General features: G+C 65.9%; 113 protein-coding genes and 3 pseudogenes (1 of these 116 cut by a window edge). 30 read left to right on the top strand and 86 right to left on the bottom strand.

Going from position 1 to position 110423, the window contains the following annotated elements:
• A protein-coding gene (locus CKJ85_RS03365) for a methionine ABC transporter permease (RefSeq protein WP_095277750.1) crosses the window boundary here: on the top strand, positions 1-234 show its end. It extends 447 nt beyond the left edge of the window; the window shows 234 of its 681 coding nt (coding positions 448-681); its start codon lies beyond the left edge, outside the window; its stop codon occupies positions 232-234.
• A 157-nt stretch (positions 235-391) separates the two neighbouring features.
• On the opposite strand, the gene CKJ85_RS03360 is transcribed toward CKJ85_RS03365, so the two are convergent.
• Positions 392-1552, bottom strand: a complete 1161-nt coding sequence (locus CKJ85_RS03360) for a hypothetical protein (protein WP_095553404.1) — start codon at positions 1550-1552, stop codon at positions 392-394.
• A gap of 78 nt (positions 1553-1630) precedes the next feature.
• Between CKJ85_RS03360 and CKJ85_RS03355 the strand changes: the two genes are divergently transcribed.
• Positions 1631-2407, top strand: a complete 777-nt coding sequence (locus CKJ85_RS03355; protein WP_095535331.1) for an HAD family hydrolase — start codon at positions 1631-1633, stop codon at positions 2405-2407.
• On the opposite strand, the gene CKJ85_RS03350 is transcribed toward CKJ85_RS03355, so the two are convergent.
• From CKJ85_RS03350 to CKJ85_RS03340, 3 genes are read right to left on the bottom strand one after another with little or no spacing between them, the layout of a single operon-like run.
• Positions 2373-3311 (bottom strand): sucrase ferredoxin, encoded by a 939-nt coding sequence (locus tag CKJ85_RS03350; protein WP_095553403.1) that lies wholly within the window; start codon positions 3309-3311, stop codon positions 2373-2375. The genes CKJ85_RS03355 and CKJ85_RS03350 overlap by 35 nt on opposite strands.
• Before the next feature lie 55 nt (positions 3312-3366).
• Positions 3367-4914, bottom strand: a complete 1548-nt coding sequence (locus CKJ85_RS03345) for a DNA polymerase Y family protein (protein WP_095553402.1) — start codon at positions 4912-4914, stop codon at positions 3367-3369.
• Positions 4915-5598, bottom strand: coding sequence for a hypothetical protein (locus CKJ85_RS03340; protein ID WP_198947138.1), 684 nt, complete (start codon positions 5596-5598; stop codon positions 4915-4917). It lies immediately after the preceding gene.
• A 205-nt stretch (positions 5599-5803) separates the two neighbouring features.
• Here CKJ85_RS03340 and CKJ85_RS03335 point away from each other — a divergent pair, with 205 nt between their 5' ends.
• A complete protein-coding gene (locus CKJ85_RS03335; protein WP_095535329.1) occupies positions 5804-6211 on the top strand; it encodes a hypothetical protein in 408 nt (135 codons plus the stop codon).
• Here the strand turns inward: CKJ85_RS03335 and CKJ85_RS03330 are convergent, their stop codons facing one another.
• Together CKJ85_RS03330 and CKJ85_RS03325 are read right to left on the bottom strand one after the other, a co-directional pair.
• Complete coding sequence (locus CKJ85_RS03330) at positions 6212-6871, bottom strand: response regulator transcription factor (protein WP_095277766.1); 660 nt, start codon at positions 6869-6871, stop codon at positions 6212-6214. It abuts the gene before it with no gap.
• 20 nt (positions 6872-6891) lie between these two features.
• Complete coding sequence (locus CKJ85_RS03325) at positions 6892-8088, bottom strand: ATP-binding protein (RefSeq protein WP_095553401.1); 1197 nt, start codon at positions 8086-8088, stop codon at positions 6892-6894.
• Between the two features lie 132 nt (positions 8089-8220).
• On the opposite strand from CKJ85_RS03325, the gene CKJ85_RS03320 reads away from it, so the two are divergent.
• Positions 8221-9387, top strand: coding sequence for a PspC domain-containing protein (locus CKJ85_RS03320; protein ID WP_158221607.1), 1167 nt, complete (start codon positions 8221-8223; stop codon positions 9385-9387).
• Positions 9388-9402: 15 nt separating this feature from the next.
• On the opposite strand, the pseudogene CKJ85_RS03315 reads toward CKJ85_RS03320, so the two are convergent.
• Positions 9403-9573 (bottom strand): annotated as a pseudogene (locus CKJ85_RS03315) (transposase); the annotation flags it as partial.
• A gap of 151 nt (positions 9574-9724) precedes the next feature.
• Between CKJ85_RS03315 and CKJ85_RS03310 the strand changes: the two are divergent.
• Together CKJ85_RS03310 and CKJ85_RS03305 are read left to right on the top strand one after the other, a co-directional pair.
• On the top strand, positions 9725-10399 hold the full coding sequence (locus CKJ85_RS03310; RefSeq protein WP_095553399.1) for an ABC transporter ATP-binding protein: 675 nt from the start codon (positions 9725-9727) through the stop codon (positions 10397-10399).
• Positions 10396-12138 (top strand): FtsX-like permease family protein, encoded by a 1743-nt coding sequence (locus tag CKJ85_RS03305; RefSeq protein WP_095553398.1) that lies wholly within the window; start codon positions 10396-10398, stop codon positions 12136-12138. Before CKJ85_RS03310 ends, CKJ85_RS03305 begins: the two co-directional genes overlap by 4 nt.
• 97 nt (positions 12139-12235) lie before the next feature.
• Here CKJ85_RS03305 and guaA read toward each other — a convergent pair whose 3' ends face one another.
• The 5 genes from guaA to guaB form a co-directional block, all read right to left on the bottom strand.
• On the bottom strand, positions 12236-13789 hold the full coding sequence (gene guaA / locus CKJ85_RS03300) for a glutamine-hydrolyzing GMP synthase (RefSeq protein WP_369825015.1): 1554 nt from the start codon (positions 13787-13789) through the stop codon (positions 12236-12238).
• Positions 13790-13857: 68 nt separating this feature from the next.
• Complete coding sequence (locus CKJ85_RS03295) at positions 13858-17550, bottom strand: Rib/alpha-like domain-containing protein (RefSeq protein WP_143340131.1); 3693 nt, start codon at positions 17548-17550, stop codon at positions 13858-13860.
• Positions 17551-17684: 134 nt separating this feature from the next.
• Positions 17685-18977: a PAS domain-containing protein gene (locus CKJ85_RS03290; RefSeq protein WP_095553395.1), complete on the bottom strand. Its 1293-nt coding sequence runs from the start codon at positions 18975-18977 to the stop codon at positions 17685-17687.
• Between the two features lie 41 nt (positions 18978-19018).
• Entirely contained in the window at positions 19019-20164 is a 1146-nt protein-coding gene (locus CKJ85_RS03285) for a GuaB3 family IMP dehydrogenase-related protein (RefSeq protein ID WP_095553394.1), read from the bottom strand.
• Positions 20165-20184: 20 nt separating this feature from the next.
• Complete coding sequence (guaB, locus tag CKJ85_RS03280) at positions 20185-21708, bottom strand: IMP dehydrogenase (protein WP_095553393.1); 1524 nt, start codon at positions 21706-21708, stop codon at positions 20185-20187.
• Positions 21709-21832: 124 nt separating this feature from the next.
• On the opposite strand from guaB, the gene CKJ85_RS03275 reads away from it, so the two are divergent.
• Positions 21833-22204: a DUF5319 domain-containing protein gene (locus tag CKJ85_RS03275; RefSeq protein ID WP_186439349.1), complete on the top strand. Its 372-nt coding sequence runs from the start codon at positions 21833-21835 to the stop codon at positions 22202-22204.
• Between the two features lie 18 nt (positions 22205-22222).
• Here CKJ85_RS03275 and CKJ85_RS03270 read toward each other — a convergent pair whose 3' ends face one another.
• Complete coding sequence (locus CKJ85_RS03270; RefSeq protein WP_095553392.1) at positions 22223-23209, bottom strand: hypothetical protein; 987 nt, start codon at positions 23207-23209, stop codon at positions 22223-22225.
• Positions 23193-23780, bottom strand: a complete 588-nt coding sequence (locus CKJ85_RS03265; RefSeq protein ID WP_095546772.1) for a sigma-70 family RNA polymerase sigma factor — start codon at positions 23778-23780, stop codon at positions 23193-23195. Before CKJ85_RS03265 ends, CKJ85_RS03270 begins: the two co-directional genes overlap by 17 nt.
• Positions 23781-24166: 386 nt before the next feature.
• Here CKJ85_RS03265 and CKJ85_RS03260 point away from each other — a divergent pair, with 386 nt between their 5' ends.
• A complete protein-coding gene (locus tag CKJ85_RS03260) occupies positions 24167-24484 on the top strand; it encodes a WhiB family transcriptional regulator (protein ID WP_095546773.1) in 318 nt (105 codons plus the stop codon).
• Positions 24485-24554: 70 nt separating this feature from the next.
• Here the strand turns inward: CKJ85_RS03260 and groL are convergent, their stop codons facing one another.
• The 10 genes from groL to CKJ85_RS03210 all read right to left on the bottom strand — a co-directional run bounded on the left by groL (position 24555) and on the right by CKJ85_RS03210 (position 32505).
• Positions 24555-26186: a chaperonin GroEL gene (gene groL, locus CKJ85_RS03255; RefSeq protein ID WP_095553391.1), complete on the bottom strand. Its 1632-nt coding sequence runs from the start codon at positions 26184-26186 to the stop codon at positions 24555-24557.
• A 21-nt stretch (positions 26187-26207) separates the two neighbouring features.
• On the bottom strand, positions 26208-26507 hold the full coding sequence (gene groES, locus CKJ85_RS03250) for a co-chaperone GroES (protein ID WP_038588532.1): 300 nt from the start codon (positions 26505-26507) through the stop codon (positions 26208-26210).
• Between the two features lie 177 nt (positions 26508-26684).
• Complete coding sequence (locus tag CKJ85_RS03245) at positions 26685-27179, bottom strand: hypothetical protein (RefSeq protein ID WP_233125644.1); 495 nt, start codon at positions 27177-27179, stop codon at positions 26685-26687.
• A gap of 126 nt (positions 27180-27305) precedes the next feature.
• Positions 27306-28358 carry a tRNA (adenosine(37)-N6)-threonylcarbamoyltransferase complex transferase subunit TsaD gene (tsaD, locus tag CKJ85_RS03240; protein ID WP_095553390.1) on the bottom strand — a complete coding sequence of 351 codons (1053 nt, stop codon included), beginning with the start codon at positions 28356-28358 and terminating at the stop codon, positions 27306-27308.
• Positions 28355-28879: a ribosomal protein S18-alanine N-acetyltransferase gene (gene rimI / locus CKJ85_RS03235; protein ID WP_095553389.1), complete on the bottom strand. Its 525-nt coding sequence runs from the start codon at positions 28877-28879 to the stop codon at positions 28355-28357. The genes tsaD and rimI overlap by 4 nt, the downstream gene beginning before the upstream one ends.
• Positions 28880-28888: 9 nt before the next feature.
• A complete protein-coding gene (tsaB, locus tag CKJ85_RS03230; RefSeq protein ID WP_095553388.1) occupies positions 28889-29605 on the bottom strand; it encodes a tRNA (adenosine(37)-N6)-threonylcarbamoyltransferase complex dimerization subunit type 1 TsaB in 717 nt (238 codons plus the stop codon).
• Positions 29605-30138, bottom strand: a complete 534-nt coding sequence (locus CKJ85_RS03225; RefSeq protein ID WP_095546778.1) for a hypothetical protein — start codon at positions 30136-30138, stop codon at positions 29605-29607. The genes tsaB and CKJ85_RS03225 overlap by 1 nt, the downstream gene beginning before the upstream one ends.
• Before the next feature lie 10 nt (positions 30139-30148).
• Entirely contained in the window at positions 30149-30658 is a 510-nt protein-coding gene (gene tsaE, locus CKJ85_RS03220) for a tRNA (adenosine(37)-N6)-threonylcarbamoyltransferase complex ATPase subunit type 1 TsaE (protein ID WP_233125645.1), read from the bottom strand.
• A 20-nt stretch (positions 30659-30678) separates the two neighbouring features.
• Positions 30679-31815, bottom strand: coding sequence for an alanine racemase (gene alr, locus CKJ85_RS03215; RefSeq protein ID WP_095553387.1), 1137 nt, complete (start codon positions 31813-31815; stop codon positions 30679-30681).
• A 30-nt stretch (positions 31816-31845) separates the two neighbouring features.
• Positions 31846-32505, bottom strand: coding sequence for a hypothetical protein (locus CKJ85_RS03210; RefSeq protein ID WP_095553386.1), 660 nt, complete (start codon positions 32503-32505; stop codon positions 31846-31848).
• 105 nt (positions 32506-32610) lie between these two features.
• On the opposite strand from CKJ85_RS03210, the gene CKJ85_RS03205 reads away from it, so the two are divergent.
• A complete protein-coding gene (locus CKJ85_RS03205; RefSeq protein ID WP_095537263.1) occupies positions 32611-33465 on the top strand; it encodes a dienelactone hydrolase family protein in 855 nt (284 codons plus the stop codon).
• A gap of 53 nt (positions 33466-33518) precedes the next feature.
• On the opposite strand, the gene CKJ85_RS03200 is transcribed toward CKJ85_RS03205, so the two are convergent.
• From CKJ85_RS03200 to eccCa, 10 genes are all read right to left on the bottom strand, one after another.
• Positions 33519-33800, bottom strand: coding sequence for a hypothetical protein (locus CKJ85_RS03200; protein WP_133064017.1), 282 nt, complete (start codon positions 33798-33800; stop codon positions 33519-33521).
• On the bottom strand, positions 33800-35419 hold the full coding sequence (locus tag CKJ85_RS12085; RefSeq protein ID WP_198947137.1) for a hypothetical protein: 1620 nt from the start codon (positions 35417-35419) through the stop codon (positions 33800-33802). Before CKJ85_RS12085 ends, CKJ85_RS03200 begins: the two co-directional genes overlap by 1 nt.
• Positions 35416-35748, bottom strand: a complete 333-nt coding sequence (locus CKJ85_RS03190) for a hypothetical protein (RefSeq protein ID WP_095546780.1) — start codon at positions 35746-35748, stop codon at positions 35416-35418. Before CKJ85_RS03190 ends, CKJ85_RS12085 begins: the two co-directional genes overlap by 4 nt.
• A gap of 167 nt (positions 35749-35915) precedes the next feature.
• Positions 35916-37259, bottom strand: coding sequence for a phosphoglucosamine mutase (gene glmM / locus CKJ85_RS03185; RefSeq protein ID WP_095553385.1), 1344 nt, complete (start codon positions 37257-37259; stop codon positions 35916-35918).
• A 117-nt stretch (positions 37260-37376) separates the two neighbouring features.
• Entirely contained in the window at positions 37377-37925 is a 549-nt protein-coding gene (rpsI, locus tag CKJ85_RS03180) for a 30S ribosomal protein S9 (protein WP_095277824.1), read from the bottom strand.
• Positions 37925-38368 (bottom strand): 50S ribosomal protein L13, encoded by a 444-nt coding sequence (rplM, locus tag CKJ85_RS03175; protein WP_095553384.1) that lies wholly within the window; start codon positions 38366-38368, stop codon positions 37925-37927. Before rplM ends, rpsI begins: the two co-directional genes overlap by 1 nt.
• 252 nt (positions 38369-38620) lie before the next feature.
• Positions 38621-38905 (bottom strand): WXG100 family type VII secretion target, encoded by a 285-nt coding sequence (locus CKJ85_RS03170; protein ID WP_095277827.1) that lies wholly within the window; start codon positions 38903-38905, stop codon positions 38621-38623.
• 36 nt (positions 38906-38941) lie between these two features.
• Positions 38942-39259 (bottom strand): WXG100 family type VII secretion target, encoded by a 318-nt coding sequence (locus CKJ85_RS03165; RefSeq protein ID WP_095277829.1) that lies wholly within the window; start codon positions 39257-39259, stop codon positions 38942-38944.
• Between the two features lie 113 nt (positions 39260-39372).
• Positions 39373-40407, bottom strand: coding sequence for a type VII secretion-associated protein (locus tag CKJ85_RS03160; RefSeq protein WP_095553383.1), 1035 nt, complete (start codon positions 40405-40407; stop codon positions 39373-39375).
• Positions 40404-44063 carry a type VII secretion protein EccCa gene (gene eccCa, locus CKJ85_RS12310; RefSeq protein WP_095553382.1) on the bottom strand — a complete coding sequence of 1220 codons (3660 nt, stop codon included), beginning with the start codon at positions 44061-44063 and terminating at the stop codon, positions 40404-40406. The genes CKJ85_RS03160 and eccCa overlap by 4 nt, the downstream gene beginning before the upstream one ends.
• Before the next feature lie 554 nt (positions 44064-44617).
• Here eccCa and CKJ85_RS03150 point away from each other — a divergent pair.
• Positions 44618-45463, top strand: a complete 846-nt coding sequence (locus tag CKJ85_RS03150) for a hypothetical protein (RefSeq protein ID WP_143340130.1) — start codon at positions 44618-44620, stop codon at positions 45461-45463.
• Between the two features lie 99 nt (positions 45464-45562).
• Here CKJ85_RS03150 and CKJ85_RS12340 read toward each other — a convergent pair.
• The 3 genes and pseudogenes from CKJ85_RS12340 to CKJ85_RS11965 all read right to left on the bottom strand — a co-directional run bounded on the left by CKJ85_RS12340 (position 45563) and on the right by CKJ85_RS11965 (position 47910).
• Positions 45563-46667, bottom strand: a pseudogene (locus tag CKJ85_RS12340) (IS3 family transposase).
• 140 nt (positions 46668-46807) lie between these two features.
• The gene (locus CKJ85_RS03145) at positions 46808-47641 is read right to left on the bottom strand and encodes a hypothetical protein (protein ID WP_143340129.1); all 834 of its coding nucleotides are present in this window, start codon (positions 47639-47641) and stop codon (positions 46808-46810) included.
• Positions 47642-47757: 116 nt separating this feature from the next.
• A complete protein-coding gene (locus CKJ85_RS11965; RefSeq protein ID WP_158221606.1) occupies positions 47758-47910 on the bottom strand; it encodes a hypothetical protein in 153 nt (50 codons plus the stop codon).
• 750 nt (positions 47911-48660) lie between these two features.
• On the opposite strand from CKJ85_RS11965, the gene eccD reads away from it, so the two are divergent.
• Positions 48661-49947, top strand: coding sequence for a type VII secretion integral membrane protein EccD (eccD, locus tag CKJ85_RS03140; RefSeq protein WP_158221605.1), 1287 nt, complete (start codon positions 48661-48663; stop codon positions 49945-49947).
• A gap of 3 nt (positions 49948-49950) precedes the next feature.
• Positions 49951-51144, top strand: coding sequence for a S8 family serine peptidase (locus tag CKJ85_RS03135; protein WP_233126925.1), 1194 nt, complete (start codon positions 49951-49953; stop codon positions 51142-51144).
• Positions 51145-51221: 77 nt separating this feature from the next.
• On the opposite strand, the gene eccB is transcribed toward CKJ85_RS03135, so the two are convergent.
• The 13 genes from eccB to secY form a co-directional block, all read right to left on the bottom strand.
• Positions 51222-52517 (bottom strand): type VII secretion protein EccB, encoded by a 1296-nt coding sequence (gene eccB / locus CKJ85_RS03130; protein ID WP_095553378.1) that lies wholly within the window; start codon positions 52515-52517, stop codon positions 51222-51224.
• A 57-nt stretch (positions 52518-52574) separates the two neighbouring features.
• Positions 52575-54746 (bottom strand): DUF6541 family protein, encoded by a 2172-nt coding sequence (locus tag CKJ85_RS03125; RefSeq protein WP_095553377.1) that lies wholly within the window; start codon positions 54744-54746, stop codon positions 52575-52577.
• A 50-nt stretch (positions 54747-54796) separates the two neighbouring features.
• Positions 54797-55648, bottom strand: a complete 852-nt coding sequence (truA, locus tag CKJ85_RS03120; protein ID WP_233126924.1) for a tRNA pseudouridine(38-40) synthase TruA — start codon at positions 55646-55648, stop codon at positions 54797-54799.
• Positions 55649-55917: 269 nt separating this feature from the next.
• Positions 55918-56394 carry a 50S ribosomal protein L17 gene (rplQ, locus tag CKJ85_RS03115; protein ID WP_095277866.1) on the bottom strand — a complete coding sequence of 159 codons (477 nt, stop codon included), beginning with the start codon at positions 56392-56394 and terminating at the stop codon, positions 55918-55920.
• A gap of 66 nt (positions 56395-56460) precedes the next feature.
• On the bottom strand, positions 56461-57474 hold the full coding sequence (locus tag CKJ85_RS03110) for a DNA-directed RNA polymerase subunit alpha (protein WP_095277869.1): 1014 nt from the start codon (positions 57472-57474) through the stop codon (positions 56461-56463).
• A gap of 114 nt (positions 57475-57588) precedes the next feature.
• Positions 57589-58194: a 30S ribosomal protein S4 gene (gene rpsD, locus CKJ85_RS03105; protein WP_095277872.1), complete on the bottom strand. Its 606-nt coding sequence runs from the start codon at positions 58192-58194 to the stop codon at positions 57589-57591.
• Between the two features lie 27 nt (positions 58195-58221).
• Positions 58222-58623 (bottom strand): 30S ribosomal protein S11, encoded by a 402-nt coding sequence (gene rpsK, locus CKJ85_RS03100; protein ID WP_095277876.1) that lies wholly within the window; start codon positions 58621-58623, stop codon positions 58222-58224.
• 3 nt (positions 58624-58626) lie between these two features.
• Positions 58627-58995: a 30S ribosomal protein S13 gene (rpsM, locus tag CKJ85_RS03095; RefSeq protein WP_038588440.1), complete on the bottom strand. Its 369-nt coding sequence runs from the start codon at positions 58993-58995 to the stop codon at positions 58627-58629.
• 179 nt (positions 58996-59174) lie between these two features.
• A complete protein-coding gene (infA, locus tag CKJ85_RS03090; RefSeq protein WP_095277878.1) occupies positions 59175-59393 on the bottom strand; it encodes a translation initiation factor IF-1 in 219 nt (72 codons plus the stop codon).
• Positions 59394-59576: 183 nt separating this feature from the next.
• Entirely contained in the window at positions 59577-60443 is an 867-nt protein-coding gene (locus tag CKJ85_RS03085; protein ID WP_198947136.1) for a L,D-transpeptidase, read from the bottom strand.
• A 59-nt stretch (positions 60444-60502) separates the two neighbouring features.
• Complete coding sequence (gene map / locus CKJ85_RS03080; RefSeq protein ID WP_095553376.1) at positions 60503-61294, bottom strand: type I methionyl aminopeptidase; 792 nt, start codon at positions 61292-61294, stop codon at positions 60503-60505.
• Between the two features lie 96 nt (positions 61295-61390).
• Positions 61391-61942: an adenylate kinase gene (locus tag CKJ85_RS03075; RefSeq protein WP_095277884.1), complete on the bottom strand. Its 552-nt coding sequence runs from the start codon at positions 61940-61942 to the stop codon at positions 61391-61393.
• Complete coding sequence (gene secY, locus CKJ85_RS03070) at positions 61942-63270, bottom strand: preprotein translocase subunit SecY (RefSeq protein ID WP_095277887.1); 1329 nt, start codon at positions 63268-63270, stop codon at positions 61942-61944. The genes CKJ85_RS03075 and secY overlap by 1 nt, the downstream gene beginning before the upstream one ends.
• 370 nt (positions 63271-63640) lie before the next feature.
• Between secY and CKJ85_RS03065 the strand changes: the two genes are divergently transcribed.
• The 4 genes from CKJ85_RS03065 to CKJ85_RS03050 all read left to right on the top strand — a co-directional run bounded on the left by CKJ85_RS03065 (position 63641) and on the right by CKJ85_RS03050 (position 67137).
• Complete coding sequence (locus CKJ85_RS03065; protein WP_095546793.1) at positions 63641-64477, top strand: MetQ/NlpA family ABC transporter substrate-binding protein; 837 nt, start codon at positions 63641-63643, stop codon at positions 64475-64477.
• Positions 64474-65520, top strand: a complete 1047-nt coding sequence (locus CKJ85_RS03060; RefSeq protein ID WP_095553375.1) for a methionine ABC transporter ATP-binding protein — start codon at positions 64474-64476, stop codon at positions 65518-65520. The genes CKJ85_RS03065 and CKJ85_RS03060 overlap by 4 nt, the downstream gene beginning before the upstream one ends.
• A 2-nt stretch (positions 65521-65522) precedes the next feature.
• Positions 65523-66209 (top strand): methionine ABC transporter permease, encoded by a 687-nt coding sequence (locus CKJ85_RS03055; RefSeq protein ID WP_095547633.1) that lies wholly within the window; start codon positions 65523-65525, stop codon positions 66207-66209.
• A gap of 352 nt (positions 66210-66561) precedes the next feature.
• A complete protein-coding gene (locus CKJ85_RS03050; RefSeq protein WP_133064715.1) occupies positions 66562-67137 on the top strand; it encodes a hypothetical protein in 576 nt (191 codons plus the stop codon).
• A 76-nt stretch (positions 67138-67213) separates the two neighbouring features.
• On the opposite strand, the gene rplO is transcribed toward CKJ85_RS03050, so the two are convergent.
• From rplO to CKJ85_RS03015, 7 genes are all read right to left on the bottom strand, one after another.
• The gene (gene rplO, locus CKJ85_RS03045) at positions 67214-67663 is read right to left on the bottom strand and encodes a 50S ribosomal protein L15 (protein WP_095277898.1); all 450 of its coding nucleotides are present in this window, start codon (positions 67661-67663) and stop codon (positions 67214-67216) included.
• A 7-nt stretch (positions 67664-67670) separates the two neighbouring features.
• The gene (rpmD, locus tag CKJ85_RS03040) at positions 67671-67856 is read right to left on the bottom strand and encodes a 50S ribosomal protein L30 (RefSeq protein WP_095277900.1); all 186 of its coding nucleotides are present in this window, start codon (positions 67854-67856) and stop codon (positions 67671-67673) included.
• A gap of 5 nt (positions 67857-67861) precedes the next feature.
• Positions 67862-68485, bottom strand: a complete 624-nt coding sequence (rpsE, locus tag CKJ85_RS03035) for a 30S ribosomal protein S5 (RefSeq protein WP_095277903.1) — start codon at positions 68483-68485, stop codon at positions 67862-67864.
• 40 nt (positions 68486-68525) lie between these two features.
• Positions 68526-68930, bottom strand: coding sequence for a 50S ribosomal protein L18 (gene rplR / locus CKJ85_RS03030; protein WP_095277905.1), 405 nt, complete (start codon positions 68928-68930; stop codon positions 68526-68528).
• 2 nt (positions 68931-68932) lie between these two features.
• Positions 68933-69469, bottom strand: coding sequence for a 50S ribosomal protein L6 (gene rplF / locus CKJ85_RS03025; protein WP_095546796.1), 537 nt, complete (start codon positions 69467-69469; stop codon positions 68933-68935).
• A gap of 18 nt (positions 69470-69487) precedes the next feature.
• Complete coding sequence (gene rpsH, locus CKJ85_RS03020) at positions 69488-69886, bottom strand: 30S ribosomal protein S8 (protein ID WP_095277910.1); 399 nt, start codon at positions 69884-69886, stop codon at positions 69488-69490.
• A 302-nt stretch (positions 69887-70188) separates the two neighbouring features.
• The gene (locus tag CKJ85_RS03015; RefSeq protein WP_095553374.1) at positions 70189-70905 is read right to left on the bottom strand and encodes a DUF2786 domain-containing protein; all 717 of its coding nucleotides are present in this window, start codon (positions 70903-70905) and stop codon (positions 70189-70191) included.
• 151 nt (positions 70906-71056) lie between these two features.
• Between CKJ85_RS03015 and CKJ85_RS12165 the strand changes: the two genes are divergently transcribed.
• From CKJ85_RS12165 to CKJ85_RS02990, 5 genes are read left to right on the top strand one after another with little or no spacing between them, the layout of a single operon-like run.
• Positions 71057-71398, top strand: coding sequence for a DUF6457 domain-containing protein (locus CKJ85_RS12165; RefSeq protein ID WP_233126923.1), 342 nt, complete (start codon positions 71057-71059; stop codon positions 71396-71398).
• Positions 71385-72227, top strand: coding sequence for a formate dehydrogenase accessory sulfurtransferase FdhD (gene fdhD / locus CKJ85_RS03005; RefSeq protein ID WP_095277915.1), 843 nt, complete (start codon positions 71385-71387; stop codon positions 72225-72227). The genes CKJ85_RS12165 and fdhD overlap by 14 nt, the downstream gene beginning before the upstream one ends.
• Before the next feature lie 8 nt (positions 72228-72235).
• The gene (locus CKJ85_RS03000; RefSeq protein WP_158221604.1) at positions 72236-72700 is read left to right on the top strand and encodes a carboxymuconolactone decarboxylase family protein; all 465 of its coding nucleotides are present in this window, start codon (positions 72236-72238) and stop codon (positions 72698-72700) included.
• A gap of 58 nt (positions 72701-72758) precedes the next feature.
• A complete protein-coding gene (locus CKJ85_RS02995) occupies positions 72759-74648 on the top strand; it encodes a GTPase domain-containing protein (protein WP_233126922.1) in 1890 nt (629 codons plus the stop codon).
• Positions 74635-76260, top strand: coding sequence for a GTPase (locus tag CKJ85_RS02990; protein WP_095553373.1), 1626 nt, complete (start codon positions 74635-74637; stop codon positions 76258-76260). Before CKJ85_RS02995 ends, CKJ85_RS02990 begins: the two co-directional genes overlap by 14 nt.
• Positions 76261-76515: 255 nt before the next feature.
• Here the strand turns inward: CKJ85_RS02990 and rplE are convergent, their stop codons facing one another.
• Genes rplE through rplN form a run of 3 tightly spaced genes read right to left on the bottom strand, consistent with a single transcriptional unit; the run spans position 76516 to position 77782 of the window.
• A complete protein-coding gene (gene rplE / locus CKJ85_RS02985) occupies positions 76516-77094 on the bottom strand; it encodes a 50S ribosomal protein L5 (RefSeq protein ID WP_095277921.1) in 579 nt (192 codons plus the stop codon).
• Between the two features lies 1 nt (position 77095).
• Positions 77096-77410 carry a 50S ribosomal protein L24 gene (rplX, locus tag CKJ85_RS02980; protein ID WP_095277923.1) on the bottom strand — a complete coding sequence of 105 codons (315 nt, stop codon included), beginning with the start codon at positions 77408-77410 and terminating at the stop codon, positions 77096-77098.
• A 3-nt stretch (positions 77411-77413) separates the two neighbouring features.
• Complete coding sequence (gene rplN, locus CKJ85_RS02975) at positions 77414-77782, bottom strand: 50S ribosomal protein L14 (RefSeq protein WP_095277925.1); 369 nt, start codon at positions 77780-77782, stop codon at positions 77414-77416.
• 361 nt (positions 77783-78143) lie between these two features.
• Between rplN and CKJ85_RS02970 the strand changes: the two genes are divergently transcribed.
• On the top strand, positions 78144-78959 hold the full coding sequence (locus CKJ85_RS02970; protein ID WP_158221603.1) for a formate/nitrite transporter family protein: 816 nt from the start codon (positions 78144-78146) through the stop codon (positions 78957-78959).
• A 42-nt stretch (positions 78960-79001) separates the two neighbouring features.
• On the opposite strand, the gene CKJ85_RS02965 is transcribed toward CKJ85_RS02970, so the two are convergent.
• Positions 79002-79799 carry a sulfite exporter TauE/SafE family protein gene (locus tag CKJ85_RS02965; RefSeq protein ID WP_095277931.1) on the bottom strand — a complete coding sequence of 266 codons (798 nt, stop codon included), beginning with the start codon at positions 79797-79799 and terminating at the stop codon, positions 79002-79004.
• Between the two features lie 19 nt (positions 79800-79818).
• Positions 79819-81063, bottom strand: a pseudogene (locus CKJ85_RS02960) (glycoside hydrolase family 32 protein); the annotation flags it as partial.
• Positions 81064-81144: 81 nt separating this feature from the next.
• Here CKJ85_RS02960 and CKJ85_RS12335 point away from each other — a divergent pair.
• Positions 81145-81414 carry a hypothetical protein gene (locus tag CKJ85_RS12335; protein WP_369825014.1) on the top strand — a complete coding sequence of 90 codons (270 nt, stop codon included), beginning with the start codon at positions 81145-81147 and terminating at the stop codon, positions 81412-81414.
• A gap of 9 nt (positions 81415-81423) precedes the next feature.
• Here CKJ85_RS12335 and glmS read toward each other — a convergent pair whose 3' ends face one another.
• From glmS to rpsJ, 15 genes are all read right to left on the bottom strand, one after another.
• Positions 81424-83292 carry a glutamine--fructose-6-phosphate transaminase (isomerizing) gene (gene glmS, locus CKJ85_RS02950; RefSeq protein WP_095553372.1) on the bottom strand — a complete coding sequence of 623 codons (1869 nt, stop codon included), beginning with the start codon at positions 83290-83292 and terminating at the stop codon, positions 81424-81426.
• 48 nt (positions 83293-83340) lie between these two features.
• On the bottom strand, positions 83341-83685 hold the full coding sequence (gene nirD / locus CKJ85_RS02945) for a nitrite reductase small subunit NirD (protein ID WP_095553371.1): 345 nt from the start codon (positions 83683-83685) through the stop codon (positions 83341-83343).
• A 34-nt stretch (positions 83686-83719) separates the two neighbouring features.
• The gene (nirB, locus tag CKJ85_RS02940; RefSeq protein WP_095553370.1) at positions 83720-86254 is read right to left on the bottom strand and encodes a nitrite reductase large subunit NirB; all 2535 of its coding nucleotides are present in this window, start codon (positions 86252-86254) and stop codon (positions 83720-83722) included.
• 120 nt (positions 86255-86374) lie between these two features.
• Positions 86375-87877 carry a SulP family inorganic anion transporter gene (locus CKJ85_RS02935; protein ID WP_095553369.1) on the bottom strand — a complete coding sequence of 501 codons (1503 nt, stop codon included), beginning with the start codon at positions 87875-87877 and terminating at the stop codon, positions 86375-86377.
• 159 nt (positions 87878-88036) lie between these two features.
• Positions 88037-88321, bottom strand: coding sequence for a 30S ribosomal protein S17 (rpsQ, locus tag CKJ85_RS02930; RefSeq protein ID WP_095277945.1), 285 nt, complete (start codon positions 88319-88321; stop codon positions 88037-88039).
• A 2-nt stretch (positions 88322-88323) separates the two neighbouring features.
• On the bottom strand, positions 88324-88554 hold the full coding sequence (rpmC, locus tag CKJ85_RS02925) for a 50S ribosomal protein L29 (protein WP_038588270.1): 231 nt from the start codon (positions 88552-88554) through the stop codon (positions 88324-88326).
• Positions 88554-88970 (bottom strand): 50S ribosomal protein L16, encoded by a 417-nt coding sequence (gene rplP / locus CKJ85_RS02920; RefSeq protein WP_095277947.1) that lies wholly within the window; start codon positions 88968-88970, stop codon positions 88554-88556. Before rplP ends, rpmC begins: the two co-directional genes overlap by 1 nt.
• Positions 88971-88974: 4 nt before the next feature.
• Entirely contained in the window at positions 88975-89718 is a 744-nt protein-coding gene (gene rpsC, locus CKJ85_RS02915; protein ID WP_095277949.1) for a 30S ribosomal protein S3, read from the bottom strand.
• The gene (gene rplV / locus CKJ85_RS02910) at positions 89718-90077 is read right to left on the bottom strand and encodes a 50S ribosomal protein L22 (RefSeq protein ID WP_095277951.1); all 360 of its coding nucleotides are present in this window, start codon (positions 90075-90077) and stop codon (positions 89718-89720) included. Before rplV ends, rpsC begins: the two co-directional genes overlap by 1 nt.
• A gap of 3 nt (positions 90078-90080) precedes the next feature.
• Entirely contained in the window at positions 90081-90356 is a 276-nt protein-coding gene (gene rpsS, locus CKJ85_RS02905; protein WP_095277954.1) for a 30S ribosomal protein S19, read from the bottom strand.
• Between the two features lie 16 nt (positions 90357-90372).
• Entirely contained in the window at positions 90373-91212 is an 840-nt protein-coding gene (gene rplB / locus CKJ85_RS02900; RefSeq protein WP_095277956.1) for a 50S ribosomal protein L2, read from the bottom strand.
• Positions 91213-91253: 41 nt separating this feature from the next.
• Entirely contained in the window at positions 91254-91559 is a 306-nt protein-coding gene (gene rplW, locus CKJ85_RS02895; RefSeq protein ID WP_095277958.1) for a 50S ribosomal protein L23, read from the bottom strand.
• Positions 91560-92228, bottom strand: a complete 669-nt coding sequence (gene rplD / locus CKJ85_RS02890; protein WP_095277960.1) for a 50S ribosomal protein L4 — start codon at positions 92226-92228, stop codon at positions 91560-91562.
• The gene (gene rplC / locus CKJ85_RS02885) at positions 92225-92881 is read right to left on the bottom strand and encodes a 50S ribosomal protein L3 (RefSeq protein ID WP_095277962.1); all 657 of its coding nucleotides are present in this window, start codon (positions 92879-92881) and stop codon (positions 92225-92227) included. Before rplC ends, rplD begins: the two co-directional genes overlap by 4 nt.
• A 41-nt stretch (positions 92882-92922) precedes the next feature.
• Positions 92923-93228: a 30S ribosomal protein S10 gene (gene rpsJ, locus CKJ85_RS02880; RefSeq protein ID WP_038588232.1), complete on the bottom strand. Its 306-nt coding sequence runs from the start codon at positions 93226-93228 to the stop codon at positions 92923-92925.
• A gap of 656 nt (positions 93229-93884) precedes the next feature.
• Here rpsJ and CKJ85_RS02875 point away from each other — a divergent pair.
• The 6 genes from CKJ85_RS02875 (at position 93885) to CKJ85_RS02850 (ending at position 97260) form a co-directional block, all read left to right on the top strand.
• Positions 93885-94397 carry an Asp23/Gls24 family envelope stress response protein gene (locus CKJ85_RS02875; protein WP_095535286.1) on the top strand — a complete coding sequence of 171 codons (513 nt, stop codon included), beginning with the start codon at positions 93885-93887 and terminating at the stop codon, positions 94395-94397.
• A 2-nt stretch (positions 94398-94399) separates the two neighbouring features.
• Positions 94400-94702: a hypothetical protein gene (locus CKJ85_RS02870; protein WP_095535285.1), complete on the top strand. Its 303-nt coding sequence runs from the start codon at positions 94400-94402 to the stop codon at positions 94700-94702.
• An 87-nt stretch (positions 94703-94789) separates the two neighbouring features.
• Positions 94790-94990, top strand: a complete 201-nt coding sequence (locus CKJ85_RS02865) for a hypothetical protein (RefSeq protein WP_095277968.1) — start codon at positions 94790-94792, stop codon at positions 94988-94990.
• On the top strand, positions 94990-95973 hold the full coding sequence (locus tag CKJ85_RS02860) for an Asp23/Gls24 family envelope stress response protein (protein WP_095535284.1): 984 nt from the start codon (positions 94990-94992) through the stop codon (positions 95971-95973). The genes CKJ85_RS02865 and CKJ85_RS02860 overlap by 1 nt, the downstream gene beginning before the upstream one ends.
• Positions 95957-96703, top strand: coding sequence for a hypothetical protein (locus tag CKJ85_RS02855; protein ID WP_198947135.1), 747 nt, complete (start codon positions 95957-95959; stop codon positions 96701-96703). The genes CKJ85_RS02860 and CKJ85_RS02855 overlap by 17 nt, the downstream gene beginning before the upstream one ends.
• The gene (locus CKJ85_RS02850) at positions 96700-97260 is read left to right on the top strand and encodes a hypothetical protein (protein WP_095535283.1); all 561 of its coding nucleotides are present in this window, start codon (positions 96700-96702) and stop codon (positions 97258-97260) included. Before CKJ85_RS02855 ends, CKJ85_RS02850 begins: the two co-directional genes overlap by 4 nt.
• A 24-nt stretch (positions 97261-97284) precedes the next feature.
• On the opposite strand, the gene CKJ85_RS02845 is transcribed toward CKJ85_RS02850, so the two are convergent.
• From CKJ85_RS02845 to rpsL, 5 genes are all read right to left on the bottom strand, one after another.
• Positions 97285-97977 carry a hypothetical protein gene (locus CKJ85_RS02845; RefSeq protein ID WP_095553368.1) on the bottom strand — a complete coding sequence of 231 codons (693 nt, stop codon included), beginning with the start codon at positions 97975-97977 and terminating at the stop codon, positions 97285-97287.
• A 112-nt stretch (positions 97978-98089) separates the two neighbouring features.
• Complete coding sequence (gene tuf / locus CKJ85_RS02840) at positions 98090-99280, bottom strand: elongation factor Tu (protein ID WP_095277977.1); 1191 nt, start codon at positions 99278-99280, stop codon at positions 98090-98092.
• 364 nt (positions 99281-99644) lie between these two features.
• The gene (gene fusA / locus CKJ85_RS02835; protein ID WP_095553367.1) at positions 99645-101768 is read right to left on the bottom strand and encodes an elongation factor G; all 2124 of its coding nucleotides are present in this window, start codon (positions 101766-101768) and stop codon (positions 99645-99647) included.
• 257 nt (positions 101769-102025) lie between these two features.
• Positions 102026-102493 carry a 30S ribosomal protein S7 gene (rpsG, locus tag CKJ85_RS02830; RefSeq protein WP_095277982.1) on the bottom strand — a complete coding sequence of 156 codons (468 nt, stop codon included), beginning with the start codon at positions 102491-102493 and terminating at the stop codon, positions 102026-102028.
• Positions 102494-102499: 6 nt separating this feature from the next.
• On the bottom strand, positions 102500-102871 hold the full coding sequence (gene rpsL, locus CKJ85_RS02825) for a 30S ribosomal protein S12 (protein WP_076598032.1): 372 nt from the start codon (positions 102869-102871) through the stop codon (positions 102500-102502).
• 244 nt (positions 102872-103115) lie between these two features.
• On the opposite strand from rpsL, the gene CKJ85_RS02820 reads away from it, so the two are divergent.
• Positions 103116-104441: a hypothetical protein gene (locus tag CKJ85_RS02820; RefSeq protein WP_095553366.1), complete on the top strand. Its 1326-nt coding sequence runs from the start codon at positions 103116-103118 to the stop codon at positions 104439-104441.
• Here the strand turns inward: CKJ85_RS02820 and CKJ85_RS02815 are convergent.
• The 4 genes from CKJ85_RS02815 to CKJ85_RS02800 form a co-directional block, all read right to left on the bottom strand.
• Positions 104381-105073, bottom strand: coding sequence for a hypothetical protein (locus CKJ85_RS02815; protein WP_095553365.1), 693 nt, complete (start codon positions 105071-105073; stop codon positions 104381-104383). The two genes, CKJ85_RS02820 and CKJ85_RS02815, sit on opposite strands and share 61 nt — an antisense overlap.
• Positions 105070-105576 (bottom strand): hypothetical protein, encoded by a 507-nt coding sequence (locus CKJ85_RS02810; protein WP_133064902.1) that lies wholly within the window; start codon positions 105574-105576, stop codon positions 105070-105072. The genes CKJ85_RS02815 and CKJ85_RS02810 overlap by 4 nt, the downstream gene beginning before the upstream one ends.
• Entirely contained in the window at positions 105573-106217 is a 645-nt protein-coding gene (locus tag CKJ85_RS02805) for a hypothetical protein (protein WP_133065236.1), read from the bottom strand. Before CKJ85_RS02805 ends, CKJ85_RS02810 begins: the two co-directional genes overlap by 4 nt.
• 134 nt (positions 106218-106351) lie before the next feature.
• Positions 106352-110350 carry a DNA-directed RNA polymerase subunit beta' gene (locus tag CKJ85_RS02800; protein WP_095277994.1) on the bottom strand — a complete coding sequence of 1333 codons (3999 nt, stop codon included), beginning with the start codon at positions 110348-110350 and terminating at the stop codon, positions 106352-106354.
• Positions 110351-110423 lie beyond the last annotated feature (73 nt).

The raw sequence follows: 110423 nt of genomic DNA, 5'->3' as shown, positions 1-110423 counted from the left end.
GAGGCGCTCGGGCCCCTGATCCTGGGCTACACCTTCATCTTCATCGCCGTGATCGATATGTCCGCGATGGCCGGCTACATCGGCGGCGGCGGTATCGGTGACTTCGCCATCGTCTACGGCTACCGCCAGTTCGAGCCGCAGGTCACCTGGGCGGCCGTGATCGTCATCGTGGTCGTGGTCCAGCTCGCGCAGCTGCTGGGCAACGTGCTGTCGAAGAAGGTCATGCGCCGGTAGGTGTAGGCTGCGCCGGTTCTATTTGACGAGAACCCCTTGACGAAGGTGCTGGGATTCACCAGCGACCTCGTCAAGGGGTTCTCGTCATGTGTCTTGTCGGGGCTGCGCATGACCCGCGGCCCCGCAGCCCCGCAGGCCCCGCAGCCCCGGCGCCAGCCTAGAGCTCCTCGGCGAAGAGCGTGACGTTCTCCGCGGCCAGCATCTCCATGGTCAGGTCGTCGACGGGGATGGCCTGGAACGCCGCGCGGTCGGGCAGGCCCTCGTCGGTAAGCTGCCCGGCGCTGGCGTCCATCACAGCGACCATCCGGACGTACTGGTCGGCGGTCAGGCTGGCGACAAGGCCCTCAATGGTGTCCTCGTTGTCCTCGCCGAACCACCACGGCGGCACCAGGTCGTTGACGGCGCGCGGCAGCCAGGATTGAATGTGCTCGAGGAGCCCCATCAGCGCGTCCAGCCCGAGCGCCTCCGGCTCGGTCCGCTCGGCCATCCTGTCCACAACGTCCGCCATTTTCAGAGGGAACTCGTAGCGGGGCGAGTGGGCCGCGAGGAATCTCAGGGACTGCGCCAGGGCGTCGATGACAAGGCGTCGATAGGCGTTGTCCTCCTGGAAGGCGTCGGTGAAGCGCAGGTCGCTGACCTGCTTGGCATAGGCCGCCTCGGCGTAGAAAGACGCGGGAGGCAGGCCCGGGAGGGCGTCGAGCATGCGCTCGGGCACCGCGGCGAGCGCGCGGAGAACGCCGAACGCTGGGCCGTCGGTGCGCAGCGTCACGGCCGCCATGATGTCCGCAACCTCGGCGTACACCTCCAGCTCGGGCACCGGGTCCTCGGTCCAGAGCGAGGCGTGGAACGCCAGCCCCTCATCGGTCTGCTCCGGCGCGGGCAGGAGGCCCGGCAGCTCCGCGCAGACCTGCTCGACCGCGCCCAGGTCGAAGTCGCCGGCCGCGATCCACCCGCGGCGGGCGAAGTACCGAGCCGGGACAAAGCGCGGGTCCAGCTCCGACAGTCGCGCCAGTTCCTGGTCGATCCGGTTCAGGCGCAACATTGCCTCTGCGGGCGAGATCCCCTCGTCGAGCGCCTCGCGCAGCTCCCCGATGCCGTTGAGCGTGTGTGCCAGCGACTCGACCGCCTCGTTCGGGTATTCGGTCGGCAGCTCCTCGGAGCCGGTGTATTCGTCCGCGGCCTCCCGCACCGCGTCGACGAGAGCCTGCGCGAATTCCGCCTGCTCCTCGTCCTCGGGGCGGAAGAAACGCGGCGCGACCTCGGCCTGGATCTGCAGGGGTGCGCCGCCAGCATTTGTTTCCCATTGTGCGATAGCCATACGGGAAGTATATGGGCGCGGACGCGATGCTGTCGGTGCAAGTTCATGGCCTCGTGCTGCACCCCTAGACTCGTCAGTATGAAGATCGCGGCCTTTGACTTCGACGGCACCCTCCACCACCCCGACGAACCGAACGGGTTCAGCCCCGCCGACCTCGCCGCGATCCAGGCGTGGCGCGACGCCGGCCACCTCGCCATTTCCGCCACGGGCCGCTCCCGCTCCGCCCTCGCTTACGGCATGCGCGGCAGCACGCTCGCCTTCGACTACCAGGTCCTTTCCAATGGCGCGTCCGCCACCACGGGCGACAACCGCGAGCTCATCTTCGGCTACACCATCGACCCGGACGTGCTCCTCGCCGCGCTGGACGCCTTCGGCGAGCGCGCCGGCCTGGCCATCTACGGCACGACGATCGGCCCCGTCGACGGCGTCTTCGCTGACAACACCGGCGGGGTGAGCCACTTCACCGAGCACTTCACCCCCATGACCCGCGCGGACATCCCGGAGCATCAGTTCGCGGTGGTGCCGATCTGGGTGCCCACGGATGAGGCGCTGCGCCGCGAGGTCGTGGCCTGGGGCGAGTCGCTTGCCGGGGACTACACCGTCGCGCAAAACCAGCAGTACGTGGACATCATGGCGCCGGGCCGCACGAAGGGCGCGGGTATCCTCGAGCTCCTTGACCGCCTGCACATTGACCGCTCTGACGTGGAGCTTTTCACCTTCGGCGACTCATGGAACGACATGTCCATGCACGCCATCGCGGACCATTCCTACAGCTTCGCCCACTCCCCGGCCGATGTCCGCGCGGCCACCGACCACGTGATTACGCGCGTGGCGGACGCGCTGTCACCGCGGTAGGCACCCAGCTCTCGCCGTCCTTCGCGGGCTTACCGCACGACGGCACGACCCCGGAAATCTCCTTGCGCGCAAGCTCCACGGTGTAGGACGCCCCGTGCTTATCGACGCGCACGTATCCCCCATCACCCGCCACCGCAACGTCGGTGACCTCTAGCTCGCCGTAGCGGACCTGCTCGCCGGCACGCGCCAGTTCCGCCGCGACCGCAACCTCGGCGGCCTGCGCCGGCGCGCTCAGCGTGCCACGCCCCCGGTTGCCGGGGACGAAGTACTCGCCGCGCAGCGCTGCCTCCAGCATGGCGTCGGTGGCCTCGAAGGTCATCCGGCCGAAGCTGTACGCCCAAGGCATGAGCAGCATTGTCGGCGCGAAGCGGTGCCCCTTGATGTGCGAGGTTTCCCACACCACGTCGTTGCCGTGGCCGAACGGGTACTTCTGCACCAGCTTGTTGATCATGCTGCGGCCCTTCACCGCGCAGCAGCGGTCGCGCTTGGCGTGCGTGCATACAAGCAGCAGTGGCTTGGTACGCGCAGTCGCGCCCACTGCGGCATTCTTGCCCGGGCCGGACAGGTCCAGCTCCAGGAGTGCTTCGGGGCCGTCGACGTGCATGACCTCGGTGGCCTCGTCCTCGGCGAAGACGAGGTAGACGTGGTGGTCGTCGATCTGGCGGCCCTCGCGCGTGGGGTGGCGGATGAGGAGCAGGGAGGCGTCGTACTCGGCGAGGTGCGCTTTGAGCTTCTCGGTGATCTCCTCCCCGAGCGTGCCGCCGTCGAGCACGTCGTGGGTCCAGGCGTGCGGCCACTCGAAGAGCACGTACGTCGAACCCGGCTTCGCCGTGCCGGGAAGCGACTCGACCTGGACGTCGGAACAGGACGCGGCCGGGGTACTGGTCAACGTTTCCTCACTCATGGCCTCCACCCTACAGCCTTTAGGGTGCCCTAATACACGCCCCTAATACACGGCCTCAGTACACCGCTTCGACGCGCCAGCTGCGCCGGGTCCACACCAGCAGCCACGCTTCCGCGACGCTGCCCGCCTCCGGCTTCTCCCCGACGACCTGGAGGCGCGCCACGCGCTGCCCGGCCGCACCCCACCAGCCCTCGTCCACGGGCCAGGGGCCGGCCCACCCCGTGACCAGGTACTTGTGCTCGCCCCAGGCCAGCGCGTAGGGGTCCGAGGACAGGAGGGCTTCGGCGGTGACGGTGATGGGGTGCGCGTGGGCGTCGATAAGCATGATGCGCGAGGCCGGGTGGTCGATACCGCCGCCGAGGCGGGCGGGCAGCGGCGCCGGGATCGCGCCCGGCCACGGCTGGGTGGCGGTGGCGGGCGGCTGCTCGCCGAAGGGAGAGAAGGCGATGCGCTCGGCCACGCCGCGGCCGCCGACGGCGCGCGGCTGGACCACTGCGTCGATGCCCAGCTGGGACTGCACACGCTCGATCACGCGACGCGCCTCGCCGCGCGTCTGCGCCACCCCGCCGCCGAAGAGCTCGCGCGCCTCGGGCGCGGCCAGCTCGAGTGGCTCCAGGATGAGGGAGGTGATCGCGCCGGCGCCGCCGCCGGTGAGCCAACCGTCGAGCTGCCAGCGCACCCGGTCCGCGGTGGCGGACTCGGTGAGTGCTTCGCGGGTGCGCCAGACGCGCTCGACGCGCTCGCCGGTGGCCAGCTCCGCAATCACTTTCAGGCGCAGGCAGCTCGCGCCGCGCTCGGCGAGCCGCTCGTGCAGCGTGGCGGCCAGCGCGCGGGCGGCGAACGCGGCGGCGTCGACGCGCTCGATCGGGTCCTCCGGGGTCAGCCCGACGGCCAGGTCCGCGGCCGGGAGTTCGGGGGCGACGCGGCGGTCCGGTGCGGCGCTCGCGATGCGGTGGATGCGCATCCCGCCGGCCCCGAAGCGGGTGGTTACTGCCTGCGGCGGCAGTTGCGCGAGCTGGCCCAGCGTGGTGATGCCCAGCTGGCCGAGCGCGTTGACGGTCGGGATGTCCGCGCCGAGCGCCACCTCCGCGACCAGGGTGTTCAGTGGCTGCTGCGCGAGGAATTGCGCGGACGCGCCCGGGGCGACGAGTTGGGAGGTGCGCGTGGCGATCACCGCGGTGGCCAGCTCGTCGGCGGCGCCCACGAAGGCTTCAATGCCGCTGCGTTGGGCGGCGTCCAGCATCATTTCCAGGGCCGTGTCCTCGCTTCCGTGGAAGCGGGCCGCCGCCTGCAGGTCCGCCACAATCAGGCCGGGGCGCAGGACCTCGACGGAGGCGGCGACGTCGTCGAGCCCGCCGGCGAGCGAGGCGAACATGCGCCCGTCGCGGTCCGGGTTGTCCTCCACCACCGTCAGCTCGGGCGCGAGCGCCTGTGCGTTGCGCACCCGCATGCCGCGGCGCACGCCCGCCCGGCGCGCGGCCTGCGAGCACACCTTGATCCGGTGCTGCGCGGCAATGGCAATCGGTTCTTGCAACGTATCGGCCGCGTCCAGGGTGGCGGCCTGCACGGGCCAGTCGGGGAACCATAGCGCCGCCACCCGCATTTAAGGCACCGCCTTCAGGCGACGGCCGGGGGCAGCGCTCGCAGCACCCACAGCGCTCGCCGGCCCCGCGCCGAGCGTGAGCGTTACCGTCGCGCCCGGCCACCCCTTCGCCTCGGCGCGCACGCGCACGTCGATCCCCCGGATGCGCCCCGTGCCCCGACCGATGCCGTGGAACTGCGCGATCTGCCCGGTGACCCGCAGCGCGGGCGAAGGCACCGACACGTTCACCGCCACCAGCGCGGCGTTGCCCTTGCGCAGTCGCGCGAGCAGTGGCCGGGCGCGCACCGGGCTCAGCTGGAGCGCCGTCCGGGTGCGCAGCACCACCAGGTCGAGCCCCTCCGCGAGCACGCCCGCCACCGCGAGGTCCTCGATCCCCGGCTCCGGCACCGCGATCACCCGCTCGAGCGCACTGGCCGCCACGCCTGCGTACGAGAGCTCCGGCCACCCGATCACGCCCACGCTGCCTCCCGCCCCGGCGACGCGGTCGAGCAGCTCGACTATCAGCGCGGGCGTCTCGCTCACCTGCGTGACAGCGTGGCGCGACAGCCCGCCATTCGGCAACACCTGCGAAAACCCGCCGCTCACAGGCAGCACATCCTCGCCCACCACAACGTTCGGCGCTGCCTGCCCGCCCATCTCCGCCATCCGGGCGCGGAGCTGCGCAATCCGGGCATGCCGATCCACGTCAGGGACACTTTCCGCCCCCTGACCTGCGCTGTTCTGCACCCCGCTGAGCGCTCGAATGGACGTTCTGTTCACGCCACATAGTATGCACCCCACCCCGAACATGGGCAACCGCCGAGGTCGCACGGGTTTGCGAATATAGCGAGCCACGCTTCTCGACGCCACACCCTCCGCCACCCCACCTACCCCTGCTACAGTACTGCCCATGTTCCCCAGCGACATCCGCTCCCGCGTCACCCCGATCCCCACCCCGCTCGCCGTGCGCGCCGCGGGGTCCGCGGGGGTGGCCGGGTCGGTGGCCATCATGGCGTCGTCGGCGCCAATCGCGGTCCGGGCGGGCGTCGCGCTTGCCTGCATCGCGGTGGCGCTCGGTGTGACGCTTGCACACCCCTACCGGCGCGCGATGCGCGAATTTGCGGCGCAGAAAGGTGCGTCCACGGTGGCGTCGATAAGCATGCTCGTGCCGTTGATGCTCTGGTGGCTGCTGCTCATGCTTGCGCCGCTGCTGCAGTGGCCGGTGTGGGGCGCGCTGCTCGTGTTCGTGGGACTCTTCGCGCTCGCGTGGCTACTATTTCCTCACGTCGACGGCTCGCGGCGGCTCGCCTACGCCTAGCTAGTCCAAGTCCCGGTCCGCAGCCCAACGGGTGAGCTGGTGGCGGTTGGAGGTCTGCGTCTTGCGCAAGATATTCGACGCATGCGTCTCCACCGTCTTCACCGAGATGAACAGCTGCTTGCCAATCTCCTTGTAGGTGTAGCCGCGGGCGAGCAGGCGCAGAACCTCCAGCTCGCGGCGGGTCAGCGCGTCCACCGCAGGGTCCTCCACCTTGACCGGCTCGCCTGCCGGATCCTCGACCACCCCGCCCGAAGCGAAGGCGTCGAGGACGAAGCCGGCCAGGCGCGGCGAGAAGTACGCATCCCCACCGTCAACTCGGGCGATCGCCTCGGCGAGCTCCGCGCCGTCGATGTTCTTGGTCACGTAGCCGCGCGCACCTGCGCGGATCAACGCGATGACGTCCTCGGCGGCGTCGGACACGCTCAGGCACAGAAACTTCGCGGCCTGCTGTGTCTTCTGCACCGCGCGCAACACCGCCAGCCCGCCGCCGTCCGGCATGTGCACGTCGAGGAGCACGACGTCCGGGTTGCTCTCGCGGATGCCCTCGATCGCGTCGGCGACGGTGCCGGACTCGCCGACAATCTCGACCTTTTCCGCCAGCTCGGCGCGCACGCCGGCGCGGAACACGGAGTGATCATCTACAAGAAAGACGCGAACCATAACAACCAGGCTAACGGTGCCTACAGCGTCAGCTCCACTTCCGTCCCCTCTCCAGGCGCCGACGTGATCCGGGCCGTCCCGCCGGCGCGCTCCATGCGACCGATAATGGAGTCGCGCACCCCGTGGCGGTCCTCCGGGATCGAGCGCTGGTCGAAGCCCGCGCCGCGGTCGCGCACGAACACGGCGAGCTGGCCGGCGAGGTTTTCGGCGTAGACGTCGATCGCTTCGGCGCCGCTGTGCTTCGCGGCGTTCACCATGGCCTCACGCGCTGCCAGCGCCACCGGCTCGTTGCCCTCCGTGAGCGCGGGGTCCTCGCCCACCGTGACGGGGCGGATCACCACGCCGAAGGTGTCCTCGACCTCCCCGGCCGCCCGGTTGAGCGCCTGGAAGAGTGAGGCGGGCGTCGTCGAGGGGTGCTCGGGGGCGTCGAAAAGCCAGGCGCGAAGCTCGCGCTCCTGGCCGCGCGCAAGCCGGGCGACCTCCTCGGGGTGCTCGGCCTGCTTCTGAATCAGGGCGAGGGTCTGCAACACCGAATCGTGCAGCCGGGCGGCAATCTCCGCGCGCTGATCCGCTACCGCCTTCGCCTCACGCTCCGCAAGCAGCGAAGAGGTCAGGCGCATCAGCAACGGGATGACCAGCACCGCCACGCCGCACACCGTGACCAGGACCGACACCACCACCCCGGTGATGCCTGCGCGCTCGCCCAGCATCGCGATTGCAAACACCCCGCCCATCACCAGCAGCGCACCCACCGACAAGGCGATCACGTTCGCCGTCGTCCCCATCTCCCTGTCGTAGGCCTGCAGCGCCAGCACCGCGCCCACGGTAAACAGGCCGAGGACGAGCACCACCGAGCTGCCGAAGCCGCTCGACACCTTCAGCGAGACGAGCGCGCCCGCGACCGCCACCGCCACCAGCACGAGGTTGACCACCCGCGTCCAGCTTTGATGTCCCACAATCTCCGGCGTCACCGCCGGCTCAGCGTCGGTGGTCTTCGGCTCCAGCGGCGTGGTCATCCACAGCGCCGCGTAGGCCAACGCGCCAGCGCCGCCGACGAATGCGCCAACGATGAAAAACAGGCGCACCCAGCGCTCGTCCACCCCGAGATACCGCGCCAGGCCCGAGGCGATGCCTGCCACCATGAGGTTGCGGCGGCTCCGGGTGAAGCGCGAATACAGTGCGGGGGGCTGCGCGGCGTACGGGGTGGATTTTGCCATGCCCTCAATTCTTCCACCCGCACCTGCAGCGCGGATCGGGGACAACCCTGACTTTTCCGCGCACCCCGCCGCGCGCAAAGTTCAGGGGAATTCCGGATGGTCGCACCACCTCTGACCGGCGATAATGAAGGTATGGAAACGACACAGACCTTCACCAAGATGTGGGAGACCCGCCCGCCCCGCATCCCGAAGGACCAGGGCGGCAACGCGGTCCTCGCCGGTGTGGCCGAAGGCTTCGGCGCACGCTACAACATCGACCCCGTGATCATCCGCATCGCCTTCGTCGTCCTCACCCTCTGCTTCGGCGGCGGCCTATTCCTCTACTTCCTGTGCTGGATCAACATGGGCCGCTTCGGCGTCCCGTTCAGCCCCTGGTCCGCGCTCGCCACCGGCCGAGGCAACATCGCGCGCGAGTCGAAGACGGGCAAAAAAGAACGCACTCTGGCGATCTGGCTGCTCATCGGCATGTTCGTCTTCTTCCCGTCCTTGTCCTACGCCAGCGACGGCACCACCATCTACAGCGCCGCCATCACCTTCGCGCTCTTCGGGCTGGGCTGGTACCTGCTCTACCAGCGCGCCCCGGAGCCCCCCGCCGGTCTGCTCGTGCCGCAGCAGGGGCGCACGCTTCACGACGCTCACCCGTCCGGTCCCTACACCGCCCCCGGTAACACCGACGCAGGCGGATCCACCGCGTGGCGAGCAGACGCGGCCGAATCCCCAGAGAACCCTTACGCGCAATCCGCCACGGCGAACCTGACCACCCCGCCGGAATTCCCGCACCCCGCCACCCCGCCGGCGTGGGACCCACTCGGTGCTGCACCGGAGCTGTGGCACCTGCCGGATCCGAACAGCGAGGCCGACGCTTCCGACGACGACACGCCTCCGAAAGGCTCCAAGCGCAGCTGGTGGATCGCCGTCGCCGTCGTGGTCGGCGTGCTCGTCCTGGGAGTGATCTCCGCCGTCGTCGAGAACGGTAACGCGGGCAACATGTTCGGCGGTTCCAATATCACCACCACCACGGAAACCGAGGTCAATGACGTCTCCGAGACCATGGGCGACGTGAACGTGGACTATCGCGACCTCCCGTCCCTCGATCAGGAGCGCACCGCCACGCTGCACACCAACATCGGCAACGTGGACGTCGTGCTGCCGAAGGACGTGCCGGTCGAGGTGCACTGCTCGACCAACCTCGGCTCGACCGACTGCCCCACCGATACCGTCAACCCCGATGCACCGGGCAAGACACTGCGTATCAACGCCACCACCAACATCGGCAACGTCACCGTCCGCGAGCCTTAAGGGGCCCTTCCGGTTTTAGAGTGCGTTGATTTTGTCCTGTAGTTGTCCGGAGTGGATCAGGCACCGCAAGATGTAGTGGTTGAGGTTTTTGAATCCTAGGGCGATGCCGCGTAGGTGTTCGAGTCTGCCGTTGATTGCCTCGACGGGGCCGTTGGATGCACCGGTATCAAAGTAGGCGAGCACATCTTTATGAAAAGATTGTCAATTATCTATGCCCTGACATTGGGCCGTCGCGGGATCATTCTGGATGAGCCGACGAACGGTTTAAACGATGAAATTGTCGAACGCCTTTTGACAACGCTACGTGAATATCGCAGCACCCGTACTTGGGTAGCGTATGCGCTCTAACAAGATAGGAATTGTGATGGTCGCAATAGTTTGGAATAAAATCTCTTTTCGATACTCGAAATATGGGCCATATATTCTGCGGGATGCCGCGCTGTCGTTGTCACGGCCTGGCATCTACGAAGTCCGGGGCCCATCGGGAAGCGGTAAATCCACGGTTCTGGATCTGTTAGCCGGTCTGCGCTCACCCAGTGAAGGCAGGGTAACCATCGACGGTAAACGGTTCGGAAAGGGCGCGGCCAAGAAGCTAACCTCGTGGCGGGCCGCGCACGTCGGGTACGCACCACAGGCACCGACCCTCCTGCCTAGCCTCAGCTGCCGGGAGAACCTCGAGCTGGCAGTTCACGTCGCCGGACAGGGCCTCGACGCCCAGGGCAGGGATGAGCTACTTGGCACGTTGGGCATGCAGCCTTTCACAGAAGCCCTGCCGGGGGAGCTATCCGGGGGTCAACGCCAGCGCGTTGCGGTGGCCCAGGCACTAGCTTCCCAACCGGACTTGGTGCTCATGGATGAGCCCGTCAGCGCGCTTGATGGAGCGAATGTCACCGTGGTCGAGGACTTGTTGCGCCAGTCGGCGAAGCGGGGAGCGATAGTGGTCTATTGCTCCCACCGTGAGCTTTTCGACGGGCAGGCAAAAACGCTGCTGCAGATGGGGCATAGCTCATGAAGACCATGACTCCCACCGCCGCCTACCGGAGAGAGCTGTCGGTGACGGCGCGCCCCTTCATCGGGGGAATCGTACTGGCTGCGGTAGTAATAGGCACGCTCGTCGGCACCATCCTTTACGTCGCATTCTCGACTGGCGGAAGCAGCGACTTCAAGGCCGGCGTGACGAATATGAGCCTGATTGCGATCATCCCGGCATTCGCCGGGGTCCGGTTGGCGCATCAGAATTTTATCGCTGACCACCGAAATACCGTGCAAGCGCTGCGGATTCTCGGCATAGGTAGGGCGTTTTTCACCAGGCACCTGCTCCTGCAAGGGGCGTGCCTGGCGCTTCTGGCAAGCGCTTCGGCGGTCGTGTTGGGACGGTTGTTAGCGGCGCCGCTTTTCAAGGTGATTCTGCTAGGGCTCAACAAACAGCTGCCAGATCACTGGGGCTCGCCCATTGACGTTGCCTGGTCGTCACTGCTGGTCTTAGTCCCCTTGTACCTCCTCGGCGTGGGGATTCTCAACGTCGACAAGGTGCTGGCCAAAACCGGGGATCCGGGAGCGGCGACAGAAGGTAAGTCCAAATCCTTGGTGGGGCTGGTTGGCCTAGTGCTCGCAGTGGTCAATATTGCCGCGGGTATCTGGTGTATGGTGACGACTCCGCCAGGGCCTGTCGTGTTGATATTCGTCTTCACCTTGCCGTTCCTCGCTGTCACACTTGCCGGCACCTTCGCCCGGGCGCTAGCTCGTTGGGCAGCCGCAGCGATCAAAAAGGTGAGCGGATGGTCGGCACCCGCGCTAGGCATCCGCTCCTCCGAAACCGTCGGGACGACCTCGAGGGTGGGGCTTGCTACCGCGCTCGTAGCCATTCCGCTGGCAGGCTTCACAGGTGCACAGACCTCGTTATGGGCGGCAAATTACGTAGGCTCCCAGAATTTCCAAACGGTCCCAGTCGTCGTTGGCCAAGATTTTCGCCTACTGGAAGCGCAGGAAGCAGACGGTGTATGTGAGGAGATCGGCGACGACTGCCGTGGGGTCGTCTACTGGCAGCCTTCGGACTTCGAATCCGCGGGGGAGACCTCCGTACCGATGGAGAAGGCGAATGACTATTCTCTGGCCGGATCGAATGACCACGTGATAGGGCAGCTACTCTCGCCCGGGGCGCCGGTGAAAGCTCACAGCCCCTTCTACCCAGACTTCATGGTGCCGTTCTCCGGTATTTCTAGCGAGTCTCCGGTCAAACCGGAATGGGGGCTTCCCGTGGTCGCAGAATCGGCTAGCGCACCGGATCATCTCCGAGTGGAGTCCGCGCAGGATTGGGTACGGCATGTGGATATGGATAGCCAGATCATGTACGGGCCCCACGGCGACGGAACCGCCGGCTTCGTACCCACCGCGGCCTACACTCTGCTGGCGATCTGCCTGGTCCTCGCGGTCTCTGTGATGGGCAAGCGGGCCAATTTGCATGCGTTCTTCTCACCACTGCGTCTTCTGGGCCGTACCCAAGGCGCGATCCAGCGAGCAGAGTTCTGGGCAATCCTCTTTCCGTACTGTGTTGCCATGCTGACAGCGCTCCTAGTGGGCATCTGGTACACGGTCGCCGTCCATGTCGCAGTCTCGGCGTACCCGGGGGCGCTGCTGCCTTACCTTCCCCCAGGGCTATGGGTGCTCTTTGTCCTCGTCTTCTTAGGCACGAGTGCGACTGCCTTCTTGCCAACTCCAGACAAGGACGAGCGTGGCGCAGATGCGCCCTAGACACTGGCGTGCCGGCGCCTAAAGAGGCCCCCGCAACGCGAAGCGCCGCCTCCCTGCAGGTTCTGCAAGGCAGGCGGCGCTTTCGTCGAGGCGGGAGTTACTCCCACTCGATGGTCCCCGGCGGCTTGGACGTCACGTCCAGCACAACGCGGTTGACCTCTGCGACCTCGTTGGTGATGCGGGTAGAGATCGCCTCGAGCGTCTCGTACGGGACGCGGACCCAGTCGGCGGTCATCGCGTCCTCGGAGGCAACCGGGCGCAGCACGATCGGGTGGCCGTAGGTGCGGTGATCGCCCTGGACGCCGACCGAGCGGACCTCTGCAAGCAGCACGACCGGGCACTGCCAGATCTGCTCGTCCAGGCCAGCCTTGGTCAGCTCCTCGCGCGCGATCGCGTCGGCGGCGCGCAGCGTGTCCAGGCGCTCCTGCGTGACCTCGCCAATGATGCGGATGCCCAGGCCCGGGCCCGGGAACGGCTGGCGGTTCACAATCTCCTCGGGCAGGCCGAGCTCGCGGCCGACGGCGCGGACCTCATCTTTGAACAGGAGGCGCAGCGGCTCGACGAGCTCAAACTCCACGTCGTCCGGCAGGCCGCCGACGTTGTGGTGGCTCTTAATGTTTGCGGTGCCGGTGCCTCCGCCGGACTCCACCACGTCCGGGTACAGGGTGCCCTGGACGAGGTAGTCAACGTTTTGGCCTTCCAGCACACCGGCAACGGCGCGCTCGAAGGAACGGATGAACTCCGCACCGATCGCCTTGCGCTTGGCCTCCGGCTCGGTCACGCCGGCGAGCTTGCCCAGGAAGGCTTCGCGCTCGTCCACGGTGACCAGCTTCGCGCCGGTAGCGGCGACGAAGTCGTTTTCCACCTGCTCGCGCTCACCCTGGCGCAGCAGGCCGTGGTCCACGAACACGCAGGTGAGGCGGTCGCCGATCGCGCGCTGCACCAGCGCCGCGGCGACGGCGGAGTCCACGCCACCGGACAGGGCGCAAATGGCGCGGCCGTCGCCGACCTGCTCGCGCACCTGCTCGATGAGCTGCTCCGCGATGTTGGAAGCGGTCCAGTTCTGCTCCAGGCCGGCGACCTCGGTGAGGAAGCGGGTGAGCACCTCCTGGCCGTGCGGGGAGTGCATAACCTCGGGGTGGTACTGCACGCCGGCGAGCTTCTTGTCCACGCACTCGAAGGCGGCCACCGGTGCGCCCGGGGTGGACGCGGTGACGGTAAAGCCCTCCGGCGCCTCGGTGACGGAGTCGCCGTGCGACATCCACACCGGGTGCTCGTTCGGGGTGTCGGCGTGGAGCACGCCGCCGTCGACAAGCATATTGGTGCGGCCGTACTCCCTGGCCCCGGTCTCGGCGACCTTGCCGCCGAGCGTCTGGGTCATGATCTGGAAGCCGTAGCAGATGCCAAAGATGGGCAGACCCAACTCGAAGATCTCTGGGTCCAGCTGCGGGGCACCCTCGGCGTACACCGACGACGGGCCGCCGGAGAGCACCAGCGCGGCCGGGTTTTTCTCGCGCACCTCAGCGGCGGAGATGGTGGACGGGACGACCTCGGAGTACACGCGCGCCTCGCGCACACGGCGTGCGATGAGCTGCGCGTACTGGGCGCCGAAGTCGACGACAAGAACGGGGCGATTTTGCGGAGTAGTCACGGCACAGAGTCTAGCCCACGGCCCCGCCACGGCACCACGCGCGCCCAATTGGCCCTGTCTACCGCGGCCTACTGCGGGGCCGACGATCCTCCCTGCCCCTGTGCCTGACCCGCCGCAATCGCAACGCCAAGCGCAACAATGCTGGTCAGCACCACCCCGCCTGCGGCAGCGGCTCCGCCGAGATGGAAGCCTGAACCCTCCAGCGCAGCATCCAGCGCACCGGTGACCTCGGGTGGCAGCGCGCGCAGCTGCGCGTCGAGCTCATCAAGCGCCGGTGTCAGCCCCGGCACCTGTACCTGCTGTGCAAGCGCAATCGGGACGAGCAGCAGCAGCGGGCTGGCCGCCAGCGCGAGGAGCATGCTTGTCGACGACCCGCCGACCCCACTCCCCGTAGACCCGCTACTCGACGAGCCCGGCTTGCCCTGCACCCCGTCCCGCGGCGGGGTGGTGGTTGGCGCCGTGGTGGGCACAGAGGTTGTCGTGTGAGACGTGACCGTGGTCGTTGTCGTTGACGACGCCTCAGTTGTCGCGGTTGTCGTCGGCGCTTCAGTTTTCGCGGTTGTCGGCGCAGCGGTTGTCGGCACAGCGGGCGTCGTTGCCGACGGCCGAACCGGCTTTGCAGTCTGCGCCGGCTCTGAAGGCTGCGCAGTCGCTGTTGGCTCTGCGGTCACGGTCGTCGCACTCGCCGAACTCGTCTGTGTCGTCGCAGTCGCCCGCGTCGCCTGCGTCGTCGCCGTGGTCGACTGACCGCCGCGCGCCACCTTCGCGGTAAACGCCGCGTCCTGCGTGCTGCCGTCCGGGTAGGTCAGCGCAAGGCGCACCGGGGTGGCATCCCCGGCCTTCGCACCGGCGGGCGGGCGCAGCGTCACGGTGCCCTCGCCGTCCGTGAGCGCGACGTCCCAGCCGCCGGGGCCTGTCGCGGCGACGACGGTGCCCTCCGGCAGCGCGTCGCCGACGTTCGCGGACGACAACTGCGCCCCGGCGGCGCCGGCGACGTCGCGCCACTTCGGGTGTAGGTTCGCGGCCAGCGAGGTCACCACTACCGGCAGGGTCAGCTCGACGCGCTCGCCGCCGGGCAGCGTGGCCACCACCGGGATGTCGTAGGACCCGGCCACGACGAACTCGGCGTCGCGCTTCCGCGCGGCGGGCCTGAGCGTCGCGGCGCCGGTGGCGGGGTCGATCGCCACCCAGTTGCCATACGGCGAGCCTTCTGCCAGGGCGAACGTGGCCGAGTCGCCGAACCCGCCCGGGGCCTCAGACCGGGTTGTCTCCCCCGCGGGCGCCACGACCGTCCCCTCGGGGTAGGCGCGCGCGTCGGTCACCCGCACGGTCACGTCCTGCGTGTCGCTGCTGCCGTCGCCGTAGGTGGCGGTGATGCGCAGCGTCGCGCGGTCCCCCGCCTTCGCGCCCGCGTCGGGGTGCACGGTGACGGAGTCGCCGTTGGCGGAGGCGGACCAAGATGTGGCGTCGATAAGCGATGCCTCGACCACCGCACCTTCCACCGAGTCGCCCGAATTGGCGACCTCGATCGGCTCGCCCTGCGGCGCGCTGGCATCGGCCCAGGTCGGCGCGGTGCGGTCGCTGACCGTGCGCACCGTCACCGGGACCTCGATGTCGCGAGTCGCGCCGCTGTGGTCGGTCACGCGCACGCGCAGCGTCCGCTCGCCGGCCTGCGAAAGCTTCGGGGTGTACGAAATGGTGCCTTGCTTATCGACGCTCCCCTCACCCCCAACAACCGCAAACTCCAACCCCTCGCGCACGCCCTCGAGCGGCGCGATGGTCACCGGCTCGCCCACCTGCGCCTCGGTCCGCGTGGGGTAGGCAACCTCGGAGCGGTTCGCGCCGACCGTGACGGGGACCTCGATGATGCGGACGTTGCCGCTGCCATCCTCCGCGCGCACCGGCACCCGCACCAGGCCCGACGGGACCTTCGCGTCCGGGCGCAGCGTGATCGTGCCGTCGGCGTCTACCTGCGCCCACGTCGGCGTCGGCCCGGTGTAGCCCGGCGCGCCCGAGTCAGCCTCCGTGACCGGCGCGAACGCGATGTTTTCGCCCGCAGGGGCAGCGACCTCGCGCTCGTCATCGCGGGCGACCCGCTGCGGTGGGTAAGGGGCATCGCCCAGGTCAGCGACGTTATCCCCCGGGGGTGCGACGACGGTGACGGTGAAGGTGTCGGTGTCAACCGTGTCAGGCTTGCCCTCCGTAGTGTCGGAGTACTTCGTTGTCGCCGTGAGCGTCGCGGTCGTGCCGACCTTGGCGTCGGCGGGCGCGGTGACGTCGATGGAGCCGTCCGCGTTGGCGGTGGCGGCGAACCCGTCGGTGTCGGCCGCGACCGAAGTCGTGGCGTCCTCGCCCGGCAGCGTACCGGCAAGCGGGACGCGCACCGTGGTCGTTCCGCGCTCCAGCGTGGCATCGTCCCAGCGCGGCTCGTACTGGGCGGCCAGCGGGGTCACGGTCACGTCGACACCGAAGCGGGAGTGCGACCCGTCCTGGAAGTCCACCCGCATTTGGACCTTGTGTTTGCCCACGTGCTCGGGCGCGGTCGGGCGCGCCACGATGCGGCCGTTCTCCACGGATACCCACTCGGCGTCCTTGCCAACCACGGTGAACGTAGGGTTCACCGGCTGCTCCGGGTCGCCCGCGATGCCGGCGGAATCGAACTCCGGGAGCGCGGCGCTTCCCTCCTGCCCCGTCGCGGTGGTGATCGGTGCGACCGCCCGGGGGACGTAGTTGTCCTTGTCGGACAGGTTGCCAAAGAAGACGTAGAGCGGGACGGTGTCCCACGCCTCTTCCATCGTGCTGTCGTTGAACGTGGTCAAGGACTCGCCGTCGCGGGCCTTCCAGCGGAAGCGGACCGGCAATGCCCCACCCGCGTAGCCCTGGTTGGTCAGCTCCTCCAGCTTCTTCTCCGCGTGGATGCGCAGCTCCTGGAACTGGCCGTTCGCGTCATTGACCACCTCGACGTTGACGTACTGGGGATCAAGGAGCGGATTGCCAGGGTTTTCTTCCTGCGGCTGCGGCTCCACCACCAGGTCGGCGTCCCAGATCCCGTCCGGCCAGAACCCCGGCGTCTCGCGCTCCTTGCACCGCACCAGCTCCTCGCCCGGCTTCTCCCCGCACTGTACTTGCGGGTCCTTCCACGAAATGTCCTTCCGGGTCAGCGTGAGCGTCTCTCCCGGGGTCAGCGGGATCGGGCGGCGCGCAAACCGCGGCTCCTCCACCGTGGCCGGGTTGTTGTACGCCTCGTAGCTCTCCTCGTTGTTAAACAACACCACGGTCAGGTGCTGCGTCCAGTCGTGACCGTCCGGGTAGGTCACCTTCACGCTCAGCGACGCCACCTGCTCCGGCGTGGTCAGCTTGTTGGTCATGCGGAGGTACGCGGAGATGTCGTTGGTGATGCGGATTTGCCCGGTGTTGGAGTCCACCTCCAACCACTCCGGGCCGTCGAGCTTGGTGTAGGTCAGCGGCTGCGGCGGCGTCACCCGCTCGTATTCGGGGATGAAGTGCGCGTACACCGGCGGGTTGAACGTGTCGCCGCGCTCGACCTGGTCGCGCAGGACGTACAGCCAGTTGCCAAACTCGGGCCGGTAGTAGGTGAACAGGGGGTAATCGCTCGCGCCGGCGTCGCCAAGCGGTGCCTCAGCCGAGTTGGACACGTCGGAGGCCGCAGGGGCTGACGACGCTGGCGGCGCGCACAACGCGACGGCAATCACGGTGGTGGTGACAAGTGCTACTGCAGAACGAACAATCCGTCCACGCATTTCAGTTCTCCCAAACTTTCCGCCGGACTAGAGCACGACACGCGCCAAAGTAAGGGCGCATGAGCCTTCCATAAAAACTAGTAGGCGTTGGCGCAAAATTCCATAGGAAGCGGCGCGCCCGTGCGTGCGCACGCCTAGTAGACGGCCCGGCGAAGGCGCTCAAGCGCGTCGTGCACCCCGTCGACCGAGGGGTCCTCGCCGAGGTCCTTGGAGGAGAGCTGCAGCTGGGCGATGGAGGCGTCGGCAGCCTGAATGGCCTGCTCCACCTGCGCGACCAGCGGGTCGATGTTCTGGCCCACTGGCTGCTGCGCGGTGGACTGGGACCAGCGGCGGATCATCTCCAGCGGCATCTTGGTCAGCTCGGAGATGGAGTTCACCTTCAGCTCTACGCGGTTGGCCAGCGAGGAGTGCAGGAACACCGCGTTGTCCATGTCGCGGAGGGCGACCTCCATGGCGTCATAGAGCATCTGCATCGACTCAATCCGGTCCTCCTCCGCGGAGAACGTCGCCGTCTGCGCGGCGTGCAGGCGGGCTAGGGCGATCGCAGTGCGGGCCTTCGCCGCGCGGTCCTGGAGTTCCTCGGCGACCTCGGCGAGCGATTGCGCGTTTTCATCAATAATCCCGCGCATGGTGGCCCACACCTGCAGCGGTGCGAGCAACAGCGTGCGGGTGGCGCCCTCCGCCACCACGTTTTCCATCTCGCCTTTGACCCGGTTGGTCACGGCGTTTTCCTCCAACAGGGTCTGGCAGGCGCGCGAGAGCTCCTCGGCCGACTGCTTGATGGAGGTCTGGATGCCCATGAAACTCTCCAGCTCCGCGTACAGCGCCGCGGTGGCCTCGTACACCTCACCTTCGCCCTCGGGGAGGACAAAGCCGGCCTCCTCGCGCGCGGCGACCTCGGCGGGCAGGATCTCCGCCATGAACGCGTCGTAGTCCGGGATGAGCTCGCAGATCCGCTCCCACCCGAGCTCGGCCCGCTTCCGTCGTCCGACCCCCTCGGTCTTCGCCTTGTGCTCAACAACGTTCGCCTCCTGGTACACCTTCGCGGCGTCCTGGAAGTAGTGCGTCATCGGCCGGGTGCGCACCGACAGATAGCGGTCCCCCGGCAGCGGGGTGACCGTGGCCAAGACGTCGTACGCCGAACCGCTCTTGGCCAAGTTTCGCACGTAGGCGGCGAACGGCTTGCCGGCCTGGATCCAGTCCCACATGGCCTTGAACGCGCCGCCCGGCATCTCGTCCTGGCGGATGAGGTTGTGCGGCTTGCCGATCATCTCTTCCAGCGGGTACTGGGCGTAGTAGATGAACACCTCGTTCACGTCGGTCATGATGCCCTTGGCATCCGTGACCGAGAAGAAGATGTCATCCACCTCGACCAGGTGCTGCGGGCCGTCCGTCACATCCCGGTCCAGAATCACGTCGTAGGCCATAGTGGGTCTCAATCTATCAGGTATTTCTGCGCAATATCCGATTATTCTCGGACGGTCAGATTCACCTTCTGGAACGACTTGGTGTCCGTGTAACCGCACTTCGCCATGATCCTGCGCAGGCCACCCACCAGGTTCATGGTGCCGTACGGGTCGTGCGACGGTCCGTGCAGCACAATCTCCAGCGGCTGGCGCTCCTCGGCAGCAACCACCCGACGCATCTCACCACGCGGGAAGCGCGGGTGCCCCAGCACCGACTCCCAGTACATGCCCTCGCCGGAGGCCTCCGCGGCGCGAGCGAGCGGCTCGCCCACCATGACCGCGTCCGCGCCCAGCGCGAGCGCAACGGCAATCTGGCCAGAGGTGCGCACGTCCGCGTCAGCGAGGACGTGGACGTAGCGGCCACCAGTCTCATCCAGGTAGTCGCGGCGCGCCGCGGCCACGTCGGCGATCGCGGTGGCCAGCGGGACGTCCAGCGCCATGTTCTGGTTCGACTGGCCGGAGCCGACGATCACGCCGGCCGCGCCCGAGCGCATGAGGTGCATCGCGGTGCTGTAGTCAAAGACGCCGCCGGCGATCACCGGGACGTCGAGGGAGCCGATGAACTCCTTCAGGTTGAGCGGCTCGCCGCCCTGCTGCACGTGCTCGGCGGAGATGATGGTGCCCTGGATAAACAGGATCTCTGCGCCCGCCTTGATCAGGTGCGGCGCCAGCTCGCGCGCGTTCTGCGGGCTCACGCGCACCGCGACGGTCGCGCCCGAGTCGCGCACGCGCGCCATGTGCTCCGCAAACAGGTCCATGTCCAACTTCGCCTGGTGCAGCTCCTGCAGCACGGCGGTGCCGCGCGACTGGGACTGCAGCATGGTCTCCATCTCGTGCCAGTCGGTGCTCGCCGCGCCGACGACTTTTGCCACGGAGTCCGCGAACGACGCGTGACGGCCCAGCAGGCCCTCCGCGTTGAGGATGCCCAGGCCGCCCTGCTTGCCCATCTCAATGACAAACTCGGGGCTGGCCAGCGCGTCCGTCGGGTGCGAGCACAGTGGCAGGTCGAACGTGTAAGCGTCGATATGCCAGGTGGCGTCGACGTCCTTGGACGAGCGCGTGCGGCGCGCCGGGACCAGGGACAGATCGCGGAGGTCATAGGCCTTGCGCGCCTCGCGGCCGCTGCCAATTTCCACGTATTCGTGCATGGTGTTGTTACAACTCGATCCTAGTGGCGGTAGTTCGGTGCCTCGACGGTCTGGGTGATGTCGTGCGGGTGGGATTCGCGCAGGCCAGCCGTGGTGATCTGAACGAACTGCTTGGTCTGCAGCTCCTCGATCGATGCGGAGCCGGTGTAGCCCATCGCTGCGCGCAGGCCGCCGACGATCTGGTGGGTGATGGAGTCGAGCTCGCCGCGGAATGGCACGCGCCCCTCAACACCCTCCGGCACCAGCTTGTCCTCGCTGGTCACATCGGCCTGGAAGTAGCGGTCCTTGGAGAAGGAACGCTTCTCCCCCGTCAGGCCGCGGCCCTGCATGGCGCCCATGGAGCCCATGCCGCGGTAGCGCTTGTACTGCTTGCCGCCCACCACGACGATCTCGCCCGGGGCCTCGGCGGTACCGGCGAGCATGGAGCCAAGCATGACGGTCGATGCGCCGGCGGCCAGGGCCTTGGCCACATCGCCGGAGAACTGCATGCCGCCGTCTGCAATGATCGGCACGCCCGCCTTGTGCGCCGGCACGGAGGCCTCCATGATCGCGGTGATCTGCGGCGCGCCGACGCCGGCAACAACGCGGGTGGTGCAGATCGACCCCGGGCCGATGCCCACCTTGATGGCGTCCGCGCCGGCGTCGATCATCGCCTGCGCCGCGGAGCGGGTGGCCAGGTTGCCGCCGATGACGTCGAGGCGGTCGCCGAAGTCCTTCTGCACGCGCGCGACCATCTCCAGCACGCGGTTGTTGTGCGCGTGTGCGGAGTCGACCACGAGGGCGTCGACGCCGGCCTCGGCCAGCAGACCGGCGCGGTCGTAAGAGTCCTCACCGGTGCCGATACCGGCGGCGACGAGCAGGCGGCCGTTCGCGTCCTTGGACGCGTTCGGGTACTGCTCCGTCTTCACAAAGTCCTTCACGGTGATCAGACCGACCAGCTTGCCGTCCTTGGACACGATCGGCAGCTTCTCCACCTTGTTTGCGGAAAGCAGCTCGAGCGCCTTCTCCTTGGTCACGCCCTCTTCTGCCACGACCAGCGGCATCGGCGTCATAATCTCGGCGACCTTGCGCTCGTAGTCGCGCTCGAACCGCATGTCGCGGTTGGTAACGATGCCCACGAGGCGCTCGTCCTCGTCCACGACCGGCAGCCCGGAGATCCGGAACCGGGCACACAGCGCGTCCACGTCGTTCACGGTCATGTCCGGGCGCGCGGTGACTGGGTTGGTCACCATGCCAGACTCAGAGCGCTTGACCACGTCGACGTTTTCCGCCTGATCCTGCGCGCTCAAGTTGCGGTGCAGCACGCCAATACCACCCTGGCGGGCCATGGCGATGGCCATACGCGACTCGGTGACGGTGTCCATCGCCGCCGACGCAATCGGCATGCCGAGGGTAATGTTGCGGCTGAACTTGGACGTCGTGGACACCTCGGCGGGCACGATGTGGGACTCGGCCGGCAGGAGCAGCACATCGTCAAAAGTCAGGCCTCGCAGCGCCACCTTGTTCGGGTCGTCGCCACCTGTGAGAACTCGTTCATTTGCCATATTGCTGCGTCTCCTCTCCCGCGCGGGTCACACCGTTTACTTTCCGTCATGATATATCGTCAGCGCCGTTTCACGTAAGGCGGGGGAATTGGCACGGGCCCGCAAAGCACATAGGGTTGGTGGTGTGAACTTTGATGACATGATGCCCAAGGACCCGTTCGCGGATGACCCGAACGATCCGGCGTCGTTTATTGAGGATGACGCGCTCCCGGAACCCCTCTCCCCGCAGGAGCGTGCCGACGTGCTGCGCGACCTGCAGTGCGTTCGCGACTGCATCCGTCGCCTGCAGCCCCGCGGCATCCGCGGCATCTACTTCATGTGCGACGACTGCGAGCAATGGCACTACTACGACTGGGCCATCATGGAACACAACATGCTGGCCACCCTGCGCAACCAGCTCCCGCCGGTGCACGAGCCGAGCGCGGAAATTGATTACGACGCCTACGTCACCTGGGACTACGCCATGGGGTTCCTCGACGGCCTGGAGGCCCGCTAACTTCGGGCCCGGCGCTTCCTAGTAGTTCTGCGCCTGACCAAGCGCGTCGCTGTGGTCCGCCACCGACCCGGCACCCTCGCTTTCCCCGGCTGCACCCTGATCCACCTGCGACGGCGCGACCGCCCCGTCCGCAGCGCTTTCCTCGTTCCCGGACTCTGCGCCCTGGCTTGGCGCAGCCGCGCTCGGTTGAGGTAGTGGGTTCGGGCGAACGGCACTGGGCTGGCTGGACGGCTGAGCGCTCGGTCGGTCGGCCGCGCTGGACGCCGGCTGCTCCAGGGGCGGCTGCGGGCTGGCTGAGGGCACCACCGTTTCCGTCACGGTCTGCGGCTCCGGAGCGGGAGCCGGCGGCTCAGCAGGCGGCGGGGTGACCGTCACCGTGGAGACCTTGGTACGCATCGTGGTGATCGGGGCCCGGCCCTCTTCGCCGTCCCGGCCCTGATTTGCCCGCGGCTCCATGGATGCAAGCAGCGCCCTGGCCTGCTCGAACAGCGCGGACGCCGCGTCCTTGTCGCCGGAGTCGTTGGCCGCCTCGAGCTCGTCGAGCGTGGCGGCCAGCTCGACGGCCGCGGTGCGGTCACCAAAGACTGCGGTCGCCGGGCCCCAGAGGGGCGAACCAGGGGTTGCGTTGTAGAGCGCCGCCCCGCTGCCGGTGACAACGGCGGTCGCCGCGGCAGCGCCGACCAGGCCGGAGACCCACGGGCTCACACCACGGCGCGACCGGCGCGGCTTCCGGGACGCGCTGCGGAACGGGATGACGGAACCTGCTGTACCGGTCTCGTCGGAAGCGTCGGAGGCGTCGGGGTTGTCGGAGGGGGTCGACGTGGCGTCGATAAGCAGCGGCTCCGACGCGGGACGATCCACCTCGCCCTTCAAGTCCAGGAAGAGTGCTGCGAGCTCATCCTCGCCGCCGGAGGGGTCCTCGCCTGCAGCGATCGCATCAAGCCAAGCGTCTACGTCAGCTACCGCGGCGAACTCCTCGGTGGCCTCATCATCGCGCCGAGTCATTGTGCAACTCCCCTTCCTCCAGTTTTTTACGCAGCGTCGCCAGCGCACGGTACTGGGCAACTCGCACCGCACCCGCGGTCGAGCCCACAGCCTGCGCCGTCTCCTCTGCGGAAAGGCCGACGAACACCCTCAGGATGACGATGTCGCGCGCCTTGTCATTGAGTACATCGAGCAACGCGCGCGCTCTGTTACTCCCGTCCCCCACCAGCGCAAACTCCTCCGGAGTCAGGCCGTGAAACTCCTCATCCGGCACCTCTTCGGTGGGGGTGAGCTTGTCGCGCGAGAGCGCGCGGTGCGCGTCAGCGACCTTGTTAAACGCGATGCCGTACACGAACGCCATAAACGGCTTGCCCTGGTCCACGTAGCGGTGGATCGAGGTGGCCACCGCGAGGCAGATCTCCTGCGCGACGTCCTCCGCCGTGGGCATGCGGTGCCCGCCAATCCGTGCGCGGGTGTAGCGCAGCACCATCGGGTGCACGATGGCCAGCACCCGCTGCAGTGCCCGCTTGTCCCCGTTTGCGGCGAGGGGGACGAGCCGCTGCAGCTCGTCCTCATCGTGGGGAGTCGTCATCTCGCTCCTTGCTCGCTCGCCGGCTTAAGGTCCACCGTTTTAAGTAACCGTAGGAAGTGTAATAGGTCGCAGACCATAATGTTGCACCGCGGTCCAGTAGGCACACACGCCCACAGAGCGCTTATCGACGCCACCTCCCCGGCATTTTCCGCACCTCTTCCAAGGTTCCCTTAAAGTTCACCAGCGCTTTACCTTTATCATCCACCCTGCTCACAGTGCATTTTTTCGGCGTTGCTTGCGCGAATACAGCTGTGGGACACCCATGGGAAACCTATCGTTTACCAAGGCGGTGGACACTTCGAAATCGGTGACGCCCCGCGCGGCCCGCCGGCACAACTTCACACGCTTTCTCTTCAGCACATTCTCTACAAGGAGCCTCTACGATAATGTCCCTGCCGCATCAGCTTCCCGGACCGAACGCAGACTTCTGGGATTGGCAGCTCCACAGCGCATGCCGTGGCGAAGCTTCCGAGGTGTTCTACCACCCGGATGGAGAGCGCGGACGCGCCCGCGCGCAGCGCGAGAACCGCGCGAAGGCGATCTGCTACACCTGCCCCGTCCTCGAGCAGTGCCGCGAGCACGCGCTCCGCGTCGCTGAGCCGTACGGCATCTGGGGCGGCATGAGCGAGTCCGAGCGCCAGGTGATCCTGCGCGGCGGGCACGGCAGCAGCGTGAAGGTGCCAGCTGCGGCCTCCGCAAAGTAGCGCCCACACAAAATGCCCCGGGACTTTAAGTCCCGGGGCATTTTGCCGGTCCAACCGGCGCGCGGTGAGTCTACCGCTGGTGCGCGTGGCCTGCGTGGCCAGCGGCACCTGCGGCCTCGTCCTCCTCGGCAGGCTTGGTCACCACGGATGCCTCCGTGGTGAGCACCATGCGGGCGATGGAGGTGGCGTTAACCACTGCGGAGTGGGTCACCTTCACCGGGTCGATGATGCCCTGCTCGACGAGGTTGCCGTACTCGAGCGTGGCGGCGTTGAAGCCCTCGTCGTTGTTCATCTCGGCGATCTTGGAGACAACGACGGAGCCGTCCAGGCCCGCGTTGTCAGCGATCCAGTACGCCGGCTTGCGCAGCGCGCGGGCGACGGCCAGCACGCCGACTTTCTGCTCGCCCGCGAACTGCTCGGCGTAGGACTCGAGCTCCTTCGCAATCTGCACGAGCGCGGAACCGCCGCCGGCGATCACGCCCTCCTGCACCGCGGCGCGCGCGGCGTTGATGGCGTCCTCGACGCGCAGCTTGCGCTCGTTGACCTCGGTCTCGGTGGCGGCGCCGACGCGGATGACAGCGACGCCGCCGGACAGCTTGGCCAGGCGCTCCTCTGCCTTCTCCCGATCCCAGGTGGAATCGGTGGACTCGATCTCGCGACGGATCTGGTTGCGACGCTCCTCGATGGCCTCGGCCGTCCCCGCGCCGTCGACAAGCACTGTGTCGTCTTTGGTCACGGTGACGCGGCGTGCGCGGCCGAGCTGGTCGAGGGTGGCGTCCTTGAGGTTGACGCCGACCTCCGGGTCAATGACGGTGGCCTGGGTGACCACGGCCAGGTCGTCCATGAACGCCTTGCGGCGCTCGCCGAAGTACGGCGCCTTGACGGCGGCGACCTTCAGGGTCTTGCGCATCGTGTTGACCACGAGGGCCTGCAGCGGCTCGCCCTCGACGTCCTCCGCGATGATCAGCAGCGGCACGGACGCCTCCGCGATCTGCTCCAGCAGCGGCAGGAAGTCCGGCAGCGACGAGATCTTGTTGCGGACCAGCAGGACGCGCGCGTCCTCGAGCACGGCCTGGCCGGCGTCCGGATCCGTCATGAAGTACGGCGACAGGAAGCCCTTGTCAAAGGAGATGCCCTCGGTGAGGTCCACGTAAGAGTCGATGGACTGGGACTCCTCGACGGTGAGCACACCGTCCTTGCCCACCTTGTCCATCGCGCCGGCGACCATCTCGCCGACCTCCGGGTCGCGAGAGGACACGGTAGCCACGTTCGCGATCTCGGCGAATGCGGAGACCGGGGTGGCGCGCTCGCGCAGCTCCTCGACGACCTTCTCGGCCGCAGCGGAGATACCCTTGTTCAGCTCGATCGGGTTCGCGCCCGCGGCAACGTTGCGCAGCCCCTCGGACACGAGCGCCTGCGCGAGCAAGGTCGCGGTGGTGGTGCCGTCACCAGCGATGTCGTTGGTCTTGACGGCGACGGACTTGACCAGCTGCGCGCCGAGGTTCTCAAACGGATCCTCGAGGTCGATGTCGCGCGCGATGGTCACGCCGTCATTGGTCACGGTCGGGCCGCCCCAGGACTTGGAGAGGACCACGTTGCGGCCGCGCGGGCCGAGGGTGACCTTGACTGCGTCGGCGAGGATGTCCACGCCGCGCTGGATGCCCTCGCGGGCCTCCTGTTCAAAAGCGATAAGTTTTGCCATTGGTGGCTAAGCCCCCTTCGCTTACTTTTCGACGACAGCGAGCAGGTCGCGAGCAGACAGCAGCAGGTACTCCTCGCCGTTGTACTTCAGCTCGGTGCCGCCGTACTTGGAGAACACGACGGTGTCGCCCTCCTTGACGTCCGGGGCGACGCGGTTGCCGTTGTCGTCCAGACGACCCGGACCAACAGCGATGACGACGGCTTCCTGCGGCTTCTCAGCGGCAGAGTCCGGGATAACCAGGCCGGAGGCGGTGGTGGTTTCAGCCTCTGCGATCTGGACGAGAACCTTGTCTTCCAGCGGCTTGATATTGACGTTTGCCATAATCGGTACCTTGGTGACCTTTCGTGATGTTGCGTTGCAATCTTGCAGGTTTTGCAGTTGTCTCGATTGTCTCGATGCGCAGCCGTCGTCGCGGGTAAACAACTGTGCTCTACACAACCTGGTTAGCACTCTACCCACACGAGTGCTAAGTCACAACAACACGGCCCCCCGAAATCGCTACTGCGCGTGATCCGCGTTCAGTACCGCGTTGCGCCAGAGCTCGTATTCCTCCGGATTGTCCTCACGGTAATTCTGCACCGCGCGGATCGCCTGATCCACAGACTCGATGGTGCGCTCCTCCACGCTCTTGCCCTCGCGGTTGGTAAAGATGACCGGTCCGCAGATCGCGCGGGTCGGGTCCGTGAGAAACGCCGGGTTGTTCGTCGCCGCGGTGTTGCGCGCCAAAGAGGCCACCGGGTTCGGCTCCGCGCCCTGAGCGCGAGCCTCCGGGTTGAACAGCGCGTGGAAGCGGTTGCCTTCCTGCTCAAATGCGACGTCAACAAAGTCGTCGTGCATCCCGCCAAGGAAGTCACGCGCCGTGTCCTCATCAAACACGATGCGGCGGTAGCTCAGGTCCGGCGACACCAGGAAGCCGAACCGCTCCCGGTCCGCCTGCTCCGGATTCGTCGTGGTCTCCGGCGTGTGGCCCGTGGCGTGTGATGCATCAGTCATGGTCAGCAATCCTCCCTGGCGCAGTGCTGCTCTGGTGCAGTGATCTACTCTTGGCTCTACTCTCGCCCACCAACATAGTCACTCCCCAGCGTTTGTGCAGGAGCGAAAGCTCCTCCGGGCCAGGGGTCACGCGCCGACGAGCGGCGTTTCCACCTCGAGCGACGTGTCGGTGGCAGTGGACAGCGGGGACGGCTGCGCGCCCTCGTGGATGAGCTGGCCGGCCAGCGCAGCGATCATCACGCCGTTGTCCGTGCACAGCTTGAAGCGCGGAACCCGTAGCTCGATGCCGTGGGCCTCGCAGCGCTCGCGCGCGAGACCGCGCAGCCGCGAGTTGGCCGCCACGCCGCCGCCGAGCAGCAGCGTCCGTGCGCCGGTGTCCTCGCAGGCCATGACGGCCTTGGCGGTGAGCACGTCACACACCGCTTCCTGGAAGGAGGCACACACGTCCTCCATGCTGATGACGCGCCCCTCTCGCTCAGCGGCCTCCACGTAGCGGGCGACCGCGGTCTTCAGCCCGGAGAAGGAAAAGTCGAAGCGGTGCTCCCCACGCAGGTCCTGCGCTTTGAACAGGCCGCGCGGGAACGCGATGGCGTTCGGGTCACCCTGCGCCGCCAGCTTGTCCACCACGGGTCCGCCCGGGTACCCGAGGCCGAGGAGGCGGGCGACTTTGTCGTAGGCCTCGCCGGCGGCGTCGTCAAGCGTCGAGCCCATCTCCCGCATCGGGCGGCCCACGGCCTGGACCTCGAGCAGCTGGGTGTGGCCGCCGGAAACCAGCAGGGCGATGGAGTGCGGCAGCTCGGACTCGCCCTCCAGATTGGCCACCGCGACGTGGCCGCCGAGGTGGTTCACGCCGTAAAAGGGCACGCCCCAGGCGGCGGCGTACGCCTTCGCCGCGGACGCGCCGACCAGCAGCGCGCCGGCGAGGCCCGGGCCGACGGTCGCGGCGACGGCATCGGGTTTGGCAATGCCGGCCTCGCGCAGCGCGGCCTCCATGACCTGCGGCATGGCCTCGAGGTGGGCGCGCGAGGCGATCTCCGGCACCACGCCGCCGAAGCGCGAGTGCTGCTCCATCGAGGACGCGACGGCGTCCGCGAGGACCTCCATCGTCCCGTCCGGGTGCAGGTCCACGATGCCCACGCCGGTCTCATCGCACGACGATTCAATCCCCAGCACGATCATGCTTCCTGCTCCCCTTCTGGTGATGTATGACTTCCCCGCGCGGTCCTGCGGGGGCGCATCATAGCGTACGCGTCCGCGCCCGACGCCTGGTAATAGTTCTTGCGCACGCCGGTGGTGGCAAAGCCGTAGCGCTCGTACATGGCAATCGCGGGGGCGTTGTCTGTGCGCACCTCGAGGAACACGGGCCCGTCGAGCAGGTCGGCGGTGTGCAGGAGCTGGTCCATCAGTGCTCGGCCGACGCCGCGGCGCTGGTGCGCCGGGTCGACGCCGATGGTGTGGATCTCAAACTCGGGGTCCTCGCGCGGGCCCAGCATGGCCAGGCCGGCGTAGCCGATGAGCACGCCACCGTCAGTGTCGCCGTCAGTGTCGCCGCCATCGAAGGCGCCGACGTAGAAGGTGTGGCGCTGGGCAAACTCCGCCAGCAGCATCTTCTCGGTCCACGGCTGGTCGCCCGCAAACAGGGCTTGCTCCAGCTCGGCGACGCGGGCGGCGTCCGCCGGGACCAGTTCCCGAAACTGCACGTGCTCCCCTTACTTCCCCGACGCGCGGAACTGGGAGAGGTCCACCTCCGGCAGGGCGGGCGACCTCGGGGTCGCCTTCGGCGGGACGGCGTCCGGGCGGCGCAGGTAGTGCGGCACCAGCGGGCCGGGTGTCGCGGTGAGGTCGGCCGCGGCGAGAAGACCGGCGGTGGTTGGCGCCTGGTAGGTCACCCGCTCCGCCTGCGCCGTGAGTTGTTCGGGGAGCTGCTCGGCGAGCTGCTCGGGGACCGAGCAGACCGCCACCGGCGGGCACTCCAACGCCGCCGGGGCCACCACGTCGGGGCCGTCTACGCGCGCGCCGGCGTCGTAACGCGCCCAGTACACCTCGCGCCTGCGGGCGTCGGTGACCACGAGGGCCGAGGGGGCGTCCAGCAAAGCGGCGACCGCGTCGTGCGTGACCACGCCGTGGACGGGGACGCCCAGAGCCTGGCCGAACGCGGACGCCGTTGCCATCCCCACGCGCAGACCGGTGAACGGGCCAGGGCCGCAGCCCACCACGATGGCGTCGATGTCCGCAAACGCGCGACCCGCGCCCTGAAGAAGCTGCGTCACCGTGGGGACGAGCAACTCGTTGTGGGCGCGGGTGGCGGTCACGGACTCCGCGATTACCTCGCAGGAATTAGGGCTGGCGGGGTCAGCGGGGTCGGGGACCTCCGCCAGGCCCGCGACCAGATCTGTCGTTGCCGTGTCGAGTGCGAGTACAAGCATTACTGCGCCGGCATCATGAACCACTTGCCGCCCTGCTTGCCCACGATGATCGGGGTCTGCAGCGGGTACGCAGTGGTGGCCGGGGCCTGGCAGATGTCCACGTAGCGCAGATCCACCTTGTCCAGACCCGGCTCGGCGTTTTCATCCTGCTTCAGCAGCGCGACGTACGCGGTGTTCTTCTCGTCATCGCTGGCGTTCTCGTCGGCGCTCATCTCCAGGTCGTCCTGGGAGAGGTGCAGTGCCTCCAGCTTGCTGTTCAGCAGCTCCGGCGGCTCAGTCGGGCACAGGGTGGTAAAGCCCATGTACTGCTCTGCGTCGTAAATCTGGCTCGGGTCCAGCATCTGCCCCATGAGCGCGTCGCCGCTCGGGTTGAGCTCCTCGATGGAGTCCTGCAGCGAGTTCGTCGGCGTTGCGGAGGCTGCCTGCGCATTCGGGCGGGACATGGGGATGAAAATCATCGCGACGAGCAGCACGACCCACAAAGCGCAGGCCAGCGCAACCCATCCGCGGTTGGTGTTGGAGAGCTTCAGCATGGGCTAAAGCCTACATTGACTGACCAAGATCGCCAGTTTGCCCCTCACCCGGCTCGCCGCCGCGCCACTCCCAGCCAATAATGCGCCCCTCCGAGTCGGGGTCCTCGCGCACCATCGTCTCGCGGTCCAGCGTGACCAGCAGGTAGCGCGACCCGAGCTGCTCGATCAGTCCGCCGCCCCACTCCGCGACCACCACGGCCCGGTCCAGCTCCGTATCCAGGTCCAGCGCGTCAAGCTCGCCGAGCGGGTCGCCGCTCGAGCCCTCACCGAGCAGCCGGTACGCGTCGACGTGAATCAGCGAGGGGCCGCCGGACAGCGACCGATGCTCCCGCGCAATCACAAACGTCGGGCTGGTCACCCGCCCCTTCACGCCGAGCCCGTCCGCAATGCCCTGCGTCAGCGTCGTCTTCCCGGCGCCGAGCGGCCCGTCCAGAATCACCACATCGCCCGCGCGCAGGGTCGCGCCGAGCTCGCGGCCGAGCGCCTTCGTCTCAGCCGCAGTTTCGCACACTCGTTGCACGTGTCTCCCTCGCCTTTCGCTTATCGACGCCCCTCTCTTCCCTCCCCAACATACTCCCGCACCGTCCTGCCCTTGGGCGCGCACAGCACCTCGTAATTGATCGTGCCCACCGCGCCCGCCAGCTCGTCCGCGCTCACGCCGCCGTCGCCGAAGAGCACCGCCTCGTCCCCCGGGCGCACGGGGCTAGCGCCGGTGGCACCATCCGCGCCAAGCCACAGCACAATCTGGTCCATGCACACCCTGCCCACCTGCGGGTACCACTGCCCGCCGATGGTGGCTCCGAAGTGGTCCTGCCACGAGCGGCCCACCCCGTCGGCGTAGCCCACCGGGACGAGCGCCGTGTACCCGTCCTCCGGCGCCTGCCAGGTCAGGCCGTAGCTCACGGACTCGCCGCGCGCGATCTGCTTGACCGCCACCACGCGGGCCGCCCACGTCATCGCGGTCCGCAGCCCGTGGGTCTGGCCCGGCACCGGTTCATCGCCGTACAAGCTCAGCCCCGGTCGTACTTGCTCGCAGTGCGCCTCCGGGCAGGTCCACAGGGCCGGCGAGTTTGCGATGTGGTTGACCCGCGGGGCCAGGCCCGCCGCCCGCGCCTGCGCCTGGGCGCGGGCAAACGCGGCGAGCTGCTCCGCGGTAAACGGGTTGCCCGGGTCGTCCGCGCAGGCCAGGTGACTCATCAGGCCGACGACGCGGATCGCCCCTTCCGCCTCGGCGCGCGCCGCCCGTGCGAAGGCCTCGGGCCACGCGTCCTCGTCCAGCCCGGAACGGTTCATGCCGGTGTCCACGATGAGGTGGACGCGGGTGGGGGTGGGGGTCGCGGTGGCGTCGAGAAGCATGCCCAGGTGCGCAAGCGAGGGGACGCCGACCTCGATGCCGGCGGGGATCTCCTCGCCCGGGGTCCACAGCCAGGCCAGGACCGGCTTGTCGGTGAGCTGGGCGACCTGGCGGGCCTCCGCGAAGGTGGCGACACCGAACGCCTCCGCGCCGTTGCGGTCCATCACCGGCACGCAGCGCTGCACGCCGTGGTTGTAGGCGTCCGCCTTCACCACACACATCAGGCGCGCGGGCCCCGCCTGTGCTGCGAGGACGCGAGTGTTGTGCGCGATGGCATCAAGATCGATGCGGGTGACCAGCGGTTGCGGACGTGTTGGGTTCATGCACGCTATTGTGCACCACTCGCGACCGGTTTAAAGCAAGTGCAGGACGCCGAGCAGGATGAGCAAGGCGGACACCGCCCACGTCGCGGCCAGGGTCACCGTGTGGGGGTTCGAGCGCGCCCACGCAAACCCGCGGCCCGCCAGGCTCTCCGGGCGCGCGCGGACCCAGCCGACCAGCAGCGCGGACAAGGTTGGCAGCGACAGGGCCACGGTGGCGTAGAGGACCAGCGAGGTGTAGCGGATCTCCGGCGGAATACCCGCAGTGGAGAGCAGGGCCAGCCCGCCATAAAATGGCATCGAGGTGGCTGATTGCACCACACCGAGGATGAAGCCGGTGACCACCGTCAGGGCGTTTGGTTTGCGGAGCGTTTTCAAGATGGCGTCGATAAGCTTGCTGTTGTCCCCGCCCTTCAGCGCGAGCACCGCGGTGGCCAAGCCTGTGACCAGGAGGAGCACGCCGAAGATGGGGCCGTCGACGAAGTCGTGAACGAGGGGCCCGAGGCCGTCGAAAATAGCGAGCATGAGCAGGGCGAGGCTGGCCACGCCCAGCCAATCGCCCGCGATGAGCAGCGCCGTGATGGCTGCGTAGGTGCGGCTGTGGCGGGGCACCATGATGCCTACCGTCACGATGACGCCGATAAGCAGTAGGTTCACCGAATCGACGAATGCGAGCGAGAGTGCGCCGAGCATCCTGCCACCTCCTATCGTTCCCGGCTCACCCTAGCCGAAACGACGCGCGGGGCCGAAGCCGTGGACTGCGCACGTGCGACGCACTGCTCGAGTACCATTGTCGGCGTGTCTGCGAAGTTGAAGAATCTTTCCGAACTGTCCAAGCGCGGCCCGCACCGCGTCCTCGAGGGCGACCTGGGCTACACCGGCCTGCCCGGCAAGGTGTACGCGCCGGTGGAAGGCAAGGACCTGCCCGCCGTCGCCTTCGGGCACGACTGGACCAAGAAGGTCGGCGACTACCACCGCTTCCTGCGCCACCTGGCCAGCTGGGGCATCGTCGTCGCCGCGCCGAACACGGAAACGGGGCTGGCGCCCGACCACCGCGGCTTCGCCGCCGACCTCGAAACGGCGCTGCAGATCTGCGCGGGCGTGCGCCTGGGCAACGGCAACATTACGGTCTCCTCCGGCAAGCTCGGCATGGTCGGCCACGGCATGGGCGGCGGCGCCGCGGTGCTCGCCTCCGTGGACAACCCGCAGGTCCGCGCCGTTGCGTCGATCTACCCCGCAAACGTGGCTCCCTCCTCCACGGAGGCGGCGCGCTCCACGTTCGTGCCCGCGATGATCATCGGCCCAGGCCCCGAGGGCGACGCACTGTTTGATCCGGGCAACCCCGCGAAGCTGGCCTACAACTGGGCCGGTGACGCGTGCTACCGCACCATCAAGAAGGGCGACCAGCAGGAGTTTTCCGAGGACGGCCTGCTCAAGCGCGTCCTCGGGCTGGGCAAGTCCAACCGCAGCATCCAGGAGACCGCGCGCGGCCTGGTCACCGGGTTCCTCCTGCACCAGCTCGGCGGGGAGAACAAGTACTCCGCCTACTCCGACCCGGAGGCCGCGGGCGGCAGCGTGAAGTCGCTGGTGGGCGACGACCTGGCAGAGGCCGCCGGGCTGAGCCGCGACGACAGCGGGTTCTCGCTGTTCTAGGCACGTTTGAGGCACGTTTTAGGCACGTTTTAGGCGCAGCCTCGCGATCATCCCTACCGTGGGCGCCTCCCGTTCGGTGGCTCGCGGCGCAGCACCGCCCGGATCGGCTTCTGCCCGTCCTCCGGCGGTTGTAGCAGCTTGGATGTCTTGAGCGGGTAGCTGTACTCTCCGCGCGGCACGACCAGCGGTGGCTTGTTCGGGTTCGCCTGCGCCATCGCGTGGTACTTCGCGGTCTGCGCCATTTTGCGCTGGTTGTCTCTGAGCATGGCCTCGAAATCCAGCATGCGCTTCTGGGTACGTCGCCGGTACTGCTCGGCAAACTCTGCGAAATCCATCACCATTCCCCTGTCTTCTTGATTGCCCACGGTTCATGCGCGTCCTGCGCTGGTTGCTCGGTGTGTTCAGGCTCTGCTGTGTGTTCGGTTTGTCCTTCGTGCTGCTCCGGTTGCGGTTCGACGACCGGGTCAGCGGCAGCCGGTGGCTCGGGAGCCTGGGCCGCTTCGGTCGGCGCGCCCTCCAGGTGCGCGACCTTCTCCGGCGGCGGGGCCGGCTCCTCCACCTGCGCAAGCTCAGGTGGCGGCGGGATCACGCCGTCCTCGGGCACAGGTTCGGGCTCGGGCACCGGTTCGGGCTCGGGCTCCGGCGTCGGTTCAGGCTCTGGCTCGGGCACCGGCTCTGGCTCTGGCTCCGTGACTTCGTGCGTACAGCACTCCGCCCCGGGGCACTCCGCCACCGCGTCGAGCGAGGCCGCAAAACAGTCGAGCCCCTCGAGCACCGCCGCGGCGCCGACCTGCACCAACGTGCCGACCCACGCAGAGGAATCCGAGGAAACCTGCTGCACAGGGGGCTGGAACTGCGACACCGTCTCGCAGTCCACTGCCTCAAGCCCCGCGTTGACGGCGCCGTCGAGCGCGTAGTTGAAGTTCACCTCAATGTTCATCGGCGGCATCTGCGGCGCTGGCGGCTGGACCACCTGCGGGAACACCCCGGCGCCAGCGCCCAACGCGGCGGACGCCGCCGACGTCGCGGCCTGTGACGCGGAGAGGCTCGCTACGCCCACGCCCACCGGAGCGGGACGCTCAACGCACCGCGACTCGAAGCGGGGGCACTCGCGCTGGGCCGGGGGCTCCGGTACCGGTGCCGGCGCTGGCTCCGGTGCGACAGCCGGCGGCGCCACAGGCTGCGGCGCCGGCTTCGGGGAGGGAGCCTGAACCGGTTCCGTGCACTGCGCAGCAACCGTCCCGGCCGCGCTCGCGCCCACGCCTCCCGCCGCGCCCGCGCCACAGGCACCGCCGCCGTACTCCACCGCGGGTGCCGGCTGCCGCTCAGCGACCTGCTCCACGCACTTCGCGATCGTGTCCAGGCAGTCCTCGATCACGCAGTTGCGGTCCGACGCGGTCGCATTCGCCTGCGTGAGCGCACCAATCGCCACGTCAATGACCTGGTCGGTGAGCTGCGGGAACCCGAACTTCACAATCATCTCCAGCATGGTGCACACCGGGGAGAGCATCTCCTGCATCGCGATGTCGCCCGTCGCGCACACGTCCTCGATGGCCTTGCAGCACTCCTCGATCTGCCCGCCGACCTCATCGACCTGCGTGAAGTGCTCGGCTTCCCGCTCGGTGTCCGAGGACTCGCGCGCGGTAATGCCCACCTCGTCGAACCAGGGCCCGCAGATCGGCTCGCCTGTGGGACCGCGGCCGCCGCCGGGAGGCCCGAAGATGTCAGTCCCCAGGCTCCCGCCCGTGCGCACACTGCCCGTGCCACCGCACCGGGCGCGCAGCTGCGCGCCCGTCTGCGCGAACTGGCTAAGGTTCTGGCCCCGCAGCCTGTCGATGCTGCAGAGGAGCTCGTTCGCCATCCCCTGCGCGGTCGCACGTTTGCTTGGACACGCCACCGGCGCCGCCGAAATCAGCGACATCATCCGCTGCACTTCTGCCTCCACCGCCGTCACGAGAGCACCTCCCCGGCGCCAATCCCCGGCCCGAAGCCGGACGCGTTGCCCTCGTCCGTGCTCGCCACGTCGGAGGCCAGCTGCATGATGCGTTCCCAGTTGTGTGTGCGGGTGCGTAAGTAGGCGGACGTGGTGGCGTCGATAAGCTCGAGCGCCGCCGCTATTCGCACCCCCTGACTCGCAAACCCCTGGCCAAAGCTCGCGGGCTCAACCCGCGCGGGATGCGCCGCGATGGCCTCCCCCGCCGCCTCGTACGCGCCGATGGCTTGCGTGTAATGCTCGCGAACCGCCTCAACATCGACGTCGACGCCGTGCTGCGATGCGCTCATTGTTCCACCCCCATGATGTCCCCCGACCCGCGTGCGCGGGCCGCTGTTTTTGTTGTCCCCTTATTAGACGCAGCCACACCCCCTCCGGTTCCCTCTCCCCGGAAACTTTTTCAAACCCCTTGTTTCCGGGGAGAGGGAACCGACTGCGCGGGACGCCTGCTCGCAGACTACACGGCCGCGACCACGGCGGCGAGGCGACCGGCCACCTCGCGTGCGTGCTTCTCGTCCGAAGCCTCCACCATCACGCGGAAGATCTCCTCGGTGCCGGAGGCGCGCAGCAGGACGCGGCCCTGGTCTCCCAGCTCCGCCTCTGCGGCTTCCTTCGCGGCGATGACCTCCGGGTCCCTGAGAATGGCGGACTTATCCGACACCGGCACGTTGATCAGCTGCTGCGGCAGCACCTGCATCACCTGCGCCAGCTCGGCGAGCGTCTTGCCGGTCTCCGCCATGCGCGCCATGAGCAGCAGGCCGGACAGCGTGCCGTCGCCAGTCGTGGCGTGCGCGGGCACGACGATGTGCCCGGACTGCTCGCCGCCGAGGGAGAAATCGTCGGCATTAAGCGCCTCAAGCACGTAGCGGTCGCCCACCGCAGTCTCCTTCACGGTGATGCCCTCACGCTTCATGGCAAGCTTCAGGCCCAGGTTGCTCATCACGGTAGCCACCAGCGTGTTGTCCGCCAGGGAGTTACGTTCCTTCATGCCGGTAGCCAGGATGGCCATGATCTGGTCGCCGTCGACGATGTTGCCCTCCGCATCCACGGCCAGGCAGCGGTCCGCGTCGCCGTCGTGCGCCAGCCCGATGTCTGCGCCGTGCTCAACCACGGCCTTCTGGATCTGATCCATGTGGGTCGAGCCGGAGCCGTCATTAATGTTGAAGGCGTTCGGAGCGTTGTGGATCGCGGTCACTTCGGCGCCCGCGGCCTCGTACGCCTTCGGGGCGACTTCCGACGCCGCGCCATTGGCACAGTCCACCACGACCTTAATACCGCTGAGGTCGGTGGTCATCGCCTCGGCGAGGTGCGCGAGGTAGCGCTCCTGCGCGTCCGGCGCCTCCTCGATCACGCGGCCGATGCCTGTGCCGGTGGGGCCGGTCTCCTCCAGCGTGGCCATGGTCCGCTCGATCTCGTCCTCAACGTCGTCCGGCAGCTTCTTGCCACCCGCGGAGAAGAACTTGATGCCGTTATCCGGCATCGGGTTGTGGGAGGCGGAAATCATCACGCCGATGTCCGCGCCGTAATCATCAGTCAGGAACGCCAGGCCCGGCGTAGGAATCACGCCGACGCGGAGCACGTCCACGCCTTTCGACGCCATCCCCGCCGCCATGGCCGCCGCCAGCATCTCGCCGGAAACGCGCGGGTCACGCCCAATCAGGGCGGTCGGGCGGCGCTTGGTGGAGCGCCGGTCGCGCGTCAGCACGGTCGCGGCCGCCGCGCCAAGTTTCATTGCCAGGGACGCCGTGAGCTTCTCGTTTGCAAGTCCACGGACGCCGTCAGTTCCAAACATTCGAGTCATACGGACAATTATGCAGCACACCCCGGCGGCGTACAGGTCCCACCCCCACCAACGACAAAACGCCGCCACCCCAGTTGAACGGGGCGACGGCGTAAAGCCTTGCAGTAATGGAAGCGATTAACGCTTGGAGTACTGCGGTGCGCGACGGGCCTTGTGCAGACCTGCCTTCTTGCGCTCGACGGCACGTGCGTCACGGGTGAGCAGGCCGGCCTTCTTCAGGGTCGGGCGCTCAGCCGGGTTGTACACGTTGAGTGCGCGGGCGATGGCCAGACGCAGTGCGCCTGCCTGGCCGGTCGGGCCGCCACCGTTGAGGTTGGCCTTGATGTTGAACTGGCCTTCGCGCTCGAGCAGCGTCAGCGGCAGGAGGATGTCCTGCTGGTGCAGCTTGTTCGGGAAGTACTCCTCGAACTCACGGCCGTTGACGGTGATCTTGCCCTCGCCCTCGGTCACGGTGATGCGAGCGATTGCGCGCTTACGGCGACCGACGGTCTGGATCGGACCCTCGTGCAGGTTCACCGGCTCGGCGACGGTCTCCTCGGACTCGTCAACCTCGGGCGCAACTGCGTCGCCGATGGTGTAGTTGAATTCCTCGGTTGCGGCGGTGGCGGCGTCGATGTCGCCAGCGTCTGCAACGTTGTTCTCTGCGTTGGTGTTCGGCTCGGTCATTACTGTGCCACCTGCTTAAACTCGTAGGTTTCCGGCTTCTGCGCAGCGTACGGGTGCTCGTCGCCGACGAAGACGTGAAGCTTCTTGATGGACTGACGGGAAAGCTTGTTGTGCGGCATCATGCCCTTCACAGCTTCCTCGATCACGCGGTCCGGACGCTCGTCCAGGGCGCGGCCCAGGGTCATGGACTTCAGACCACCCGGGTAACCGGAGTGGCGGTAGCGCATCTCACGATCGCGCTTGTTCGAGGAGATGTGGATCTTGTCGGCGTTGATCACGATGACGTGATCGCCGGTGTCAACGTTCGGTGCGAACTGCGGCTTGTGCTTGCCACGCAGGATGTCCGCTGCGGTGGAAGCGAGCTTGCCCAGCACCACGTCGGTTGCGTCGATGACGTACCACTTACGGGTAATGTCATCGCTCTTCGGGTGGTAAGTAGACATGCATGACTCCTTAAAGTCTGTCTAGATGGCTGCCGGCCATACTTCGGTGCCCGCGCCCCCAACGGCGGCCGGTGGAGACCCGATGGGCGCGTCGCCGGTTCAAACCGGCAGGACACACAGGGGTATAACCATACGCGATACTCGCCCTTACTCCAAAACAGCGAAGCGCCGCCGCAGGATCCCCCAATCCCACGGCGGCGCTCACGTTTCCCCCTGTATTGATTCCCCCGAATCTTCCCCCGAGACCCCCTGTTAGCCCCAGCTGTTTGCTGCGGCGTTGTTAACGGCGCTCATGGTGTTGTTGCCGTCCTCGACGGTGTTGGCGATCTGATTGAGGATCTCGTTGAGATCCGCCGCCGCCTGATCCCACTTGGCCTGGTGCGCCATGTAGCTGGTCGCGGCCTCGCCTTCCCAGGTCGCCGTCATCGGACGGATGACCTCCTTAAGCTCGTTGAGCTGGCCGTTGATGGTGGCGGCGGAGGTGCGGATGTCCTGGGCGGTGCTGCCGATCTGGCCAAAGTCGTACTTGATGTGCATGTCAGTGGTGTCCTTTCGGTGAGGTGTGAGTTGTGGTTACAGCGCCAGTCCCGCGGAGCCGGACAGCTGGTCCAGGCTCTCGGTGGTGGTCACGTCGGTGTTCTCGTAGTGCTTGGCGTTGTCGCGGATGTTGTGCGAGATGTCCGTCAGCGCCTCGGTGAGTCGGCGCTGGGCGTCGTCGTAACGCATCATCAAGCCGTCGAAGCTGCGCTGCGCGCTGCCCTGCCAGAACGTGCGGACGGACTCGGCGACCCCCTGGATCCGGTCGATCTCGCGGTTGACGTCCGCGTTGACGGAGTCAGCGTGGTCTGCCGTGGAGCGCATCACATCGGCTTCAGTCTGAAAGTTGCTCATGGTTCCCCCTCGTATCAAGAGTGTCTGGTTGGCAAACAGTCACTGTGTTGTGCTGTTCATATATTGGACGTAAAAAGATGCCCGTCGGTTCCCTCGGTTGAGAAAAAAGTTTTCTACCCTTCCAAGGCAACCACCCCTTTATCCACCTCTACCTGCACGTTTCCCCCATCAAAGCGCGCAGAATTCATTGCCATCGCGCACGTCGCTTCCTGGATCTGCGTCGGTGCTTCGCGCGTGTGGCACCCCACTGAGAGCTGCACGTTGCCCTCGGGCCAGGTCTTCCACAGCGCCTGCGAGCCGTCCGCCGCCCGCTCCAGGTAAGTCACTGCGTGTCCGTCGGTGGTGACCAGCTCGACGTCGTCGTCAAGCGCAATATCCTTGCGCAGCTGCTCCGCAAGCGTCTCCGGGGGCAGGTTGAACCGGTCGTCCACGCTCAGCTGCAACCGGAAGTTCGGGTCGGGCCCGACCGCACGCCACATGTCGCCGTCTTGCTCCAGTGTGAAACCGGCGGGCAGCTCGACGCTCAGCCCGTCTTGCTCAATCACTTCGGGCACAGGGGCTTCATGCTTATCGACGCCCCCTCCCCCGGTACCATCCGCCCCGGCTTCCCCAAACAAGCCCCGGACGGTGAGCCACACCGCCACGGCGCACGCGAGCACGACCACCCCGACGACGCCGGCGAGCACCCACGTGCCGCGGCGGTCCGTGTCCGGCGCCAGCTCGCCCGCAAGCCCCTGCTCCGGCTGTGGTCGCCGCACCGGCGAAGGCCGAGCCGGGTACGCCTCGGCGGGCCCGATGCCGTCGGGCTCCTCCCGGAGCCGGTGCCGCGGCTCTGGCGCTGCGCTCACCTGCTCAGGCTCGTGAGCGTCGCTGCGCTCCCATTCGTCCGTGGCGAGTTCGCCGGTGAGGTGGACGTCATAATCTGCGAGCGCTTGGTCCACCGCGTGGATCACAGACTCCTGGGCCACGAGGTGCACGTGCGCCCCGCCCGGGTCGGGCCCGAAGATGCTGCGCACGTTGCGCGCCACCTCAGCCGGTGTCGGCGCGTCCAGGCGGTGCAGGTTCGCCGCGCCGGAAAAGGTGGTGGCCTGTTTCGTGATGACCACGCGCAGCGTCGGCGTGTCTTGAGAAGTAAAGGTACTGGTCATAGGTGTTCTCCTTCCTCATACGGGGCACACAGCTGCACCGTGCCCACCGTGGTCCCGGCCTGCACCAGCGTCGCCCGCCCCGGGGCCTGCGGCGTCGGCTTCACGCCGAACAAGGCGCCCTCGTCGCGGGTGCCGTCCATCACCAGCACATCCGGGTGCACGTCCTTCATCGCGCCGAGGAAGCCGCCGAACAGGGCTCGCGAAACGCCGCCGAACTTGCGGGCGGCCACCACGTGCAGGCCGATGTCCCGGGCGTGCGGAAGCAGCGCCACGACGTCGCGCAAGTGCTCGTCGCCGACGAGCTCCAGGTCGTCGATGACCAGGTAGATGTCCGGCCCGGACCACCAGGAGCGCTGCGCCAGCTGCACCTGTGTGACGTCCGCGCCGGGCAGGCGGGACCGCATCGTGGTCACCAGCGCCTTGGTCGCGTCCGCGATCGCCGTCGACGAAGCCGCGTACGCCGCAGTCATCTCGTCCGACGCGCGGCCCAGGTGGGTCCGGCGCGGGTCGCAGATGACCATGCGCGCCTGCTCGCGGTCCATCGCCTCGATCGCGGTGATCGCGCTGGCAATCACGGTGGACTTGCCCGACCCGCCCGCGCCGATGGCCAGGACGTGGCCCGACTCGCAGCGCACCGGTGCCAGGTGCGGTCCGCCGATGCCGAGGGGGATTGTGGGTGGAGTGGGCGTGGCGTCGTTAAGCAATGCCCCTGTGGTGACGTGGGCGGGCAGGACCTTGAGCTTGGGGACCGGCGTTTGGTCAGCGGCCTGGGCGGCAATGTGCGCGAGGTCCTGCGTGTTCGCGCGGGCGAGCAGCATGTGCTTGCCGCCGGGCGTGAGTCCGTGTCCGGGCTTGGCGGGCAGCTTTTGTTGGAGTTTGCGGTCAATGAGCGAGTCCATCGGCTCGGTCAAGTGCAGCTCGTAACGGGTGCCAATGAGGTCGCGCACGTTTGGGCGGATCGCGTTCCAGCGCTGCGTCGTGACCATAAGGTGCACGCCCGCGGCCGGCCCCTCCGAGGCGATGCGCGCGAGCGGCTCCTTGAGGTCCTCGAACTTGGAATCGGGCGCGGTCAGCGTGTGCCAGCCGTCGATGAGCAGGATCGTCTCGCGCGCGGGGCGCATGCTTGCCGACGCCACCTCGATCACCCCCGTCACCTCATCCACCACACGGCGCACGCGCTCCTCGTCGCTGCGCAGCGCCACCCCGGCGACGTGCGGCAGGCGCTCCAGGTCGTCGAGGCCGCCGCTGCCCGCGTCGATTCCGTAGACCGCCAGCTCCTCGGTGGTGTGGTGCAGGCAGAGTGCGGCCACGATGGTGCGCAGCGCCGACGACTTCCCGGTCTGCGGCCCGCCGGCGATCGCGATGTGCCCGCCGGAGACAGAGAGGTCCACCATGAGCGGGTCTTGGCGTTGGCGGTAGGGGTCGTCGATAAGCCCGGCGGGTGCCCGAAGCCGCTCCGCGCCGGCCCCGCTGACGGTGTGGAGCTCCAGCGCGTCCGGCAGCGGCGGCAGCCACACCTGGTGCGCGCGCATCCCGGCGGCCTCCGCGAGTTCGCGGGCCCGCTGCACCACCGCGTCCAGCGTGGTCGTCGTGGCGTCCGTGTCCACCTTCGTCTGCGCCTCTAGCGCGGGCGGCTCCCAGCCCTCGAACAGGCGCACCGCCGGTGCCTCCGCCGACGCCCCCTCCACGACTCGCCTGGTCAGCGGGCCAGACACGTAGGAGGCGCGGAACCGGACCAGATCGGGCGAGCCCGCCTTGAGGAATCCGGACCCGGGCTCGCCCGGCAGCTCGTAGGCATCCGGCACGCCCAGGACCTGGCGGGACTCGCCCGAGCTAAACGTCTTCAGGCCGATGCGGTACGACAGGTGCGAATCCAACCCGCGCAGCTTGCCCTCGTCCAGTCGCTGGGAAGCCAGCAGCAGGTGCACGCCGAGCGAACGGCCCAGCCTGCCCACCGCCACGAACAGGTCAGCAAAGTGCGGGTGCTGTGTGAGCAGCTCGGAGAACTCGTCCACGATGATCACCAGCGCCGACAGCGGGTCCAGCGCCTCTCCGCGCAGGCGGGCCGCAGTGTAGTCGGTGATGTTGGCAAAGTTCCCGGCGGTACGCAGCAGCTCCTGGCGTCGATTCATCTCCCCTGAGATGGCGTCGTACATGCGCTCCACCAGCACGGCTTCATCTTCCAGGTTGGTGATCACCGCGGACGTGTGCGGCAAGGCGTCGCAGCCCAGGAAGGTCGCGCCACCCTTGAAGTCCACGAGCACCAGGTTCAGCTCATCAGGCGAATGGGTGGCGGCGAGGGCGGCGACCAAGCTCCGCAGCATCTCCGACTTACCGCTGCCCGTCGCGCCGATGCACAGCCCGTGCGGGCCCATGCCGCCGTGCGCCGCCTCCTTGAGGTCCAGGTACACCGCCTGCCCGTCCGGCGTGGCCCCAATCGGCACAGTCAGCCGCTGCCGGGTCCCCTCCCGGCCCGGCCACATGGTGTGCATATCCAGCGTCTGCACGTCGTCATAGCCCAGCATGGCCAGCAGGTCCCCGCCCGTCTTGCGCGCCCCGGTGCCGTCGTCGGGCCGGCGGTAAAACGCCAGGTGGCGGGCGATGATCTGCGCCTCCTCGTCCGCGAACCGGTCGGGCGTGCCGAGATGCTCGGAGCCAGATTCCGTCATCGCCGTCAGCGTGTCCTCGCACACAACGTGAAAGGCGTGCTCGTCCACAAACGCGTCCGCGTCTGGGTGCACCGTGATCACGCAGTCCGCGGCCTGGGCAGTCTGGGCTATCGACGCCGCGTGCCCCCGCTGCCCCGCTCCCTCCGGCTCCGCCTGCGCATCGAGGACCGCGACGCGAAACTCCGCCTGCTCCGGCTCCCTGGTGTGCGGCAGCCACTTCGCCCACCGCATCCCGGAATGTTCCAGGTCCAGCCCTACCAGCTCCGGGCCGTGGAAGAACGCCAGCTGGGACACGATCGCGCGAGCCACCTCGCGGGCGCGCGGGCCCGCCAGCGTCACCGAAGGAAACGCGGCGAGCTGCACCACGATCGGCATGCCCGCCACAGTGTTCACCGCCGCGACGGCACGTCGCAGGCTCACCGCGCACACCGGATCCAAGTCTTCGGGCGAGCCCGGGTCCTCCACCTCAACCGGCGTGCACAGCGCCATGTTGCCGGTGCCCAGCCGCACCTGCAGCGCCTCCGGGCTCGCGGCGGTGCGCTCCCACACCCGGTAGGTGGGCACGCCCGTGAGCAGCAGCGCGGGCTCCGGGTGCACGTAGGTGAAGTGCTCACGCTGCTGCACCGCATTGGTGCGCGCCCGACGCGTCAGCGCGTCAAGGTGGCGCAGATAAACACGCCGCGTTTCGTCCATATCGCCCTGCTGCTCTTGCGGTTGGAACATGGCGAGCAACCCAAACGCCATCATGAGCGGGAAGATGAGCATCATCGGACCCACGGCGCGCCCCGAAAGCATCATCAGCGCCATCACCGCGCCGACCGCCACCATCATGATCACGGGCATAAGAATGCGCAGCATGGGCATCGGCTGCTGCTTCTGCGCCTGCGGCACCGCTTCGGCGTGCAGCGCGCCAGCCGGCAGCGCAGGCGCCTCTCCCAGCTGCGTCGGCGCTGGCGCGAGCACCGGGTTGTGGTCGACTCCGAGCACGGGACGAATCCCCCCTATCGTTGCTGGCCACAGCCGCTGGTTCCCCCGAACCAGCCCCCGAGCTGTGGACGTGCCCGGCAGTTTACGCCATACTTGGCACCACCGCGCGGCAAATGGGGGTCCGCGCCAGATTCACGGGGTTTATACCTTGGTAGCCACGTCCGCGCACCACATCGTGCGCATGACCGTCCGCGTCAGCGCCTCCAGGCGGTGCAGACCGTCGCAACAAAGTTGCCTGCAACACGGAGAAGTACAACTCGAGTTAAGCCAAGCGCATCAAATCGGACGAATTACGGCACTACACCAGCATCCACCTCGTTGAAAGGTAGCTCAACCATGCCTGAGAGGCCCCGACAATATGTCAGGGATGAAGCGCGGAGTCGAGCTTGATCCTCTACCCCGCGCATTGAACTGGGGGCATACTTTCGGTGCCGCGATGGCCAGTCGAACATGCAAGAACTGACGCCTAATGGCATGTACCTTGGGCTGCGTAGGAATCCTGCGTTCCGGCTTTCTGTTCATAACTCATTCAAATCGAAAGGGGAACCATTTAAATGGAAGATCTGACGGCAATGCGTTTAGAGCGTCGCCAAGACACACTTGAAATAGATGGCATCACTATTGAATGCGCTATCGATGTGTGCCTCGAGCCTCACAGCGAATATATTGTGAACCTCGAATTTGCAGTACGCCAAGGAACTGCACCCACTGCAATGAGACTTAGGACCTATAGCGCTGAGTTCGTACTCTCTGATAATGAGACAGAAAACAGCATTCGCCTTACTGACGGTGTTAGCAATTGCTCAAGCTTTCGCCTTCGCACCGGACAGAAAGATGGCAAGCTAAGTGTTTTCAACGAGTACCTTCATAGTTATTGGGAAGGTGTCGAACCCGCCTACGAGTACATGACTGATGATGCTGGGATTGTTATCACCAAGAGGGAAGGCGACACCATTTACTTTGCCTGCAACAACCGCAGTCCGCGCGAGCAGCTAGCGTTTGAGGACGTCACTGGGACGCTTACGGTTACTAAAATTGGTTCAGCGCAAGAGCATTCCATCGCCCCTGCAGAGGATGGATCGCCGATTCAGCAATATTGCTTCATCGACAGCGGCGATGAGCAACCCGAGGAAAACAAGCTCATTGATATTGCTACTGCGCTTTCGGGCAAGACCTCCCCGGCGAGTGAAGCGGTCACTACCTTAATTGACAGGCTTGAAGGACTTGACTACACCATCATTGCTTCGACTGACAATGCCGTCACCATCGAAGTCGACATTTCGAATGAGGACACCACCGAATTCGCAATGGTCGACGAGGCCCGACTGTGGAATCTCAACCTAGTGAAGGTACGCACCCATACCCTGCTCAACCAAAGCACGAACCAGCCAGAAAATTAGGCCACAACTGCTCAAGAAGACACTCAAGCGCCCCAAGTGGATCCGCTTCTCTAGTGGACCCGTGCCGATGAGCTGAGACAATCACTATTCGGTGTCCGCTTACTGTGAGGTCGTGAAGTCCGGTACTTCGTGTAGGCATTTGCGTCCCACCGGCGCACCCACCGCAGGGTAGACGAACTCGACATCTCTCACCGACGTCCAAGAAGCTTAATCATAGATGAGCTCAGTCTTGTAGAGACCGTTGACTGTCTCGGCCAGCCCGAATACGCACTTCAAGCCACCTACGGGCCTCCCCAATCACCGCCTAGTAACAGCTTTTTGCCGTAGATTCGCCCAGTAGTGGCTAATGCACTTTTCAAGGCCTCCATCGTCAGCGCAAGGGTACGCATCGTCTGCGGTGCGGTAACACCGACATTTTTCTGATGGAGACGTCGACGAAAAATACGGTATTGACAAGAACTGAAAGAGCGTGAACATAAGTAATGTCGGTCGCACAAAGTCACCCAGGTGATGCGGCCCGGACGTTTCAAGTGCACAGTATTTGAACGTTGGTCCGCAAGCGTCAGGCTGATCGTGGTGGCCGAGTTTGTCCGCATCAGGGACCGCGGCACAACTGCGAATTTCAGCAGGCGTGCGGTCTTGCTGCGGCAGACTTGAAGGCTTTCACGGTGCATGCCCTGCCACATCTTGCGGATGACCTAGGCCGAGAGGATTTCTGCAGGGACGCGTTGAAACCTCGGGATAATCAAAACTACCGCTTCAGGGCCCCATTGATTGCGGCATGGGTGGTGGCTTTCGGTAGCTGCGGGAGGCGATGAATCCGCACTCTGACTATCTGAAAAGTCGGCGGATGGTCTCGAACCCAAATTGATTCTTGAATGCGTCGATGACGCAAATAATCTTGTCGTGGGACGGTCGAGTTCCGTCGCGGAACGGTGCAAAGCCGAAGTGACCTTGAGAATCCCGTTTGCATGTTTTGACTCGCGGTATTCACGTCACAATGTGCTTGAGTACTGCGTGTACGGTTTCGATGTCTGAACCGTAAGAGATCTCAGACGCTAAGCGCTGGCGCGGTGCTCAACGTGCAGCGTGCGGTGCGACTCATAAGGAGCTCTCCGACGTCCTCATAAGCGCGTCGCAGTGAGCAGGACTCCAGGCGGATCAATCGGAAAAATTTTGAAGGATAGCTTTCTGGACGTGGCAAAGCGTCCAATCCTTCCTAAGTGTTCAGACCACCGATTTAGTAACGCCATGGTGAGGATCGAGTAACGCCCGGGCGTTTGGGGGTTGGGCGGGGTGAGTGGATCCGTGTCTACAACCCCCGATAGACAGGACACTTCCCGGCTAAATCTTGCTTTGGTTGAGCAGGGCGTGGGTGCGTACCTTCACTAGGTTGAGATTCCACAGTCGGGCCTCGTCGACCATTGCGAATTCGGTGGTGTCCTCATTCGAGATGTCGACTTCGATGGTGACGGCATTGTCAGTCGAAGCAATGATGGTGTAGTCAAGTCCTTCAAGCCTGTCAATTAACGTAGTGACCGCTTCACTCGCCGGGGAGGTCTTGCCCGAAAGCGCAGTAGCAATATCAATGAGCTTGTTTTCCTCGGGTTGCTCATCGCCGCTGTCGATGAAGCAATATTGCTGAATCGGCGATCCATCCTCTGCAGGGGCGATGGAATGATCTTTCGCTGAACCAACTTTCGTAACCGTAAGAGTCCCCGTGACGTCCTCAAACGCTAGCTGCTCGCGCGGACTGCGGTTGTTGCAGGCAAAGTGAATGGTGTCGCCTTCCCTCTTGGTGATAACAATCCCGGAATCGCCGGTCATGTACTCGTAGGCGGGTTCGACACCTTCCCAATAGCTATGCAGGTACTCGTTAAAAACACTCAGCAATCCTGACTTTTGTCCCGTTCGCAGACGAAAGCTTGTGCTATTGCTCACACCGTCGGTAAGGCGAATGCTGTTTTCTGTCTCATCATCAGAAAGAACGAACTCAGCGTGAAAAGTCTTAAGCCTCATTGCAGTGGGCACTGTTCCTTGGCGAACCGCAAATTCGAGGCTCAAACTATATTCGCTGTGAGGCTCGAGGTCCACACCGATACGGCTTTCGATGGTGATACCGTCGATTTCAAGCGTGCCTTGTCGAAGCTCTGTACGCATTCCTGTCAGACTCTGCATATGATAGATTCCCTTTCAATTTGAATGAGCTATGAACAGAAAGCCGGGACGCGGGATTCCTACGCAGCCCAAGGTACATGCCATTAGGCGTCAGTTCTTGCGTGTTCGACTGGCCATCACGGAACGAACTGAAGACCGCCTTCGGCGCGAGACAAAGGTTCAATGCTGAGCTCCATGCTTTCAAAGCCGTCCTGTATTTTCCGGCCACGTTTGATCCGATAATCGAGCAGTTCTGGGGTAAATCCGCGCGTCGCTTTGCCGACTTTCATGCGCTTCCATGGATTCGAACGTAGTTCTCTGAGTGGAAGCAGCTTCGTTCTTCCAAAATCCATTACGCTCGGCGCCTCGGCCTGGACGTCTTCCGTACTTCATTAGGTATATGTGCTGGTCGCCCAAGCGCTATCGTCGTCCAGCATCTTTTTCGAGACGTACTGATGCATAACCACACCTAAAGCTACAGAGGCCCAGTCCCCCATTAGCGAATCGCCCGGATCAAGAAGAAGCGTCGACGACGCGCATGCACCAAAAATACAAAGGTCACCACAAACCAACGTGGGCCAATCCACCTGACTGCCAATCTCGGTTGAGTCGAATTTGTATCCGGCTGCGGTGGTTGACTGTTGCTCTCGGATGTTGGTTCGCTTTACCATTGCCGGCCACTCGGAACATGAAAGCGCGTGTGCTGCAGCGCAGTTTCATCGTCCCCTGGTCGATGGCGGCGGTCGGCACCAGTGCCGACAATTCGCTGGCGGAGTCGTTTAACGCTTCCGGAAACGAGAGCTTCTTAACTGTTGCCAACCAGCTCGTTTGCCGGCAAGATGTGTTCGCACGATTATGAGCTGCGTAAGTCCGGTTATTTCACCAGCCCGTAGTGTCCACTTTTCGGGCACCGCCCCGAACTCTGGACGTGACCGGCTTTTTACGCCATACTTGGCACCACCGCGCGGCAAATGGGGGTCCGCGCCAGATTCACGGGGGTTTATACCTTGGTAGCCACGTCCGCACACCACATCGTGCGCATGACCGTCCGCGTCAGCGCCGTCTCGTTCCACCGCGACATCGACCTGACGCTTCCCACCTCGTCCACCCTCGCGGAGATCCTCCCGGAACTCGCCACGTATGTGGAGCTGCCGCGCATCCATCGCCCGTGGGAGGCCACCACCGTCGGCGGCGAGCCCCTGGACATGGTGACGCCGCTGCACAAGCTGAAGCTTCGCGACGGCAGCGTCGCCGTCCTCCGACCCCAAGAGGTCACCGAACCGCCCATGGTGCGCGACGCCGCGGAGTCCCTCGACGCGGCCGCCGCCGGTGCCCGGGATACGCGCGGGCTGAGTGTGTTCGCCTCCTTCGCCGGCTGCGCCGGGCTCGCCGTGGTGGCTGGCATGTTCGTGTCCACCCCAGTCGCGCTCGGACTAGGCGTGCTCGCCCTGTTCGCCCTCGCCATGGGCGCCGGTTCGCGGGCTCTGTTCGCACCGCTGCCCGCGCTCGCCGGTGCCGCCGTCGCCCTCTGGGTGGCGGGCGAGCCCGCACAGTGGGACGGTGGCGCCGACCCGGCGCTGGGGGTGCTTGCCGGCGCCGCCACCGCGTGCGTGCTGCTCGCCGGCGGCGCCGTCGCCGGGCTGGCCGCCACCTTCCCGGCGACGCTCACCGCCGCGCTGGCCGTGCTGCTCAGCGCGGGGGCGTGCGGCGCGTGGTTGCCCGCGCGCCACGCGTCCGCGGCGCTCGCCGTCCTCGCCTGCCTCATCGCAGTGCTTTCCACGCCCGCCATCGCCACCCGCGCCGCCGGGCTGAAGGTGCCGCGCGTGCCCACTGCCGGCGAAGCGTTCACCACCGCGGACGGGTACCAGGTGGACGTCGATAGGCGAAGTGACCGTGCCGTGACCATCGTTGCCGCGATCTCCTGCGCGGTGGCGGCCTGCCTGGTGCCGTCGATACTCGCGACCGTGTGGGACGGCGGGGCCTGGCCGTTCGCCTTCGCGGTGTGCACCGCGGGCGCGCTGGCCATCTACGCGGGGCGCAATCACTACCCGGTGCCGCGGACCGCGCTCACCGCCGCGGCGCTCGGGGCGGTGTTGGCCTGCGCCGTCGCCGTCGCACGCAGTGCCCACCCGCACCCGGTGTGCATCGCGCTCGCCGTGTTGTTGGCACTGGTGGCAGCGACGGCGAGCCTGTGGATCCCGCGCGTGCCCGAGCTCGAGCCGACCACCGTCGTGTGGTTCGAGCGTGCCGAAACCGCGGCCATCATCGCGGCGATCCCGCTGGCCGTGCACCTGACCGGCGCGTTTTCCATGATTCGGGGGCTGTGACCGATGCGCCGCATCAGTTGGGCCGCGGGGGTCGCGCTCTGTGTCGCCGCCCCGGTGACGTGTGTCCCGCCGGCACACGCCCAGGATTATGACTGCACGGTTCCCGTCCACGCACCCCCGCCTCCCGCGCGCACCGCGGACGAACGCGCGCGGCTCGATGCGACCGATCCGCTGGCCAAAGCACACGCATTTGCCACCGGACGCGGGGTGCGCGTGGCCGTCATCGACACCGGCGTGCACCCGCACCCGCAGCTGGACCAGCTGCGGCCGGGCCGCGACTTTGTAGACCACGACGCCCCCGACCCGCTTCGCGACTGCGACTCGCACGGCACCGTCGTCGCCGGCATCATCGCCGGAACGGAGCTGGGTGTGGCGCCCGACGCCGAGCTCATCTCCATCCGGCAGACCTCCGCGCACTACCGCGACCACGCGCAGGAGGGCGAGGACCCCACCGCGGGATCGCTCGCTACGCTAGCCAGCGCCATCCACAACGCCATCGACGAAGGCGCCCACATCATCAACGCCTCTGTCGTATCTTGCCAACCGCCGGAGCTCGCGGCGCGCATCGACACCGGCCCGCTCGACGCCGCACTCGCCCGCGCCGAAGCCGAAGGTGTGCTCGTTGTCGCCGCCGCCGGCAACGAATCCGGCGAGTGCAAGCAGGGCTTCGCCGTCTACCCCGCGCACTCGCCCACCGTGCTCGCCGTCAGCGCGCGCGACACCGCCCACGACCTGGCGGGCTACTCCATCCGCGTCCCTGGCCCCTCGCTCTCCGCGGCGGGCACGGTCCCGCTGGCGCTGTCCTCCGATGGCACCGGCTTTGCCACCGGCACCGTGGGAAGCAACGGCCCCGCCCCCTACGCAGGCACCAGCTTCGCCGCCCCCGCCGTCACCGGTGCCGCGGCCCTGCTCAAGCAGCGCCACCCGCACCTGGGCCCCGCCGAGCTGCGCGCACACCTCTACGCCGCATCCCAGCCCAGCGGCGGCGCACTCGACCCGTACGTCGCCGTGACCCAGCTCGAGCCTCAATCGCTTCTCGACGCCCCACCGCTCACCCTCACCCCCGCCACCGAACACACCTCACCGTCCGTCGGCCGGCTGGGCCAAGTCCTCCTCGCCGCTTCCCTACTGCTCATCGCGCTGGTTGGGGTGGCGCGGCTGCGTGGGCTTCGTGGGATGCGGCGGCAGCGTAACTAGCTGGTCGAGCTGACGCGGGCCGGGGTGCTGGTTTTAGGCCGAGTCCCCTCTGCCACCGCAGAGTAAGAAGCTGCTTGCTAGTAGGTCGCTGTCAGCGCGGCCTCGCGAGTAAGCCGCTCGCCCGCCGGCAGCAGCTGCACGATCGACCACGGCACCTGCTCGGTCCGCGCAGCGCCCACGGTCTCCAGCGTTCCCGCGTCGGGCGCCTCGTAGCGAACCCCGGTTTGGTCCACCACGTGGTAGCCGTGCCCGGTGTCCACGGCCACCGCACCACTCGGAAGGCCCGCGAAGCGGGTGGCGGGGCCCTCACCGGACAGCAACACACTCCCCTCGAGCGCTTCGCTCGCAGGAAGGTGAGCGGCCCCGCCACCTTCGGTCGCGCAGGTCGCAAGCGCTCCATCAGCGGCATCAGAGCCATCAGCCGCATCTGCTCCGGCAACCGCGCCCGCCGGGTCGAGGAAGCGGACGAGTCTGGCTGGCAGGCGGATGTCCACCGGGGGCTCGGCGTCGGGCCGGTCGCCGACTGCTTGGGGTGTGAGTTCGGAGGGGATGGCGCCGGCGTCGATAAGCATTTGCGCCTGGGCGCTGGTGATTTCCTGCACCCCGCGCGAGGTTTCCGCCCAGTCGCTGGTGCCGGTGCGGATCACGCGCGGCAGTGGGTTGGGTAGGGCGAACGGCGGGTGCTCGCGGAGCGCGCCGAGGACCGGGGCTGGCGGGCGCCAGCGCGGGGTGGTGGCGTCGATGCCGAGCCCGCGGCGGATCACGCGGCCTTCCGGCGTGGCCGGCGGCGGCAACTGCGTGCGGCCGTCGCGGGTGACCAGCCATTCGCGGCCATCGGCTTCGGCGAGGAGCGCGGTGTCCTCGGCAAGCAGGGGCGCCTGCGCGGGCACGGCGAGCACCACGACGGCGTCGCCGGGCGCGGTGCACGCCGACCAGTGCGTGTCCTCGGCGTCCTCGGGGGCGAACACGGACGGCGCGACCCCGATCCCCACCGGCACGCCCCGGGCGAGCGCGGCCAGGTGCTCGTCGCCCGCGCGCACCGGCTCCTCCGGCGCGCCCACGATCAGACGCGCCGAGGTCAGATTGGTCACCGGGTGCACGGTGTCGTCCACGCGCGCAAACAGGCTGCCGTCCGCAGCGCGGATCACCGCCGCCTCGCCCGGGTCCGGGTTCGGGCGCATCCACGCAAACAGCCCCATCACGCCCGAGATCATCAGCACCGCCACTAGCCCGAAGATCATCGCGCGGCGGCGCGAGGACAGCGGGTCGTGGATCATGCGGATGTCGCCGAGAATCAGGCCGTGCTCCACCCTGCGCCGCAGGAACCGGTGCCCGGACACCTGCGTCTTTGTCGTTGGCAGCAAACGCGCCATGTGTGCATCCCCCTCCAGCGGTCTGAACCCGGCTCCCCCGAACCGGACCGCTTCAGGCTACTGCAAAGGCGCTGCCCCCGCAGCGTAACCCGCCCCGCCGTTCGCGGGCTCGAGCTGGTAGAGCGTGTCGGAGCCGTGCTCGTGGGCGTCGTTAATCATGCCCTCGAGCTCAGCGCGGGTGAACTGCTCGTTGACGGCAAAGATCACCACATCGCCCTTGCGGTAGACGGGCGTGAGGCCGCGCGAGGTCCAGAAGCCGCGCTGCATTTGCAGGCGCTCCAGCTGGATCGGCCAGAACGCGCCCGGGCTGAGCATGTAGAACTTGATGTTCAGCGCCTCCGCGCCCTCGTCCACGATGTTCTTCGCGGTCGGGTCGCCGCGCAGGCCCTCGCCGATCTCGCGGGCGGCCCAGTAGGTGATGTCCATGTTGGAGCCCAGCCCGCCGGTCGGCCACAGGTAGTGGCGCGACAGCGTGGGCAGCCCGTTGTACGCGTAGGCCCACGAGTGGCCGTCGGCCGGATCGCCCATGATCGTGCCGTTCCACGCCGCGGGCTGGGTGGCCAGCCAATCCCAGGCGGCGAGGTCATCGTCATCAACCATGCGGTCATCATTGCGCCCGCCGTCAAACGCGCGCCGCTCGCCGTCCACAGCGCCGGCCTGCACCATCGGCGTGCCAATCAGGGCGAGCACCAGGGCAATGCTTATCGACGCCACCCCGCTCCCCTTCTCCCACCCCCGGGAGCCCAGCCGTGCGGCCACCGGCGCGAGCGTGAACAGGCGGATCATCACCGCGACCCCGATCGCCGCGCCGACCGCCACCGACAGCGCCACCGGGAAGATCAGGCGGTGCGCCGTGTTGTAGTGCAGGTTGCCCACCAGCGTGAGCAGCCCGGAAAGCGGGCCGCCCACCGGTGCGAGCGCGTTCGCCGCGATGGCGAGCCAGATGGCGTAGAACAGCGGGGCCCACACCTGGCGGCGCCACACCACCAACGCCACCGCGCCCAGCCCCGCCAGCCACAGCAGCACGGTCGGGTCGAAGCCCGGGAACAGCTGGTGCACGTGGCGGGTGCCCATCGTGAACGCGGCCGCCCACCCGCTGTCCAGGTCCTCGCTCTCCACGGGCTTCCAGCCCGACACCTCCTCGGCCTGCGCCGAGCCGGCGAACACCTGCGGCAGGTACAGCACCGCGCCGATGATGCCCGGGGCCGCCAGCCACAACGTATCGCTGATTCGGCCGCGCTCGGGCGCGACCAGCGTGGAGGTCAGCCAGTACAGGCCCACGCCGATGACCACCACGGTCACCGCCGCCGGGTGGGCGGTGAGCACGCCGAGCAGCCCCACCAGCGCGGGCAGCGCCGTGATGCGCTCGGCTGGGACCCGCACGAACTGCCAGATGACCATGCCGGTCAGCGACATGGCAAACAGGTACGGCCACATGCCCACGTAGTCGCCGACCCAGATGAGCTGCGGGGCGACGGTCACAAGGATCGCCGCGAGCCCGCCCGCAATCTGCGCGGTCAGCCCGCGCGAGCGCAGGAACGCAAAGGCCATGCACGCCGCCGTCGCCGGCAGTGCCAGACCCGTCAGCGCAATCATGCCGATGTTCAGCGTAGGGATCGGGTCCAGCCCGGCTACCTTGCCAAACATCGCGATGCCGGTGTGGAACGCCGACGGGTAGAGCAGCTGCGCGTGCGTCTCCACGTTCTGCAGCTCGCCCAGCCTGGTTGGCGAGGCAATCCCCTCATCCATGATGAAGCGCACCAGGTTGGCGTGCCACTGCACGTCCCACCCCTGGACGATGTTGTACACGCCGTGCGGCGAGCGCACGAGCCAGTCGAGGCGCTCGCTAATGAGCAGCCACGCGCCAACCACCACGCCCGCGGTGGGCAGCAGCCAGTACAGGTCCAGCAGGCTGCCCTTCCGCCAGTCCCCGGGGAAGAGCGCGCGCCGCCACGTCACGGCACCGCCGCGCCGCGCCTTGCGAGCAAACGCGTACCGCCACACCGCTGCCGCAGCGAACGCGACGACCAGGCTCACGCCGAGCGTCCACAGGTCCAGCGGCGCCGACGTCAGCCCCCACACCCAGGCGCTCATACCGAAGATGCCAAAGCTCACCGGCAGCGCCGCGGCCAGCGCCCGCGGCCCCTTCGCGCCCGCGATGAGGTTGAACAGAAACCCGGGCAGCAAGAAGAACGGGACGGCAAACCACGCGGCTGCAACTGGTGTCATCGTTCCTCCTCGCTCTGATACTTCGCTAGCATTCTAGGCCTTTGGGTTCGCTACAGTGTGCGCCGGTCGCGCGTCGTCGCGATTCTTTCTGCAAACGCACTCTCGTGCGGATAGTCCACCCGCGTCAGCGTCAGCCCGCGCGCCGGCGCCAGCGGGACCTCCGGGTTCCGCGCGCGCTCCCCGAGCAGCCTCGTGACCCACTCCGCTTCACGACGCCCCTCCCCCACCGTCAAGCACGCCGCCACCAGCGCGCGCACCATGTTCCAGCAAAAGGCATCCGCGGTGATGCGCGCCTCGAGCACGCTTGCCGACGTCTCCGCCCACCCAAACTCCTGCACCTGCCGAATCGTCGTCGCGTGCTCCTTCGGCTTGCAAAACGCCGCGTAGTCGTGCAGCCCCACCAGCTGCGACGCCGCCTCCTGCACGCGCGCGAGGTCCACCGGCTTCGGCCACACGGCGGTGTCGGCGCGCCGGGTCGGCACCGCACCCGCCGGGTTGGTGGTCACCTTGTAGGTGTAGGAGCGTGAAAGGGCGGCGAAGCGGGCGTCGAAAAGCGGGTTGACCTCGCGGACCCCGAAGACGCGCACGTCCTCCGGAAGGAGCTTGGCCAGGCGGCGCACCAGGCGCGTCGGGTCGCCGCCGAGCGAGCGCTGCTCGAGCGAGGCACGCGGGATGTCGGCGTGCGCGACCTGGCCGGTGGCGTGGACGCCGGCGTCGGTGCGGCCAGCGACGGTGAGCGTGATCGGCGTGCGCAGGACCAGCGACAACGCGTCCTCAATGGTGGCCTGCACGGTGCGCACGCCCGACGTTTGCCGAGCCCAACCGTGAAACTCTGTGCCGTCGTACGCGATGTCCAGCCGCACCCGCATCAGGTCTGGGTCGTGCTGCGCTGCGTCGTTCATTCGCATAAGGCTAGCAAACAGCGCGGGCGTGGCCGCGCGGCGTGCCCGCCGCCGGCCCCGTCGCCGGCCCATCACCGCAGATACCGATACTAAGACCCCGAAGAGACGCCCCAGAACGGCCTTATCGGGTTCTTACTATCGGTATCTACCGAAACACACCGCGAACACACCGCGCGAAACGGGCCCGGAACGCGCAAAACGGCCCCTCCCGAACGAATCGGGAGGGGCCGCCGCGGGCCCGGAGGCGCGGGAGCTAGCCGTGGCTAGTCCTACTTCTCCTCGGACTCAGCCTCTTCGGCTGCCGGAGCCTCAGCGGACTCGGCTGCCTCGGCGTCTGCCTGCTTGGAAGCGGCAGCGCGTGCGGTGCGCTCAGCCTCCGTGGACGCGGTCTGCTCGAGGACGAGCGAGATCTGTGTCATCGGGGCGTTGTCGCCCGCGCGGTTCTCCAGCTTGATGGAGCGGGTGTAGCCGCCCTCGCGGCCCTCAAACAGGGGCGCGAGCTGGTTGAACAGGTAAGCAACGATCTCCTTGTTCGGCAGTTCAGCGGCGACTGCGCGGCGGTCTGCCACGGTGCCCTTCTTTGCCTTGGTGATCAGCTTCTCGGCGTAGGGACGCAGCATGCGTGCCTTCGCGTCGGTGGTCTTGATTGCGCCGTGCTGGAAGAGGGAGATAGCCAGGTTGGACAGAATGTGCTTCTGGTGGCTGGCGGACCCTCCGAGACGGGCACCCTTCTTAGGGGTAGGCATTTTCGTACTCCTCGTGTGCGTTAGTTGAGCGCGTGCTCTTACGTGTTACTCGGCTTTACGCGAGTGTTACTCGGTCTCATCCCCGCTGGGATCGACGAAGTCGCCGGTCTCGGCGTCGTAGCCCTCGATCTGCGTCGGGTCGAAATCTTCCGGAGCATCCTTCAAGGTCAGGCCCTGCGAAGCGAGCTTGATCTTGACCTCGTTGATGGACTTCTGGCCGAAGTTCCGGATGTCCAGCAGCTCGGACTCGGTGCACTCTGCGAGCTGACCGACGGTGTGGATCTCCTGGCGCTTCAGGCAGTTGTAGGAACGCACGGTGAAGTTCAGGTCCTCGATCGGCGTGTTGTACGCGGCGATGAACTCGGTCTCCTGCGGGGAGGGGCCGATCTCAATGCCCTCGGACGCCGTGTTCAGCTCGCGGGCCAGGCCGAACAGTTCCACCAGGGTGGAGCCTGCGGAAGCCAGGGCGTCGCGCGCTGCCATGGAGTTCTTGGTCTCCACGTCGATGATCAGCTTGTCAAAGTCGGTGCGCTGCTCAACACGGGTCGCCTCAACCTTGTAGGCGACGCGGGTGACCGGGGAGTAGATCTGGTCGACCGGGATACGGCCGGGCTCCCCGCCCGCGTTGGGCATGGCCGGGACGTAGCCGCGGCCGCGCTCGACAACAAGCTCCATCTCCAGACGAGCCTGCTCGCTCAGCGATGCGATGTGCAGATCCGGGTTGTGGATCTCCACGCCAGCCGGCGGCTCGATGTCGCCCGCAGTGACGTTGCCCGGGCCCTCGACGGACAGGTACATGACAACCGGCTCGTCGGAGTCGGAGGACAGCACCAGGTCCTTGATGTTGAGGATGATCTCGGAAACGTTCTCCTTCACACCAGCGATGGTCGTGAACTCGTGGAGCACACCATCGATCTTGATGGAGGTCACGGCCGCGCCCGGGATGGACGACAGCAGCGTACGGCGCAGGGAGTTACCGAGGGTGTAGCCGAAACCAGGCTCGAGCGGCTCGATGACGAACTTCGAGCGGTTGGTGTCGATGTACTCCTCGGTCAACTGCGGACGGTGAGAGATGAGCATGAACTTCTCCTTTATCGGCTCCCGCTATTTGAAGCCGGTAGGAACGGATGTGTTTGGAAGATTCCGCGCACGGAAGCGTCGATAAGCAACGAGCGCGGGGCGAAGCAACCTGGGTTACTTCGAGTAAAGCTCGACGATGAGCTGCTCCTGCAGGGGCACCTCAATCTGAGCGCGCTCGGGCAGCTGGTGCACGAGGATGCGCAGGGTGTCCGGAACGACCTGCAGCCAAGCCGGAACGACGGAGTCGAGCAGGTTATCCTGCGCGTCCTCGAACCAGAGCATGTTGCGGGACTTGTCGCGGACATCGATGATGTCGTACTGGGTGACCTTGTAGGACGGGACGTCGACGCGCTTGCCGTTCACGGTGAAGTGACCGTGGGAAACCAGCTGACGGGCCTGGCGGCGGGTGCGAGCCAGACCTGCGCGGTAGACGACGTTGTCCAGACGGGACTCCAGGAGGATCAGCAGGTTATCGCCGGTCTTACCCGGGAGGCGGTTGGCCTCCTCGTAGTAGCGACGGAACTGCTTCTCCATCACGCCGTAGGTGAAGCGAGCCTTCTGCTTCTCCTGCAGCTGGAGCAGGTACTCAGATTCCTTGATGCGAGCGCGGCCAGCCTGCCCCGGGGGGTACGGGCGACGCTCGAAGGACATGTCACCGCCGACGAGGTCGACGCGGAGGCGACGGGACTTACGGGTAGCAGGGCCGGTATAACGAGCCATGGTGTTTTACCTCTTTTCCTTTCTGCCTTAAACGCGACGACGCTTCGGCGGACGGCAGCCGTTGAACGGCTGCGGCGTCACGTCCGAGATCGAGGACACCTCCAGGCCGGCGGCCTGGAGCGAACGGATAGCGGTCTCGCGGCCGGAGCCGGGACCCTTGACAAAGACGTCAACCTTCTTCATGCCGTGATCCATCGCCTTGCGGGCGGCGTTCTCAGCAGCCATCTGCGCGGCGAACGGGGTGGACTTACGGGAGCCCTTGAACCCGACGTGGCCGGAGGAGGCCCAGGAGATGACAGCACCGTTCGGGTCCGTGATGGACACGATGGTGTTGTTGAAGGTGGACTTGATGTACGCGTGGCCAGCGGCCACATTCTTCTTTACGACGCGACGACCGCGGCGCGCGCCGGAACGAGTCTTCGGAGGCATATGTTACTTCTTCTTTCCTGCGATAGTCTTCTTCGGGCCCTTGCGGGTACGCGCGTTGGTCTTGGTGCGCTGGCCGCGGACGGGCAGGCCACGACGATGGCGCAGACCCTGGTAGGAGCCGATTTCAATCTTGCGGCGGATGTCAGCCTGCACCTCACGACGCAGGTCGCCCTCGACGGTGTAGGAGGACTCGATTGCGTCGCGCAGGGCTGCGAGCTGATCGTCGCTCAGGTTGTCCGTGCGCAGGTCAGGAGAAATGCCGGTCTTCTCGAGCAGTTCCTTGGCACGGGTAGCCCCGATGCCGTAAATGTAGGTGAGCGCGATCTCCATGCGCTTGTTGCGCGGGAGATCAACACCAGCGAGACGTGCCATGTGGCTACGTTCCTTTCGGGTTGTTACGGTGGTTTTCTCCCTACCCGCCCACGCCAAACAACGCTTTGTCCGGACCGAGCCGGAGGATGGGTTGAGACTCGCGCGGCTCCAGCCACCGTGGCCGGAGGTAGTCGACGCCGCGGGCAAACCCGCGCGTCTGGGCAAGGAGGCTTACGTAGTTACTTGTAGCGGTAGGTGATACGACCCTTGTCCAGGTCGTACGGGGAAAGCTCCACGACGACGCGGTCCTCAGGAAGGATGCGGATGTAGTGCTGGCGCATCTTGCCACTGATGTGGGCAAGGACTTGGTGCCCGTTGTCGAGCTCGACACGGAACGTTGCGTTCTTCAAGGGCTCGATTACGCGGCCCTCAACCTCAATTGCGCCTTCTTTTGCCATTCAATCCACTTCCTACAGCCCCGCGTTTCCGCAGGTACTAGTCGTATTTCACGTGTGCTACAGAGCGCGCAGACGGAATGCCTGCACACCAAACGACTATGTTAGCCAACTACCTGCACAAACACAAACCCCGCCTCCATGAAGTGGAGAGCGGGGTGCAGCGCTTATCGACGCTACGTTGTCCTAGTAGACGTAAACCTTGTCGCCGATCTGCAGATCGTTGAAGTAACGCTGCGCGTCAGCGCGGTACATGCGGACGCAGCCAGCGGAAAGGATCGACGGATCGCCCTGATGGAAGGCGATGCCGTTGTTGGTGAAGTAGGTGGCGTACGGCATCGGCGCGTTGTTGAACTCGTACGAGATCTCGTCCTTCACCTTGCGGTTGACGTAGAAGGTACCGCGCGGGGTCTCCTGACCCGGGCGGCCGGGTCCGACCAGGTCGGCCGTGTAGTACATCTCCCCGTTGTTCTGCAGCCAGGAGCGGCGGCCGTCAACGTCCACGCACGCCTTCGCGTCCTTCGGGCAGGAGCCGTAGTCAAAGGCCGGGGCCGGTGCCGGTGCGGGCTGCTCAGCCGGGGCGGGTGCCGGAGCCGGGGCCGGGGCCGGGGCGGGGGCAGGTGCCGGAGCCGGCTTCGGCTTCGGGGTGCGCTCCTCGATCAGGCCCGGGAACAGCGCCTCAACCATCTGGTCGATGGACTCCTTTGCCTGCGCGGGCAGGTCCGGGTTCAGTGCGGCCAGGCTGTCTGCCTGGGTGCGCAGGGTGGTGCGCAGGTTCCAAGCTGCGTCCCGCACTGCCTGATCGGCACTTGTGCCCAGGTTCTGCAGCTGGATGTTCGCGCTCTTCAGGAAGCCGTCCAGGCCGGCTTCGGAAGACAGCGAGGCGAAGGAAGAACCCGCATTCGGCGCGGGCTGCGGAGCCGGTGCGGCCGGGGCCGCGTTGGCTGCGATCGGGTTGGCGGCCAGGGAAGCAATGACGCCTGCAGCGGCGGCAACGGCAGCCGCACGGCGCTTGGTTGCCGACGGCTTTGCGTGGCGGGGTTGGTAAGACATAGACAGCAGTTTAACTACTTCCGCCAAGTTTTGATAGTCAGGCACGCATAAACGGTGTGTTATTTGCGCGGGGTAAGCACCCGCGGCCCGTCGGAGGTCGCGGCGACGGTGTGCTCCCAGTGCGCCGCAGGTGACCCGTCGGCGCTGACGACCGTCCAGCCGTCGCCAAGCACATAGGAGTCATACTCTCCGCCGAGAATGAGCATCGGTTCGATCGCCAGGACGGATCCCTCCTGGATGACCGGCCCGTGGTGGGGGCGCCCCTCATTGGCCAGGAAGGGTTCCTCGTGCATGGTGCGGCCGATGCCGTGGCCTCCGTAGCCGTCAAGGATGCCCACCACTACTCCGAAGCGGTCCTCGGCGGTGCAGGTCGCCTGCTCGAGCGCGGACGATACGTCGGTGAGGCGATTGCCCGGACGCATCGCCTTCATGCCCTGCTCCAGGACCCACTCGGTGGCCTTGTTCAGCGCGTCTACCTCCGGTGCCAACTCACCAATGCCAAAGCTCAGCGCAGAGTCGCCGACCCATCCGTTGAGCGTGGCACCGCAGTCGATGGAGACGAGGTCGCCCTCTGCAAGCACGACGTTCTCGCTCGGGATGCCGTGCACCACCACGGCGTTCACCGAGGCGCAGATGGAGCCCGGGAAACCCTGGTAGCCCAGGAACGTGGGTGTCGCGCCGTGGTCGCGGATCACGGACTCCGCGATCCGGTCCAGGTCGAGGGTGCTCATTCCTGGCCGGGCGGCGGCGCGGACCTCCGTCAGCGCTTCGCCGACGATCCGGCCGGCGGCCTCCATGGCGTCGAGTTCCGCTGGTGTCTTGGCGGGAATCTTGCGTCTTCTGAAACCCATCGGTCGGGCCTTTCTTCGAGTTCTTGGGGCAGTAGGTGCTGTGCACAGAAAGAGGGCCGGTGCGCCACGCACACCGGCCCTCTTCGTCGTCCGCCCTTACTTGAGGTTTTGCAGCTGCTCCATCGCGCGGGCGTTGATCTCATCAACGTCGCCGACGGCGTCGATAGAAATGATCTGGTCGCCGTAGTGGTCGATCAGCGGCGCAGTCTCGTCGCGGTAGACGGAGAGACGGGTGCGGATCGTCTCCTCGTTATCGTCGGCGCGGCCGCGGGCGAGCATGCGCTCGACGACAACATCCTCGTCGACGACGAAGTTGAGCACGCCGTCCAGCTTCGTGTCGGCCTTCTCCAGCAGCTCGGTGAGGATCTCCGCCTGCTCGACGGTGCGCGGGAAGCCGTCCAAGAGGAAGCCATTCTTGGCGTCGTCCTCTTGGAGGCGGGACTCGACCATGCGCGCGGTGACGTCGGTAGGCACGAGCTTGCCGGCGTCGATGTAGCTCTTCGCCTCAACGCCGAGCGGGGTACCCTCGCCGATGTTGGCGCGGAACAGGTCACCGGTGGAAATGTGCGGGATCCCCAGCTTTTCGGAGAGGATCGCCGCCTGGGTGCCCTTGCCGGCACCGGGAGGGCCAAGAAGTACGAGACGCATTATCGCAGAAGTCCTTCGTAGTTGGATTGCAGGAGTTGGGATTCAATTTGCTTGACCGTGGTCAGGGCCACGGACACCATAATCAGGATAGCCGTGCCGCCGAACGCGCTCATACCCATGCGGCCGGAGCCAGCCAGGCCGGCGTCGAGCGCCAGGTTCGGCAGGATCGCAATCACAGCGAGGTACAGCGAGCCGACCACCAGCAGACGGTTCATCACATAACCGAGGTACTCCGCGGTCGGGCGGCCCGGACGAATATCCGGAATGAATCCACCGTACTTCTTCATGTTCTCAGCCTGGTCGACCGGGTCGTACTGCACCGAGACGTAGAAGTACGCGAAGAAGATGATCATGATGAAGTAAGCCACGATGTACTGCCAGGAGCCCGGGTTCTGCAGCCACGCCATGACGTGGTTCATCCACCAGTTGTCCGGCGGGGTCGGCTTGTTCATGTTCACGATCTGGGTAATCAGCACCGGCACGTACATCAGCGAGGAGGCGAAGATGACCGGGATCACGCCGGCCTGGTTTACCTTCAGCGGCAGGTAGGTCGCGGTGCGGCCGTACTGACGGCGGCCAACGACGCGCTTGGCGTACTGCACCGGGATGCGGCGCTGGCCCTGCTCGATGAAGATGATGCCCACGACGAGCACGATGATGGCCGCGATAACCACCGCGAGCGCAACTCCGCCGGAGTTCTGGAAGATGATCGCACCCTCGGACGGGAGCTTGGTGGCAATGCCGGCGAAGATGAGCAGGGACATACCGTTGCCCACACCCTTCTCCGTGATGATCTCGCCGAGCCACATGATGATGATGGCGCCCGACGTCATGACAATGATCATCATGATGAGGGTCCACACGTTGCGGTCCTCAACCAGCACGGGCATACCCTGGCCAAGCAGCTGCTCGCGGTCAGCCAGCGCGACGATGCCGGCGGACTGGAGGAGCGCCAACGCCACGGTGAGGTAGCGCGTGTACTGCGTCATCTTTGCCTGACCGGACTGCCCCTCCTTCTTCAGCTCCTCAAACTTCGGGATCACCACGGTGAGCAGCTGCACGATGATGGACGCCGTAATGTACGGCATGATGCCGATGGCAAAGATGGACAGCTGCAGGAGCGCGCCGCCGGAGAAGAGCCCGATGATGGAGAACATCGTCGCCTGATCGCCCTGGGAGATCTCCTCCAGGCGAGAGTGGATCAGGCCGTAATCCACGCCTGGCGTGGGGATCTGGGCACCGACGCGGTACAGGATCATAAGGGCGAGCGTGATCAGGATCTTGCGGCGTAGATCCTGATCTTTAAACGCCTGAAGAATAGCGGACACAAAGCCTCCTGGCTCCCACTGCAAAAATAAGCAGGAGATTGCGAACAGTATGAACTACGAGCCGCCCTACCTGCCAAAAGGCATACTAAAGCTCACCCGTACATATTTGACCCCACTACCCTAGCAGCCCATCTTGCGAACACTCGACTCGCATGAGGCTTAGCGGGTTGCTCCAATGTCACCACAAGGAGATTCGCACCTTTCTGGCACCTTTCCAGCCCAGGCACAGCTCGCCCCATTCGGCTGCGGGGCCGAGGCGTGGCGTCGATAGGCATCGAGCCCCGCCGATAGACAACTCTGTCTTGAATTTCTGGACCGATAGGTTTAAGGTACTGATTTGTCGAGATTAATCCTGATCGAAAGGACTGTCATGCTGAAGAAATTCGCAGCACTGACCACAGCCGCCGCACTCACGCTGGGGCTGACCGCTTGCTCGGGCGAGTCGAGCGACAACACCACCGCCGACGGTGACCTGGAGACCATCCGCGTGGCCACCTCGCCCGGCCCGTACTCGGAGCTGTTCGAGGACGCCGTTGGCCCGATCCTGGAGAAGGAGGGCTACAACGTCGACTACCAGTCGTTCACCGACCTCACCCAGGCCGACACGGCGCTGGCCGAGGGCTCCGCGGATCTCAACGTGGACCAGCACACCGGCTGGATGAACGTGTTTAACAACGAGAAGGGCGCGGATCTCACCTCCATCACCGAGGTCCCGACCGTGCCCGCTGGCGTGTACTCGGAGCAGCACCAGAGCATCGACGAGGTCGCCGATGGCCAGTCCGTGGGCGTCCCGATGGACGGCTCGAACAAGTCGCGCGCCCTGCACGTGCTTGTCGACGCCGGCTGGATCACCCTCCGCGACGACGCCGACGAGACGCTCGTCTCCGAGGCCGACATCGCTGAGAACCCGCACAACCTGGACATCCAGCCGATGGACTCGGCAAACCTGTCGCGCTCCCTGCCCGACCTGGACTGGGCCGTGATCCCGGGCTCCATGTCCTACTCCGCGGGCCTGGACCCGAACCTGCAGCTCTTCCAGGAGAACCTGCGTCCGGAGCTGATCCTCGTGGCCGTGACCACCGAGGACAAGGCCGACAAGCCGTGGGCGAAGGCCGTGGCTGACGCCTACCGTTCCGACGAGTTCAAGGACTACTTGAACGAGCACAACGAGAACAACTACTGGTTCCTCCCGGAGTCGCTGCAGTGACCGGCCCCGCCGTCGCCTTCGACCACGTCTCCAAGGTCTTTGATACCTCCGGAGGCGCGTTCGCCGCGCTCGACGACATCACGTTCGCCGTCCCCACGGGCGGGATCTTCGGTGTCGTCGGCACGTCTGGTGCGGGCAAATCCACGCTGATCCGCACGGTCAACGGCCTTGAGTCGCCCACCTCCGGCACCGTCACGGTGCTCGGCCGCCAGCCGTCCGAGCTGAGCCCGAAGGAGCTGCGCGAGCTGCGCCGCGAGGTCTCGATGGTCTTCCAGAACTACAACCTGCTGGAAACCAAGACCGTCGCGCAAAACGTCGCCACTCCCCTGCTGCTGTCCAAGACGCCGAAGGCGGAGATCACTCGCCGCGTCAACGAGGTCCTCGAGCTCGTCGGCCTGACCGACCGCGCCGACCACAAGCCGCGCCAGCTTTCGGGCGGGCAGCGCCAGCGCGTCGGCATCGCCCGTGCGCTGGTGACCAATCCGAGCATTTTGCTTTGCGACGAACCCACGTCCGCCCTCGACCCGCTGACCACCACCCAGATCCTCGACCTCCTGCGCGCCATCAACGCCGAACTCGGCGTGACCATCCTGCTCATCACGCACCAAATGGATGTTGTCGCCCGGCTCGCGGACTCCGTTGCGGTCTTGGATTCCGGCAAGCTGGTCGAGTCCGGCCCCGTCGCGGAGGTCTTCGCCGACCCGCAGGCGGCATTGACGCAGCGCTTCGTCGAGACCGTGATCCCCCGGGAAATCTCCGAGAGCGTTCGGGCCACTATCGACGCCAGCGCCTTCGACCAAGTGGTCCAGCTCATTCACTCCGGGCGCGCCGCCTCCGGCGTGTTCACCGAGCTGATCAACCGCTTCGGCCTGGACGCGCAGCTGCTGTCCTCCTCGGACGCCGACCTCGCCGGCACGACCGTCGGCGCGACCGTGCTCGGCCTTCGCGGCGGTGCCACGCAGGACGTAGCCGACGCCGTGGCGTGGCTGGAAGGGCTCGAGGGAGTTTCCGTCAATCGCATTCGTAGCGGAAAGGACGCATAACCATGGATCAGCTGAACTCCTGGTGGCGCGACACGACAGGGTCGCGCGTGACCCCATCCATGTACATCGACTCGTTTGGCGAGACCGTCTACATGGTCGGCATCTCGCTCTTCGTCGGCGCCCTCATCGGCATCCCACTGGCGCTCGCCCTGGTAATCACGCGCCCGGGCGGGCTGAAGCCGAACCCGATTGCCTACGGCGTCCTCAACGTCCTGGTCAACGTGGTTCGCTCGCTGCCGTTCATCATCCTGCTGGTGGCGATCTCGCCCTTCACCCGCGTGATTGCCGGCACCGCGATCGGCACCACGGCGGCGCTCGTGCCGTTGACCCTGTACATCGCGCCATTCATCGCGCGACTCATCGAGCAGTCGCTCCTGGAGGTCAACCCCGGCATCACCGAGGCGGCCGACTCCATGGGCGCCACGATGGGCCAAACCATCCGGCACTTCCTGCTGCCGGAGGCAAAGTCCTCGATCATCCTCGCGGTAACGACGGCGACCGTCGGTCTCATCTCCGCGACCGCCATGGCCGGCACCATCGGCGGCGGTGGCGTTGGCGACCTCGCCATCTCGTACGGCTACCAGCAGTTCGACTCCGTCGCCATGCTCACCACCGTGATCATCCTGATCGTCGTGGTCCAGGCGATCCAGTCCATTGGAAACCGTCTCGCGCACCGCGCGAGGGCGTAACTGGCTCTCCGGTGATGCGGCCTGTGCCTTCCGCGCTACATGACGAGAAGACTGGGAATGTCTGCGTGTTTGTCATCGTGTTCTCGTCGTCTAGCTGGCAACGCCGCCTCGAGCGCAGACAGCGCCAACAGGAACTCGTCCCCGCCTGTCCCGGAGCCTAAACAGCGCAACCTGGAGCTCGTTCTCACCCACCCGGGGCCTAAACAGCGCAACCAGCACTTCGTGAAACCCCGATCGGGGACCGATAATCGAGCTCCTGCTTGCGCTGTTTAGCCGTGCCCAGCGACCTGCTCTGACTTGAACGCGCCCAACCCGTGGCCACCGTACCCTCTTTTCGCTACACTGCAGGGGCATGAGCCCCCACGCCATGACCAAAAGCAAATTCCCACCCGCCGACGGCGTCTACGAGGCAGACGAAACCACCAGCCAGATTTCTCTCCTGCTCTGCCACGGATGGCACCGCGATGAAATCACCGCGTGGTTGGAGGACAACATGGACTCCGACCCAACACCCCTGGTAGAGGAAGTCAGCGCAGAATACGCCCGCCTCGTGCCGGAGGCCTCCGAGGACGCCAAGCGCATCCAAGCTCTGCACGAGGCGCTAGCAAAGCGCAACATCTCGTTCTCCTTCGACGAAGGCTACACCAAGGACGAAGCGGTCGAGGACGGCGGCACGCACGCCGAAAAGGCCGGCCACCGGGGCTATGCCTACTGCACCCAGCAGGATGTGGACAGCGTCATCCACATCGGGCTCCTCTACTTCGGCTTCGGGGATTATGAAAACCCAAGCCTGGAAACGGATGCCGAAGTTGCCGCCCTAGTAGTCGAAGCGCTCAAAGAGGTTGGCCTCAGCCCAGTGTGGGACGGCAACGCAAACGCACGCATCATGTGCGAGGACCTTGTGTTTGAGCTGCCGCTAAACCTCTAACCTTCAACGCAAAAAGCCCGCCACCCCTTAAAACAAGGGGTGGCGGGCTCGAGCGTTCTCGGCTCGGAAAAGGCGCTTACGCCTCAGTGACGGAGCCGCCGGCAGCCTGGATCTTCTCCGCTGCGGACTTGGAGAACTTGTTGGCGGTGACGTCGAGCTTGACGTCGATGTCACCGTTGCCCAGAACCTTCACGGGCTGGTTCTTGCGAACCAGGCCGGCTGCGACGATGTCCTCGATGGACACGGCGCCGCCGTTCGGGAAGGCCTTGGCCAGATCGTTGACGTTCACTACCTGGAACTCAACGCGGTTCGGGTTCTTGAAGCCCTTCAGCTTCGGCAGACGCATGTGCAGCGGCATCTGGCCACCCTCAAACGCTGCGGAAACCTGGTAGCGAGCCTTCGTACCCTTGGTACCGCGGCCGGCGGTCTTGCCGCCCTTTCCAGCTTCACCGCGGCCAACGCGGCGCTTCGCCTTGTTTGCACCCTTTGCCGGGCGCAGATCATGAAGCTTGATGATGTCAGCCATGTTGTCTCTACTCCCCTGCAACTTCTTCAACGGTGACAAGGTGACGGACCTTGAGCACCTGGCCGCGGGTAGCGGCGTTGTCCTTCTTGATCACGGACTGGCCGATCTTGCGCAGGCCCAGAGCCTCGAGGTTCTGGATGGTCTGCGGCTTCTCGCCGACCTTACCGTGGTGCAGTGTGATCTTCAGTGCCATTGTGCTTACGCCTCCTGTCCTGCGCGTGCGCGCAGCATACGGGCCGGGGCAACGTCCTCGACGTCCTTGCCACGCTTCGCGGCGACCTCTTCGGGGCGCACCAGTTCCTTCAGTCCGGCAACGGTTGCCTGAACGACGTTCAGGGCGTTGTCGGAACCGAGGGACTTGGCCAGGATGTCCTGGACGCCTGCGCACTCGAGCACCGGGCGGACAGCGCCGCCGGCGATGACACCGGTACCGGGAGCAGCCGGGCGAAGCATAACGACGCCCGCAGCTTCCTCACCCTGGACCGGGTGCGGGATGGTGCCGCCGATCATCGGGACGCGGAAGAAGTTCTTGCGAGCTTCCTCGGCACCCTTCTGGATTGCGGCGGGAACTTCCTTCGCCTTGCCGTAGCCGACGCCGACCATGCCCTGGCCGTCGCCGACCACAACGAGTGCGGTGAAGGACATGTTGCGGCCACCCTTAACGGTCTTTGCGACGCGGTTAATGGTGATGACGCGCTCGATGTACTTGTCGCGCTCGTCGTTCTGGTTGCGGCGGCCGCGGCCACCGCGCTCGTTCTTGTTGCCTTTGTTGTTCTGGTTGTCGGCGGAGCGTCCGCCGTCACGCCGTTCACGTTCGGCCATTACGCGATCCTTCCGTTGATGGTGATGGTTGCGGTGATCATTAGAACTTCAGACCACCTTCACGAGCTGCTTCAGCAAGAGCCGCAACGCGGCCGTGGTACTTGTAGCCGCCGCGGTCGAAGACGATCTCTTCGATGCCAGCTGCCTTGGCGCGCTCTGCGACGAGTGCGCCGACCTTGGCTGCCTTGTCCTTCTTGTCCCCGTCCAGGTTGCGGACGTCCGGCTCCATGGAGGAAGCGGCCACGAGAGTGTGGCCAGCCAGATCGTCGATGACCTGCACGTGGATGTGGCGGGACGAGCGGTGCACGACGAGACGCGGGGTCTCCGGGGTGCCACGCAGGGTCTTGCGGATGCGGTTGTGGCGACGTGCGCGAGCCTCGCGACGGCGGGACGAGATGTCCTTGCCAATCGGGGTGCGCTTGGTGTTCTCTGCAGTATTGCTCATGATTACTTACCCGTCTTTCCGACCTTGCGACGTACCTGCTCGCCCGCGTAGCGGATGCCCTTACCCTTGTACGGGTCATCCTTACGCAGACGGCGGATGTTCGCCGCAATCTGGCCAACCTGCTGCTTGTCGGTACCTTCGATCGAGAGCTTGGTGTTGCCGTCGACAGCAAAGGTGATGCCTTCGGGCGCCTCAATCAGGATCGGGTGCGAGTAGCCGAGGGAGAACTCGAGGTCCTTGCCCTTCTGCTGCACGCGGTAGCCGACGCCGAAGATCTCCATGTTGATCTTGTAGCCCTCGGTCACGCCGATCACAAGGTTGTTGATCAGCGAACGCGACAGGCCGTGCAGCGAGCGGTTCTTGCGGTGGTCGTCCGGGCGGGACACCACAATCTGGTTCTCCTCAACCGCAACGGTGATCGGGGCCGGAACCTCGACGGTCATGGTGCCCTTCGGGCCCTTGACCTCGACGGTCTGACCGTCGACCTTGGTTTCAACGTTGTTCGGGATTGCGATGGGTGCGTTACCTACACGCGACATAGTCTTTTCAACCTCCCTTTACCAGACGTAAGCGAGGACTTCCCCGCCTACACCCTTCTCTTGGGCCTGACGGTCGGTCAGGAGACCGTGGGACGTGGAGATGATGGCCACGCCCAGGCCTCCGAGGACCTGCGGCAGGTCGGTGGACTTTGCGTACACGCGCAGACCCGGCTTGGAAACGCGGCGCAGACCAGCGATGGAAGCCTCGCGGGTCGGGCCGTACTTGAGGTCCAGGGTGAGTTCCTTGCCCACCTTGGTGTCCTCAACCTTGTAGTCAGCGATGTAGCCTTCCTGCTTCAGAATCTCGGCGATGTTCGCCTTGAGCTTCGAGGACGGCATGGACACGCTGTCGTGCTGCGCATTGTTTGCGTTGCGCACGCGGGACAGCATGTCCGCAATCGGATCAGTCATGGTCATAGTGAGTGACCGGTTCCTTTCTCGTTGCGGTTCCCTAAGCCCACCTGACCCTGAAAGGTCGCGTTTGCCGTGTGGTCTGTCGGGGGCTACTTCACGCTCCCCACGCTCAGTAACGTGGGGCGCTCGCCGCCTCCCTTGCACGCGGTCCGCATTCTGGCGGGGGGCCTGCAACAAAGTTGGATGTACAGTTGGTCTTTCGGCTTGTGCTCGTCACACAAGTCCGACCGATAACCCTATACCTTGCGCTCCTTCCAGGGCAAATCGCTTTTCGACGCCCACTCGCCCGCCACCCAACCTTCTCTTCAGAACGGCAACGCGGGCCGCGGAGCGACGCGCGTCTGCCCAATGTCGGAGGCATCGCCCGCTTGCTGCCCCTGGACGTACGCAGCGGGGTCGAAGGAACGGTTCGATGAGTCGGCGTGGATGTACAGGCCGTGTGCGGCGGCGAATTCCGCCTGGGCGTTGCGGGCCTGCTCGGCATCGTCGATAAGCACGAGCGCATACTCGCTCGATGACTCGGTGACGCGATGCTCTGCCTCGGCGAGGCGTTGGCCGATACGGATGGCGTAGCCCGTCATGTACGAGCGGCGGGTGACCACGATGGATTCCGCAAGACTCGTGGCCCTGAGCTGGCCGGCGCCGTCCAGCATGACCACGCGGAGCATGGAGTACAGCAGACTCACGCGCTCGAGATGACTCTCCAGCCCAAACACCGTGACCTGGTTGACGCGCGTGGAATTGTACACGCGCTGGTAAAAGCCGGCGCAGTGCAGCGCCTGCGCGATACAGAGCAGGAGCTTTGCCTGCATATCGGTGTATGTTCCGGCGATCTTAAAGATTCGGTAAGTCGCGGCCTTTTCCGCTTCCGGCTGCGACAGGTCGCGCTCGGAGAATCCGTACGCAGCCATCAGGTCAAAGGCCTTCGCGTAAAACGAGTCCCCTTCGGGTGTCCCCTCGCGATCTTTAGCCTGGTTGAGCAGCTTTTGCACACGCTCTTTTACCTTGGTGTTATCTTGCATTGCCATTGCCTTTCGTGTATTTTGTTTAGTACGGTTATCTTTACTACACTTCGTTTGATTCCGCTACCCGATTGGGGATCCGCGAATGGCCAGACCGCGCTCCGCATTTGACGCAACGCGCTATCCTGGCCCAACACCGAAAGGAGAACTCATGGCGAAGGACGATGCACTGCACACCACCCACGAATGGCTCGCCGCCGTGGCGAAAGAACTCGGCGTCGCGCCCGAGGCGGTGCGCTCGCTAGTGGGCGACGTGCTGGACCTCACCGCCGCTGTGGCCCACAACGGGCCGTCGCGCCCGGCGGCGCCCACCACGGCGTTTCTTGTCGGGCTCGCGGCGGGGCAACAGCTGGGCCCGGACGCCACGCCGGACGCGACGGAGTCGGCGACCCGCAAACTCATTGAGGCGACCACGCAGCTGCTCGAGCGCTACGGCACCACCGACAACAGCGACAACAACGACGGGAGCCACGCGGGCGATGAGCAGGATTAACCAGCGCTTCGCCGTCACCAAGGTCACCCTCGGCGACGGCGAGCAGGCGGGGCGGGTGTTCACAGACACCCGCGCGGATACCGTCACCACCGAGGAGCCGTTGGAGATCCGCGCCGGCGGGGAGACGCTCACCACCACAATGCGCACCCCGGGCCACGACGTGGAGCTCGCGCACGGCTGGTGCTACGCGGAAGGCCTGATTACCGCGCCGCAGGATGTGCGCACGGCCCGCTACTGTGCAGGCGCCGTCGGATCTGGCGGCGAGAACACCTATAACCTGCTTGACTTGGAGCTCGCCGAGACGGCAAAGCCGGTCACGCCGGAGTTCATCCGTCTCACCCCAACTACCAGCGCGTGCGGTGTCTGCGGCACGCAGTCTATTAGCGAGCTGCTGCACAAAGTCCACATGCCCATCACCCCGATCGAGCTAGACCCAGAGCTCGTGGTGACGCTGCCCGACGCGCTGCGCGCGGAGCAGAAGCAGTTCAGAAAGACAGGCGGGATCCACGCCGCGGGTGCGTTCGACCTTGCGGGCAACCCGATCGTCGTGCGCGAGGACATCGGCCGCCACAACGCCGCGGACAAGGTCATCGGCCACCTGCTGCTGGAGGGCCGCCTCCCCGCGGACGACATGGTGCTGGTGATGAGCTCGCGCGCCTCGTTCGAGCTCGTCCAAAAGGCGGCCATGGCGGGATTCCCCGCGCTGGTGGCGGTTTCCGCCGCGTCGTCGCTGGCAGTGGAGCTGGCGCGCGAGACCAACATGGCGCTCGCAGGCTTTGTCAGGGACCGTCACTTTAACCTGTACGCCGGCACCCTCGCTTCGGTATGATCCCCAGCATGACCGCGCGCGAAGTCCCCCAAGAGATCATCGACATGTTCTACCCGCCCATGCAGTACATGCGGGAGAAACTCGACCCCGATTTCGGGCACCTCGCCGCCGTCCGCGCCACCGCCATCAACGGCTGCACGGTCTGCACGGCCATCCACCGTCGCAATGCCCGCGAGCACGGTTGGAGCGAGGACTACATCCTCAAGGTCGAGCAGTGGACCCGCCACGCCAGCGAGTTCAGCGAGACCGAGGCGCTCATCCTCGAGCTCGCCGATACGATCACCGAGCTCGATGACGCCCCCGATTCCCTCCCGGACGACCTGTGGAACCGCGCGCTGGACGCCCTCGGAGAGGAAGTCACCCGCGCGCTCATCGTGGGAATTGTGAGCGTGAACAGCTACAACCGTCTCGGCATCGCCTTCAAGCAGGACCCCCGCGACGTCGCGCGCGTCACCGACTTCGACCTGCAGTAGCCCAAAAGCACCGGCAGCGCACCCGGCGTCACGCCAAGGTTGTGCCAAGATGGTGGGCGTGAATACACCCCACTCCCCCGCTCCCGCCGACGGGACGGATGCCGCCGCTCTGCTCGGCGCCGTCCGTGACCTCCGCGATGCGGTCGCCGACACCGACGTCCCCACCGACAGCGCCGCAGCCGCCGACGCCCGCGCCGTGGTCAACCAGTTCGACGATTACATCCTGCCCCGCCTGAGCAACCTCGACGCGCCGCTGCTGGCCGTCATCGGCGGCTCTACCGGATCCGGCAAGTCCACGCTGGTCAACGGGGTCCTGCAGGAGCACGTATCCAACCCGGGCGTGATCCGCCCGACCACACGCCAGCCGATCCTGGTGGCCAACCCCGCCAACGCGGACTGGTTCAACTCCCCGGAGGTCCTGCCCGGCCTCGCCCGCTCCCACGGCGCCGGCGACGAGCAGTCCACCACGCTGCGCATCGTGCGCACCGAACAGATCCCCGAGGGCCTCGCGCTTGTCGACGCCCCCGATTTCGACTCCATCGACGACCACAACAGGGCCCTGGCCTCCCAGCTCTTGGCGGCCGCGGACCTGTGGATCTTCGTCACCACGCCCGCGCGCTACGCGGACCAGCTGGTGTGGAACTTCCTCAACGACGCCGCCGGCCGCGGCATCGAGGTGGTCGTGGTGCTCAACCGCCTCGACGAGTCCTCCGCCGAGACCGTCCCCGCGGACCTGCGCCGCATGATGGACCAGGCCGGGCTGACGGGCGCGACGGTGTTCACCGTCCCCTTCGTCACCGGCACGGACGAGTTCCTGCCCAACGAGGTGGTAGCCCCGCTGCGCGACTACCTGTCCACCCTGGCCAACGACACCGCGGCCCGCCGCGACGTGGCCGGCAAGACGGTCGCGGGTGCGCTAGCGGGGGCGCTCGGGCGCGTCGACAAGCTCACTGCTGCCCGCGAGCAACAGGAGGCGTTTGCGAACCAGCTGGACGCGGCGATTTCAGAGCAGTACCGCGCCGCCAGCCAGCACGTCATCGAGGCGACCAGCGACGGCAAGCTCTTGCGCACCGAGGTCATGGACCGCTGGCAAGACGTCGTGGGCACCTCGGATGTCTTCCGCGGCGTCGAGCGCTGGTTCTCCCAGGCCGTAGACAAGGTGGGCAGCTTCTTCACGGGCCAGCCCGCCCCGCTGCGCGAGGTGGAAACGGAGATTGAAACCGGGCTGCACGCAGTGCTTATCGACGCCGCCGAGACCGCCGCCGCACGCTCCTGGTCCCACGTCGGCACGGTCGCCCCGGAGCTGCGCGCCCAGGCGGACCCGTCGCTGGCCCGCGCCAGCGCCACCGTCTCCGACGACGCGGCCCGCCTCGTCCGCGACTGGCAGCAGGCCATGCTGGAGCGAATCCAGGACACCGCCGGCCAGAAACGCCAGCGGGCCCGCGCGATGTCGCTGGGCCTCAACGTCCTCACCGTCGCGCTGATGCTCGTCGTGTTCGCCTCTACCGCGGGGCTGACCGGCGGCGAGGTCGCCATCGCCGGCGGCTCCGCAGTGGTGGGACAGAAGATGCTGGAAACCATCTTCGGCGAGGACACGGTGCGCCGCATGGCCGCCGAGGCGAAGGCCGACCTCAACGAGCGCCTCGAGGTGCTCATGGAGGCCGAGCGCAACCGCTACCGCGACGTCACCGCCCCGCTGCACCGTGGCGCCACCGCGGACCAGCTGCGCGAGGCGGCAGGCCAGGCCCGCGCGCAGGCCAGCGTCCGCTTCCCGGAGGCCCTGCCCGCCCCGGCGAACCTCCCGGCGGTTGCGGGCGGTGAGCGTGGCGTCGACAAGCAACAAAGCTCCGGCGAGGCCGACTCGAAGCTGCGCGGCCTCCTGGACCAGCTGCGCGGCACGTTCACGCGCCCGGACGGGCAGGACGGGGGCACCGATGGCGCTGTTTAGCTCGAAGCCACCGCTCGGCGAGCGGCTCGACGCGCTCGGGCAGGCCGCGGAGATCGGCCGCCCCTACCTCTCCCCCGCGCAGCGCGAGCGCCTCGAGAAGGTCGCCCGCGCCGGCGCTGAACGACGCGCCCTGTCCGCCGAGCACACCGTCGTTGGCTTTTTCGGCGCCACCGGGTCGGGCAAGACCTCGCTGTTCAACGCCATCGTCGGCGAGGACCTTGGCAAGGCCGCCGCGCGCCGCCCGACGACCTCCTCCCCGCTCGCCGCGATCTGGGAGCCCGCCGGCTCCGAGGAGCTGCTCGACTGGCTCGGCGTAGAAGACCGCCGCGCCCGCAGCGGCGAGTTCGCCTCCGGCGCGGGCCCGCTCATCCTGCTTGACCTGCCCGATTTCGACTCCGTTGAGGCCTCCAACCGGGAGATCGCGGAGCGGCTCGCCGGCCAGGTCGACGTCCTCGTCTGGGTGTCTGACCCCGAAAAGTACGCCGACAGCGTCATCCACGAGCAGTTCATCCGCCCCCACGCGGACCACGCCGCGGTGACCCTCGCGGTGCTGAACAAGTCGGATCTGCTGGCCGAGGGCGACATCCCCACCGTCAGCGCCTCCTTCAAGGGCCTCTTGCTTGACGACGGCCTCTCCAACGCCCACGTCATCCCCACCTCCACCCGGACCGGCGCTGGCCTGGACAACTTACGCGACGCTATCACCCGCGTCGCCCGCGCCCACACGGCGCAGTCCGCCCGCATCGAGGCCGACATCCACTCCGCCACCGCGGACCTCATCCCGGCCGCCTCCGGCAAGCAGCTGGCCAAGCAGGAGAAGCAATCGCGGCCGGACAAGCACGCGAAGCGCGACATGGACGCCACGCTCGCCGAGGCGACGAGCGCCGACCGCATCGCCGACAAGGCCGCCGCGGCGTACCGCAAGCGCCTGCACGAGCGCACCGGCTGGCTGCTAACCTCCTGGATCACCCGCTTCCGGCCGGACCCACTCAGACGGATGGGCGTGCGTGACGACGCCGACGAGCTCGGCGTTCACCGCTCCTCCCTCCCGGAACTGGACGCCGCCTCGAAGGCGGTGTCCAACCGGGGCGTGCGCGAGTACGCGGAGGCGGTGTCGCAGGGGTTGCCGCCCCAGTGGGCCGCCGCCGTGTCGGATCGGGCCGGTGGGGTCGCCGAGCAACTCCCCGCGGAGCTCGACCGCGCCGTCGCCCGCACGCGCGTCCCGGCGCAACCGTCGAAGGCGTGGTCGCTCCTCACCTTGATCCAGTGGCTCGCTCTCGTCGCCGCGCTCGTCGGCGTCCTCTGGTACTTGCTTGTCGCCCTCGTCCCCGGCGTCCTTACGCCGCTGCTCGGCGGCGACCTGGTCCCGGACGTCGAGGGCTGGCCCATCCCCACCCTCCTCATCATGGCGGGGCTGCTCACCGGGCTGGTGATCGGCCTGGTCAGTGCCGTGTTCGGCGGGGTGCTCGGTTCCGGGGTGCGCAGGCGCACGAAGGCGGCGCTGCGGCGAGAGATCGCCGTGGCCAGCGAGGACACCGTGGTGGCACCGCTCGGCCAGATCCGCGAGGACTACGCCCGCTTCGCCGACCGGGTGGCGCTCGCCCGCGGGTAGGCGGCGCGCTCTCTCCCTACGGCGGGCGCTTTGTCGCGTCTCTTGGGGCGCCCCCGAATGACGAGAATGCGTAAAATTTCCCGCGCAGCCAACGGCCTAGACCGCGCCACCTGGTGAAACGCGGCGCCCCTCCGGGAAACGTCAGAAATCTCTCACACCCAGTAGGCGCCCTCCCAATGCGCTGCCACCCCACCAACGCGAAAATGCCCCCGGCTCCAAGCCGGGGGCATCGTCGTCAAGCGATCAAGCAAGCGCTTATGCGCGCTTCATCTTGCCGTCCTTGTCGGCGAACGGGAAGCCGAGGTGCGTCAGCAGCGCGCGACCCTCGTCGTCGTTCGTCGCGGTGGTGACGACGGTGATGTCCATGCCGCGGACGCGATCGATCTTGTCAATGTCGATCTCGTAGAACATGGTCTGCTCGGTCAGGCCGAAGGTGTAGTTACCTGCACCGTCGAACTGCTTGTCGTTCAGGCCACGGAAGTCGCGGATACGCGGAAGCGCGACCGTCAGGAGACGGTCCAGGAACTCCCACATACGGTCGCCGCGGAGGGTGACCTTCGCGCCGATCGGCATGCCTTCACGGAGCTTGAAGTTAGCGATGGACTTCTTCGCGCGACGAATCTGCGGCTTCTGGCCGGTGATCGCGGTGAGGTCCTCGAGTGCGCCGTTGATGACCTTGGAGTCACGCGCGGCGTCGCCAACACCCATGTTGACAACAATCTTGGTCAGGCCCGGGATCTGCATGACATTGTCGTAGCTGAACTTCTCGTTCAGCTGGGTGCGGATCTCGTCCTGGTAGCGGGTCTTCAGACGCGGGGTGTAGTTCTCGCTCATGCTAGATGTCCTTCCCGTTCGACTTGGCTACGCGGACCTTGTTGCCGTCCTCGTCAAAACGGTAGCCGACGCGAGTCGGGTTGCCGTCGGAATCCAGAACCATCACGTTGGACACGTGGATCGGTGCTTCCTGGGTGACGATGCCGCCAGACTCGGCGCCGCGCTCGTTGTACGAGTTTGCAACGTGCTTCTTCACACGGTTCACGCCCTCGACGAGGACCTTGTCACGCTTCGGGTAGGCCTCGATGACCTTGCCCTGCGCGCCCTTGTCCTTGCCAGAGATGACCTGGACCATATCGCCCTTCTTGATCTTCATAAGTTAGATCACCTCCGGTGCGAGAGAAACAATCTTCATGAACTTCTTGTCGCGCAGCTCGCGAGCAACGGGGCCGAAGATACGGGTACCGCGCGGCTCGGTGTCGTTCTTGATCAGAACGGCAGCGTTCTCGTCGAAGGAGATGTAGGAGCCGTCCGGACGACGGGTCTCCTTGGTGGCGCGGACGATGACGGCCTTGACAACCTCACCCTCCTTGACGTTGCCACCCGGGGTAGCTTCCTTCACAGAGGCGACGATCGTGTCGCCGATACCGGCGAAGCGTCGAACAGAACCGCCAAGAACGCGGATGCACAGCAGCTCGCGTGCACCAGTGTTGTCGGCGACCTTCAGACGCGATTCTTGCTGAATCACAGTTGGTCTCCTGACCTGGATCGATGTGCGTCAGATTTCCGTCCTGTACGCACGTGGTCATGTGCTTACTTGCATGCCTTCGCTTATCGACGAACACCGCCCCGGCCCTTAAGCCGCAAGCTGGTGTCGAAGGGTCTCGGATTTTCAGCTCGGAAACGCGCTTATAACCCGACCAGCGAGAGACAACTGCAGTATTAAAGCACGATATGCGCCCGAAATCCAAATCCGGTACCATTGTCGCGGTGCCGATCCTCCCGGTTCTCGGCCATGCCCGCAACGGGGGCAATAGCGGGGGCACGGTGGCGAGGATCACCTGCGCAGAATTAGCATTGCGCAGCTTAAACCACGTATGGTGTTACCTATGAACTTCGACAGCACATTGGCCGAATCAATCGGCTTTAAGGCGTACCTTTTCACCCACGAACTCCCCAAGTTCGCCGTACGTTCCATGCTCGCCGGCATGTTCCTCACTATCATCACCGCGTTCGCCGCTGTCGCAGCGACCTCGGTCGAGGCCCAGCTCCCCGGCTTCGGTAAGTATGTCTTCGCCCCAATCTTCGCAACCGCCCTCTACATCATCATCGTCCTCGGTGCCGAGCTGGCCACCGGCAACATGATGTACGCCACCTACGGCACCATCACCGGTCGCGTCCCCGGGTTCAAAGCGTTCTTCGCCGTCGTCGTGTGCACGCTGTTCAACCTGCTCGGCGTTCTGATCACCGCGTACTTCATCACCAAGACGACCGCGTTCGACACCGTCACCGCAGAGAACTTCCTCTACGGCGCCACCGCGGGCAAGCTGGCCAAGGACCCGGCGCACCTCTTCCTGGAGGGCATCTTCGCGAACGCCGTGGTGAACATCGGCATCCTCATGGCAGTCCAGGCCGGAAAGGACTTTAGCGCGAAGCTCATCGCCATCGTGCTGGTCATCCCGTCCTTCGCAGCGATGGGCTACGAGCACTCCATCGCGTCCTTCGTCATCTTCTCCCTCTCCGGCTACGGCATCGGCCCGGAGCACTTCGAGGGCTTCACCCTGGCCAACGGCCTGTCCAACTGGCTGTTCGTCTGGCTGGGCAACTACGTCGGCGGCGGCCTCATCATGGGCGGCGTCTACGCCTGGCTGAACCGCGGCGTCTCCCCGCTGCGCAGCTTCCCAATCGGCCACAAGACGGTCTAATTACTCTCCCCCGGGGCGCGGATGCGCCCTTTTCCCAAGCGCCTACACAAACTGCCGCACAAGCGCCACCAACGCCACCACGACGATGATGCCGCGCAGTACGGAGTTTGGAAGGCGCTTTGCTATTTGCGATCCACCCACGCCGCCGATCAGGCCGCCCGCGGCGACGATGAGCACCCCGAGCCACACAATCTCCGCCCCGAAGAACGCCCACGCAACGAGGTAGACCAGCGCCGCGGTGATGTTGACAAACAGGGACAAGAAGTTCTTCACCGGGTTGACGTCCTTGAGCGAACGCCCCGTCGCCACGGACATAATGGCCATGTACAAGATCCCCTGCGCGGCGGTGAAGTAGCCCCCATAGACCGCGGCGGCCCCCATCGGCGCGATCAGCTGGGGGCGCTTCCACGCCTGGCCAACAGCACCGCCCGGCTCTCCCGGCGCCCCCGCCGCAGCTCGCTGCCCGAGCCACGCGGTGAGCTTCGGCTGGAAAATCACCATGAGCAGCGCCACCACGATGAGCACCGGCACGACAAAGTCCAGCGTGCTCGACGGCGACGACAACAACAGCAACGAGCCCGTACCGGACGCCAAAATGGTCACCACGATCATCGGCCCCAGGTACGGGAGTTCCCGTTTGATCTCCTTCCGGTACCCCAGCACCGAGCCGAACGACGCGAACACCATGCCCGTCGTATTCGTGCGCACCGCCACCCCGGGCGGCAACCCCAGCGCCATGAGCACCGGAAGCGTGAGCAGCGAGCCGGAGCCCACCGCGGAATTGATCGCCCCCGCCATCATCGCCATCACAAACAACAGCAGCGCGCTCAGCGGCTCCATTTCGTCCTCCTCTGTTGATCTACATCGCTGATTCTCCGGCCCGGAAGCCGGCCCACTCGTTCGCGTCAGGTGCGAACACAGCCGAGGAGAACGCTACCTCCCCGCCACCGCCGGTGACTTCAAGCGCTGCCCCGTCCGCGGTGCACACCAGCTCACCTGCGGCGCAGTCCGCCCAGCGCATGAAACCGTCGACGGTGACGGACAGCGTGCCGCGGACCGCACCAGTGGTCGCGGCCGGGTGCGGCGCCCAGGCGATGGTCGCGCCGACGTTGCCGTCCACGTCGACGAGCTGCGCCGAGCGCGGCTCGGCACCGAGTTCGCTGCGCCACATGACCATTTCGTCTTCGTTGTGGGGGAGGCGGAGGGTGGTGTGGACGGTGGCGTCGATAAGCGAAAGCTCCCGAGGAAGCGTGAGCTGGTGCGCCCACCCCTCCGCGGCGAGCGTGGGCGTGTCGTCGCGGGCGGGCAGGCCCATCCAGCCGAGCATGAGTGCGCCGGGGCCGAAGTTGATGAGCTGCGGGGCGTAAAACTGGTGGCCGTAGTCCAGCGGGGTAAAGCCCGTGATGACCTCGAAGCGCAGGCCTTCGAGACGGCCCACGACGTAGCCGCACTCGTCAGAGTCCGCGAACTGCGGGCAGAAGACGAGCACATCGAGCTCCTCGCCGGTGGACTGATCCGTCATGCGCACCAGGTTCGGACACTCCCACATGTGGGCGGACGCGGTGTTATAGTCCAGGCCGACGAACTCGATGGGGCCGGCGTACTCCCACGACTCCAAATCGTCGGAAGTGTACACCACGACCGCGCCCGTGTTGGACTCGCTGCGCGCGCCGATGAGCATCCGCCACGAGCCGTCCGGGGCCTGCGTCACGTGGGGATCGCGGAAGTCCGAGGTGAAGCCCTCCGGGAAGCCGTTGATGATCGGATTGTCGGCGCGCCGCAGGTAGGTCCCGCCGAGCGGCCCCTGGATGTCCTCCACCTCCACGACGTTCTGGCTCGTGCGGTGCTCGTGCTCGGCGTCGGCGTCCAGGTTTCCGGTATAGAACAGGCGCATGCGCCCGTCGTGCACCACCGAAGACCCCGAAAAGCAGCCGTCCGCGTCGTACGGAAAATCCGGGTAGAGCGCGTCGGGCAGGTGGTAGTACTCGCCGCTGCCAAGCCTGGTCACCGCGTGGCCCCAACCAGTGCGGCGCCGACCGTGCGGGAAGGCCGGGTCGTGCTGGTAAAACACGTGGAGCTCGTCGCCGATCAGCGTGAGCCCGTTCGGGTCGTTGAGGCGGCCCTAGGGCGGGCTGAGGTGAAACTTGGGGCGGTACGTCATGGTGCATAGTTTAGGGTGAGGGGCATGATTACCGTGTGTGGCGAAGCCCGCGTTGACCTCGTGCCCACCACCACCGACGCGCTCGGGCCGCTCCAGCCTGCGCTTGGTGGCGGCCCGTTCAACGTCGCCCGCGCGCTCGGCCGCGAGGGCCTCCTCGCGCTTCGGGAGGACGAGTGGGCGGACATCTTGTCCTTCGCCGCCCACGCGGGTGCGCTCACCGTATCGCGCACGGGAGCAGAAACGCCCGCCCTGGAAGACGTTCTTGCCTTCCAGGGCGGGCGTGCGCTGCGCTAGCTTCGGCTGCTACTCCACAGTCACAGACTTGGCCAGGTTGCGCGGCTGATCCACGTTCAGGCCGCGGGCCTCCGCAACGGCGCAGGCGAAGATCTGCAGCGGCACCGTGGACAGGATCGGCTGCATGAGGCCGGCGGACGCCGGAATGCGGATGACCTCGTTGGCGTACTGGTTGACGTCCTCGTCGCCCTCCTCCGCGATCACGATGGTCACGGCGCCGCGGGCGCGGACCTCCTGGATGTTGGAGACGACCTTGGCATGGAGGTTATTGCGCGAGTGCTTGGAGGGCACGATGATGAACACCGGCTGCCCCTCCTCCACGAGCGCGATCGGGCCGTGCTTGAGCTCGCCGGCGGCGAAGCCCTCCGAGTGCAGGTACGCGACCTCCTTGAGCTTCAGCGCGCCCTCGAGCGCGACCGGGAAGCCCACGTGGCGACCCAGGAACAGCACCGACTTGGCGTTTGCCAGGTCCTTGCCCAGCTGCTTGACCTGGTCCTCGTTGTCCAGGACCTTCTGCAGCTTGTCCGGCATGGCCTGCAGCTCATCCACCACGCCGCGGATCTCGTCCGCGTACTTGTCGCCGCGCACCTGGGACAGGTACAGGGCGAGCAGGTAGGACGCCACGATCTGGGAGATGAACGCCTTGGTGGACGCCACGGCGATCTCCGGGCCGGCGTAGGTGTACAGGACCGCGTCGGACTCGCGCGGGATGGAGGAACCGACGGTGTTGCAGATCGCGATGACCTTCGCGCCCTGCTCACGGGCGTGGCGCACGGCCATCAGGGTGTCCATGGTCTCGCCGGACTGGGACACGGCGACCACAAGGGTCTGCTCGTTGACGATCGGGTCGCGGTAGCGGAACTCGTGCGCGAGCTCCACCTCCGTGGGGATGCGGCACCAGTGCTCGATGGCGTAGCGCGCGACCTGGCCCGCGTAGGAGGCGGTGCCGCAGGCGACGATGATGATCTTGTTGATGGAGCGGAGCAGCGATTCGTCGATACGCAGCTCGTCCAGCGTCAGGGCACCCTCCTCGTTGAAACGACCGTAGAGCGTGTCGCGGACTGCCGACGGCTGGTCGTGAATCTCCTTCTCCATGAAGGAGTTGTAGCCGCCCTTTTCCGCTGCGGTGACGTCCCACTCAACGCGGAACGGCTTGCCCTCGGCCTGCTCGCCGTCGAAGGAGGTGATCTCGTAATCGTGCGCCGTCAGGGTGACAATCTGGCCGTTGTCCATCTCCACCGCGTCGCGGGTGAACTCGATGAAGCCGGAGACGTCGGAACCGAGGAAGTTGCGGTCCTCGCCCAGGCCGATGACCAGCGGGGAGTTCAGGCGCGCAGCGACGATGCGGTCCGGGTGATCCGCGTGGATGGCCAGCAGAGTGAAGGCACCCTCGAGGCGATTCGCGGTGATCTGCATCGCCTTGGTCAGGTCGCCGTCAGCCTCGTTGTCGTAGACGTCGAGCAGGACCGTCGCGGCGACCTCAGTATCGGTCTCGGAAATAAAGGTGTGGCCCTTCTCCTCCAGCTCGTGGCGCAGGGAGGCGAAGTTCTCAATGATGCCGTTGTGCACCACCGCGAGGCGGCCGTTGCCCACTACGTGCGGGTGCGCGTTCACGTCCGTCGGGCCGCCGTGCGTGGCCCAGCGGGTGTGGCCAATGCCCAAGTTGGAGCTCGGGAGCGGGGCCTTTTCAATCTCCGCCTCCAGGTCTGCGACCTTGCCCGCCTTCTTGCGGTGCTCGATCGCGTTGCCGCTCATCACGGCAACGCCAGCAGAGTCGTACCCGCGGTACTCCAGCCTGCGCAAACCTTCAATAATCACGCCCAGGGCGTCGTGCTCGCCCGACGCGGGGTCACCAATATATCCAACGATTCCACACATAGCGACCAGAATACACGGGGTACACCATTGCTCCGAGTTCGCGCGCGCTTAATTGGATACGACAACCTTTGCGTTGTCGCCCTCGCCGTCCACCCGGACCGCGTACGTGGTGATGGTGTGGTTGTCTCCCTGCAACGATGCACCGTCGTCAAGAAAAAACTTCTGCTTCAGCAGCGGTGACGCGATCGTGGGACGCCCCTCAACCTCGCCAACGATGCCACGCGAAAGCACGCCGGCGCCGGTGTACGGATCGATATTGTCCACCGCGTACAGCTGCTCGCCATCGGCGGTGTGGAGGCGGAAGACCGCCACCTGCACCTCACCGGGCAGCAGCGCCGCAGCGCCCACGCCCACCGAAAGGTCCTTCAGTGCACAAATCACTGTGTCTGCCATTGGTTTTCTCCCTCTCTCAGGTGATACGCGCGGGCTAGTTCGCCGCGCCGATGGTCGGGGTCATCAGCGGGACCTTGCGGCCACCCTGCGGGTGCTCCTCGAACTGCACCGTCGGGTCCGGCATATCCGGCGCGTTAATAAAGGACACGAAGCGCTTGAGCTTCTCCGGATCGTTGAGCACGTCCTGCCACTCGTCGGAGTAGTTGGCCACGTGGTGGTCCATGAACGCCTCCAGGTCATCGGCGATACCCAACGAGTCATCCACCACCACATCGCGGATGTGGTCCAATCCGCCCTCAACCTCGGCCTGCCAGGCGGCGGTGCGCTGCAGACGATCGGCGTTGCGGATGTAGAAGGCCAGGTAGCGGTCGATGTAGCGGATCAGGGTTTCTTCGGTGAGGTCCTTGGCCAGCAGCTCGGCCTGGCGCGGCGTCGCGCCACCATTACCACCCACGTACAGGTTCCAACCCTGCTCGGTAGCAATCACGCCAATATCCTTGCCACGTGCCTCCGCGCACTCGCGGGCGCAGCCCGAAACGCCCATCTTCAGCTTGTGTGGCGAACGCAGACCGCGGTAGCGCAGCTCCAGGTTAATCGCCATGGCCACCGAATCCTGCTGGCCGTAGCGGCACCAGTCCGTGCCCACGCAGGACTTCACCGCGCGCAGGGACTTGCCGTACGCCTGACCGGACTCCATCCCCACGTCGATCAGGCGGCGCCAGATCTCAGGCAGATCTTCGGTGCGCGCGCCGAACATGGCGATACGCTGGGCACCAGTGATTTTGAGGTAGAGACCGAAGTCCTCGGCGATGCGCCCCATCTCCTGCAGCTGCGCCGGGGTCACGTTGCCTGCCGGCTGGCGCGGGATCACGGAGTAGGTCCCGTTCTTCTGCATGTTGCCCAACATGCGGTCGTTCGTATCCTGCAGACCGGCGGTCGCCCCGTCGAGCACGTGATTTTCGGTATGCATGGACGCCACAATGTTCGCGAAAGTTGGCTTGCACACCTCGCAACCGCCACCGGTGCCGAAGCGCTCAATGAAGGTCGGGAAGTCTGTAATACCGGTGGAGCGGGCGATTTCGAAGAGCTCGGCGCGCGATTGCTGGAAGTGGGGGCACACAGCCTTCGATTGCTCGATGCCTTCGGCTTCCAAAATGCCCTTAAGCAGCGGGATACAGGACCCGCACGAAGTACCGGCGCGGGTTGCGCTCATGAGCGTTTCTACAGAATGGCACCCCTGGCCAATCGCCGCGCGCACGTCGCCTTTGGACACGTTGTTGCAGGAACAGATTTGCGCCGCGTCCGGGAGATCGCCCGCACCAATGGCGGTGGTCCCCGCCCCGGACTCGGGGGCAATCAGGCTGACAGGGTCGCCCGGCAGCTCGGAGCCAACCATCGGGCGCAGCATCGAGTAGTTCGAGGCCTCGCCGACCAAAATTCCGCCGATGAGGCGCTTGCCTTCCGCATCCAGGATGAGCTTCTTGTACACGCCCGAGACCGGGTCCTGAATGTGCAGTTCCTTATGCCCCTCAGCCGTGGAAAACGCATCACCGAACGAAGCAACGTCCACCCCCAACAGCTTGAGCTTGGTGGACATATCCGGGTCCTCGAAATCAGGACCTTCCTCCCCCGCCAGGCGTGCGGCCACAATCTCCGCCATGGTGTTGCCGGGCGCGACCAGTCCGTACGTCTTGCCATCCACCGCTGCGCACTCGCCGATGGCGGAGATGTGCTCGATGGAGGTTCGGCACTGGCGGTCGGTGAGGAAGCCGCCGCGCGGCCCCAGTTCCAGGCCAGCGTCCGGGCCCATCGTGTCGCGCGGGCGGATGCCGGCGGAGAAGATCACCAGGTCGGTCTCGATCTGCCCGTCTTCGCCCAGGTCCAACACGACGGCCCCGTCGCGCTGCGTCGACGGTTCGATGGAGCGGCTGGTCACGCCTACGTGCACGTCCACGCCCATCTGGCGGATCGCCTGCGAGAGCATCTCGCCGCCTGCGTCATCCACCTGCAACGGCATGAGCCGCGGGGCCATTTCTACAACGTGTGTTTTCGCGCCCATGTGCTGAGCAGCGCCTGCCGCCTCAAGCCCAAGGAGGCCACCGCCAATCACCACGGCGGTCGCTTCGCCGTGCGTGCCCACCACGCCCTCGATCGCCGCGCGGATACCGTCCATGTCGTCGAGCGTGCGGTAGACGTGCACCTGTGGCAGCTCATTGCCCGGGAGGCGTGGCACGAAAGCGCGCGAGCCTGTGGCAAGGACGAGTTCTTCGTAGGCGAACACGCGACCGTCGTCAAGCACGAGCTCCTTGGCTTCTGGCTTAATCGACACCGCGCGCCCCGGCACCACCGTGACATTTTCCGGGAGACGGTCGAGGTAGAGCGCCTCGCGATCCCAGTTGCCCACGTAGCTGGACAGCTGCACGCGGTCGTAGGCGTAATCCTCGGTCTCACGGTTGATCACCATGATCTGCGCGTCCGGACGCCGCGCCGAAAGCTCTTGGGCAAAACGGTGCCCAACCATGCCGAAGCCCACGACCAGAATCTCGGCATGGGTGGTCTGCGTACTCATAAAACCGTCCTTTGCAGTAGGGGCGGCGCGGCTGCGCCAATTACCCCCGATCGTACCGGCTAAAAAGCGGTGCGCGGTGGCTTTCCCCCAACAGCCAGTTCGCCGGCACCTCCGCGTCCCCTACCCCATCACGCCGGTCAATTTCCCGTGGAACGCGCTCGAACGCTCGCCCATCCCCTCGAAGGTCACCGTCTTCCCGTACTGGGCGTAGCGCTGCTCGATGGAATCCAGCGCAGCGATCGTGGACGCATCCCACAGGGTGGCCTCGCTGAGGTCCACCACCACCCGTTCCGGGTCCGCGGAGTACCGAAACAGCGTGGTCAAGTCGTTCGAAGACGCGAACAGGAGCTGGCCGCGCACCGCGTAGCAAGCCTCGCCGTCGACCTCCTCACGGGTGACCTCCACCAGGTGCGCCACGTTGCGCACGAACATCACGGATGCCGCGAGTACGCCGACCACCACGCCGATGGCCAGGTTGCCCGTCAGGATCACCACGACCACGGTAAGCGCCATGATGACCGTCTCAGACAGCGGGAGCTTGCGCAGCGTGGACGGGCGCACCGAGTGCCAGTCAAAACTGCCGATGGCCACCATGATCATCACGGCCACGAGCGCTGCCATGGGGATCTGGCCGACCAGCTCATTGAGCAGCAGCATCAGCCCAAGCAGGAACGTGCCGGCGAGGAAGGTGGACACGCGGGTGCGCGCGCCCGACGCCTTGACGTTGATCATGGACTGCCCAATCACCGCGCACCCGCCCATGCCGCCGAAGAGGCTGGAGACCATGTTCGCGGCCCCCTGCCCGATCCCCTCGCGGGTCTTGTTGGAGTGGGTATCCGTGATCTCATCGATGAGCTTCGCCGTCAGCAGCGACTCCATGAGCCCCACCAGCGCCACCGCCAGCGCGTACGGGGCCACCACCTTGAGCGTGTCAAGCTCCCACGGGATCTGCGGCACCACAATGTGCGGCAGGGAGCGCGGCAGCTCGCCGCGGTCCCCCACGGTTGGCACGTCGATGCCAAACCCGATCACCACCGCGCTGACCACCACGATGGCCACAAGCGGCGGCGGCACCGCTTCCGTGATGCGCGGCATGGCAATTACGATGAGCAGGCCGAGTGCGACGAGCGGGTAGACGGCGGCGGGGACGCCGAACAGCTCGGGCAGCTGCGCCGAAAAGACCATGATGGCCAGCGAGTTCACAAAGCCCACCATGACGCTGCGCGGGATGAACCGCATCAGTTTGGCCACCCCGAGCAGCGCCAGCACAATCTGGAACACACCGGCGAGCATGATCGTGGCCAGCAGGTAGTCGTAGCCGTGCGCGCGCACGAGCGGCGCGACGACGAGGGCAACCGCGCCTGTCGACGCCGAGATCATGGCCGGCCTGCCGCCAACTATCGCCGTGACCGTCGCCATGATGAACGACGAGTACAGCCCCACCTTGGGGTCCACGCCCGCGATCACGGAGAAGCTGATCGCCTCCGGAATCAGCGCCAGGCCCACGACGAGCCCGGCCAGCACCTCCTTGCTCAGGATCCGCGGCGTTCGCAGCGCCTCCCACACTGTTGGCCGGGGCGCGTAGCGCTCGCCGGTCTGGGCGGTCAGCGTTTCCACAGGCATCAGGTCCTCCTGGTCTCGAGGTCAGCAACGTTCACACTGTAGTACCGCGCCCGGGCAGATGCCTATCGACGCCTACTTGCCCGCCACGGTGGCGTCGATAAGCATGCAAAAACCGCACCCCCTTGGAGAGGGTGCGGCTGGTGCGGGGTCCGCTAGGGACTAGCGAGCCTTCTCGACGATCTCGACGAGACGGAAGTGCTTGTCCTTGGACAGCGGGCGGGTCTCCTCGATGAGGACCAGGTCGCCGACGCCGGCGGTGTTGTCCTCGTCGTGAGCCTTGACGCGGTTGGTCGTGCGGACAATCTTGCTGTACAGGCCGTGGGACTTGCGGTCCTCGACCTCAACAACGATGGTCTTGTCCATCTTGTCGGACACGACGTAGCCGCGGCGGCGCTTCTGCACTGCCTTCTGGGTGTTCTGTTCAGTCACGTTTGCCTCACTCATGATTAAGCCTCAGCTCCCGGGACGACGGACAGGCCGAGCTCTCGCTCGCGCAGCACGGTGTAGATGCGTGCGATGTCGCGCTTCACGGTGGAGATGCGGCGGTTGTTGGTCAGCTGGCCGGTCGCGAGCTGGAAGCGCAGGTTGAACAGCTCTTCCTTCGCGTCGGACAGGCGGCTCTTCAGCTCTTCATCGGTGAGTTCGCGGAACTCAGATGCGGGGGTACCGTTCGCCATTAGTACTGGTCCTCCTTCTTGATGATGCGAGTCTTGCACGGAAGCTTCGCAGCCGCACGGCGCAGAGCCTCGATGGCAACCTCGTCATTCGGGTAGGACATCTCGAAAAGGATGCGACCCGGCTTCACGTTGGCAACCCACTTCTCCACCGGGCCCTTACCGGAACCCATACGCACGCCGAGCGGCTTCTGGGTCAGCGGGCGGTCCGGGAAGATGTTGATCCAGACCTTGCCGCCACGCTTGACGTGGCGGTTGATGGCAATACGGGATGCCTCAATCTGACGGTTGGTGATGTAGGCCGGCTCGAGTGCCTGCAGGCCCCAGTCACCGAAGTTGATGGTGTTCCCGCCCTTGGACACGCCACGACGGTTCGGGCGGTGCTGGCGGCGGTACTTCACGCGCTTAGGGATAAGCATGTGTTTAGCCCTCCTGCTTCTTCTCGGCGCGCTGGCGGCGCTGGCCGCCGCGACGCGGGCGACGGTCGCCGCGGCCACGGCGCTCGTTGGACGGAGCGTTGAGCTCGGACTCGCGGACACCGCCAACAACGTCGCCCTTGTAGATCCAGACCTTGACGCCGATGACGCCGAAGGTGGTGTGGGCTTCTGCGGTGCCGTAGTCGATCTCCGCACGCAGGGTGTGCAGCGGCACACGGCCTTCGTGGTAGCGCTCGACGCGGGACATTTCAGCGCCACCCAGACGGCCAGAGGTCATCACCTTGATGCCCTTGACCTGCGGGTTGCGCATTGCGGACTGGATAGCCTTGCGCATTGCGCGACGGAACGCAACGCGGTTGACCAGCTGCTCAGCGATGGACTGTGCAACGAGGGTCGCGTTGGCGTCAACGTTCTTGACCTCGAGGATGTTGAGGGCGACCATCTTGCCGGTGAGCTTCTCCAGCTCGCGGCGGATGCGGTCAGCCTCAGCACCGCGGCGGCCAATCACGATGCCCGGGCGGGCGGTGTGAATGTCGACGCGGACGCGGTCGCGGGTGCGCTCGATGTTGACGTCGGCGATGCCGGCGCGCTCGAGACCCTTGGACAGGAATTCGCGGATCTTGATGTCCTCGTGGACGTAGTCTGCGTAGTTCTTGTCGGCGTACCAGTGGGACTTGTAGTCAGCGGTGATACCCAGGCGCAGGCCGTGTGGGTGAATTTTCTGGCCCATTACTTAGCCCCTTCCTTGGACTCGACAACGACGGTGATGTGGGACGTGCGCTTCCGGATCTGGAAGGCGCGGCCCTGGGCGCGCGGCTGGTAGCGACGCATGGTGGGGCCTTCGTTGGCCCAGCACTCGGACACGACGAGCGTGCGCGGGTCCAGACCGAAGTTGTTCTCGGCGTTGGCGGCTGCGGAAGCAACAACCTTCGCAACATCCTTGGACGCTGCCTGCGGCGCGTACTTCAGGATGGCGAGTGCCTCAGATACGGACTTACCGCGGACGAGGGCCAGCACGCGGCGGGCCTTCATCGGGGAAGTGCGGACGAACTTGGCCGTCGCGGATGCAGTGGTGATTGTGTCAGCCATTGCTTATCGACGTCCCTTCTCTACCTTGACGTGACCCTTGAAGGTCTTGGTTGGTGCAAACTCGCCGAGCTTGTGACCGACCATGGACTCGTCGACGAACACCGGGACGTGCTTACGGCCGTCGTGGACGGCGAAAGTGTGTCCGATGAAATCGGGGAGAATGGTCGAGCGGCGGGACCAGGTCTTGATGACCTGCTTGGTGCCGGCCTCGTTCTGAGCATCCACCTTGTTGAGGAGGTGCTCATCGACGAACGGGCCCTTCTTCAGGCTGCGTGGCATGTCTGTTTACCTCCTCTTAGCGCTTCTTGTTCTTCGAGCGACGACGGCGCACGATCATGTTGTTGGAGTAACGGTTCGGGTTGCGGGTACGGCCTTCCTTCTGGCCCCACGGGGAAACCGGGTGACGGCCACCGGAAGTCTTACCCTCACCACCACCGTGCGGGTGGTCGACCGGGTTCATGACAACACCGCGGACAGTGGGCCTCCAGCCCTTCCAGCGCATACGGCCGGCCTTGCCCCAACGGATGTTGATCTGGTCGGCGTTGCCAACCTCGCCCACCGTTGCGCGGCAGCGGATGTCCACGCGACGGATCTCGGAGGACGGCATGCGCAGCACGGCGTAGGAGCCTTCCTTACCCAGCAGCTGGATCGAAGAACCAGCGGAACGGGCAAGCTTGGCGCCAGCACCGGGCTTGAGCTCCACAGCGTGGATGGTGGTACCGGTCGGGATGTTGCGCAGCGGAAGGTTGTTGCCAACCTTGATGTCCGCGTTAGCGCCCGACTCGATCACGGTGCCCTGCTTCAGGCCCTTCGGCGCAATGATGTAGCGCTTCTCACCGTCGTAGTAGTGGAGCAGTGCAATGTTTGCGGTGCGGTTCGGGTCGTACTCGATGTGAGCGACCTTTGCCAGCACGCCGTCCTTGTCGGAACGGCGGAAGTCGATGACGCGGTAGCGACGCTTGTGGCCGCCGCCGCGGTGACGAGTGGTGATGTGGCCGTGGGTGTTACGGCCACCCTTCTTCGGGAGCGGGCGCAGCAGCGACTTTTCCGGGGTCGAGCGAGTGATCTCGTCGAACTCGGAAACGGAGCTGGCACGGCGACCCGGAGTTGTCGGCTTGTACTTACGAATAGCCATAGTGTGTCCTTTTCTATCGGTGTCTTCTGCAGCAGCCGCTGTTAGGCGGTTGCACCGCCGAAGATGTCGATGGAGTCGCTGCCCTCGCGGAGAGTGACGTAGGCGCGCTTGGTGTCCTTGCGCTTGCCGTAGCCGGTGCGGGTGCGCTTGCGCTTGCCCTCACGGTTGGCGGTGTTCACCGAAGCGACGTCGACGCCGAAGATCTCTTCCACGGCGATCTTGATCTGGGTCTTGTTAGCAGACGGGCTGACATAGAACGTGTAGGTGTTCTGCTCCATCAGCGCGTAGGTCTTCTCGGAGAGGACCGGGGCGATGATGATGTCGCGCGGGTTAACAGTCTTAGCCATTTACTTCTCCTCCTCCGCAGCGGTGGCGGTAGCCTGTGCCGCGTCGCGGTTGATGAAGGTGTGCAGTGCCTCGACCGAGAAGACCACGTCGTCTGCGTTGAGCACGTCGTAGGTGTTCAGCTGACCCGGCTCGATGATGTGGACGCCCGGCAGGTTCCTTGCGGAAAGACGGGAGTTGTTGTCATCGCGGCCGATCACCAGCAGAACGGACTTACGGTCGGTCAGGCGCTCCAGGAAGGTGCGTGCAGACTTGGTCGAGGGCTTCTGGCCCGGGACCAGGTCCTCAACGACGTGGATGCGTGCGTTACGCGCGCGGTCGGTGAGGGCACCTACGAGAGCTGCCTTAATCATTTTCTTGGGGGTGCGCTGCGCGTAGGAACGCGGCTGCGGACCGTGAACGGTGCCGCCGCCGGTGAACTGCGGAGCGCGGATGGAACCCTGGCGGGCACGGCCGGTGCCCTTCTGGCGGAACGGCTTCTTACCACCGCCGCGCACGTCGGCGCGGGTCTTGGTGGCGTGGGTTCCCTGACGAGCTGCTGCGAGCTGTGCGGTGACAACCTGGTGCAGCAGCGGGATGGAAGCTTCGCGGTCAAAAAGTTCTGCCGGAAGCTCTACGGAACCGTTGGTCTTTCCGTCAGCGGTGTGGACGTCAAGCGTCAGGTTCGTCATGCGTGAGCACCGCCCTTCACTGCGGTCTTGACGGTAACAACGCTGCCCTTGGCACCCGGGATTGCACCCTTGACCAGGATCAGATTGTTGTCGCCGTCGATGCGTTGGATCTTCAGGTTCTGGGTGGTAACGCGGTTACCGCCCATGCGGCCAGCCATGCGCTTGCCCTTGAAGACACGGCCCGGGGTAGCACAGCCACCGATGCCGCCGACGCGGCGGTGGGAGGCCTGGTTACCGTGTGCGGCACCCTGGCCGGCAAAGCCGTGGCGCTTCATCGCGCCGGCAAAGCCCTTGCCCTTGGTGGTGCCGACGACGTCGACGAACACGTCGCCGTCGAAGATGGTGGCGTTGTATTCCTGGCCGACCTCGTACTCGGAGGTGTCGTCCATGCGGATCTCCGCAACAACGCGACGCGGCGTCACGCCAGCCTTCTTGAAGTGGCCAGCCTGCGGCTTCTTGGACTTACGGGGGTCAATGTCGCCGTAAGCAATCTGGATGGCGTCGTAGCCATCGGTCTCTTTGGTACGGATCTGGGTGACCACACACGGCCCAGCCTCGACGACGGTCACCGGGATTACGCGGTTCTCATCGTCGAAGACCTGGGTCATGCCGAGCTTCTTACCCAGAATGCCCTTGATCTGGTTCTCAGACATGTATTAGTTCTCCACTACTGAACGTTTTGGGGATCTCTTGCTTACTGGATGTTCACGTCGACGCTTGCCGGAAGGTCGATGCGCATAAGCGCGTCAACGGTCTTCGGCGTCGGATCGAGAATGTCGATGAGGCGCTTGTGAGTGCGCATCTCGAAGTGCTCGCGAGAGTCCTTGTACTTGTGGGGAGAACGAATAACGGCGTACACGTTCTTTTCGGTGGGCAACGGCACCGGTCCAACGACGCGGGCACCCGTGCGGGTGACCGTAGCAACGATCTTCTTCGCAGATGCGTCGATCGCCTCGTGGTCGTAGGCCTTGAGCCTGATGCGGATCTTCTGTCCCGCCACGCTTACCTCTTCCTCGCATCCCCACTTTCAATTCCCGCCTCGCTCGTAGTTGAACGAGGCAAAGACGAAGCGGTGGGGTTTGTAGCTTCTAGTTTCTCTATAACGTTGTCCGGGCTGGGCCCATGGCTCAACGCCAGTGTCGTTTCATTGACTTCTTGACACTTCCGGAAGGTGACAAGGCGCTAGCAAATAACTGCGCGCTGCAAGTCAGTGCTTCCGCCTCGGCGCGTGCCGGGGTGCAAGACTCGGAAGGGTGCGTGACCCTTGCGTACTGCCGCTGTTTATTTGCCATGGCGCCTTCTCCGGTCCTGCCCGCATTTCGAGGCAGGTCCTTCAACCGAAGGTGTCATGTTCACCGGACCATCGCGCTTGCGCGCCATGTTTCGGCAACCCGAGTATTAAAACACGTCCTCCCCATTTACGCAAGCCCGAGCTTTTTCGCTTCTCGACGCCACCACCTTCCCCTCATCCCGCCACCCCAAAGATTGCAACTTGATACCAATTCGTGCCGGGTCTTCTCAACGCCCGGAGCCGGGGCGCGGAAAATGTGTACCCTTGTTTGCTGAGCCCGCTCATCCATCAGTTCATCGCTTGTACGCAGGTGGAACGGGCCGATTTTTCTACAGCTACAAAACGCAGTGAAGGAAGGACCAGTCATGGCCGATCACACTCTGAACGAGAACACCCCTGCCCCCACCGACTCCACCTCGACCGCCGTGGACGCCGAGCAGACCCGTCCGCGCAACGAGAACCTGGAGTCCGACTCCGGCTCCACCGTCATCGACGACAACGTCGTGGGCAAGATCGCCGGCATCGCTGCACGCGAGGTCTCCGGCGTGTACAACCTGGGCGGCGGCGCTGCCCGTATGTGGGGCGCGGTCCGCGAGTCCCTGACCTCCTCCACCAACGTCCAGCAGGGCGTCAACGTGGCTGTCGAGGACGGTCACACCTCCGTCGCCGTGGCGATCATCGCTGAGTACGGCGTGGCTATCCACGAGCTGGCGAACGCGATCCGCGAGAACGTCACCGTCGCGCTGACCCGCATGACCGGCCTGATCGTTGACCGCGTCGACGTCACCGTGCACGACGTGCACCTGCCGGAGCAGGAGGACGAGTCCGACAACGAGGACGCTGCATTCCAGTCCAACAACCAGGCGCTGGGTCAGTAGTTATGGCGCGGACCCCCATCACCCTTGAGGTCGGGGAAGCCGTCCGCGACAGTGCGCTCGGTGTTCCCGGCGTCGCCGCTCTGGACAATGGCCGCGTCGGCGAGGTGGCGCTCCTGCTGCCTAAGGCCCGTATCGACGGCTTGCGCCAGGTCGACCGCAACGACGACCGCGGCATCGAAGTGCACATCGTCTTCGACACGGCGTCGGGGCGCGACATTCAGTCAGTAGCCGAGGATGTCCGCTCCGCCGTACTCGGCGCGACGGACCTCCCGTTCGTTGACGTCGTCGTGGCCGACGCACGGTAGGCACCCGGATCTCGTCTCTTGCGGCTGAGCGCCGCCCCGCCACCCGCGGGGGCGCACGGCCGCTAATCCCCGAAAAGTGGTATTGATATGAATCTTTCTTCCAATAAAACGCTGGCCGGCGTGATCATCGGCGTGGTCATCGCATTCTTCGTCATGTTCGGCGGATGGCTGGGCCTGCTGTGGCTGCTGCTGTTCACCATCGTCGGTGGCGTCATCGGCGCGCAGCTCGACGGCCGCCTCGACATCGCCGAGATCCTGAGCACGAGCTCGGGTAAAGGCCGCAGCTAATGGGTACGACGTTCTACCACATCAGCGAGCGCTCAGTTGAGCGCGTCGCCGAGGTGGCGGCTTCGTCGGTGCCCGGCACCCTCGCGGTGGATGCGAAGCTCGCCGGACTGGCCGGCCGCAGCTTCCCCAGAATTGATGTCCACCTCGACCGACAATCGGGTGTCGCGGCAATCGAAGCCGAGATCGCTACCGCCTACCCCGCGCCGATCGCCGCCATCACGGACGCCGTGCGCGCCACCGTGATCTCCCACGTGCGCACCCTCACCGGTCTGGACGTCTCGCGCGTCAACGTGTCCGTTTCCAGCGTGGAGGCGCAGGACCTGAACTCGCGCGTGACGTGGGACGACGTGGCAAGCCACTCCGCGTTTGCCATCCCGACGCCGATCAAAGTCAACCAGCTCAAGGTGACCTCTCCTGTGACGCGGGAGCGCCAGCCGCTGAAGGCCATCCACGCGCGTTCCCTCGTGGACGACATGTGGGAGTTCAACACGCCGCACCCGACGAAGGTCGAGTCGGTGCACGCGCCAGCCGAACCCACCGCGAGGTCCATCCGCGCGCCGAAACCGATGGACGTGCAGACGAAGGGCTTTGTGGCCGCGGGGCCGGGGCTCAGGGGCGTCGATAAGCCTGCTCCTGCGCAGCCGTGGTCCCCGCGCACCCCGGAGCCGCGCGTGCCAGCACCGTTCACCGTGAACTCCACGCAGCTCAAGCGCGTGCGGGTGCCGGAGCCCGCAGCGGTGCGCCGCACCGAGGTGCCGCCTCGCCGCAGGCTCACCGAGATCACCGCCGCCCCGCTGCGCCTGCGGAAGGTGGAGACGCGGCCGGCGCGCCCGCTGCGCAAGGTCACGGTCAACGCCACGCCGCTGCGCGAGCCTCAGGTCCCGACGCCGCAGCGCGTCGTCCGCCCGCGAGCGCCGCGCCCGCAACCGCTGAAACAGATCTCTATTACACCGGTGGTGAATAAGTATGACCGCACCCGATAGCACCTCCGCGCCGGCTTACGACGCCACAGCACCGGTCGACCAGCCGCACACCCAGACCGTGCAGCCCACCGCACACCCGGCGGGCCCGCACCCGGGCGACGAGCCGCGGGCAAACCCCGCTGTCCGCTGGCTCACCCTGCTGATCGGTTTGATCCTGCTTGCGCTCGCCGCGGTGGTCGGCCGCGACCTGTGGTACTTCTTCCAGAACGGTAATTCCGACGATTCGTGGCTGCGCCCGGTCTTCGAGTTTGTCGGCCGCGCCACCATGGACGTCACTGCCGTGACGGTGGGCATCATCATCGCCATCATCGGTCTCGTGCTCATCGTCTACGCCTTCGTGCCCAGGGGACGCACGCACGTGCGTGTTGATTCGCCGGCGTCCATCTGGACCCGCCCGGTGGACATCGCGCGCAAGGCGACCCACACCACGCGCGCCGAGGTCGGCAACGCTCGTATCCAGTCCCGTGCGGACCGCAAGAAGTTGCGCGTGCAAGTCGAGGACGACGGCTCCGGTGCCGCGCTCCAGGAGCGCCTGACCTCGGTGCTGTCCGGCGAATTCCAGCGGCTCACCACCCCGCCCGCCATCAGCGTCAAGGTCACGCCGAAGCAGCAGAGCGCCTCGACCAGCACGGCGAGTGCGGGCAACCAGACCGGCAGCGCTGCCGACGCGTACGCCACGCCGGAATCAGCCGCAGAGATTTCCCAGCAGACCCAGGGGGTTCAGCGATGAGCAAGACACTGTCCTTCTTCGACCGACTCGTTGTGTTCCTCGTCGGCCTGCTCCTGCTGGTCGCGGGGCTCATCCCCGTGGCCTACTACTGGGAAATCCCCTACGTGAGCGAGTACCTCAACCGCTTCGACCGCGAATCGCTGGGCACAACGCCCGACGAGTCCTGGTACCGCACGGCGCTGATCATCGCGTTCGTCGCTCTGCTGATTCTTGGCGCATGGTTCGTCCTGGCCAACATTCGCAGCCGCGCGTTCAGCACCCGCGAGATCATGTCCGCGGACTCGCAGCACGGCGACAGCACAATCAACGTTGCCCGCGTCGCCGACGCCGCCTGCGCGTTCCTGGAAAAGTCCGAGATGGTTACCGAGGCCCGCAGCAAGGTCTCCGTTGTGGGCAACCGCCCCACGGCGCGCTTCACCGTCACTGCGTCCCCGAGCTATTCGCTTGACGACGTCACGCGGTTCCTCGAAGCCGCCGACGAGGACTTCCGTCTGGCCAACCACACCATGGAGATTGACACGGTGTGGCAGCTGCACCTGGATAGGATCGTCGCGTAGCGCCCCGTGCCGCTGGACCGGCTCCTACACCTCCAGCAGCACGATCTGCGTCACTCGCCCCAGCGAGGCCGGCCCCGCGCCGCCTCCTGGGGCGATTTGCATGTCCTCCCCCACTGCACACCGCAGGATCCGCGACCACCGCAATTCCTCGCGAGCCGTCGCGCGGCGCCCCTCGGGCCGCCACACACGCAGACGCTGACCCAGCACGGCACGTGCGCCGTCCTCGAGCGCAACGAGCCACCGGGTACCGCCAATGTCCCCGCGCTCCAGCCCCACAAGTTCCGGCGCCTCCTGCGCGTCCAGTACCGTCACGAGGCTCACCACGCCAAGACGGTGCTGGAACCCTTCCGTGTCCTCGACAACGAGCGGCCTGCCCGGCCCCACGGGCCGAAACGCCGCGAACTTCCACACGCTGGGCGTCTGATCCGGGTTCGCGCTTGAGCGCACCACCACGGTACTGCCGTCCATGCTCACTTCGTGTGCGGGTCCCTCGGTGGTGATCAGCACGGGTTGTTCCGGGAGCTCGCGCAGCAGCGCGGGGTGTTCGGCTTCGAGTTCGCGGAGCAGCCCCAAGAGTTCCTCGTCCGTGGTGCCGTAGGAGGCTCCCCGGTTTTGCAGCACGCCGATCAGCGCGGAGAGCGACAAGTCGGGTTGGCCCTCCCACGTGTCTCGGAGCGCGTCGAGGAGGGTGGGGATGCGGGTTGGGTCGTTGTGCACAGTTGCAGAGTCTAATCAGGCGCTGAATTCGGGCGCGCGAAAAGGGCCACCTCCCCTCGCGGGGTGGTGGCCCTTTGCTTATGCTCTGGTGTTTACCAGATCAGCGACTGAATTAGTCGAGGATCTTGGTAACGCGGCCAGCGCCGACGGTGCGGGAGCCCTCGCGGATAGCGAAGCGCAGGCCCTCGTCCATAGCGACCGGCTGGATGAGCTCGACGGACATGTCGACGTTGTCGCCCGGCATGACCATCTCGGTGCCCTCCGGCAGCTTCACAACACCGGTAACGTCGGTGGTGCGGAAGTAGAACTGCGGACGGTAGTTGTCGAAGAACGGGGTGTGGCGGCCGCCCTCGTCCTTGGACAGGACGTAGACGGAACCCTCGAACTTGGAGTGCGGGGTGTAAGCGCCCGGTGCGATGACAACCTGGCCACGCTCAACGTCCTCGCGCTTCAGGCCACGGAGCAGCAGTGCTGCGTTGTCGCCAGCCTCAGCGGTGTCGAGGAGCTTGTTGAACATCTCGATGGAGGTGACGGTGGTCTTGGTGGCCTTGTCACGGATGCCGATGATCTCGACCTCGTCGTTGATGTTCAGGACGCCACGCTCAACACGGCCGGTCACAACGGTACCGCGGCCGGAGATGGTGAAGATGTCCTCAACCGGCATCAGGAACGGCTTGTCGGTCTCGCGCTCCGGATCCGGGATGGAGTTGTCGCAGGCTTCCATCAGGTCGATGACGGACTGGACCCACTTCTCGTCGCCCTCGAGAGCCTTCAGAGCGGAGATCTGCACGATCGGAGCTTCCTCGTCGAACTCCTGCTCGGCCAGCAGCTCGCGGACCTCCATCTCGACGAGCTCGATGATCTCTTCGTCGTCAACCATGTCGCACTTGTTCAGTGCAACGAGGATGTACGGGACGCCAACCTGGCGAGCGAGCAGCACGTGCTCACGGGTCTGCGGCATCGGGCCGTCGGTAGCAGCGACGACGAGGATAGCGCCATCCATCTGAGCAGCGCCGGTAATCATGTTCTTGATGTAGTCGGCGTGGCCCGGGGCGTCAACGTGTGCGTAGTGACGCTTCGGGGTGTTGTACTCCACGTGGGAGATGTTGATGGTGATGCCGCGCTCGCGCTCCTCCGGAGCCTTGTCAATCGCGTCGAACGCGAAGGCCTTGTTCTCCTCCGGGTAAGCGTCAGCGAGCACCTTGGTGATTGCGGCGGTGGTGGTGGTCTTGCCGTGGTCGACGTGACCGATGGTGCCGATGTTCACGTGCGGCTTGCTGCGCTCGAACTTTTCCTTTGCCACTGTATGTCCTCCTGGACTTCATGGTGGCTACGACCTTCGCAGCCACGTAGTTTACATTTGCCCTGCCCCGGCCCCGTTCACACGATACCGAGGGCAATGACCATTTCACAATGTGCCAGTTACATGATCCTAGATATTTGGTGACCGTTTTTCAAACCGGTCGACCCGAAAAACCCGGATCTACCAAGTGAGTAACGGCCGGCTCAGACACCCACAGTCTGCGGACGACCCTCGACGGATCCTTCCGAGCTGTGCGGTGACTCAGCCCAGCCGTTACCCCTTTGGCGGGAGCGCCTCCCCCATCAGCCGGTACCTCCGCTGGCACGCGGAGCTACCGTCCGAGGAAGGTGCCAGGGGCGATCGACTAGTTGCCGTTGCGCTCGTCGATGATCTCCTGTGCGACGGACTGCGGAACCTCAGCGTAGGAGTCGAACACCATGGTGAAGTTCGCGCGGCCGGCGGTGGAGGAGCGCAGGTCGCCGATGTAGCCGAACATCTCGGACAGCGGCACCTTTGCCTTGACGACCTTCGCGCCGGAGCGGTCCTCCATTGCGTAGACCTGGCCACGACGGGAGCTGATGTCACCGTTGACGGTGCCCATGAACTCCTCCGGGGTCACGACCTCGACGGCCATGAGCGGCTCGAGCAGCACCGGCTTTGCCTTCGCAACTGCTTCCTTCAGCACCTGGGAGCCGGCCATCTTGAAGGCCATCTCGGAGGAGTCGACCTCGTGGTAGGCACCGTCTTCCAGGGTGGCCTTGATGTTCACCAGTGGGAAGCCAGCCAGGTAGCCGTACTGCATCGCGTCCTGGATACCAGCGTCGACGGACGGGATGTACTCCTTCGGAACGCGGCCACCGGTGACGGCGTTCTCGAACTTGTAGGTCGCGGACTCGCCCTCCTCCAGGGTCTCCGGATCCGGATCGTACGGCTCGATGGTGACGATGACCTTTGCAAACTGGCCGGAACCACCGGTCTGCTTCTTGTGGGTGTAGTCCAGGGACTCGACCTTCTTGCGGATGGTCTCACGGTAAGCAACCTGCGGGTTACCGATGTTGGCCTCAACCTTGAATTCGCGCTTCATGCGGTCAACCATAACGTCGAGGTGCAGCTCGCCCATGCCGCCGATAACGGTCTGGCCGGTCTCTTCATCCAATTCAACGGTGAAGGTTGGGTCCTCGGCAGCCAGCTTCTGAATAGCGGTACCCAGCTTCTCCTGGTCAGCCTTGGTCTTCGGCTCGATGGAGACCTTGATAACCGGGTCCGGGAAGTCCATGGACTCGAGGATGATCTGGTCATCCTTGTCACAGAGGGTGTCACCGGTGGTGGTTTCCTTCAGACCAATGACGGCGTAGATGTTACCGGCATCTGCCTGCTCAACCGGGTTCTCCTTGTTGGCGTGCATCTGGAAGAGCTTACCGATGCGCTCCTTCTTGCCCTTGGTGGAGTTCATAACCTCGGTACCCGGAACAACCTGTCCGGAGTACACGCGGGTGAAGGTGAGCTGACCGAAGAACGGGTGGGCAGCAATCTTGAAAGCCAGAGCGGAGAACGGGGACTCCACGGACGGCTTACGGGTGAGGACCTCGTCCTCGTTACCGACAGCGTGGCCCTGGATCTCGCCGATGTCGAGCGGGTTCGGCAGGTAAGCCACGACAGCGTCGAGCAACGGCTGAACACCCTTGTTGCGGTATGCGGTACCACACAGAACCGGGAAGACCTCGGTGCTGATGGTCATCTTGCGGATGGCAGCCTGGATCTCTTCCTTGGTGAGCTCCTCGCCACCGAAGTACTTCTCCATGAGCTCTTCGTCGGACTCAGCGACGTCCTCGAGCAGCTTCTCGCGGTACTCCTCTGCCTTCTCCTTGAGGTCCTCCGGGATCTCCTCAATGGTCGGCTCAGCGCCGGTCTCGACCTTGCCGCGCCAGGTGATGGCCTTCATGTCGATCAGGTCGACAACACCGTCGAAGTCGTCCTCAGCGCCGATCGGCAGCTGCAGAACCAACGGCTTAGCGCCGAGGCGCTCGATGATGGTGTCCACGGTGAAGTAGAAGTCCGCACCCATCTTGTCCATCTTGTTGACGAAGCAGATACGCGGAACGTCGTACTTAGCGGCCTGGCGCCACACCTGCTCGGACTGCGGCTCCACGCCCTCCTTGCCGTCGAAGACGGCGACGGCGCCATCGAGAACACGCAGGGAGCGCTCAACCTCGATGGTGAAGTCGACGTGGCCCGGGGTGTCGATGATGTTGATCTGGTTGTTGTCCCAGAAACAGGTCACGGCAGCGGACGTAATGGTGATGCCGCGCTCCTTCTCCTGCTCCATCCAGTCAGTGGTGGAGGCACCATCGTGGGTCTCGCCGACCTTACGGTTGATACCGGTGTAGAAGAGAATACGCTCGGTCGTGGTGGTCTTACCAGCATCGATGTGAGCCATGATGCCGATGTTGCGGACCTTGTGCAGATCCTTAAGCACTTCTTGTGCCACAGTTAATACCCCAACTTAAAAGTCGTCGACGCTCTGCAGACTCGGGGGAATCTCCAGCGGGCGCCTATGGCGAATAATTTCCTTTGTCAATTCTGCCACCTTTTTCATCAAATGGCAGGGTGAGTCGCGTCGGTCATTCCAAAAAACACCCGGACGCAACTGCACAACAACGATGCACGAAGCAGATATTCAATTTGCTTCTACGCAGTTGCGGCAGCTGACGTCCGGGTGTCATAGAAAACCGTGCGCGCCGGTGATTACCAGCGGTAGTGGGCGAAGGCGCGGTTGGCCTCGGCCATCTTGTGCATGTCCTCGCGACGCTTCACGGAAGCACCGAGACCGTTGGATGCATCCAGGATCTCGTTAGCAAGGCGCTCGACCATTGTGTTCTCACGACGCTGGCGGGTGAAGGTCACCATCCAGCGAAGTGCGAGGGTGTTGGAACGGCCGGGCTTGACCTCAACCGGGACCTGGTAGGTCGCGCCACCAACACGGCGGGAACGAACCTCGAGGTCCGGGCGGATGTTGCCCAGGGCCTTCTCCAGGGTGCCAACCGGGTCGGTGCCGGTCTTCTCGCGGCACGCCTCGAGTGCGCCGTAGACGATGCGCTCGGCGGTGGACTTCTTGCCGTCCTGCAGCACCTTGTTCACCAGCTGGGTAACAAGTTCGGACTGGTAAACCGGGTCCTTGACTACGGGACGCTTCGGAGCTTGCTGTTTACGCATTTCTGATTACTGTCCCTTCTTTGCGCCGTAACGGGAACGAGCCTGCTTACGGTCCTTGACGCCCTGGGTATCCAGTGCGCCGCGGATGATCTTGTAGCGGACACCCGGGAGGTCCTTCACACGACCACCACGCACGAGCACCATGGAGTGCTCCTGCAGGTTGTGGCCCTCACCCGGGATGTATGCGGAAACCTCGATGCCGGAGGTCAGGCGCACACGGGCGACCTTACGCAGTGCCGAGTTCGGCTTCTTCGGAGTGGTGGTGTACACGCGGGTGCACACGCCGCGACGCTGGGGCGAGCCCTTCAGCGCAGCGGTAGCCACCTTCTTGCTCTTATCGTGGCGGCCCTTGCGGACCAGCTGCTGAATAGTAGGCATTCACGCTCTTTCTGTTAAGCGGTGCGCGCTAAGGTGGCCGTACATGCAAAAATGGGGGCTCTTTTCGGGGCCCTGCCGTGTGCATGAACTACCTGACCGCGAGCGCGCAGCCGCACGGAGTTCGTATCTTTCCGCCACGCGAATTATCGCGAGCGAAACCTCATTCAAGCTACATCACCCCGCGTCACAAGAGCAAATCGCTTATCGACGAGCCACCCGACGCCTCCTCATTTACACTGCAAGCATGTCGACCACGACCTCACCGCCGGGTGAGTTCTCCCAGTCTGCGCGCGAGATCGCAGCCGAGTCCGTCATCATTCCCGTACGCGCCGCCGGTCTCCTCCTCCGGCACCTCCCGCAGCTCATCACGTGTGTCTGCCTGGGCCTGACGGGACGCCAAGCCGTGATCTGGCTCGCGGTGTGGATTTCCAACTTCAGCAAGGTCGGGGCCAGCCTGGTGATGCCGCTTGCTCCGCTCTCCGTCATGGTCGCACTGATCTACGCCCTGTGGTTCCTCCGCCCGTCGCTCCGCTTCCTCTCCCGGGCGATTCCGGGGCGGGAGGAGACGTCGTCACGCACGCGCCTGTTTTCGGCGGGCGGGATGCTGATTTCGTTTCTCACTGTGTACGCCACGCACGGCATGCTTAAGGAGGACCTCGCCGCGTTCCGCCGCGCCGCCACGAACGACGAATTCATGAACCAGGGCTTTGCCGCGGACTTTAGCCGGGTGTTCGTCGACGGCACCGCATCCCTGCTCGCCCTCATTGCGGTGACGATCGTGCTGCGCAAGATTATTGGTTACTTCGCGCTGGCAGAGCGCGGTCTCGGCCTCACCTATCTCGCCGCCTACCTCGACGTGCTGTGGATGTCCACCGTATCGATATTTGTGACCAACAAGCTCGCAGACGTGCAGGATTGGGCGCTGAGCAGACGGGGAATTGCGCCCGCGTACGACCGCTACGTGGACCTGAAGGACGGCATTGCCGAGCACACAGGCATCCTCGCCAGCGCCTGGGATTGGCTGGCGGAGGCGTTACCGGTGATCAACCAGCTGGTGACCATTCCGGTCGCGTGGCTCACCCTCGGCGCAGTGGTCTTTGGCACGTCGCTGGTTGCCAGCCGGGAGAAGGAAGCGGCGCCGGACGCCGAAGCTGCGGACAGCTCGCAGCGCTTCAGGAGGCGGGCACGCCACGTGGTTGAAAAGGAGGCCAAGTACGTTGCCAACCAGGCGATGCAGCCTATCGCCGGGCCGCTGAAGACCACGTGGAGCGGCCTTCGCACGCTGGCCAAGGCAGGCATCGTGCCAATGGTGATGTTTTGCATCGTGTTCATGCTCGCCGCCGGAGTCGAGTTGGGCGTGGTCGAGGTGGGTCGCGCCATCGTGGGACCACAGGACGCGCTTGTCAGCGAAGTCATCGCTGCGTACATCCTCATCGTCGCGCGCGCCGCGTACCTGCTGCTCGTGGTGTGCCTGATCGCCTCGGGGCTCGACTTCTTCCTGCGCCGCTCCTACTCGCCCGCCGCAGATCCCGATGCGTCTCTCGCCTTGGACTCCGGGTCGTCCACGTAGTTTTTCGGCTCCGGCAGGTCGAGGGTGACGTAGTCGGGCTCGTTCCACCCGAGGTGGAGCTGCTCCGGCTGCACGCCCTCCGGCATCGCGATGGGGATGAGTTTGCGCCACTCCTCCGGGCGCGGGTCACCCTGGACAACGCGGACCGTAGCGGTGCGGAGGTCCACCGACTCCGTCGCCGGCCCGCCCTCGCCCGGCGGGGTGCAGCTGTGCAGGGCGCTCATGTCACTCACCACTTCGCCGAAGATTTGATCCGTGCGCTGGTAGTCACGCGCGTCCGAGCCTGTCGCCCACATGCGGCAGTGGGACAGCACCGAGTCTTCCGGTGCGCGCCACTGGGTGAGTAGCGCCCAGATGGCAAACCCGTCGGGCGCATCGAGCCCGATCTCTTCCTCGTGTTCGACCCGTTGGAACCCGATCACCTCCACCTCAGCGGTGCGGCGCGGCGGCCCGCTCCCCTCCCCCTCCACGAGGCCATCGATGGGCAGGTCAAACGAGCCCGGGGTGCCGGCCCCGATGCGTTGCTCCTGGGTCCAGGACCACGGCCGATAGATCCCGAAGTACGGCTGCGACGATGCCGCCAGCATGCACCCGATCGCCACCGGGGCGGCAGCCCACCAGGCAAGTTTCATAGCGTGAGCCCCTCCCTGCTGATGTTTCCGGCTTCGACTGGTTCGCCGAGCTCCAGCACCACCCGCGGCGCCATCTGCGTGGCGGACGGGTGCAAGAACAGCCTCGCCCCCGCAATCTGCTCTGCCGGCATTTCGAAGACGAGGGTGCACTGCGTAGGAAGTTGCGGGTACAGGGTGCCACACGACGACGCGAGGTGGTTCGCGGGTCCGTAGAGCGTGCCGTCGGTAGCCTTGATCTGCCCTTCGAGTACCTGGCCAGTATCGGGTGTGTGGGTAAAATCCACGACCAGCCAGCGGGCGTGCGTTGGCACGCCGTTGATCGCATCGGCGGTAATGGTGTGGACTCCATCAACCCGCCCGATCTTCGGTGCCTCGGCGCCGTAGTCAAACGGCGCGAAGGCCCGGTCCTGCGCGTCGGGAAGCTGCTCGCGGATGAGGCCGCCCAGGCTGAGCAGGGCCAGCGCCGCCGCGGTCGCCACTATTCGGCGCGGTACCGTCGTCACCGCAGGCTCACCTCCGCAGCACGGTCCTTGGTCAGCCAGGCCTTCGCCCCGTCCAGGAAGGAGGTACGGTACTCCAGCGACGTGATCACCAGCGTGTCCGCCTCCGCGGCATTCGTGCCGCTCGGGCCTTGGAAGATGAGCGCGACATCCAGCGGCACGCCAGGGTTGGGCGAGATCGCCTCGGATGGCGCAACCTCGGTGAGCGCCTCCGCGCTGTGCTTGCGTACGACCGCGGCTCTCATGTCCGGTTGCTCCTCTGGGCCAAGATGCGAGTCCTCGAGGGCGAACGCCATGAGGAACTGCGGCGCAGGGACAGGCCGCGAGGCGGTGTTGGTGAGTCGCATTTCCACCACGCGTGCGTCGCCAAGCGTATAGGTGCGCCGCACCGAGATCTCGAACGGTGCAGCCGTGAACTCGGCAGGCTGCGCGAGCGCACCGGTGCCCCTCGGCGCCGCGGCCACGGTGAGGCCCTCGGGCGGGGCCGCTTCCAGTCCGCCGCTGACACCGGTGATGCCCACAACCGCGAGCAGCGCCGCGAGGGTCGCGTTGGTCCGGGTGCCAAGGTCAGCCGCGACCGATTTGGCCAATCCAGCAAATGGCCGGGGGCCTTTCGCCGCTGGTGTCGACGATACTTCGCTCACACCTGGAATCTAAGCAGAGTTTCCGCAGGCGCGCTCGGCACGCGTGCTTATCGACGCCAACGGCCCGGCCCCTACCGCACAGTTGCGGAGGAGCCGGGCCGGTTGGTGAGCAGACCTAGCTAACAGCCAGAAGGCTAGATCTGGTCGATGCCGTACTCGTCGAGCGGGACGGAGGCGCCGGTGTACTCGCCGTAGCCCTCGTCGCCGTAGATGCCCTCGCCGAAGCTCGGGATGGAGTACGCCGCGGAGCGCGCGGCCTCGGTTGGCTTGACCTGGATGTTGCGGTAGCGGGAAATGCCCGTACCGGCCGGGATCAGCTTACCGATGATCACGTTCTCCTTCAGACCGATGAGCTGGTCGGAGCGCTTGTTGATCGCGGCGTCCGTGAGCACGCGGGTCGTCTCCTGGAAGGAGGCGGCCGACAGCCAGGACTCGGTAGCTAGTGAGGCCTTGGTGATACCCATGATCTCGGAGCGCATCTCCGCCGGCTGGCCCTCGTCCGCCACGGTGGCGGCGTTGACCTGGCGTGCCTCGGAGAGGTCGATCAGCGTGCCCGGCAGGAACTCGGTCGAGCCGGAGTCGATGACCGTGCCGCGGCGCAGCATCTGGCGAATGATGATCTCGATGTGCTTGTCGTGGATGGACACACCCTGGGTGCGGTACACGGCCTGCACCTCGTCGATGAGGTGCTTCTCCACGCCGCGACGGCCGAGGACCTCGAGCACGTCGTGCGGGTCTGCGGCACCGCGGAGCAGGCGCTCGCCCACCTCGACGTGGTCGCCCTCGCGCAGGGAGCGCTCGATCATGGCGTCCGGGTTGGACTCCATCGGGCGGCGCACCTGGGCCAGGCCCTGGCGCTTGGACAGCTTCTCGTACACCACGTCGTCGGAGTCGTCGTCCGGGTGGATGGTGAGGGTCCAGAAGTTGCCCTCGTCCTCCAGGGAGACCGTACCGGCGACCGACGCGATCGGCGCGCAGTTCTTGGGCACGCGGGCCTCGAACAGCTCCTGGACACGCGGCAGACCACCGGTAATGTCGCCGCCGACACCACCCTGGTGGAAGGTACGCATGGTCAGCTGGGTACCCGGCTCACCAATGGACTGTGCAGCGACGATGCCGACGGCCTCGCCGATGTCCACCAGCTGGCCGGACGCCATGGACTTGCCGTAGCACTTGGCGCAGACGCCAGTCGGGGTCTGGCAGGTCAGCACGGAGCGGACCTTGACCTCGGCGACGCCCTTCTGCACGAGCACGTCGATACGCTCCTCGGACAGCTCGGTGCCGGCCTCGAAGACGACGTTGCCCTCGGAGTCCTTCGCGTCGGAGGCCAGGACTCGGCCGGACACGGAGGTCTCCACCAGGTCATGGCGGACGAAGGCGTCACCAGCGGCCTCTGCCACCGGGACCTTGACGCCCTGGTGGGTGCCACAGTCCAGCTCGCGGACAATGACGTCCTGCGCCACGTCCACCAGACGACGGGTGAGGTAGCCGGAGTCCGCGGTACGCAGTGCGGTATCGGCCAGGCCCTTACGGGAACCGTGGGAGTTGTTGAAGTACTCCATCACGGACAGGCCCTCGCGGAAGGAGGTCTTGATCGGGCGGGTGATGTACTCACCGCGCGAGTTCACGACCATGCCCTTCATGCCGGCCAGGGTCCAGATCTGGCGCATGTTACCGGCAGCACCGGACTTCACGATCATCGGAATCGGGTTGTCGTCCGGGTAGAGGTCCTCCACGGCCTGGCCGACCTTGTTGGTGGCGTCCTGCCACAGCTCAACCAGTCGGTCGTAGCGGTTCTCCTCGGTAAGCGCACCCTTCTCCCAGAACTTGCGCTCGATCTCCTCGGCTTCCTTCTCGTAACGCTCGAGGAACTGCGTCTTGTTCGGGAGCACCAGCACGTCAGACATGGTGATGGTCACGCCGGAACGGGTTGCCCAGTAGAAGCCGGCGTCCTTCATCTTGTCCAGCGTCTGCGCGACGGTGATCATGGGGTACTTCTCCACCATGTCCTGGATGATGTCACCCAGCAGCACCTTGCCGGCGCCGCCGCCCTTGCGCACCATGGCGCCTTCCTGGAAGGGGAAGTTGAACGGCAGAAGCTCGTTGAACATGATGCGGCCGAGCGTCGTCTCGGTCATCCATGCCTGGCCCTTGGTCCAGCCGTCCGGGAACTGCTCCTCCTCGACCTCAACGGTCGGGCGCAGGTGGTCGATGCGGACCTTGATCGGGGCCTGCAGGCCGAGCACGCCGCGGTCGTACGCCATGATCGCCTCGCGGTAGGAGGAGTAGACGCCTTGTGCCGGGCCGTTCTCGTCGGCAGGCGCGTAGGCGCCCTCGCCGCCGATCTCATCGGTGGACTTCAGCATGGTGAGGAAGTACAGGCCGGTCACCATGTCCAGGCGCGGCATTGCCAGCGGCTTGCCGGACGCCGGGGACAGGATGTTGTTGGAGGACAGCATCAGTACGCGGGCCTCCGCCTGTGCCTCTGCGGACAGCGGCAGGTGGACTGCCATCTGGTCGCCGTCGAAGTCAGCGTTGAACGCCTCGCACGCCAGCGGGTGCAGCTGGATGGCCTTGCCCTCGACCAGCTTCGGCTCGAAGGCCTGGATGCCCAGGCGGTGCAGGGTCGGTGCGCGGTTGAGCAGCACCGGGTGCTCGGAAATGGCCTCTTCGAGCACGTCCCACACCTCGGGGCGCTGGCGCTCCACCATGCGCTTCGCGCTCTTGATGTTCTGCGCGTACTGGTTGTCCACCAGGCGCTTCATCACGAACGGCTTGAACAGCTCGAGCGCCATCAGCTTTGGCAGACCGCACTCGTGCAGCTTGAGCTGCGGGCCGACGATAATCACGGAACGACCGGAGTAGTCGACGCGCTTACCCAGCAGGTTCTGGCGGAAGCGGCCCTGCTTGCCCTTGAGCAGGTCGGACAGGGACTTCAGCGGGCGGGAGCCCGGTCCGGTGACCGGACGGCCGCGGCGGCCGTTGTCAAACAGCGCGTCCACGGACTCCTGCAGCATGCGCTTCTCGTTGTTCACGATGATCTCGGGCGCGCCGAGGTCAATCATGCGCTTGAGGCGGTTGTTGCGGTTGATCACGCGACGGTACAGGTCGTTCAGGTCGGAGGTGGCGAAGCGTCCGCCGTCCAGCTGCACCATCGGGCGCAGCTCCGGCGGGATCACCGGGATCGCGTCCAGGATCATGCCGGCTGGGTCGTTGCCGGAGCGCTGGAACGCAGCGACGACCTTGAGGCGCTTGAGCGCGCGGACCTTCTTCTGGCCCTTGCCCTCAGCGATGATGGTGCGCAGCTCCTCGGCCTCGGACTCGAGGTCGAAGTTGCGGATCAGCGTCTGGATTGCCTCAGCGCCCATGCCGCCGGTGAAGTAGTCCTCGTAGCGGTCGACGAGCTCCTCGTAGAGCACCTCGTCGATAATCATCTGCTTCGGGGCGAGCTTCTGGAAGGTCTGCCAGATGTCGTCGAGGCGCTCGACCTCGCGCTCGCCGGCCTCGCGGATGTGCGTCATTTCCTTGTCGGCTGCCTGCTGCACCTTCTTGCGGGCAGCGGCGGTCGCGCCGGAAGCCTCGAGCTCGGCGAGGTCTTCCTCCAGCTTGTGTGCGCGCTCGGCGATCTCGGAGTTGGCGTCCTCCTCGACTTCCTTCTTCTCCAGCAGCATCTCCGCCTCGAGGGTGGACATGTCGTTGTGACGTGCCTCCTCGTCGACGCTGGTGATGATGTTGGCGGCGAAGTAGATGATGCGCTCCAGGTCCTTCGGAGCGAGGTCAAGCAGGTAGCCCAGGCGAGACGGGACGCCCTTGAAGTACCAAATGTGGGTCACGGGAGCGGCGAGCTCGATGTGGCCCATGCGCTCGCGGCGCACCTTGGACTTGGTCACCTCGACGCCGCAGCGCTCGCAGATGATGCCCTTGTAACGGACGCGCTTGTACTTACCGCAGGCGCACTCCCAGTCGCGGGTGGGGCCGAAGATGCGCTCGCAGAACAGGCCGTCCTTCTCGGGCTTGAGGGTGCGGTAGTTGATGGTCTCCGGCTTCTTCACTTCGCCGTGGGACCACTTACGAATGTCTTCTGCAGTGGCCAGGCCGATGCGAAGCTCGTTGAAGAGGTTTACGTCAAACACGTAAATTCCCTTTCACCTCCCCCAGCTGGGGAGGATTGCGTGTGGATAGTTTCTTCTCGTTTCATTCAGGGCG

The organism is Corynebacterium sp. NML 150383 (assembly GCF_002285085.1).
In the GTDB taxonomy this organism is placed as follows: domain Bacteria; phylum Actinomycetota; class Actinomycetes; order Mycobacteriales; family Mycobacteriaceae; genus Corynebacterium; species Corynebacterium gottingense.
This window is presented reverse-complemented; position numbering and strand designations above follow the sequence as displayed.

Excerpts from the sequence above, each read along its gene's own strand:
- CKJ85_RS03110 (WP_095277869.1), bottom strand. The coding sequence starts at position 57,474 with ATGCTCATCTCTCACCGTCCGCAGTTGACCGAGGAGTACATCGACACC.
- CKJ85_RS03360 (WP_095553404.1), bottom strand. The coding sequence starts at position 1,552 with ATGGCTATCGCACAATGGGAAACAAATGCTGGCGGCGCACCCCTGCAG.
- CKJ85_RS03145 (WP_143340129.1), bottom strand. The coding sequence starts at position 47,641 with ATGCAGAGTCTGACAGGAATGCGTACAGAGCTTCGACAAGGCACGCTT.
- truA (WP_233126924.1), bottom strand. The coding sequence starts at position 55,648 with ATGAACGACGCAGCGCAGCACGACCCAGACCTGATGCGGGTGCGGCTG.
- rplP (WP_095277947.1), bottom strand. The coding sequence starts at position 88,970 with ATGCTTATCCCTAAGCGCGTGAAGTACCGCCGCCAGCACCGCCCGAAC.
- rpsQ (WP_095277945.1), bottom strand. The coding sequence starts at position 88,321 with ATGAGTGAGGCAAACGTGACTGAACAGAACACCCAGAAGGCAGTGCAG.
- fdhD (WP_095277915.1), top strand. The coding sequence starts at position 71,385 with ATGAGCAGGATTAACCAGCGCTTCGCCGTCACCAAGGTCACCCTCGGC.
- CKJ85_RS03125 (WP_095553377.1), bottom strand. The coding sequence starts at position 54,746 with ATGACACCAGTTGCAGCCGCGTGGTTTGCCGTCCCGTTCTTCTTGCTG.
- CKJ85_RS03170 (WP_095277827.1), bottom strand. The coding sequence starts at position 38,905 with ATGCACATCAAGTACGACTTTGGCCAGATCGGCAGCACCGCCCAGGAC.
- CKJ85_RS02870 (WP_095535285.1), top strand. The coding sequence starts at position 94,400 with ATGGCGCGGACCCCCATCACCCTTGAGGTCGGGGAAGCCGTCCGCGAC.
- tsaB (WP_095553388.1), bottom strand. The coding sequence starts at position 29,605 with ATGCTTGTACTCGCACTCGACACGGCAACGACAGATCTGGTCGCGGGC.
- CKJ85_RS02850 (WP_095535283.1), top strand. The coding sequence starts at position 96,700 with ATGAGCAAGACACTGTCCTTCTTCGACCGACTCGTTGTGTTCCTCGTC.
- rplW (WP_095277958.1), bottom strand. The coding sequence starts at position 91,559 with ATGGCTAAGACTGTTAACCCGCGCGACATCATCATCGCCCCGGTCCTC.
- CKJ85_RS02815 (WP_095553365.1), bottom strand. The coding sequence starts at position 105,073 with ATGAAACTTGCCTGGTGGGCTGCCGCCCCGGTGGCGATCGGGTGCATG.
- rplO (WP_095277898.1), bottom strand. The coding sequence starts at position 67,663 with ATGGCTGACATCATCAAGCTTCATGATCTGCGCCCGGCAAAGGGTGCA.
- rpsL (WP_076598032.1), bottom strand. The coding sequence starts at position 102,871 with ATGCCTACTATTCAGCAGCTGGTCCGCAAGGGCCGCCACGATAAGAGC.
- CKJ85_RS03265 (WP_095546772.1), bottom strand. The coding sequence starts at position 23,780 with ATGACGACTCCCCACGATGAGGACGAGCTGCAGCGGCTCGTCCCCCTC.
- CKJ85_RS03305 (WP_095553398.1), top strand. The coding sequence starts at position 10,396 with ATGAAGACCATGACTCCCACCGCCGCCTACCGGAGAGAGCTGTCGGTG.
- nirB (WP_095553370.1), bottom strand. The coding sequence starts at position 86,254 with ATGAGTACGCAGACCACCCATGCCGAGATTCTGGTCGTGGGCTTCGGC.
- groES (WP_038588532.1), bottom strand. The coding sequence starts at position 26,507 with ATGGCAAACGTCAATATCAAGCCGCTGGAAGACAAGGTTCTCGTCCAG.
- rplE (WP_095277921.1), bottom strand. The coding sequence starts at position 77,094 with ATGAGCGAGAACTACACCCCGCGTCTGAAGACCCGCTACCAGGACGAG.
- rpmD (WP_095277900.1), bottom strand. The coding sequence starts at position 67,856 with ATGGCACTGAAGATCACACTGCACCACGGTAAGGTCGGCGAGAAGCCG.
- rplB (WP_095277956.1), bottom strand. The coding sequence starts at position 91,212 with ATGGCTATTCGTAAGTACAAGCCGACAACTCCGGGTCGCCGTGCCAGC.
- CKJ85_RS03290 (WP_095553395.1), bottom strand. The coding sequence starts at position 18,977 with ATGGCCTACGACGTGATTCTGGACCGGGATGTGACGGACGGCCCGCAG.
- CKJ85_RS02970 (WP_158221603.1), top strand. The coding sequence starts at position 78,144 with ATGAACTTCGACAGCACATTGGCCGAATCAATCGGCTTTAAGGCGTAC.
- CKJ85_RS03320 (WP_158221607.1), top strand. The coding sequence starts at position 8,221 with ATGGAAACGACACAGACCTTCACCAAGATGTGGGAGACCCGCCCGCCC.
- glmM (WP_095553385.1), bottom strand. The coding sequence starts at position 37,259 with ATGACTCGAATGTTTGGAACTGACGGCGTCCGTGGACTTGCAAACGAG.
- CKJ85_RS12165 (WP_233126923.1), top strand. The coding sequence starts at position 71,057 with ATGGCGAAGGACGATGCACTGCACACCACCCACGAATGGCTCGCCGCC.
- CKJ85_RS03015 (WP_095553374.1), bottom strand. The coding sequence starts at position 70,905 with ATGCAAGATAACACCAAGGTAAAAGAGCGTGTGCAAAAGCTGCTCAAC.
- rplD (WP_095277960.1), bottom strand. The coding sequence starts at position 92,228 with ATGACGAACCTGACGCTTGACGTCCACACCGCTGACGGAAAGACCAAC.
- rplQ (WP_095277866.1), bottom strand. The coding sequence starts at position 56,394 with ATGCCTACCCCTAAGAAGGGTGCCCGTCTCGGAGGGTCCGCCAGCCAC.
- CKJ85_RS03260 (WP_095546773.1), top strand. The coding sequence starts at position 24,167 with ATGTCCCTGCCGCATCAGCTTCCCGGACCGAACGCAGACTTCTGGGAT.
- map (WP_095553376.1), bottom strand. The coding sequence starts at position 61,294 with ATGGGTTTCAGAAGACGCAAGATTCCCGCCAAGACACCAGCGGAACTC.
- rpsH (WP_095277910.1), bottom strand. The coding sequence starts at position 69,886 with ATGACCATGACTGATCCGATTGCGGACATGCTGTCCCGCGTGCGCAAC.
- groL (WP_095553391.1), bottom strand. The coding sequence starts at position 26,186 with ATGGCAAAACTTATCGCTTTTGAACAGGAGGCCCGCGAGGGCATCCAG.
- eccB (WP_095553378.1), bottom strand. The coding sequence starts at position 52,517 with ATGGCGCGTTTGCTGCCAACGACAAAGACGCAGGTGTCCGGGCACCGG.
- CKJ85_RS03085 (WP_198947136.1), bottom strand. The coding sequence starts at position 60,443 with ATGTCTTACCAACCCCGCCACGCAAAGCCGTCGGCAACCAAGCGCCGT.
- rpsG (WP_095277982.1), bottom strand. The coding sequence starts at position 102,493 with ATGCGTAAACAGCAAGCTCCGAAGCGTCCCGTAGTCAAGGACCCGGTT.
- CKJ85_RS03135 (WP_233126925.1), top strand. The coding sequence starts at position 49,951 with ATGCGCCGCATCAGTTGGGCCGCGGGGGTCGCGCTCTGTGTCGCCGCC.
- CKJ85_RS03150 (WP_143340130.1), top strand. The coding sequence starts at position 44,618 with ATGGAAGATCTGACGGCAATGCGTTTAGAGCGTCGCCAAGACACACTT.
- nirD (WP_095553371.1), bottom strand. The coding sequence starts at position 83,685 with ATGGCAGACACAGTGATTTGTGCACTGAAGGACCTTTCGGTGGGCGTG.
- CKJ85_RS03325 (WP_095553401.1), bottom strand. The coding sequence starts at position 8,088 with ATGGCAAAATCCACCCCGTACGCCGCGCAGCCCCCCGCACTGTATTCG.
- CKJ85_RS03295 (WP_143340131.1), bottom strand. The coding sequence starts at position 17,550 with ATGCGTGGACGGATTGTTCGTTCTGCAGTAGCACTTGTCACCACCACC.
- CKJ85_RS03210 (WP_095553386.1), bottom strand. The coding sequence starts at position 32,505 with ATGCTCGGCGCACTCTCGCTCGCATTCGTCGATTCGGTGAACCTACTG.
- alr (WP_095553387.1), bottom strand. The coding sequence starts at position 31,815 with ATGAACCCAACACGTCCGCAACCGCTGGTCACCCGCATCGATCTTGAT.
- CKJ85_RS03055 (WP_095547633.1), top strand. The coding sequence starts at position 65,523 with ATGGATCAGCTGAACTCCTGGTGGCGCGACACGACAGGGTCGCGCGTG.
- rpmC (WP_038588270.1), bottom strand. The coding sequence starts at position 88,554 with ATGGCGAACGGTACCCCCGCATCTGAGTTCCGCGAACTCACCGATGAA.
- rplC (WP_095277962.1), bottom strand. The coding sequence starts at position 92,881 with ATGTCTGAGAACCAGATCAAGGGCATTCTGGGTAAGAAGCTCGGCATG.
- CKJ85_RS03335 (WP_095535329.1), top strand. The coding sequence starts at position 5,804 with ATGTTCCCCAGCGACATCCGCTCCCGCGTCACCCCGATCCCCACCCCG.
- rpsI (WP_095277824.1), bottom strand. The coding sequence starts at position 37,925 with ATGACCGAGCCGAACACCAACGCAGAGAACAACGTTGCAGACGCTGGC.
- CKJ85_RS03270 (WP_095553392.1), bottom strand. The coding sequence starts at position 23,209 with ATGACTCGGCGCGATGATGAGGCCACCGAGGAGTTCGCCGCGGTAGCT.
- CKJ85_RS03000 (WP_158221604.1), top strand. The coding sequence starts at position 72,236 with ATGACCGCGCGCGAAGTCCCCCAAGAGATCATCGACATGTTCTACCCG.
- guaB (WP_095553393.1), bottom strand. The coding sequence starts at position 21,708 with ATGGCAAATGAACGAGTTCTCACAGGTGGCGACGACCCGAACAAGGTG.
- CKJ85_RS03200 (WP_133064017.1), bottom strand. The coding sequence starts at position 33,800 with ATGGATTTCGCAGAGTTTGCCGAGCAGTACCGGCGACGTACCCAGAAG.
- rplX (WP_095277923.1), bottom strand. The coding sequence starts at position 77,410 with ATGAAGATCAAGAAGGGCGATATGGTCCAGGTCATCTCTGGCAAGGAC.
- CKJ85_RS03160 (WP_095553383.1), bottom strand. The coding sequence starts at position 40,407 with ATGACCAGTACCTTTACTTCTCAAGACACGCCGACGCTGCGCGTGGTC.
- CKJ85_RS03245 (WP_233125644.1), bottom strand. The coding sequence starts at position 27,179 with ATGACTGATGCATCACACGCCACGGGCCACACGCCGGAGACCACGACG.
- CKJ85_RS02935 (WP_095553369.1), bottom strand. The coding sequence starts at position 87,877 with ATGCCTGTGGAAACGCTGACCGCCCAGACCGGCGAGCGCTACGCGCCC.
- CKJ85_RS02820 (WP_095553366.1), top strand. The coding sequence starts at position 103,116 with ATGTCGACCACGACCTCACCGCCGGGTGAGTTCTCCCAGTCTGCGCGC.
- rplM (WP_095553384.1), bottom strand. The coding sequence starts at position 38,368 with ATGTCTACTTACCACCCGAAGAGCGATGACATTACCCGTAAGTGGTAC.
- tsaD (WP_095553390.1), bottom strand. The coding sequence starts at position 28,358 with ATGATCGTGCTGGGGATTGAATCGTCGTGCGATGAGACCGGCGTGGGC.
- rplR (WP_095277905.1), bottom strand. The coding sequence starts at position 68,930 with ATGAGCAATACTGCAGAGAACACCAAGCGCACCCCGATTGGCAAGGAC.
- rpsM (WP_038588440.1), bottom strand. The coding sequence starts at position 58,995 with ATGGCACGTCTCGCTGGTGTTGATCTCCCGCGCAACAAGCGCATGGAG.
- rpsC (WP_095277949.1), bottom strand. The coding sequence starts at position 89,718 with ATGGGCCAGAAAATTCACCCACACGGCCTGCGCCTGGGTATCACCGCT.
- rplV (WP_095277951.1), bottom strand. The coding sequence starts at position 90,077 with ATGGCTGACACAATCACCACTGCATCCGCGACGGCCAAGTTCGTCCGC.
- rpsE (WP_095277903.1), bottom strand. The coding sequence starts at position 68,485 with ATGGCCGAACGTGAACGGCGTGACGGCGGACGCTCCGCCGACAACCAG.
- CKJ85_RS02855 (WP_198947135.1), top strand. The coding sequence starts at position 95,957 with ATGACCGCACCCGATAGCACCTCCGCGCCGGCTTACGACGCCACAGCA.
- CKJ85_RS03355 (WP_095535331.1), top strand. The coding sequence starts at position 1,631 with ATGAAGATCGCGGCCTTTGACTTCGACGGCACCCTCCACCACCCCGAC.
- CKJ85_RS12335 (WP_369825014.1), top strand. The coding sequence starts at position 81,145 with ATGATTACCGTGTGTGGCGAAGCCCGCGTTGACCTCGTGCCCACCACC.
- CKJ85_RS03190 (WP_095546780.1), bottom strand. The coding sequence starts at position 35,748 with ATGAGCGCATCGCAGCACGGCGTCGACGTCGATGTTGAGGCGGTTCGC.
- infA (WP_095277878.1), bottom strand. The coding sequence starts at position 59,393 with ATGGCAAAAGAAGGCGCAATTGAGGTTGAGGGCCGCGTAATCGAGCCC.
- eccD (WP_158221605.1), top strand. The coding sequence starts at position 48,661 with ATGACCGTCCGCGTCAGCGCCGTCTCGTTCCACCGCGACATCGACCTG.
- CKJ85_RS02990 (WP_095553373.1), top strand. The coding sequence starts at position 74,635 with ATGGCGCTGTTTAGCTCGAAGCCACCGCTCGGCGAGCGGCTCGACGCG.
- CKJ85_RS03330 (WP_095277766.1), bottom strand. The coding sequence starts at position 6,871 with ATGGTTCGCGTCTTTCTTGTAGATGATCACTCCGTGTTCCGCGCCGGC.
- CKJ85_RS03165 (WP_095277829.1), bottom strand. The coding sequence starts at position 39,259 with ATGAGCAACTTTCAGACTGAAGCCGATGTGATGCGCTCCACGGCAGAC.
- CKJ85_RS02875 (WP_095535286.1), top strand. The coding sequence starts at position 93,885 with ATGGCCGATCACACTCTGAACGAGAACACCCCTGCCCCCACCGACTCC.
- rpsD (WP_095277872.1), bottom strand. The coding sequence starts at position 58,194 with ATGGCTCGTTATACCGGCCCTGCTACCCGTAAGTCCCGTCGCCTCCGC.
- CKJ85_RS02860 (WP_095535284.1), top strand. The coding sequence starts at position 94,990 with ATGGGTACGACGTTCTACCACATCAGCGAGCGCTCAGTTGAGCGCGTC.
- glmS (WP_095553372.1), bottom strand. The coding sequence starts at position 83,292 with ATGTGTGGAATCGTTGGATATATTGGTGACCCCGCGTCGGGCGAGCAC.
- rpsK (WP_095277876.1), bottom strand. The coding sequence starts at position 58,623 with ATGCCTCCGAAGACTCGTTCCGGCGCGCGCCGCGGTCGTCGCGTCGTA.
- rplF (WP_095546796.1), bottom strand. The coding sequence starts at position 69,469 with ATGTCGCGTGTAGGTAACGCACCCATCGCAATCCCGAACAACGTTGAA.
- CKJ85_RS03350 (WP_095553403.1), bottom strand. The coding sequence starts at position 3,311 with ATGAGTGAGGAAACGTTGACCAGTACCCCGGCCGCGTCCTGTTCCGAC.
- CKJ85_RS03310 (WP_095553399.1), top strand. The coding sequence starts at position 9,725 with ATGCGCTCTAACAAGATAGGAATTGTGATGGTCGCAATAGTTTGGAAT.
- CKJ85_RS03075 (WP_095277884.1), bottom strand. The coding sequence starts at position 61,942 with ATGCGTCTCGTACTTCTTGGCCCTCCCGGTGCCGGCAAGGGCACCCAG.
- rpsS (WP_095277954.1), bottom strand. The coding sequence starts at position 90,356 with ATGCCACGCAGCCTGAAGAAGGGCCCGTTCGTCGATGAGCACCTCCTC.
- CKJ85_RS02965 (WP_095277931.1), bottom strand. The coding sequence starts at position 79,799 with ATGGAGCCGCTGAGCGCGCTGCTGTTGTTTGTGATGGCGATGATGGCG.
- CKJ85_RS03345 (WP_095553402.1), bottom strand. The coding sequence starts at position 4,914 with ATGCGGGTGGCGGCGCTATGGTTCCCCGACTGGCCCGTGCAGGCCGCC.
- CKJ85_RS02865 (WP_095277968.1), top strand. The coding sequence starts at position 94,790 with ATGAATCTTTCTTCCAATAAAACGCTGGCCGGCGTGATCATCGGCGTG.
- CKJ85_RS11965 (WP_158221606.1), bottom strand. The coding sequence starts at position 47,910 with ATGAAAGTCGGCAAAGCGACGCGCGGATTTACCCCAGAACTGCTCGAT.
- CKJ85_RS03225 (WP_095546778.1), bottom strand. The coding sequence starts at position 30,138 with ATGCTGAAGCTCTCCAACACCAACCGCGGATGGGTTGCGCTGGCCTGC.
- CKJ85_RS03050 (WP_133064715.1), top strand. The coding sequence starts at position 66,562 with ATGAGCCCCCACGCCATGACCAAAAGCAAATTCCCACCCGCCGACGGC.
- CKJ85_RS03065 (WP_095546793.1), top strand. The coding sequence starts at position 63,641 with ATGCTGAAGAAATTCGCAGCACTGACCACAGCCGCCGCACTCACGCTG.
- CKJ85_RS03285 (WP_095553394.1), bottom strand. The coding sequence starts at position 20,164 with ATGCACGAATACGTGGAAATTGGCAGCGGCCGCGAGGCGCGCAAGGCC.